The organism is Flavobacterium sp. GNP002 (assembly GCF_054343795.1).
The window spans coordinates 3,344,944-3,460,286 of the sequence record NZ_JBTGUW010000001.1; the positions used below are offsets into that span (position 1 = coordinate 3,344,944).

At 33.0% G+C, this 115,343-nt stretch carries 124 protein-coding genes, 1 tRNA gene and 1 pseudogene (2 of these 126 only partly in view); 76 read left to right on the forward strand and 50 right to left on the reverse strand.

Going from position 1 to position 115,343, the window contains the following annotated elements:
- The 3 genes in view from ACXX80_RS14505 to ACXX80_RS14515 are tightly spaced (at most 22 nt apart) and all read right to left on the reverse strand, a layout consistent with a single transcriptional unit that may run on beyond the window.
- On the reverse strand, positions 1-117 hold the beginning of the coding sequence (locus ACXX80_RS14505) for an N-acetylmuramidase domain-containing protein (RefSeq protein WP_458553862.1). 444 nt of this gene lie to the left of the window's left edge; only the first 117 of its 561 coding nucleotides appear in the window; its start codon is at positions 115-117; its stop codon lies off the left edge, out of view.
- A 2-nt stretch (positions 118-119) separates the two neighbouring features.
- Positions 120-647, reverse strand: coding sequence for a hypothetical protein (locus tag ACXX80_RS14510; protein WP_458553863.1), 528 nt, complete (start codon positions 645-647; stop codon positions 120-122).
- A gap of 22 nt (positions 648-669) precedes the next feature.
- Entirely contained in the window at positions 670-4,224 is a 3,555-nt protein-coding gene (locus ACXX80_RS14515) for a hypothetical protein (protein ID WP_458553865.1), read from the reverse strand.
- A 99-nt stretch (positions 4,225-4,323) separates the two neighbouring features.
- Here ACXX80_RS14515 and ACXX80_RS14520 point away from each other — a divergent pair, with 99 nt between their 5' ends.
- Positions 4,324-4,890, forward strand: a complete 567-nt coding sequence (locus ACXX80_RS14520; RefSeq protein ID WP_458553867.1) for a hypothetical protein — start codon at positions 4,324-4,326, stop codon at positions 4,888-4,890.
- Here the strand turns inward: ACXX80_RS14520 and ACXX80_RS14525 are convergent.
- The 13 genes from ACXX80_RS14525 to ACXX80_RS14585 form a co-directional block, all read right to left on the reverse strand.
- Complete coding sequence (locus tag ACXX80_RS14525) at positions 4,844-5,224, reverse strand: hypothetical protein (protein WP_458553868.1); 381 nt, start codon at positions 5,222-5,224, stop codon at positions 4,844-4,846. The two genes, ACXX80_RS14520 and ACXX80_RS14525, sit on opposite strands and share 47 nt — an antisense overlap.
- A gap of 146 nt (positions 5,225-5,370) precedes the next feature.
- Positions 5,371-5,694 carry a hypothetical protein gene (locus ACXX80_RS14530; RefSeq protein WP_458553869.1) on the reverse strand — a complete coding sequence of 108 codons (324 nt, stop codon included), beginning with the start codon at positions 5,692-5,694 and terminating at the stop codon, positions 5,371-5,373.
- Between the two features lie 6 nt (positions 5,695-5,700).
- Entirely contained in the window at positions 5,701-5,952 is a 252-nt protein-coding gene (locus ACXX80_RS14535) for a hypothetical protein (protein ID WP_458553870.1), read from the reverse strand.
- Complete coding sequence (locus tag ACXX80_RS14540; RefSeq protein ID WP_458553871.1) at positions 5,949-6,212, reverse strand: hypothetical protein; 264 nt, start codon at positions 6,210-6,212, stop codon at positions 5,949-5,951. The genes ACXX80_RS14535 and ACXX80_RS14540 overlap by 4 nt, the downstream gene beginning before the upstream one ends.
- Before the next feature lie 6 nt (positions 6,213-6,218).
- Complete coding sequence (locus tag ACXX80_RS14545) at positions 6,219-6,497, reverse strand: hypothetical protein (RefSeq protein WP_458553872.1); 279 nt, start codon at positions 6,495-6,497, stop codon at positions 6,219-6,221.
- The gene (locus ACXX80_RS14550; RefSeq protein WP_458553873.1) at positions 6,494-6,760 is read right to left on the reverse strand and encodes a hypothetical protein; all 267 of its coding nucleotides are present in this window, start codon (positions 6,758-6,760) and stop codon (positions 6,494-6,496) included. The genes ACXX80_RS14545 and ACXX80_RS14550 overlap by 4 nt, the downstream gene beginning before the upstream one ends.
- A 193-nt stretch (positions 6,761-6,953) precedes the next feature.
- A complete protein-coding gene (locus tag ACXX80_RS14555; RefSeq protein ID WP_458553874.1) occupies positions 6,954-7,229 on the reverse strand; it encodes a hypothetical protein in 276 nt (91 codons plus the stop codon).
- The gene (locus ACXX80_RS14560; RefSeq protein WP_458553875.1) at positions 7,229-7,606 is read right to left on the reverse strand and encodes a pyrophosphohydrolase domain-containing protein; all 378 of its coding nucleotides are present in this window, start codon (positions 7,604-7,606) and stop codon (positions 7,229-7,231) included. Before ACXX80_RS14560 ends, ACXX80_RS14555 begins: the two co-directional genes overlap by 1 nt.
- 7 nt (positions 7,607-7,613) lie before the next feature.
- A complete protein-coding gene (locus ACXX80_RS14565) occupies positions 7,614-8,120 on the reverse strand; it encodes a RuvC family protein (RefSeq protein ID WP_458553876.1) in 507 nt (168 codons plus the stop codon).
- On the reverse strand, positions 8,117-8,488 hold the full coding sequence (locus tag ACXX80_RS14570) for a hypothetical protein (RefSeq protein WP_458553877.1): 372 nt from the start codon (positions 8,486-8,488) through the stop codon (positions 8,117-8,119). Before ACXX80_RS14570 ends, ACXX80_RS14565 begins: the two co-directional genes overlap by 4 nt.
- Positions 8,488-8,727, reverse strand: a complete 240-nt coding sequence (locus ACXX80_RS14575) for a hypothetical protein (protein WP_458553878.1) — start codon at positions 8,725-8,727, stop codon at positions 8,488-8,490. The genes ACXX80_RS14570 and ACXX80_RS14575 overlap by 1 nt, the downstream gene beginning before the upstream one ends.
- Complete coding sequence (locus ACXX80_RS14580; RefSeq protein ID WP_458553879.1) at positions 8,727-9,347, reverse strand: hypothetical protein; 621 nt, start codon at positions 9,345-9,347, stop codon at positions 8,727-8,729. Before ACXX80_RS14580 ends, ACXX80_RS14575 begins: the two co-directional genes overlap by 1 nt.
- 327 nt (positions 9,348-9,674) lie before the next feature.
- Complete coding sequence (locus ACXX80_RS14585; protein WP_458553880.1) at positions 9,675-10,016, reverse strand: hypothetical protein; 342 nt, start codon at positions 10,014-10,016, stop codon at positions 9,675-9,677.
- Between the two features lie 1,179 nt (positions 10,017-11,195).
- Between ACXX80_RS14585 and ACXX80_RS14590 the strand changes: the two genes are divergently transcribed.
- The 16 genes from ACXX80_RS14590 (at position 11,196) to ACXX80_RS14665 (ending at position 17,492) form a co-directional block, all read left to right on the forward strand.
- Positions 11,196-11,396 (forward strand): hypothetical protein, encoded by a 201-nt coding sequence (locus tag ACXX80_RS14590; protein ID WP_458553881.1) that lies wholly within the window; start codon positions 11,196-11,198, stop codon positions 11,394-11,396.
- 1 nt (position 11,397) lies between these two features.
- Positions 11,398-11,895: a J domain-containing protein gene (locus ACXX80_RS14595; protein WP_458553882.1), complete on the forward strand. Its 498-nt coding sequence runs from the start codon at positions 11,398-11,400 to the stop codon at positions 11,893-11,895.
- A gap of 92 nt (positions 11,896-11,987) precedes the next feature.
- The gene (locus ACXX80_RS14600; RefSeq protein WP_458553883.1) at positions 11,988-12,248 is read left to right on the forward strand and encodes a hypothetical protein; all 261 of its coding nucleotides are present in this window, start codon (positions 11,988-11,990) and stop codon (positions 12,246-12,248) included.
- Positions 12,249-12,327: 79 nt separating this feature from the next.
- Positions 12,328-12,975 carry a DUF3560 domain-containing protein gene (locus tag ACXX80_RS14605; protein ID WP_458553884.1) on the forward strand — a complete coding sequence of 216 codons (648 nt, stop codon included), beginning with the start codon at positions 12,328-12,330 and terminating at the stop codon, positions 12,973-12,975.
- A gap of 31 nt (positions 12,976-13,006) precedes the next feature.
- Positions 13,007-13,519, forward strand: a complete 513-nt coding sequence (locus tag ACXX80_RS14610; protein ID WP_458553885.1) for a hypothetical protein — start codon at positions 13,007-13,009, stop codon at positions 13,517-13,519.
- Between the two features lie 71 nt (positions 13,520-13,590).
- Positions 13,591-13,803 (forward strand): hypothetical protein, encoded by a 213-nt coding sequence (locus ACXX80_RS14615; protein ID WP_458553886.1) that lies wholly within the window; start codon positions 13,591-13,593, stop codon positions 13,801-13,803.
- A 16-nt stretch (positions 13,804-13,819) separates the two neighbouring features.
- Positions 13,820-14,071, forward strand: a complete 252-nt coding sequence (locus ACXX80_RS14620; protein WP_458553887.1) for a hypothetical protein — start codon at positions 13,820-13,822, stop codon at positions 14,069-14,071.
- A 105-nt stretch (positions 14,072-14,176) separates the two neighbouring features.
- A complete protein-coding gene (locus tag ACXX80_RS14625) occupies positions 14,177-14,413 on the forward strand; it encodes a hypothetical protein (protein ID WP_458553888.1) in 237 nt (78 codons plus the stop codon).
- A gap of 12 nt (positions 14,414-14,425) precedes the next feature.
- Positions 14,426-14,932 carry a hypothetical protein gene (locus tag ACXX80_RS14630; protein WP_458553889.1) on the forward strand — a complete coding sequence of 169 codons (507 nt, stop codon included), beginning with the start codon at positions 14,426-14,428 and terminating at the stop codon, positions 14,930-14,932.
- Positions 14,933-14,962: 30 nt separating this feature from the next.
- Positions 14,963-15,277 carry a hypothetical protein gene (locus ACXX80_RS14635; RefSeq protein ID WP_458553890.1) on the forward strand — a complete coding sequence of 105 codons (315 nt, stop codon included), beginning with the start codon at positions 14,963-14,965 and terminating at the stop codon, positions 15,275-15,277.
- 16 nt (positions 15,278-15,293) lie between these two features.
- Positions 15,294-15,500, forward strand: a complete 207-nt coding sequence (locus ACXX80_RS14640) for a hypothetical protein (RefSeq protein WP_458553891.1) — start codon at positions 15,294-15,296, stop codon at positions 15,498-15,500.
- A 3-nt stretch (positions 15,501-15,503) separates the two neighbouring features.
- Entirely contained in the window at positions 15,504-15,728 is a 225-nt protein-coding gene (locus tag ACXX80_RS14645) for a hypothetical protein (protein WP_458553892.1), read from the forward strand.
- Positions 15,729-15,752: 24 nt separating this feature from the next.
- Complete coding sequence (locus tag ACXX80_RS14650) at positions 15,753-16,232, forward strand: DUF1281 family ferredoxin-like fold protein (RefSeq protein WP_458553893.1); 480 nt, start codon at positions 15,753-15,755, stop codon at positions 16,230-16,232.
- Positions 16,233-16,274: 42 nt separating this feature from the next.
- Positions 16,275-16,688 (forward strand): hypothetical protein, encoded by a 414-nt coding sequence (locus tag ACXX80_RS14655; RefSeq protein WP_458553894.1) that lies wholly within the window; start codon positions 16,275-16,277, stop codon positions 16,686-16,688.
- On the forward strand, positions 16,688-16,999 hold the full coding sequence (locus ACXX80_RS14660) for a hypothetical protein (protein ID WP_458553895.1): 312 nt from the start codon (positions 16,688-16,690) through the stop codon (positions 16,997-16,999). The genes ACXX80_RS14655 and ACXX80_RS14660 overlap by 1 nt, the downstream gene beginning before the upstream one ends.
- A 280-nt stretch (positions 17,000-17,279) precedes the next feature.
- The gene (locus tag ACXX80_RS14665; protein WP_458553896.1) at positions 17,280-17,492 is read left to right on the forward strand and encodes a helix-turn-helix domain-containing protein; all 213 of its coding nucleotides are present in this window, start codon (positions 17,280-17,282) and stop codon (positions 17,490-17,492) included.
- Positions 17,493-17,512: 20 nt separating this feature from the next.
- Here the strand turns inward: ACXX80_RS14665 and ACXX80_RS14670 are convergent, their stop codons facing one another.
- Positions 17,513-17,905 (reverse strand): hypothetical protein, encoded by a 393-nt coding sequence (locus ACXX80_RS14670; protein WP_458553897.1) that lies wholly within the window; start codon positions 17,903-17,905, stop codon positions 17,513-17,515.
- Positions 17,906-17,938: 33 nt separating this feature from the next.
- Positions 17,939-19,234, reverse strand: a complete 1,296-nt coding sequence (locus ACXX80_RS14675; protein WP_458553898.1) for a phage integrase SAM-like domain-containing protein — start codon at positions 19,232-19,234, stop codon at positions 17,939-17,941.
- 398 nt (positions 19,235-19,632) lie between these two features.
- On the opposite strand from ACXX80_RS14675, the gene ACXX80_RS14680 reads away from it, so the two are divergent.
- The gene (locus ACXX80_RS14680; RefSeq protein WP_458553899.1) at positions 19,633-20,484 is read left to right on the forward strand and encodes an EamA family transporter; all 852 of its coding nucleotides are present in this window, start codon (positions 19,633-19,635) and stop codon (positions 20,482-20,484) included.
- A gap of 147 nt (positions 20,485-20,631) precedes the next feature.
- Here ACXX80_RS14680 and ACXX80_RS14685 read toward each other — a convergent pair whose 3' ends face one another.
- Together ACXX80_RS14685 and ACXX80_RS14690 are read right to left on the reverse strand one after the other, a co-directional pair.
- A complete protein-coding gene (locus ACXX80_RS14685) occupies positions 20,632-22,563 on the reverse strand; it encodes an amino acid permease (RefSeq protein ID WP_458553900.1) in 1,932 nt (643 codons plus the stop codon).
- A 258-nt stretch (positions 22,564-22,821) separates the two neighbouring features.
- The gene (locus tag ACXX80_RS14690; RefSeq protein ID WP_458553901.1) at positions 22,822-25,737 is read right to left on the reverse strand and encodes an FAD-binding and (Fe-S)-binding domain-containing protein; all 2,916 of its coding nucleotides are present in this window, start codon (positions 25,735-25,737) and stop codon (positions 22,822-22,824) included.
- 246 nt (positions 25,738-25,983) lie between these two features.
- Here ACXX80_RS14690 and ACXX80_RS14695 point away from each other — a divergent pair, with 246 nt between their 5' ends.
- From ACXX80_RS14695 to ACXX80_RS14795, 21 genes are all read left to right on the forward strand, one after another.
- Positions 25,984-27,516 carry a glycoside hydrolase family 10-like protein gene (locus ACXX80_RS14695; RefSeq protein WP_458553902.1) on the forward strand — a complete coding sequence of 511 codons (1,533 nt, stop codon included), beginning with the start codon at positions 25,984-25,986 and terminating at the stop codon, positions 27,514-27,516.
- A 27-nt stretch (positions 27,517-27,543) separates the two neighbouring features.
- Positions 27,544-28,812 (forward strand): MFS transporter, encoded by a 1,269-nt coding sequence (locus tag ACXX80_RS14700; protein ID WP_458553903.1) that lies wholly within the window; start codon positions 27,544-27,546, stop codon positions 28,810-28,812.
- 187 nt (positions 28,813-28,999) lie between these two features.
- Positions 29,000-30,610 carry a glycoside hydrolase family 3 protein gene (locus tag ACXX80_RS14705; protein ID WP_458553904.1) on the forward strand — a complete coding sequence of 537 codons (1,611 nt, stop codon included), beginning with the start codon at positions 29,000-29,002 and terminating at the stop codon, positions 30,608-30,610.
- 142 nt (positions 30,611-30,752) lie between these two features.
- Positions 30,753-31,391 (forward strand): peroxiredoxin, encoded by a 639-nt coding sequence (locus ACXX80_RS14710; protein WP_338645011.1) that lies wholly within the window; start codon positions 30,753-30,755, stop codon positions 31,389-31,391.
- A gap of 86 nt (positions 31,392-31,477) precedes the next feature.
- Entirely contained in the window at positions 31,478-31,786 is a 309-nt protein-coding gene (locus ACXX80_RS14715) for a thioredoxin family protein (RefSeq protein WP_091172170.1), read from the forward strand.
- Positions 31,787-31,899: 113 nt separating this feature from the next.
- Positions 31,900-32,157, forward strand: coding sequence for a DUF6952 family protein (locus ACXX80_RS14720; RefSeq protein WP_315212094.1), 258 nt, complete (start codon positions 31,900-31,902; stop codon positions 32,155-32,157).
- A gap of 186 nt (positions 32,158-32,343) precedes the next feature.
- Positions 32,344-32,841 (forward strand): thiol peroxidase, encoded by a 498-nt coding sequence (tpx, locus tag ACXX80_RS14725; RefSeq protein ID WP_458553905.1) that lies wholly within the window; start codon positions 32,344-32,346, stop codon positions 32,839-32,841.
- Between the two features lie 10 nt (positions 32,842-32,851).
- Positions 32,852-33,226 (forward strand): diacylglycerol kinase family protein, encoded by a 375-nt coding sequence (locus ACXX80_RS14730; RefSeq protein WP_282712649.1) that lies wholly within the window; start codon positions 32,852-32,854, stop codon positions 33,224-33,226.
- Positions 33,227-33,244: 18 nt separating this feature from the next.
- Positions 33,245-35,692, forward strand: a complete 2,448-nt coding sequence (locus ACXX80_RS14735) for a DNA translocase FtsK (protein ID WP_458553906.1) — start codon at positions 33,245-33,247, stop codon at positions 35,690-35,692.
- 4 nt (positions 35,693-35,696) lie between these two features.
- Positions 35,697-36,386 (forward strand): outer membrane lipoprotein periplasmic chaperone LolA1, encoded by a 690-nt coding sequence (gene lolA1, locus ACXX80_RS14740; RefSeq protein ID WP_417980997.1) that lies wholly within the window; start codon positions 35,697-35,699, stop codon positions 36,384-36,386.
- Positions 36,387-36,394: 8 nt separating this feature from the next.
- Positions 36,395-37,828: an LptF/LptG family permease gene (locus ACXX80_RS14745; protein ID WP_458553907.1), complete on the forward strand. Its 1,434-nt coding sequence runs from the start codon at positions 36,395-36,397 to the stop codon at positions 37,826-37,828.
- 8 nt (positions 37,829-37,836) lie between these two features.
- Positions 37,837-38,970 carry a 3,4-dihydroxy-2-butanone-4-phosphate synthase gene (gene ribB, locus ACXX80_RS14750; protein WP_315212082.1) on the forward strand — a complete coding sequence of 378 codons (1,134 nt, stop codon included), beginning with the start codon at positions 37,837-37,839 and terminating at the stop codon, positions 38,968-38,970.
- 167 nt (positions 38,971-39,137) lie between these two features.
- A tRNA-Ser gene (locus tag ACXX80_RS14755) sits at positions 39,138-39,222 on the forward strand.
- 142 nt (positions 39,223-39,364) lie between these two features.
- Positions 39,365-40,120, forward strand: a complete 756-nt coding sequence (locus ACXX80_RS14760) for a hypothetical protein (protein WP_458553908.1) — start codon at positions 39,365-39,367, stop codon at positions 40,118-40,120.
- 97 nt (positions 40,121-40,217) lie between these two features.
- Positions 40,218-40,505 carry a helix-turn-helix domain-containing protein gene (locus tag ACXX80_RS14765; protein WP_458553909.1) on the forward strand — a complete coding sequence of 96 codons (288 nt, stop codon included), beginning with the start codon at positions 40,218-40,220 and terminating at the stop codon, positions 40,503-40,505.
- 74 nt (positions 40,506-40,579) lie between these two features.
- On the forward strand, positions 40,580-42,361 hold the full coding sequence (locus ACXX80_RS14770; RefSeq protein WP_458553910.1) for a hypothetical protein: 1,782 nt from the start codon (positions 40,580-40,582) through the stop codon (positions 42,359-42,361).
- A 615-nt stretch (positions 42,362-42,976) separates the two neighbouring features.
- Positions 42,977-43,273 carry a plasmid mobilization protein gene (locus ACXX80_RS14775; RefSeq protein WP_458553911.1) on the forward strand — a complete coding sequence of 99 codons (297 nt, stop codon included), beginning with the start codon at positions 42,977-42,979 and terminating at the stop codon, positions 43,271-43,273.
- Positions 43,270-44,070 (forward strand): relaxase/mobilization nuclease domain-containing protein, encoded by an 801-nt coding sequence (locus tag ACXX80_RS14780; RefSeq protein WP_458553912.1) that lies wholly within the window; start codon positions 43,270-43,272, stop codon positions 44,068-44,070. Before ACXX80_RS14775 ends, ACXX80_RS14780 begins: the two co-directional genes overlap by 4 nt.
- The gene (locus tag ACXX80_RS14785) at positions 44,051-44,599 is read left to right on the forward strand and encodes a hypothetical protein (RefSeq protein ID WP_458553913.1); all 549 of its coding nucleotides are present in this window, start codon (positions 44,051-44,053) and stop codon (positions 44,597-44,599) included. Before ACXX80_RS14780 ends, ACXX80_RS14785 begins: the two co-directional genes overlap by 20 nt.
- A gap of 411 nt (positions 44,600-45,010) precedes the next feature.
- Positions 45,011-45,424, forward strand: coding sequence for a hypothetical protein (locus ACXX80_RS14790; protein ID WP_458553914.1), 414 nt, complete (start codon positions 45,011-45,013; stop codon positions 45,422-45,424).
- A gap of 3 nt (positions 45,425-45,427) precedes the next feature.
- Positions 45,428-45,796: a KTSC domain-containing protein gene (locus tag ACXX80_RS14795; protein WP_458553915.1), complete on the forward strand. Its 369-nt coding sequence runs from the start codon at positions 45,428-45,430 to the stop codon at positions 45,794-45,796.
- A gap of 27 nt (positions 45,797-45,823) precedes the next feature.
- Here ACXX80_RS14795 and ACXX80_RS14800 read toward each other — a convergent pair whose 3' ends face one another.
- The 11 genes from ACXX80_RS14800 to ACXX80_RS14850 all read right to left on the reverse strand — a co-directional run bounded on the left by ACXX80_RS14800 (position 45,824) and on the right by ACXX80_RS14850 (position 56,899).
- Complete coding sequence (locus ACXX80_RS14800; RefSeq protein ID WP_458553916.1) at positions 45,824-46,339, reverse strand: hypothetical protein; 516 nt, start codon at positions 46,337-46,339, stop codon at positions 45,824-45,826.
- 431 nt (positions 46,340-46,770) lie between these two features.
- Entirely contained in the window at positions 46,771-46,968 is a 198-nt protein-coding gene (locus tag ACXX80_RS14805; protein WP_458553917.1) for a histidine kinase, read from the reverse strand.
- Positions 46,969-46,986: 18 nt separating this feature from the next.
- Positions 46,987-49,824 (reverse strand): type I restriction endonuclease subunit R, encoded by a 2,838-nt coding sequence (locus tag ACXX80_RS14810; RefSeq protein WP_458553918.1) that lies wholly within the window; start codon positions 49,822-49,824, stop codon positions 46,987-46,989.
- 9 nt (positions 49,825-49,833) lie between these two features.
- Entirely contained in the window at positions 49,834-50,754 is a 921-nt protein-coding gene (locus ACXX80_RS14815) for an Abi family protein (RefSeq protein ID WP_458553919.1), read from the reverse strand.
- Between the two features lie 415 nt (positions 50,755-51,169).
- Positions 51,170-51,418, reverse strand: a complete 249-nt coding sequence (locus ACXX80_RS14820; RefSeq protein ID WP_458553920.1) for a hypothetical protein — start codon at positions 51,416-51,418, stop codon at positions 51,170-51,172.
- Positions 51,405-51,857 carry a GIY-YIG nuclease family protein gene (locus ACXX80_RS14825; protein ID WP_458553921.1) on the reverse strand — a complete coding sequence of 151 codons (453 nt, stop codon included), beginning with the start codon at positions 51,855-51,857 and terminating at the stop codon, positions 51,405-51,407. Before ACXX80_RS14825 ends, ACXX80_RS14820 begins: the two co-directional genes overlap by 14 nt.
- Before the next feature lie 92 nt (positions 51,858-51,949).
- Entirely contained in the window at positions 51,950-52,141 is a 192-nt protein-coding gene (locus ACXX80_RS14830; RefSeq protein ID WP_458553922.1) for a hypothetical protein, read from the reverse strand.
- Positions 52,142-52,152: 11 nt separating this feature from the next.
- The gene (locus ACXX80_RS14835) at positions 52,153-53,334 is read right to left on the reverse strand and encodes a restriction endonuclease subunit S (RefSeq protein ID WP_458553923.1); all 1,182 of its coding nucleotides are present in this window, start codon (positions 53,332-53,334) and stop codon (positions 52,153-52,155) included.
- Between the two features lies 1 nt (position 53,335).
- Positions 53,336-54,928: a type I restriction-modification system subunit M gene (locus tag ACXX80_RS14840; protein ID WP_458553924.1), complete on the reverse strand. Its 1,593-nt coding sequence runs from the start codon at positions 54,926-54,928 to the stop codon at positions 53,336-53,338.
- 337 nt (positions 54,929-55,265) lie between these two features.
- Complete coding sequence (locus ACXX80_RS14845; RefSeq protein WP_458553925.1) at positions 55,266-55,616, reverse strand: hypothetical protein; 351 nt, start codon at positions 55,614-55,616, stop codon at positions 55,266-55,268.
- A gap of 11 nt (positions 55,617-55,627) precedes the next feature.
- A complete protein-coding gene (locus ACXX80_RS14850; protein ID WP_458553926.1) occupies positions 55,628-56,899 on the reverse strand; it encodes a tyrosine-type recombinase/integrase in 1,272 nt (423 codons plus the stop codon).
- Between the two features lie 523 nt (positions 56,900-57,422).
- On the opposite strand from ACXX80_RS14850, the gene ACXX80_RS14855 reads away from it, so the two are divergent.
- From ACXX80_RS14855 to ACXX80_RS14865, 3 genes are all read left to right on the forward strand, one after another.
- A complete protein-coding gene (locus tag ACXX80_RS14855) occupies positions 57,423-59,582 on the forward strand; it encodes a S9 family peptidase (RefSeq protein ID WP_458553927.1) in 2,160 nt (719 codons plus the stop codon).
- A gap of 294 nt (positions 59,583-59,876) precedes the next feature.
- Positions 59,877-60,311, forward strand: coding sequence for a DUF6526 family protein (locus tag ACXX80_RS14860; protein WP_458553928.1), 435 nt, complete (start codon positions 59,877-59,879; stop codon positions 60,309-60,311).
- Between the two features lie 99 nt (positions 60,312-60,410).
- Positions 60,411-60,980, forward strand: coding sequence for a pentapeptide repeat-containing protein (locus ACXX80_RS14865; protein WP_458553929.1), 570 nt, complete (start codon positions 60,411-60,413; stop codon positions 60,978-60,980).
- Positions 60,981-60,984: 4 nt separating this feature from the next.
- On the opposite strand, the gene ACXX80_RS14870 is transcribed toward ACXX80_RS14865, so the two are convergent.
- From ACXX80_RS14870 to glyA, 9 genes are all read right to left on the reverse strand, one after another.
- Positions 60,985-61,665 (reverse strand): ABC transporter ATP-binding protein, encoded by a 681-nt coding sequence (locus ACXX80_RS14870; protein WP_458553930.1) that lies wholly within the window; start codon positions 61,663-61,665, stop codon positions 60,985-60,987.
- A 2-nt stretch (positions 61,666-61,667) separates the two neighbouring features.
- Positions 61,668-62,924, reverse strand: a complete 1,257-nt coding sequence (locus ACXX80_RS14875; protein ID WP_417980809.1) for an ABC transporter permease — start codon at positions 62,922-62,924, stop codon at positions 61,668-61,670.
- Entirely contained in the window at positions 62,924-64,018 is a 1,095-nt protein-coding gene (locus ACXX80_RS14880; RefSeq protein ID WP_458553931.1) for an efflux RND transporter periplasmic adaptor subunit, read from the reverse strand. Before ACXX80_RS14880 ends, ACXX80_RS14875 begins: the two co-directional genes overlap by 1 nt.
- 125 nt (positions 64,019-64,143) lie before the next feature.
- Positions 64,144-64,641 carry a GNAT family N-acetyltransferase gene (locus ACXX80_RS14885; RefSeq protein WP_458553932.1) on the reverse strand — a complete coding sequence of 166 codons (498 nt, stop codon included), beginning with the start codon at positions 64,639-64,641 and terminating at the stop codon, positions 64,144-64,146.
- Between the two features lie 27 nt (positions 64,642-64,668).
- Positions 64,669-66,465: an ATP-binding protein gene (locus ACXX80_RS14890; RefSeq protein WP_458553933.1), complete on the reverse strand. Its 1,797-nt coding sequence runs from the start codon at positions 66,463-66,465 to the stop codon at positions 64,669-64,671.
- 10 nt (positions 66,466-66,475) lie between these two features.
- Positions 66,476-66,928, reverse strand: a complete 453-nt coding sequence (locus ACXX80_RS14895) for a response regulator (RefSeq protein WP_458553934.1) — start codon at positions 66,926-66,928, stop codon at positions 66,476-66,478.
- A 30-nt stretch (positions 66,929-66,958) separates the two neighbouring features.
- Positions 66,959-67,519, reverse strand: a complete 561-nt coding sequence (locus ACXX80_RS14900) for a helix-turn-helix domain-containing protein (protein ID WP_417951451.1) — start codon at positions 67,517-67,519, stop codon at positions 66,959-66,961.
- Positions 67,520-67,715: 196 nt separating this feature from the next.
- Positions 67,716-68,309 (reverse strand): MiaE family protein, encoded by a 594-nt coding sequence (locus tag ACXX80_RS14905; RefSeq protein WP_417991978.1) that lies wholly within the window; start codon positions 68,307-68,309, stop codon positions 67,716-67,718.
- 129 nt (positions 68,310-68,438) lie between these two features.
- Entirely contained in the window at positions 68,439-69,713 is a 1,275-nt protein-coding gene (gene glyA, locus ACXX80_RS14910) for a serine hydroxymethyltransferase (protein ID WP_458553935.1), read from the reverse strand.
- Between the two features lie 108 nt (positions 69,714-69,821).
- On the opposite strand from glyA, the gene fahA reads away from it, so the two are divergent.
- The 12 genes from fahA (at position 69,822) to argH (ending at position 83,531) form a co-directional block, all read left to right on the forward strand.
- Positions 69,822-71,105, forward strand: coding sequence for a fumarylacetoacetase (gene fahA / locus ACXX80_RS14915; protein WP_458553936.1), 1,284 nt, complete (start codon positions 69,822-69,824; stop codon positions 71,103-71,105).
- Between the two features lie 156 nt (positions 71,106-71,261).
- Positions 71,262-72,446, forward strand: a complete 1,185-nt coding sequence (locus ACXX80_RS14920; RefSeq protein WP_458553937.1) for a hypothetical protein — start codon at positions 71,262-71,264, stop codon at positions 72,444-72,446.
- A gap of 475 nt (positions 72,447-72,921) precedes the next feature.
- Positions 72,922-73,539, forward strand: a complete 618-nt coding sequence (locus tag ACXX80_RS14925) for a GNAT family N-acetyltransferase (protein WP_458553938.1) — start codon at positions 72,922-72,924, stop codon at positions 73,537-73,539.
- Positions 73,540-73,543: 4 nt separating this feature from the next.
- Positions 73,544-74,737: an argininosuccinate synthase gene (locus tag ACXX80_RS14930; RefSeq protein ID WP_458553939.1), complete on the forward strand. Its 1,194-nt coding sequence runs from the start codon at positions 73,544-73,546 to the stop codon at positions 74,735-74,737.
- A 190-nt stretch (positions 74,738-74,927) separates the two neighbouring features.
- Positions 74,928-75,905 (forward strand): N-acetyl-gamma-glutamyl-phosphate reductase, encoded by a 978-nt coding sequence (gene argC, locus ACXX80_RS14935; RefSeq protein WP_458553940.1) that lies wholly within the window; start codon positions 74,928-74,930, stop codon positions 75,903-75,905.
- A 124-nt stretch (positions 75,906-76,029) separates the two neighbouring features.
- Complete coding sequence (locus ACXX80_RS14940; RefSeq protein WP_458553941.1) at positions 76,030-77,166, forward strand: aspartate aminotransferase family protein; 1,137 nt, start codon at positions 76,030-76,032, stop codon at positions 77,164-77,166.
- A 32-nt stretch (positions 77,167-77,198) separates the two neighbouring features.
- Positions 77,199-78,395 carry a glutamate-5-semialdehyde dehydrogenase gene (locus ACXX80_RS14945; RefSeq protein ID WP_458553942.1) on the forward strand — a complete coding sequence of 399 codons (1,197 nt, stop codon included), beginning with the start codon at positions 77,199-77,201 and terminating at the stop codon, positions 78,393-78,395.
- A gap of 186 nt (positions 78,396-78,581) precedes the next feature.
- Positions 78,582-79,343 (forward strand): glutamate 5-kinase, encoded by a 762-nt coding sequence (proB, locus tag ACXX80_RS14950; protein WP_458553943.1) that lies wholly within the window; start codon positions 78,582-78,584, stop codon positions 79,341-79,343.
- Positions 79,344-79,412: 69 nt separating this feature from the next.
- Positions 79,413-80,360, forward strand: a complete 948-nt coding sequence (locus ACXX80_RS14955) for an N-acetylornithine carbamoyltransferase (RefSeq protein ID WP_458553944.1) — start codon at positions 79,413-79,415, stop codon at positions 80,358-80,360.
- A complete protein-coding gene (gene argB / locus ACXX80_RS14960) occupies positions 80,350-81,135 on the forward strand; it encodes an acetylglutamate kinase (protein ID WP_458553945.1) in 786 nt (261 codons plus the stop codon). The genes ACXX80_RS14955 and argB overlap by 11 nt, the downstream gene beginning before the upstream one ends.
- Positions 81,132-82,208 carry a M20 family metallo-hydrolase gene (locus ACXX80_RS14965; RefSeq protein WP_458553946.1) on the forward strand — a complete coding sequence of 359 codons (1,077 nt, stop codon included), beginning with the start codon at positions 81,132-81,134 and terminating at the stop codon, positions 82,206-82,208. The genes argB and ACXX80_RS14965 overlap by 4 nt, the downstream gene beginning before the upstream one ends.
- Positions 82,209-82,250: 42 nt before the next feature.
- Positions 82,251-83,531, forward strand: a complete 1,281-nt coding sequence (gene argH, locus ACXX80_RS14970; RefSeq protein ID WP_458553947.1) for an argininosuccinate lyase — start codon at positions 82,251-82,253, stop codon at positions 83,529-83,531.
- A gap of 85 nt (positions 83,532-83,616) precedes the next feature.
- Here the strand turns inward: argH and ytxJ are convergent, their stop codons facing one another.
- Complete coding sequence (gene ytxJ / locus ACXX80_RS14975; protein WP_458553948.1) at positions 83,617-84,006, reverse strand: bacillithiol system redox-active protein YtxJ; 390 nt, start codon at positions 84,004-84,006, stop codon at positions 83,617-83,619.
- A 145-nt stretch (positions 84,007-84,151) separates the two neighbouring features.
- On the opposite strand from ytxJ, the gene clpB reads away from it, so the two are divergent.
- The gene (gene clpB / locus ACXX80_RS14980) at positions 84,152-86,758 is read left to right on the forward strand and encodes an ATP-dependent chaperone ClpB (protein ID WP_458553949.1); all 2,607 of its coding nucleotides are present in this window, start codon (positions 84,152-84,154) and stop codon (positions 86,756-86,758) included.
- A gap of 91 nt (positions 86,759-86,849) precedes the next feature.
- Here the strand turns inward: clpB and ACXX80_RS14985 are convergent, their stop codons facing one another.
- The gene (locus ACXX80_RS14985; RefSeq protein ID WP_458553950.1) at positions 86,850-87,317 is read right to left on the reverse strand and encodes an OsmC family protein; all 468 of its coding nucleotides are present in this window, start codon (positions 87,315-87,317) and stop codon (positions 86,850-86,852) included.
- Between the two features lie 198 nt (positions 87,318-87,515).
- Here ACXX80_RS14985 and ACXX80_RS14990 point away from each other — a divergent pair, with 198 nt between their 5' ends.
- From ACXX80_RS14990 to ACXX80_RS15000, 3 genes are all read left to right on the forward strand, one after another.
- A complete protein-coding gene (locus ACXX80_RS14990) occupies positions 87,516-88,385 on the forward strand; it encodes a DUF808 domain-containing protein (protein ID WP_458553951.1) in 870 nt (289 codons plus the stop codon).
- 1,384 nt (positions 88,386-89,769) lie between these two features.
- The gene (locus ACXX80_RS14995) at positions 89,770-91,098 is read left to right on the forward strand and encodes a T9SS type A sorting domain-containing protein (protein WP_458553952.1); all 1,329 of its coding nucleotides are present in this window, start codon (positions 89,770-89,772) and stop codon (positions 91,096-91,098) included.
- A gap of 81 nt (positions 91,099-91,179) precedes the next feature.
- Positions 91,180-91,710: a hypothetical protein gene (locus ACXX80_RS15000; protein WP_458553953.1), complete on the forward strand. Its 531-nt coding sequence runs from the start codon at positions 91,180-91,182 to the stop codon at positions 91,708-91,710.
- 367 nt (positions 91,711-92,077) lie between these two features.
- Here ACXX80_RS15000 and ACXX80_RS15005 read toward each other — a convergent pair.
- A pseudogene (locus ACXX80_RS15005) lies at positions 92,078-92,251 on the reverse strand (IS91 family transposase); the annotation flags it as partial.
- Positions 92,252-92,417: 166 nt separating this feature from the next.
- Here ACXX80_RS15005 and ACXX80_RS15010 point away from each other — a divergent pair.
- A complete protein-coding gene (locus ACXX80_RS15010; protein WP_458553954.1) occupies positions 92,418-93,491 on the forward strand; it encodes a serine hydrolase domain-containing protein in 1,074 nt (357 codons plus the stop codon).
- A gap of 42 nt (positions 93,492-93,533) precedes the next feature.
- On the opposite strand, the gene ACXX80_RS15015 is transcribed toward ACXX80_RS15010, so the two are convergent.
- Positions 93,534-93,815, reverse strand: coding sequence for a hypothetical protein (locus ACXX80_RS15015; protein ID WP_073206262.1), 282 nt, complete (start codon positions 93,813-93,815; stop codon positions 93,534-93,536).
- Between the two features lie 257 nt (positions 93,816-94,072).
- Between ACXX80_RS15015 and ACXX80_RS15020 the strand changes: the two genes are divergently transcribed.
- Positions 94,073-94,960: a carbon-nitrogen hydrolase gene (locus ACXX80_RS15020; RefSeq protein ID WP_091170395.1), complete on the forward strand. Its 888-nt coding sequence runs from the start codon at positions 94,073-94,075 to the stop codon at positions 94,958-94,960.
- 80 nt (positions 94,961-95,040) lie between these two features.
- On the opposite strand, the gene ACXX80_RS15025 is transcribed toward ACXX80_RS15020, so the two are convergent.
- Positions 95,041-96,567 carry a choice-of-anchor I family protein gene (locus tag ACXX80_RS15025; protein ID WP_458553955.1) on the reverse strand — a complete coding sequence of 509 codons (1,527 nt, stop codon included), beginning with the start codon at positions 96,565-96,567 and terminating at the stop codon, positions 95,041-95,043.
- A gap of 185 nt (positions 96,568-96,752) precedes the next feature.
- Here ACXX80_RS15025 and ACXX80_RS15030 point away from each other — a divergent pair, with 185 nt between their 5' ends.
- A complete protein-coding gene (locus ACXX80_RS15030) occupies positions 96,753-97,793 on the forward strand; it encodes an agmatine deiminase family protein (protein WP_458553956.1) in 1,041 nt (346 codons plus the stop codon).
- Between the two features lie 80 nt (positions 97,794-97,873).
- Here the strand turns inward: ACXX80_RS15030 and ACXX80_RS15035 are convergent, their stop codons facing one another.
- Positions 97,874-100,141 (reverse strand): M1 family metallopeptidase, encoded by a 2,268-nt coding sequence (locus ACXX80_RS15035; protein WP_458553957.1) that lies wholly within the window; start codon positions 100,139-100,141, stop codon positions 97,874-97,876.
- 172 nt (positions 100,142-100,313) lie between these two features.
- Between ACXX80_RS15035 and ACXX80_RS15040 the strand changes: the two genes are divergently transcribed.
- From ACXX80_RS15040 to ACXX80_RS15050, 3 genes are all read left to right on the forward strand, one after another.
- A complete protein-coding gene (locus ACXX80_RS15040) occupies positions 100,314-101,165 on the forward strand; it encodes an aldose 1-epimerase family protein (RefSeq protein ID WP_458553958.1) in 852 nt (283 codons plus the stop codon).
- Between the two features lie 16 nt (positions 101,166-101,181).
- Positions 101,182-101,730, forward strand: a complete 549-nt coding sequence (locus tag ACXX80_RS15045) for a GNAT family N-acetyltransferase (protein WP_458553959.1) — start codon at positions 101,182-101,184, stop codon at positions 101,728-101,730.
- A gap of 146 nt (positions 101,731-101,876) precedes the next feature.
- Positions 101,877-102,428: a DUF3575 domain-containing protein gene (locus ACXX80_RS15050; RefSeq protein WP_458553960.1), complete on the forward strand. Its 552-nt coding sequence runs from the start codon at positions 101,877-101,879 to the stop codon at positions 102,426-102,428.
- Positions 102,429-102,431: 3 nt separating this feature from the next.
- On the opposite strand, the gene ACXX80_RS15055 is transcribed toward ACXX80_RS15050, so the two are convergent.
- Positions 102,432-102,662 carry a VF530 family protein gene (locus ACXX80_RS15055; RefSeq protein ID WP_458553961.1) on the reverse strand — a complete coding sequence of 77 codons (231 nt, stop codon included), beginning with the start codon at positions 102,660-102,662 and terminating at the stop codon, positions 102,432-102,434.
- Positions 102,663-102,710: 48 nt separating this feature from the next.
- Between ACXX80_RS15055 and ACXX80_RS15060 the strand changes: the two genes are divergently transcribed.
- The 3 genes from ACXX80_RS15060 to ACXX80_RS15070 all read left to right on the forward strand — a co-directional run bounded on the left by ACXX80_RS15060 (position 102,711) and on the right by ACXX80_RS15070 (position 104,818).
- The gene (locus ACXX80_RS15060) at positions 102,711-103,196 is read left to right on the forward strand and encodes a phosphoglycerate mutase family protein (RefSeq protein ID WP_458553962.1); all 486 of its coding nucleotides are present in this window, start codon (positions 102,711-102,713) and stop codon (positions 103,194-103,196) included.
- Between the two features lie 38 nt (positions 103,197-103,234).
- Positions 103,235-103,687, forward strand: a complete 453-nt coding sequence (gene smpB, locus ACXX80_RS15065) for an SsrA-binding protein SmpB (RefSeq protein ID WP_282717065.1) — start codon at positions 103,235-103,237, stop codon at positions 103,685-103,687.
- Between the two features lie 81 nt (positions 103,688-103,768).
- Positions 103,769-104,818 (forward strand): Fic family protein, encoded by a 1,050-nt coding sequence (locus ACXX80_RS15070; RefSeq protein ID WP_458553963.1) that lies wholly within the window; start codon positions 103,769-103,771, stop codon positions 104,816-104,818.
- A 47-nt stretch (positions 104,819-104,865) separates the two neighbouring features.
- On the opposite strand, the gene ACXX80_RS15075 is transcribed toward ACXX80_RS15070, so the two are convergent.
- The gene (locus ACXX80_RS15075; RefSeq protein ID WP_338645169.1) at positions 104,866-105,507 is read right to left on the reverse strand and encodes a protein-L-isoaspartate(D-aspartate) O-methyltransferase; all 642 of its coding nucleotides are present in this window, start codon (positions 105,505-105,507) and stop codon (positions 104,866-104,868) included.
- Between the two features lie 144 nt (positions 105,508-105,651).
- Between ACXX80_RS15075 and ACXX80_RS15080 the strand changes: the two genes are divergently transcribed.
- The 9 genes from ACXX80_RS15080 to ACXX80_RS15120 all read left to right on the forward strand — a co-directional run bounded on the left by ACXX80_RS15080 (position 105,652) and on the right by ACXX80_RS15120 (position 114,196).
- On the forward strand, positions 105,652-106,617 hold the full coding sequence (locus tag ACXX80_RS15080) for a Gfo/Idh/MocA family protein (RefSeq protein WP_282717068.1): 966 nt from the start codon (positions 105,652-105,654) through the stop codon (positions 106,615-106,617).
- A gap of 43 nt (positions 106,618-106,660) precedes the next feature.
- Positions 106,661-107,548, forward strand: coding sequence for a 3-hydroxyacyl-CoA dehydrogenase family protein (locus tag ACXX80_RS15085; protein ID WP_458553964.1), 888 nt, complete (start codon positions 106,661-106,663; stop codon positions 107,546-107,548).
- 79 nt (positions 107,549-107,627) lie between these two features.
- Positions 107,628-108,848, forward strand: coding sequence for a DUF1015 domain-containing protein (locus ACXX80_RS15090; protein WP_458553965.1), 1,221 nt, complete (start codon positions 107,628-107,630; stop codon positions 108,846-108,848).
- A gap of 33 nt (positions 108,849-108,881) precedes the next feature.
- A complete protein-coding gene (locus tag ACXX80_RS15095) occupies positions 108,882-109,541 on the forward strand; it encodes a YggS family pyridoxal phosphate-dependent enzyme (protein ID WP_458553966.1) in 660 nt (219 codons plus the stop codon).
- A 31-nt stretch (positions 109,542-109,572) separates the two neighbouring features.
- Complete coding sequence (locus ACXX80_RS15100; RefSeq protein WP_458553967.1) at positions 109,573-109,941, forward strand: four helix bundle protein; 369 nt, start codon at positions 109,573-109,575, stop codon at positions 109,939-109,941.
- A gap of 176 nt (positions 109,942-110,117) precedes the next feature.
- Positions 110,118-111,479: an exonuclease domain-containing protein gene (locus ACXX80_RS15105; RefSeq protein WP_458553968.1), complete on the forward strand. Its 1,362-nt coding sequence runs from the start codon at positions 110,118-110,120 to the stop codon at positions 111,477-111,479.
- Positions 111,480-111,506: 27 nt separating this feature from the next.
- The gene (locus ACXX80_RS15110) at positions 111,507-112,331 is read left to right on the forward strand and encodes an ion transporter (RefSeq protein ID WP_458553969.1); all 825 of its coding nucleotides are present in this window, start codon (positions 111,507-111,509) and stop codon (positions 112,329-112,331) included.
- Positions 112,332-112,491: 160 nt separating this feature from the next.
- Positions 112,492-113,418 (forward strand): tRNA (adenosine(37)-N6)-dimethylallyltransferase MiaA, encoded by a 927-nt coding sequence (gene miaA / locus ACXX80_RS15115; protein ID WP_458553970.1) that lies wholly within the window; start codon positions 112,492-112,494, stop codon positions 113,416-113,418.
- Between the two features lie 37 nt (positions 113,419-113,455).
- Positions 113,456-114,196: an acyl-[acyl-carrier-protein] thioesterase gene (locus ACXX80_RS15120; RefSeq protein WP_458553971.1), complete on the forward strand. Its 741-nt coding sequence runs from the start codon at positions 113,456-113,458 to the stop codon at positions 114,194-114,196.
- Positions 114,197-114,248: 52 nt separating this feature from the next.
- On the opposite strand, the gene ACXX80_RS15125 is transcribed toward ACXX80_RS15120, so the two are convergent.
- Both ACXX80_RS15125 and ACXX80_RS15130 read right to left on the reverse strand, forming a co-directional pair.
- Complete coding sequence (locus tag ACXX80_RS15125) at positions 114,249-114,965, reverse strand: response regulator transcription factor (protein WP_099715105.1); 717 nt, start codon at positions 114,963-114,965, stop codon at positions 114,249-114,251.
- Between the two features lie 3 nt (positions 114,966-114,968).
- A protein-coding gene (locus ACXX80_RS15130) for a sensor histidine kinase (RefSeq protein WP_417951413.1) crosses the window boundary here: on the reverse strand, positions 114,969-115,343 show its 3' end. Its footprint extends 1,209 nt past the window's final position; only the last 375 of its 1,584 coding nucleotides appear in the window; its start codon lies beyond the right edge, outside the window; the stop codon is at positions 114,969-114,971.

Genomic DNA, 115,343 nt, shown 5'->3' on the forward strand with positions numbered 1-115,343 from the left:
TTTTTTGTCAAATCCAATACCTCCACTTTCTACGTGCTTTATGGCTTGTATTCTTGAAACCGGTACACCAAATTCAACTGACAACTGTTTAATTTCTTCAAGCGTTATTGTTTTCATAATTACTCTGTTTTATCGGTATCAAACAAATCTTTTAAATCTCCTGTTTTCTCAAAATTGTAAATTTTATCCATTATGAAAGCGGGAGGAAACTGCTTGTTTGAGAGTATATAAATATTTTTCAAAGCTTTAGAAACAGGATACAATAATGTCATTACTTGTATCATAATTTTAAATCCTTCGCCAACGAAATTATTTCCTGCGGTAAGTCGAAGCATTTCCAAAAGAGCATGAACAACTATTAGAACTACCCACATCAACACATTTTTTTTGAACATTTCTACCCAATTAAAAGTCCCCATTTTGTTATGAAAAATAGCCCCAACGATCATATTAATTACTAGGCAAATCAATATGAATGACGAAAACTGCTGATTGGTTTTAAACCAAAAATTCAATCCGTCTAACAAGTAAGCGATTGGTGCAAACGTTGCCAAAACTTGAAAAAAATAACTTATTTTGTCAGTAAAAGTTGGTCGGTTATCTGCAAGTAAGATGATTCTACAAAGGGCTTCTTTAATGTAATTCATGAGGTTTATTTGATTGTTAATTTTAAATTTCTGTCGCTAAAATTACTCCTGCATCATTTACTGATATTCTCCAGTTTTTTGTTGCACTTTTTAAATCTTGAAATTTTTGTGCTGTTAGCGTAATTCCAATACAATTTGTCCATCGGCACTTTGGGTTGTTTGCTGAAATATTTGGTAACGCTAAAGCGGTATTGGCGTTGTCAACTACTCCACCAATTCGTAAAAGTGTATTATTGATTTGAAATAATTCGTCGCCATTAAAATTAGATTCTTGAAAATCTGAAAGTTTTGCTCCAGTTGCAAAGCTTAAATTAAGATCTAAGTAAACGCGGTTTGAAAAGAGCGTATCAGTATCTTTTTTGATAAATGTACCTGACGCACCAAACGCTAAAACATTTGAGTTAGTTAATTTAAAACCACTCCAATTTCCTGAAACTTGAAAACCGTCTTGGCAGCCGTAAAAACCATTAGTAGTGCCTGTAAATTGTCTGTACCCTGTAAGTTTTCCTAATGATGCACAGTTTTCAAAATTAACGTCATTCATTTCTATTGCATTGTTTCCCGCTACATTTGTCAAGTCAAAAACTCTTCCCGCTCCTGAGTTGTATACAATATCTCGAGTAATAAAATCACCACTACCGCCACTTACGGGTGAAGTAAAAATCGATTGTCCGGCCACGTTTTTAGAAATTCCAGAAACATTAAAACCATAACCAACTAAAGTTAACCCGGTCGATGGTACTTGAATGTATTCGTCAGCTGCTAAAATTAGTTTACCATCAATTACATAGGTAGTAGATGAGTCTAAAACTCTGTTTATTATGTCAAGCTTACTTCTTATTACCTTTTCTTTTAGCTTTTCTTTTGAAGTTGCTGATATTGTATTTTCAAGTATATTTTTTCCAAAAGAACTAAAATTTGTTTTAAGATTACCTTCATTAAGAACTATCAAGGGGTCTATTTGATATTCAATTAAAGTGCTTGCAGGATTATCAGTTATAATAGAATTATGACCTATTATTTTAAAAGAAAGTAAACCGCCTGAAGTAGGTATATTACCAACTTTATCTCTAAAACTAAGTAAATATCCACTAGTTGTTATAGCACTGTTTTGAATTGTTAAATTTGCAGTTATACCAAAATAATTAGGATTTTGAGGGTTTACTCTTCCAGTAAAATTTAAAAAATTATAATCAGTTGAACCAGCACCTTGTGGTCCCCCTAAAGTTACATTATTAAAATTTGAAACAATATTACCTGTTATATATAAATTACTATTATCAGAGTGTTGTACTTTTACATTACAAGTTGAAGCTATTATACTATTATTAAAAATTATTTCCGAGCGTCTTATTGGGGCATAAGATTTTTTATCTGCTACTAATGTTATATCACCTGCACCTGTTACATTTCCTAATTTAAATGTACTAACAGTTCCACTTCCAAATATTGCTCTATTTTCTGAAGCTATTAAATTCAAAATTTCAACTTCAAGGCTACTAATTAATGCTTGAGCATCGGTAACATCATTAGAACAAAAATTAAATCTTGTATAGTTCCAAGTACCTATTTTCACCTTAACAGCAGTAGCATGAAAAAAAGCATAATCACTAGTTATTACATTAGTGTTAAAAATGTCACATATAATCTTAGAAGGTATTAAGCTAGTACTTTTAATTTGCATACTACCAATAAAAGTAAGTTCTCTAGTAACTATACTAAAAGGTTCTGCTGTAGTGCCTAATCTAACATCATTTACATTAAAAATAGCATGAGCTAAAGGAGCATCAATTCTTATAGGGTTTCCATCGTTAATCGGATATCTAGAATATTGACCAATAACAAAACAACTAAGATTAAAATTTATAATTCCACCAAAAGATGTTTTATATATAACATTTTTTGCTCTAAAAGCACTTGTGACTTGTCTTGTTACATTGCCATCTATAAATTGAATAGTCCATAGGTCAGTAGAACTGGGAATAGCATTAAAAGCTGCCAATTCAGTGAGAAATGGCTTATCTTGATATTCAACTTCTCCAGTCGCATTATTGCCATTTATGGTATCAACAAAAACAGTAAACCCAATTTTTGAAACCGCTGTGATTCCGCCAATTGCTATATCGCCACTTCCTAAAATAGAATTTCCGTTAATGGTTTTTATATTTGTTCCAGAAAATAATGTGTTTTGTTTACCGCTTATATCAACATTTGAAACTCCTGCTAATCTTGTTATCTCTGCATCTGAAACAAGACTTTTACCTGCTACTTTGTCAACTTTATTGCTTAAATTAGCGTCAACTTCAGTTTTTGTGTAATAATTTGTTGGTATAAATAATTGATTATTTACATATAAATCGTTTGGAATTCTTGTGTCTCCGTTTTCGTCAAGTATCACTAATTCGTTTACTACTGTTGAAAAAGGAACATAAGTACCGTCTGGTAAATAAGTAAAATGATACTGTCTGAAATATATAGGCTCACCTCCATTATCTGCTGTTGCTACCTCTAATTCTGCACCGTCAAGACTGTTTTGACCAAATCTAATTCTGAAAAAGTCAATCCCATTAGCCGTCCGACCTTCCACTAAATCCATTTGACCGTTTCCAATAAGAGTACTAGAAACTTTTTTAGCAACTGAATTATCTGGAGAAGGCGTGATGTTTCCTATTGTACTTCCAAAAACAGGAATGAATGTAACCTCTAAAGTATTAGCTGGTAAATCTGGTTTACTTACAATGTCAGTGCTTTCAATACCTTGAATTAAGTTGTAGCCTCCAGACGTATTAGCTACTAATAAATCAATACGATAATACCCATCTGTAGCCGTGTTTATAGCTTGACTAAATGCGCTTGTAGTTAAATATTCTACGTTATTAATTTTCCATTTAAAAGAGTTTGCGTCGATGCTGACGGTATTACCTACTTTTTGAATAGTTCCTACTTCTAAAAAAACATCTGATGAACCGCCCGAAGCTCCACCATCTTCTAATACTTTAATTCTATCATCTAGAATTTTTGCCGTTCCGTTGTAACCACCACGGTCTAGTTTATCAGAACTGCTTTCGTTTACATCAAAGTAAATGCTATAAATTGTTTCACTCTGAAAGTTTCCTAAAAAAAAGTCGCCAAGAACTTCTACATCAAATACAAAATAGTCTGTTTCGTTTTCAATATTTAAAATTTTGAAATTAAAAAAAGTATCTGGTTTTGATGGATCAAGAATTTTAAGAACTAAATTATCAATTGTAGCAAGTTTTTCAAAAAGCAATGTCAAGTCAATAGGCTGCAATGCATTTTTATTGAATATTAACTTTGAAAAATCTCCAACACTACCTTCATTAGTGTCTGTAAAAAACATTCCTTTAGTAAAATAAGATGTTTCTGGATCACTAGCGTCAGAAAAAGCAAATTGAATATTATTAACGCCATTTACCCCATTAATCAATTGAATGATTGAGTTTAATCGAAAGTTTTTATTCTTTTTATTATTTTCTGAGTCTGTGCCAAATAAATAGTCGGACAAACTAGGAAGATCCTTGTAGTTATAGATTTCGGTGTCGCTTGCTTTTGGCATCTTTACAATAAGAATTAATTATTAACAAAACAAAGATAATAGTTTTTAACTATTAAACATAATCTATTTATATTTGTAACATAAATTTTTATGTTGATTATGGGAAGGACAAAAACAAAGGAAATACTCTCTGAAGCTACTCAAAAAATACTAACCGAAAATAATAGTTCGGTTGGTTTTAATAAGATTAAAAAAGAGAAATACAGCAAGAAAAAATTCACAATAGATCGCGGATTCGACTTACTAGAAAGGCTAATAATTGTTAGGCCTTACATTCAAAAAAAGTATGATTTAACTATTGATTTATTGGAATTGCTGCTTTATCTGCATGGTAAAAAACTATTTACCCAAGCTGATTTTGCTGAAATACCAAAACAATTTTCATACGCCTCGATTAGAAACATACTTGATACTGGTCATGTTGTTATAGCGCAAGAAGGCGTTGATCTTAGCAAACATGTGTATAAGTTAAGCGTACACGCCACGCACGGGATTGAGGATTTTTATGAATTACTAAGCGGTGAAAAAAAGTTTCCGGAGTACACTTTAATGAACCCGCTTTCTAAAAAAAAGGATGCCGCTGCCATTGATAAAAAAAGAATGCGCTTGATCAAAAAAATCAATCTTCTGCCTCCTCCTGAGAAGCATAAAAATTTGTACCTTTAAGCAAGTCGTGACGTAGTTTGTTGATGGGTTCCTTTTTTATTCGTTCTAAAATTTCCCTAAGTACTTTGGCTCGCTGCTCCTCGGAACCACGAAAAAAGAAAACCGGGCTTACTTGATAAGCCCCTCTTCCTTTGTATTTTAATAGTAATTCAAACTTAGCTAAATTAGAAAAACAGCGGTGTATGGTGGTGGTGGAATATTCCTCTTGCCCTATTTTTTTTAAGAGTGTATTGAATTTTGTTCGGATTTGAATGCTATTGGTAACAAAGTTGTTATCATCCATTTCCTCGGTGATAAAGTCCAAAAATATCCTATCGGCTTTTGATAATTTCATTAGCAGCAATAAAGAATTATGATAGCGCTTTGTAAAAGTAGCTTCTACCGAAATGGACGAGAACTTGAATAGCTCTAGTTTTTCGGTATAGCTTTTGGCTACATCTTTTGATAAGTACTTTATTACCTTTTTTTTTTCAACTTTTTTTATTTCAATAAATTATAAATCGTGTCGAACAGCCAACCGGTTAAATAGGCTTGATTTTCATCGTTTTTTAAATCTAATTCAATGCCGCAATCTAGGTATAAATAATTAATCAAGTGTACTATTTCATGTGCAATTATACCTCCAGAAAGGTACTCAAAAGCAATTATATAGCTACGGTATTTCGATTCGTCTTTTAATGTCACAGCCCCAAAATCCTTTAAAGAATCTGTTTTGTACTTTTTTTCTACGTATGATAAATCTTTGTCTAAAATTACGGTTACTTTAGCTTGATAAATTGGAATATTTATGGTTTTTATCTTCATGGTATTTTAATTCCATTTGAAATTAAGCTGATCTTCTATTTGTCTTGTAACATTTTCATAGGTTTCTTTTACAGTAAAAACATCACCATTAACAAGTATTTCGCAATACCCTTTTTCTTCATGTGGGCGAACTCCGTTTATGTTGTAAAAAGTATGAATTTTTGTGGTGCATTTATCCAAAGGAATTTCAATACCTAATTGATTTGTAGGTATTAAATCATCTGGCAGCCAAAGTACATGCAGTTCTATTTTTATCATAATATCAGTTCTATTTCGGTTTTTTCTTGAAGGAATAAGCATTTTTTGCCTTGGTACTCTATCGCTACTCCACAATGTTCGTAGTGTCGCACCATATCGCCAATTTTTACATGCTCTACTTTTGGACCTATCATAATTACCTTACCTTCGCGGGGTTGTTTTACGGCTTCTCCTGGTAAAAATATTCCAGAAGCAGTTTGTGTAACTGCCTCTGAAATTTCTATAAGTACTTTGCTTCGTATTAAACTTTTGATTTTCATTGTATATTATTGTATTACAATATGAATATAATCTACAGCCAACTTTTTTATTTTGTGGCTTCCTCGGTGCTCAAACTCTAATCGCCTCAATGCGTGATACACAAAATAATTTTGTGCTTGATTACCCATGCGGTGATCTGGATCTACAAATACGGTAGCCGTTTTTGTTACAATAGAACTTGACTTACTAATTGCATTTTTACGCAATAAAAAAAGCTCTCCCTTAGTGAATAACTCTTGAACGGCATCGTCTATAAGTCGCGTGGTTTTGCCGGAACGTCTCATGGCATTTTTTGTTTTACGATTTCAAGGAATTCAATCATTTGCATTTTATCAACAAAAAAGAAGTCATTTCCATAAATACTAAAAGTCATAACATTTAAGTTCGGGAACTGAGGGTTGTTGTGAGGATAATAGCCTCCTATTTTTGTTTTTTGAGCAATGTCTTTTTCGATATTTTTTACATCGTCCCAATCGCAAAAAATAACTATTGGCGCGTCTTGTTTGGTAAAACAATTTGCTAAACCTTGTATAATTAAATCTTCCATTACTTTTTTTGTTTAATACCGTTACTAAATAGAGTTTTTAAAATCACTCTGTTTTTTTGTTGATAAAACAAAGTGATATAGTAATAATTAAATTTTTCAAATAATGCTTTTTTCAAACATGAATAAATACTATTTGACTCAAAATAAAAATCACGACCATCATGCGTTGAGAACCTTATTAAATAAGTATTCATTACTTTTTTAAATTACTTTTTACAGTTTTTCCTTTGTTGCAGTCACAAGACTCACAATTGCATGGTTTTTTACTAACTGAATTTACTATTGCAGCATAATTCCCGTTTTTCCAGAATGTGATTGCGCCACCTACCGAAGTCCATATTTCAGCCTCTTGATCATATTCAAATTCAGTGATGCCGGTTACATCAATATTCATTTGATTTGTTAAACAAGTAATTGTTTTTGCGTTAGAAAAATGTTTCCTAACCGCTTGAAGGTTTGGCTTATTCATTACAAAAACTGTTTTAGGTTGGGTTCAAAGTAGTTTGGCCCTTTTAATACCTTACCGTCTTCGCGGTAAATTGGTTGTCCGTCAGCGCCAAGCTTGCTCATATTGGAATCTTGAATTTCATAGAATACTTTTTCTATGATGTTGTGCATACCATGGTGGTTAATGGTGCCAAGCAAAATGTAAAGTTGATCGCCCAGCGCATCAGCCACGCCAACTAAATCATTTTCTTTTACGGCTTCGAGGTATTCCTCATTTTCTTCTTTCATCAATTCGAAACGAAGTGTGCCTTCTTCTAAACCGGTTAACATTGGTTTTTTTGAAATGGGTTGTTTGAATTTCTTTTGGAAACTTCTTACTGCTGCTAATAATTTTTTCATATAATTTTTATTTAAACATTCTACGTACATACTCCGCGATAAGCGCGGCATCAATCATTCCGTCATTATGGTTTTTTGATGAATTACCTGCATTGGTAACTTTAAAATTGGCATTTGGCCAAAGGTTGACTGCTGCCATAGTTGAAGTAGCCTTGGTATCATTGCCTTTTCCAGTAGCTTTTTTTTGGGTTTTTACGTGTTTCCAGCATTCTTTTTGCCATTCTTTTGGTTTAATAAGTACAAAAGGTGTTTTCAAACCTATCATAATGCCCTCGATTAAGCCTACACAATGCGATAAAGAAGCAACAGCACTCTTACCTACTCCAAAAATAATATCAGGACTTTCTAGCCCTATTTTATGAAAATCTCTACTAGTTAGAATGTCCACAATACCTTGTCTGTCGTATTCCTTGCCTATTAGTGGAGTACCTATCATTTCAACTACATTGGAGTTTTCGTCAATTACAACAAAAGATCCTTGCTTTCCCGGGTCAATTCCTAGATAGTATTTCATGATTTTTCTAAATATTCGAAGTAGTCTTCTGTTAGTATTCCTGTTTGATCTGGATGAGGATCGTGCCATAACTTTCCTTTATGATAAATACACACATGATTAACATCAGGATTTCTTGGACTTATCCCTGTAACTAAATAAAATTCGTCTGTATCTAAATGTCCACGTAAACCACCTATTTCCCAACCTCTATTTCCTAGCCATTTCATTAAATCACCTCGCCAATCATCTACTTTATCATAAAGCTCTTGAATTTGCAAAACATCTTCTGGAGAATCTAAATCCATAAAACACGCAATAACTGTTGGAAAACAATTCCCACGAGATACTGGCGGATTATGTAGTCTTGTTTGGATTAGTTTTTTCATTAGTCAACTTTGTATTTAACACTTTTTGTTTTTAAAAGCCAATCAGGAGCCATGAGGTAATATTCAGGTATTCCGTTTTCAACTTCTTTTTTTTCAATGGAGCATAGTGATTTAGGAAACCATTCCAGCCTACTTGCTGCATAATCGTTAAGCTTAGGTCCAAGTGTTACATCAACCAATACGCCAAAGCTTTTTTCACTTTCACCATGATACCCTACTCTTACTTTTAAATCCGGCATTACTCTATTTTTTGAATATTTACTTTGCGGCCAAGGTATTTAGCAGGATCTTCCTCGTACTCTTCAATAATTGAATTGAGGTAAAAATATTCGTGTGGTAATTTTGTCACAAGACTTGCAACAAACTTGTCAATAGCATTAAAAACATTTGTCAATACTTCTGGATTTGCTTTGTAAATTCTCTCCAAATGTTTTTTTGACTTTAACTCTAGCCCTTTATTAGCTTTTAGCAAAAGGTTTTTCAAGTATTTGTCGTGCTCAATTGTATCTATCAAACTATCGTTAGCCTCTAAAGCCAATTGATTAAAAATCAATGATTTTAGAATATTGTTTTTATATTCTGAAACCTCTTCGCTGTACAAAACTTCTTTGTATGACTCGTCGCCAGCTGGATAAAAACTGCATTTACCTGAATTGATCGAATGTAAAATAAGTGCTGCAGGTGCCGGAACAATTTGATCGCCTTCTATGAGTGATAAAAATACATTGGCTAAACTGTCTTGAATGATGGTAAAAAAGAACCCGTTTGGATGCCTGATTACTCCGTTGTAAATTTCTGCAAGCTTGTACTCTTTTTTAGTACTTGAATCGTTTGTGTTTTTGTTTGTGTTGTTTGTCATTACTTTCCCTTTTTCTATGTTTGATAATCTTCTTTCCTTTTTTATTTCTTCGGCTTCCTATGTGATAGAAACCACACTTACATTTGTAAACATGAGCACCAGGATCAGCATGTTCGTTCTTTAAAAAATAATCTGCTGCAAACCATGTTTTGTGTTTAAATTTCCCAGCGCAACCTTTTAAAAAATCTTCGGTGCACGCCATAATATTTACTTGTTTCTAATAATATCAATTATACATTTCACTAAATCTCTAACTGCTAAAAAAGTAGGCCTAGCTATTACAACTAAAACAATAATCCAGAAAACCATTTTTACTGTTTCCATAAGCTATTCAATAAGTGGATGCGTAGAAACCATAACTTCTTTATCCGATACTAATTGACAATACAAATAAGCTGGACTAATTGCTTGCTGCTCTTCTAAGCGACCAAAATTCATATCAAAGCAATAATGCTCTATCTCACAAAATCCATCAGCATTTCTAGGAAAAAACAATTGCAGCATTGCAATCAAGGATTTAATCAATACAGAATTGTCGTAAAAAGGTATCAAACCATCATCCACACCCAATGCATCACATAAAGCATTGTGACGGCCCTTATCGTAATCCATTTGCATCCTGATACTTTCTATCACATTAACAAAAAGGTCCTCTGTAATCATTCCCATAAGTCACTGTTTTCGTTTCTACTACACAAATATAATTTTATTTATGTTATAAACATAAACTTTATACCTCGAAATTACCATCTACGGACATTAAAGTTACCATATACGGACAACTTCAAAACACTTTTTAAACTTCAATTAATTGTTAATCAATAATTTAAACCCATAAAATAGACGTGAAATTGTAGAGTAATTACTTTGAGTAAAAATGTATTTACGAATAAAACAAATATTTTAACATAATTATTTATCCAAAAAACATAAACCCCAGTAAAATCAATACTCTAAAAAAATATAAATTTTTTATATGACTTTGTTATTAGGAGGGTATATGGGTGATCGCGCTCCCGGAGCGTTCGGGAAACTCGTTTTTTTCGGGGTATGGGGTCTTTTTTTTCGGTTCGGTCTCTATTTTTTTTGGCTTTTTTTGGCTCGGTCTTCTTACTGATTTTCGGGCTACTGTTTTGATTTAGTCCTGCTATGGTCACGCTTTACCCTTGCGAACGCCTACTATATATGGAAACTTTAAAATAATATTGATTTTTACCCGACAATATACACGACTATTAGTAAAACTGATTCTTTCAAGCCTCTGACGTTTCGATATTTGAAAATAATCGGGAGTTAGTCCGAAATATTAAACGCTTAAAAAGTTTCATCTGCCCAAATATTCTTTTTTGCTCGTTTAGGTTCGCATACTTCACAGCCATAACAAAAAAAATCTTCTCACAACATAAATGTTTTTGATCCTTTGATCTGGATTTGATGTTTATATTTTTAATCGGGGTTTAATATGTATCGAAGCAAAAAAAAAAAAAAAAACGAGTTTAAAACCGTGAATTTTAAAGGCTCGAAGGTTTTTTGAAAGTTGATCTGAGGGCATAAATAAAACTTATAGTTTATGTTTTAAATATAAGTAAATAGTATCGTTACGGTCTAAAATTGTTTATGTTTTATTATGTTTTTAATATAAATATGGGCTATTTTTGTAGGGCACAAAAGGAAGGTTTAAAGCTTCTTTTTAAGTCATTAAATAGTATAGCATTTTGGGGCGACCAACAAACCAAAAGGATCATGAGACCAGTTAGAAGGCAGTCCCGCAAAATAACTAATTGTGTATGTAAGTACATTTCATAAGGTTCGTAACCTTCGCAATTAGCAAATTTTAATCTTAATGTTATGATCAAATATAATTCAATTGAAGAGGTTAAAACCGCAGTAAATAGCGGTATAGCTGTTAATTGGTTAACTGCTTTATATGTAGTTAAAATCGACTTTGAAGGCGACTATATAATAAAGTCAACAAGTACAGCGGGTCAGGAATTACTAAGCGACCAAATGAACCCAAACGATTTTTTTACTAATACAAAAACTTTATAAAATGAAATATTTTAACGATTGCAAGACTATAGACGAGGCTAAAAATTTGTTTCGTAAATTATCAAAGGAATTACACCCAGACACAAGCGGGCGAGACTCTGGGAGCGAGTTTATAACGATGTTTCAGGAGTTTAAGAAGTTCCGACCTACGAACCAAACAGAGCAGGAGAAGCAAGATTTTGAAGCGTTCGACGCATCCGAATTTTACAATTTAATCAAACAGTTTGACGGCTTAGAAGATATAAGTATTTCTTTCGTTGGTTCGTTTATCTGGTTGGAAGATCAGAAGCAAGGCGCAACCTATGCCCAGAAGGACAAGATTAAAGCCGTAGCGCTTGACGGTTACAACGGTGCGAGGTTTGCGAGCGTGAAAAAATCGTGGTATTTCTCGCCAAAGGATTATAAACAGTTTTCAAGCTCAAAAAAGAGCCTAGAAAGCATTAAAAGGCAATACGGGTGTAAAACCTTCAAGCCTCAAACATTCGCTAAAATAGCCTAGTAAAAACAACTAAGAACCCGCTTTAATAGGCGGGTTTTATTTTTGAATTCAAAAACATAAACTTTTATATTAATTACATAAATTTTTTAAACATGGCAACAATTGCAGTACATCACGATGTTTTTTTAGTAGCGTTTCAAGGCGTTACAGATCAATATATTTTTAACGGGAACGAAAACGAAATTTTAGGCGATTTGATCCAGAAGCACGGACAAAACGGAATTGAGTTTTTAAAGCGTTTTGATAAATCAAAATCAAGTTTTAAAACGTTGAACAAAGCAACGGTTAAAATGTTGTTTAGTTACGACACACACACAACCGTACAACTCCAAAAGATTAATTTTATTAAATAGTCGTTTGAGCGACTATAAAAAGGTTTTAAGCTCAAAGCGTCGCCCTTCTGGGCGGGTAACATTTAAAAATTTTTTTATCATGAATACATACGCAAAATACACAGCAAATGTTTTTGTTGCAAAATGCAACGAGCAACACGAGAAAGGCGAAACGATCACTTTAACAACTAAGTACGGGCAAGAGCACGAATGTATAGTTTTTAATTTGGTAGCCAGAGGCAAAGAAGGCGAGTTTTACTATTCTATAGTTAGGGCTGACGGTTTTAATTATCAGGAATTTTGCAAGAAAAAAGCCGAGCGTTACGAAAAATGGGCAACTTCTGCAGAAAACAAAAGTACCGAGTACTGGAAAGCCTCGCACGAAGGAAGAGATTTTTTAAGTCTTGCAGAACCGATCAAAGTAGGACACCACAGCGAAAAGCGACACAGAGCACTAATAGAACGCAATCACGCCAGAATGGGGAAAAGCGTAGAGGAAAGCAAAAAAGCCGAAGCACACGAAAGCAAAGCGGAATACTGGGCAAGAAAAGCCAATAAAATAAATTTATCCATGCCCGAAAGTATAGAGTATTACGAATACAAGGCAGAAGAGGCAAAAATGCACCATGAAGGGCTAAAAAACGGAACTATTGAACGTTCGCACTCTTACAGTTTAACTTACGCTAAAAAGGCAGTAAATGAAGCTGAAAAGAATTTAGAAACAGCCAAAAAACTTTGGGGAGAGTAAACCAGTAAAACAACATTTTAAATTAAAAGCAATGACAGCAACAGCGCAAGAACCAAAAATAACTTACATAGTTGAGTTACCATTTAAAGGACATATTCAAACCCGTTTAATTAACGGGTTCGCTGAATGGAGCTGTGACGAAGTAACAAAAAAATACATCGATAAAGACGGATCACAAGTAAGCGAAATTAGTTTCATAAATCAATTGACTTTTGATCAGTACAACGAAAAGAACGGCGGGAAATTTACAGAGCTAAACGAGGAACAAGTTGACGCACTTTTTGCAGAGCATCGAAATAGTTTAATTTCTGAATTCTCAGAGATCACAGAGGAACGATATAATGACCTTCTGGAATGCCTACCGCCTAAAAGATGGCACACGCACAAAGGAGCACAAATATTTTACATGTGCGAGGCACATATGGACGATTTATATACGTGTTGTATTGGGTACAATGGTAATTTTTTTAGCGCATTACGCCCAATAAGAGAAGAAAGCGAAAGCCTTCTATCTGAAGTTAAAAAAGCGTTTCAAAAACTATAATAACAGCCGTTGCGCTATAGGCGTAGCATCGAAGCGACAACGGCACAAATTAACCCTAAAATTTATATACTATGTGGTCCTTAAAAAACAACAATGGCGAATTTATTCCTGCAACTTCTGAAAACATTATTAATTCTTTAAATTCTGGAAAAGTTGAAAGGATTTCAGAACAAGAAGAGCGAGCAACAGAAAAAAGATACATGCAAGATTTTAACATGATTGTAAAATGTTACTGGGATGGTAATAGTAACATTATTGATTTAACCCCAGATATTAAACAATAAAAAAATACAAAAAAAAATGGATTACACCGAAAACGCAAAAATGTACCTGATAGTTTTAAAAAACATTTCAAAAGGTACGCCAGTACAAGCAGAAGCCGAAGTATTAATTTCTGATTTTGAAAAAAACATCAAGAAACAAGGTTTAAATTCAGCGGTATATTGGGGCAATAGAGCACGAAAAGACCTGCACGACCTATTAACCAATAAAATTAAAGAAATGCTGTCTTTACAGTCTCAATTAACAGGAACAATTCTAAATAATTCCTAGAAATGAAAGCGCATCCAAACCCCACAGCAAAAACTTGTAAGGCTATAATTTTATTTATAGCCTTTTTTATTGTTTCAATTTTAATTCAAATTTAAAACTAAAATTATGTCAAATATTATTGATAATCAAAAACAGGCACTTACTAATTTTTTAAGAAACTGCTTTTCTAAAGATGAAAAATATATCATCATCACCGACCAGATAAAAGGAAATCGTTTTGCCTTAGCTGAACAAAAGGAAGACGAAAGCTATTCCACACTAAGTAATTTTATGAAGTATGAAGAAATGAATTGTTACTTTTTCGGAATGAAATTAATGAAAGATAATCCAGTAAAATTTTAAAAAAACAACACCATGACACACTATATTTTATGCGGTTCATATTCCGTAGCAAGTTTTAATAACCAAGACTGGAAATCTTTAGAGGAAGAAATTTTAGAAACAAACGAAGGTGAAATTATCGCTTTTAATACCTCCGAATTTAAAAACGGGCTTCACGAGCTATTAAACTCTCTTAGCGGTTGGAATGATTTTATAGAGCTTTCAAAAGATGATTTGGAATTAATAAGCAAAAACACGCTTATTGAAATACAAGAACCAAACGAAACCACGCAAGCTATTTATTGGAGTACCGCAGACTTTGAAAAACAAGCTGATGAAAATTTTAAGGAGCTAAAACAAGACAATCCAGAAGAATTTAAAAATCTTGACACATGGGAGCAATTATATGATAAGTCAAAATTTGCCGATCAACTGCAAAAAATGATCGAAAACCATGATGCGACCGAGGGCATTAATTGGCTAACTATCGAAAATTATCTAATGGATTGTGAAATAAAACAAAATCAAAAACCGCTTTAAATAGCGGTTTTTTTTATAAAATTTAAAGTCATGGCAACCCCAGAGCAAAAAACCCTAGAAGGGCAAATAACAGAGACCAGCAAAAAAATTGAGTTATTGAAAAAGCAGCTAAAAGCAAAAACCAAAGAAATCGATACCAGAATCGAAGAGGATAACGCTGATTTATTCGGAAGTCGAAAAAGCGAAGCCACAGAGCAAACTTTTTTGTTTTCTGAGAGAGTAAAAGTATCAGAGCGGGACAAAGTTTTGAATCCTATAAAACTAAGCCTAAAAACGGCTGAAACGGAGCTTCTGAAACTTACTGAACTACAAAACAAATTACCCAACACGGGAAAACTTTTTTAATCAAAAAACTAATCAGATGGAAATTTTACTTTTCAAAAAAACGGTTGATGCTGATTTAGAAATAGGTATGGAAGTAGCCTATAAGGACCAAAACGGAGACTTTACCAAAACAGGTAAAATAGTAAACTGGATTGTTTTAGATGGTATTATGAATTTTTCACTAGACAATTCATTAGGATTATACAGAGCCGTAGAGCTAAAACTAATTAAAAAACAACCTTAGATCATGCCAAAAATAACCACCACCGCTGAAGGCTACATTCTTGAAACTAATTTTGCGATTGTAGCCAATGTTTTTTTATTATTTGACAAAAATGGGAACGTTTTAGACAAAAGCACCGACTATAATTTTTTGCATAGTAAACTAATTGCTATGCAACCAGAAGAACAACTGGAGACAAGCGCACCACTATTATTTTATTACAGAGGCGCAATGTTTGTTTCAAACTAAATACTAACATAAATTTTCAAGAATATGGCAAATTGGGCGCAAAACTGGGTTACATTCTACGGAGAAGAAACCCAACTAAAGCAGGTAAACGATATGTTTAAGGCAATGAAAAACAAAGAGAAACTTTCTGAAGAAGGGCAAATCCCGCCATTCATGGAAAAACCAGAACAAGACTATTTCTTTGAAATTTGCTCAGACGACAGCGACTTAATAAGTTATACTACAAAATGGAGTCCTAACGTTGATGATTTAGTTGTAATAGCTAATCATTTCAATTTAAACTTTGTTTCTACCTATGAAGAAAATGGATCAAACATTTTCGGGAAAGCAATTTTTACCGCAGGCAACAGCGAAGCGAAAAAATACGATCTCAAAAAAGATGATTTTGATTTATACGAATTCGATGAGAAAGCCGATACTTATATTTTTGAAGGCGAAAAATACGAATGCGAAAGCGATATTTTACAAATCATTTTCGAAAGAAAATTTAATCAAAACTATTAATCAAAACCGTCATAAATGGCGGTTTTTTTATATTCATAAAACATGGACACATTAGAAAAACAGCATTTAGAACTTGAAAAAATACTAACTTTTTTAGGTATAAAATTTATTGATTACAAAGGCAAAAGATGTAGTAATGGTCACAAAACAGCTACAACCATAGGAGAAATAAAATCTTTCTTTGGTAGGGACGTAATGACAAGCGGTCAATTTGTAGAAGACATTGACTGGTGGGACTTCAAAAACAACTGGAATCATTTAATGTTTTTAGTTCAAAAGATAGCAGACGAAACAGGTTTTGAATTGGTTAGTGGTTTTGATTATTGTTATTGGAATCATTACGGAGAAAACCCATTTGCTAATTCAGAAAATAAATTTGGCGGATATTCGGATATCGAAAATATTTATATCGCAGTTGTAGAGTTTATCGAATGGTTCAACCTAAATCAAAAATAATGCAACTACAACTTGATTTTTTTAAACCAATAACGGAAGAGGTAGATTTAAGCGAAAAAGCAAATCAATTGTTGTTCATGTTAAATGAATGCCTAAAACCGAAAGAAATGTATGAAGCGACACATTACATGCAAATTGAAAATTTAATTGTTTTGATAGCTCAAAACAGGCTTAAAGATAACGTGTTTAATATCATTGACTGTGACGGTAAAACTCCAAAAGAATTTTCTGCAAATTGGCGTAATGCACAGCATGTAAAATTAGAAGTACTTCAATATTTAGAAAATAAAAATCTTTTAGTAAACTCATGAACAAAAGATCAAGATTGCAAAACATTGCAGTAATTACTATTTTAATAGTTCTTACTGCATTGGCTTGCTACGTTTAATTCAAAAAGAAAAAAAATTATGCAATCAATAGCAAAAACAAACAATTTTTTTAATCGGTTTGTAAATTTGGGAGGTGAAACCAGCAAGGCAAATTACGAAGTAATTATTCAATCAGTTAATAAAATACCTTTGCAAACAAGTAGTTTAAAAACTAGATCCCAAGAAATAAAAGATAAGTACAACCATAATTTTCAATCAAAAAATGAACGATATTAAAGATTTTATCCGTTTTGTAATCGAGAAAAGAAAAGCATTAGGACTTTCGACTGCTGATTTATCAGAGAGAGTTTTTAATAATCGAAGAAACAAATATATTTCAGATCTTGAAAACGGAAGAAGAGAAGGCATTACTCTTGACATCATGTTGAGAATACTAAAACAGCTCAATACTGAATTAACGTTTAACGAGCTGTAAATCAATAAAAAAAACCGACACTATTTGTCGGTTTTTTTTGTTTCTACAAGAGTTATTAAAAGCTGCTCTATGTTTTTTAAAATAGCCTCCTGGTTCTTAACTGAAACCAAAATTTCTAAATCATAATTTTTTTGAATTGGAGCTGTCTCAAAGTTTGCAAATAAATTAGATTGATTTTTTTGTAACTTTTCATTTTCAATTATTACTGGAAGTTGTCCCTTTTTTAAAAACCAGTAATTTACTTGGGGGAACTCTTTTATCACCCTATCTGTAAAACCTTCGCTTATTTTACTAATTCCTTTTAGTATATGATCTACTGAAGCGGGGCTTTTATACCCTAGCTTTTTAGACAAAGCATGACTTGTAATTCTTAGCTCATGCAATAATTGTTTTACTATCTCTTTATCATCCATTTTTCGTGTTTTTTTTAAACGTTATTGCGCTAATTAATTCGCTTTTAATAATTTACTATCCCATACTTTTTTGAGCGTTTCTGCATGCTCTCTGTTAGTCTTTTTGATATAATCTAACATTTGTTCTTCGCTAGACCATCCACAAATAGCCATTAAAGTCCTATTTCCAACAGTACCGTATATGTTTGTTGCAAAGCTCCTTCTACAAATATGGCTTGTCACTAGTTCATATTTAGGGTATAAATCTACAACTTTTCGTTTAATTTTGGTTTTTTCGTCCACCTTTGCGACACCTCCAGTCATTTTTTCTTTAAACCCAACCATTCTTGCAATTGTTTTTATATGCTTGTTGAATTTAGGATCACTGATTTTTTCAGGGAAGTTTCCGTTTCTCTTTATTAGAGTATCACGCACCATCCAATGAATTGGAATACTAACAAAGGTCTTTGTTTTCTCGGTTTGAATTTCAATAAAATCACCGTTAATATTATCAATTTGTAGCTTTGATAAAAAGTCAGAAATTCTCAAACCAGTCCACAAACCAATAATTAAATTATCTCTCACGTTATCAAGCGTATGATTGTCTGAAAAATTATGATTGTAAATTTGCTCAATTTCAAATTCACTAAAATAAGGCTCTTTGTACTCCTGAGTTGTTTTCGCGACAAACACTCTGTTTTTATAAGACTGATCAATAATTATATTTTCAGCTTCTGCCCTACCACAAAAAAACTTGAATCTACCTATCATTCTTTTTGCTGTCTTCTCAGCATAATTTTCATCACACAAAAATTCTGAAAATCGATCAACTAAATCAGCATTTAGGGTACTAAATTTAATTTTCTCTTTTCCTTCAAACTTCTTGATTAAATTATTTAAAATTTCATAGTGCCTCTGGGTTCTTTCGTCCATGTACTTATCAGCAGAAACTTTAAATCTTGGAGCTTTGTTTTTTAGCCACCAGATAGCAAAATCAGTCAAGTATATTTTATGCAGCTCTGGAGCTTTTTTCAGTTCATCCGAAGGACGGTTAAAAAATTTTGCAATAGTTTTTTTTAGCCAAAAAGTATTTAAAATTTCGCCTTCGATAAAATCAACATTTGCAGAATTTATAATGTGATTTTTTAAGTCGGCAATTCGAGCATTAATTTTATCACGATCCGGAACTGAAATGACGTTTCTAATTTTTTGGTTTTTGGAGTCCCAATTTTTTTCGTCAACAAAAATATTTATACCAGAAGTTAGGTCTATTGCCCTTCCGTTCAAATACCTAACTTTAATTTCACTCGGGTTCTTTTTACCCGAAATAAAGAATTTAATAGTAGCCATTTTTTCTCGTTTGAATTACTAAATAATAATAACGCTTTCCCAATTTGTTATTAAAATGATAAATAAACGTTCCCGACAATTAACACGACATTGTGTTACCGAAAACAAATACATTATACTGCAAATATATACTTTTTTATATTAAACTAATGTTTTAAAAATATATTTGTTGTGTTGTGTATGTTATTACCATAAATAGTGAATCCAGTCAAGGTCACAAAACCCCAACAAAAGTTGGGGTTTTTTTATGGTTATATCCCAGTATTCTTGCTACATTTCCATTAGTACTGCCAATTTAAAAAAAGTAAGTCAAAAAACAAATACGATTCCTTTTTCAGATGATAGATACGCAATCCAAACATATAAATAGTAATTTTACAGCATAAATAGATAAATCTATGTTATTTCTAATCTTAAGTATTATTTGTAGTGTGACCGTGGGCGTGATATTTAAAGTCGCTCGTAAATATACCATTAGCCACACCCAAATAGTCGCTTGGAATTACGTGTTTGCATGTATACTTTGCTATGTGTCATTCAGTCCAGATTTAAAAACAGTTGAAACTACAGCGCCATGGTGGCTTTATATAACTATTGGAATTTTATTACCTTCTATTTTCCTTTTTTTGGCTGCATCCATTAAACACATGGGAATAGTAAAAACCGATGCTGCCCAACGACTCTCTTTATTCATTCCTATTCTAGCAGCTTGGCTACTTTTCAAAGAACAATTCAGTATACTGAAAATTTCTGCTTTCGTATTGGCAATACCGGCACTGTTGCTTATTCTTACTAAAAATACCGAAAACACTAAAAATAAATGGGGTTATCCAGCGGTAGTTTTGATTGGCTTTGGAGTTATAGATATTCTCTTCAAACAAATTGCCACTTATACCAGTTTGCCTAACACTACTTCATTATTTGTAATATTAGGAATAGCAATGACCATAATGATTACTGTGGTTGCTTATGAAGTATTTTTCAAAGAAGTGACAGTAAATATCCATAACATTCTTTTTGGGGGTTTGGTGGGTATTTTTAATTTTGGAAATATTCTTTTCTACCTTAAAGCACATCAGGAATTTTCAAAAAGTCCTTCAACCGTTTTTGCAGGTATGAATATGGGTGTGATTATTATGGGTAGTCTTGTAGGTGTTTTAATTTTTAAGGAAAAACTGAGTAGAATGAATTTTATAGGGCTGCTTCTGGCTTTAATAGCAATTGTTTTAATCGTGCTCTCACAACATTAAAACAAGATTTACAAAGCTTAAATCATATTTATCAATCTTCTTTCAGGCTATTGCAAACCTATCAAACAGCTAGAAAACCAATATATTAAGAGCACAAAAAAACCGTCACGTTTTTAACGAGACGGTTGATTGTATAACTATATATTTTTAAATTTCTACACCATTTAACTTACTGTTTTTACGGCTGAAGCTAAAATAGATTACTAAACCAATTAAAAGCCAAACCCCAAAATAAATCCAGTTCCAAACGCTAAGCTCTGCCATCATATACAAACAACAAATTAAGCCTAATAATGGAATTAAAGATAAATTTTCTTTGTAAGACCAAACCGTTAATCCAACTAAAACAATAAGGAAAATCCACATTGGAATTTTATGTTTAAATAAACCAAAACCACTTTCATATTTAACAGAATCTGTAATTGGCAAGCCAGCAATTACTGAAGCGTATTTTGCATCATCTTGTTGGTATTGGCTTAACAAATTTTCTAAATCCGGTGTTTCAGTCGTACTGTTTTTAGCATCAACAGTTACTAAATAGTCGTATACTTTTTGAGTTTCTTCTTTATTTAACGATGTGATTATATCCGCAGAATTATTGATTTGAGTTTCATTGGTAATGAAATCCATAGTCGCTTTCTTATTGTATCCAAAAGCAAATACCAATCCGATAATAAGCAAAACTGGCATAATAAATTTTGAATTCACATACGGTGTTTTGAACTTTCCCCTTGGAATATCAGTCTTGTTTTGCAAAGCCAAAACTCCAGCACAAACCAATACAAAAGCAAATAAAGTTCCGATACTACACAAATCCGTAACCAATGTTAAGTTTAAAAACAAAGCTGGAACAGCAACCACAAAACCAGTAACAATAGTCGCGTAAGAAGGCGTTTTATATTTTGGATGTACTTTTGAGAAACGCTTTGGCAACAATCCATCACGACTCATACTCATCCAAATACGCGGTTGTCCCATTTGGAAAACCAGTAAAACACTGGCCATAGCCACTACTGCACTAACTGCAATAATTCCCGACATCCATTTTAGGTCTAATTTTTCAAATACAAAAGCTAATGGATCACCTACATTCAATTGGTCATAACTAACCATTCCCGTTAACACTAACGCTATCGCAATGTATAGAATGGTACATATAATAATAGCCCACATCATTCCTCTTGGTAAATCACGTTGCGGATCCTTACATTCTTCTGCTGTTGTTGAAATAGCATCAAAACCGATATAAGCAAAAAATACTGCTGAAACTCCTTTCAAAACGCCTGTAACTCCATTAGGTGCAAATGGATCCCAATTAGCGGTATCTACATAGAAAACACCTACAGCAATTACTAAAAGAACAATACATAATTTTACCACAACCATGATATTACTTGCATTTCGGGATTCTTTCATTCCACGGTAAATCAATGCCGTGATTAAAACGATAATTAATAATGCAGGAAGATCTGCTACAAAATGAAACGAACCAATAACTGGTGAAGTTGTCCAAGCCGTATAAGCATCTTGCAAAGCAGGACTTAAGTTGGCATACTCTTTTCCTCCTTGCATTAGTGCTGTGGCATCATCAAACCCTCTGGAAGCGGACAAGAAATCCATCTGAACCCATTGTGGCAAATGAAGACCACCACTCGCGAGTAAACTTGTAAAATAATCACTCCACGATATGGCAACCGTTATATTACCTACTGAGTATTCCATAATCAATGCCCAGCCAATAATCCAAGCTATAATTTCACCAAAAGCAACATACGAATACGTGTAAGCACTTCCGGAAACGGGAACCATCGAAGCAAATTCTGCATAAGCAAAAGCAGCAAAACTACACGCTATAGCAGTAAACAAGAAAAGAAAAATAACTGCAGGACCTCCGTCTGCACTCGCTTTTCCTATTGTACTAAAAATACCAGCCCCTACAATTGCTGCAATACCAAATGCCGTCAAATCACGTGCTGTCAAATGCTTACCTAATGCGTCATGACCGTCAGTATTATTTTTCTCTACCTGTTTTAAAATATCTTGTACTGTTTTCTTTCTGAATAAACCCTTTAATGCCATATTGTAAATTTTATCATTAAAAATTAATATACTGTAAATTATATGCTCTTATCTTGAAAATAATGCAGATTATATTGAAAAATCAAAAGTATAAAACAATTTGAACTAATAAAGTTTCTCGAGCTTTTTTTTTATATTATTTTTCAAAAAAAACAAAATGACTATTTTTATCATTTAAAAAAGTCAAATTAATCCTAATTTATCTAAAAAAAGAAAAAACACTTAATGAGATAGAAAAAATTCATTTCAAGCTGAAAATTACTTCACACAACTTCTTAAAATTGTCACCGGATGCAACGCCTTTCTACTAGTGCCATCAAAAATCTGGTGGCGACAACTCGTGCCAGCTGCTGCAATGGCTGTTGTAGTTTCAGTGGCTCTAATTTTTGGAAACAACGTATCTTCACCCATTTGCATACTGATTTCATAATGTTCTTTTTCATATCCAAAAGAACCTGCCATTCCACAACAACCCGAATTGTAAATAGTAACCGAACTGTTTTTCGGTACATTTAACATTGCAAAAGTCGCCTCCATGGTACTCAATGACTTTTGATGGCAATGTCCGTGAATTTTTATAGTTTTTTCCTCTTCAGAAAATTGTTCTGCATGAATTTTACCTTTTGTAATTTCATTTTTGAAAAACTCTTCAATCGTAAATACATTTTTGGCTAATTTTTTAGCACTTTCTGTATCATCCGCCAATCGAATGTATTCGTCCCTAAAGGTCAATATCGCCGAAGGTTCTATTCCTATCAAAGGAAAATCAGCCGTAATATAATTCGAAAAAACAGCAACATTTATATTCGCAATTGCTTTTGCTTCTTCGAGAAAACCTTTGGATATAAAAGCTCTTCCACTTTCTTCATGATCCACCAGAATCACTTCGTATCCTAACGCTGTCAATAACTCATACGCATCAATTCCAACTGAAACATCATAGAAATTAGTAAATTCATCACAAAAAAAACATACTTTACCGTTTACAAAAGAATCACTTGGCGCCTGATTCCAATTTTTCTCGTACCATTTTCTAAAAGTCTTTGGAGCTAAAAGCGGTACTTCTCTTTTAGGAGCAATTCCCATACTTTTTTTTACCAAAGGCAAATTCACCATGAAATTCGTAAACTTTGGAGTGATACTTCCTAATCCATTCAGTTTCGCATTAAAAGCAAATACTTTATTGCGCCATGAAAATCCATTTGCTTTTTGATATTGATACAAAAACTCTGATTTTAAAGCCGCTACATCCACATTACTGGGACATTCGCTGGCACAAGCTTTGCAACTCACACACAATTCAAATACTTTATACAATTCTTCATGGTCGAACTTATTGTCTTTCTCTGAATGTGTCAGATATTCTCGTAACGCATTGGCTCTGGCGCGCGTCGTATCTTTTTCATTTCGGGTAGCACGGTAACTGGGACACAAAGTTCCGCCTGCCGAAGGTAATTTTCTGCAATCTCCAGAACCATTACATTTTTCCGCAGCACGCAAAATTCCCATACTATCCGAGAAATCCTGAATCGTTTGTATTTCCGGTTCCACTCTGCCCGCTTCCACCCGAAGATTCTCATCCATTTTGAAAGCGTTTACAACTTTACCTACATTCAAAATGGTGTTGGGATCAAAAGCATGTTTGATTCTTTTTAGCAATTCGTAATTCTTATCCCCAATCATAAAGGGCAAAAATTCGCCTCTCACAATTCCGTCTCCGTGCTCCCCGCTCAGCGAACCTCTATACTTTTTTACCAAAATAGCCACTTCGGTTGCAATGTTTCTAAACTGATGTAATCCTTCTGTTGTTTTTAAGTTTAAAACTGGTCGCAAGTGAATTTCTCCGGCGCCTGCATGCGCATAATAAATAGCGCTCTGCCCGTGGCGTTCCATCATAGCGGAAAACTCGGCAATATAATTGGGTAAATCACTCAACTCAACAGCAGTATCTTCAATAGAATCGGCGGCTTTATCATCACCGACTATACTTCCTAAAAGTCCCAGACCTGCTTTTCGCAACTCATTTATTTTATCAATATCTGCACCATAAATTTTTGGTAAAGCATACCCAAAATTATTTCTTTCCAAATCAGCAATCAAATCATTAGCTTGTGATTCAGCATCTTCCAAACTGTTATGCGACGCCACTTCGAGCATAATAACCGCTTTTGGTTCGCCTTGAATGAAAAATCTGTTTTTAGCTTGCTCTCTGTTAGTTTTGGTACAATTCAATATCGTGTCGTCCATCATTTCACAGGTATACAAATGATGTTTCATCGCAGTAACTACAGCTTCCAAACTTTCCTGAATCGTATGAAAATGAGCTACCACCATCACATTATATATTGGCGGTACATGATCCACTTTCAACGTGATTTCGGTGGTAAAAGCTAACGTTCCTTCGCTTCCGCAAAGGAGTTTTCCTAAATTTATAGTGTTTTCTGTTCCTCCAAAAAGTTCCGATTTCAATAATAAATCAATTGCGTATCCAGTATTTCTTCTATGAATTTCAGGTTTCGGGAATTCTTTTATAATCTCCTTTTGGTTTTCTCTATTCGAAAGTTCCTCATAAATCGTTTTGTAAATCGAACTTTCGAGCGTGTTTCCTTTTGTTTTTTCAATGAATTCAGCAGAAGTTATTTCTTTAAATACTGCCGAAGTCCCATCACTCAAAACCGCTTTGATTTCCACTATTTTATCTCGGGTAACTCCATAGCGTATCGATGTGGTTCCCGACGAATTATTACCTACCATTCCTCCTATCATACAGCGATTTGAGGTCGAAGTATTGGGTCCAAAAAACAATCCGTGTTCTTTTAAATATAAGTTCAGTTCGTCCCGAATTACTCCCGGCTGCACGGTAACCGTTTTTTTTACGGAATCAAAAGTGACAATCTTAGTAAAATGTTTTGAAACATCTACAATTATTCCGTTACCTACTGTTTGACCTGCCAATGAAGTTCCGGCAGTTCTGGGCGTAATTGAAATCTTATTTTTTGCTGCAAAGCGAATAATTTTAACAATATCATCCTCTGTTTTTGGAATCGCTACAGCAACTGGCATAATTCGATACGCGGAAGCATCTGTGGCATACAGTGTTTTATGGAGATCATCATATAAAAGTGTTCCTTCTAATGACTGAGATAATTCTTGTAAATGAGGCGTGATTGACATTTAGTGGAGTAAATTGCTGTTATTTTCACAAATATAAATATATACCTTATTATAAGTTAAAAAATCAAATAAGAAAAATTCAAAATATTTAAATCCTTTATTGTTTGTCAGAAAGTGCATTCAAAGCACTTCATTAAAAATTGGCAAAGAAATTGCGCTGCTAAAATAAGTCAAATTTTAAAACCATTTTAACTGGTAAATTTCACTAAAAAAACTATTTTTGAATACTTTATAAACAAGACTATAATGAAAAATTACAAGCACACCCTTTTGCTTATTGCGTTCCTTTTATTTTCTTTTTGGAATGGTAATGCACAAGCATTGGCTACAAATCCAAAAAATGAATTTAGAGCCGTTTGGATTGCTACCGTGGTAAATATTGACTGGCCAAAAACCAGTACTGATAATGTTGCCAAACAAAAAGCGGATTATATTGAAATTTTAGACGCTTATAAAAAACTAAATTATAACGCTGTAATTGTACAAATTAGAAGCGTTGGGGATGCTTTTTATCCAACCGAATTAGCACCATGGTCTCGTTTTTTGACCGGAAAAGAAGGCCAGGCTCCAAAACCTTACTTTGATACATTAGCTTGGATGATTGCTGAAACTCATGCCAGAGGTTTTGAGTTTCATGCTTGGATGAATCCGTATAGAGCTACAATGGACTACAACACTTCGCTATTGAGTCCGCAACATGATTTTTTCAAGCATCCAGATTGGATGATTAAATATGGTGGGAAATATTATTACAATCCGGCATTACCCGAAGTTCAGAACCATTTACTAGCTATTGTAGAGGAAGTTGTGGAAAAATACGATATTGATGCGATACATTTTGATGATTATTTTTATCCGTACAGAATAAAAGGAGAATTATTTAATGATACTGCTTCCTACAAAAAATATGGAAATGGTCTAAGTATTGAAGATTGGAGACGTTCAAATGTGAATAATTTTGTACGATGTGTTTCCCTTTCGATAAAAAATATAAAACCATGGGTGCAATTTGGCATCAGCCCATTTGGAGTATGGAGAAATAAATCAGTGGATCCTAGAGGTTCTGAAACGGAAGCGGGACAAACAAATTACGATGATTTATTTGCCGATCCGTTAGCATGGATGCAAAACAAATGGATTGATTACCTAGTTCCACAATTGTATTGGAGCATGGATCACCCTAAGGCTTCTTATTCAAAATTATTGCGTTGGTGGTCTGAAAACTCAACAAATACGGCCGTTTACATTGGAAACGGAACCTATAAAATTAATACAGATTCTGATAAAAGATGGAATAATCCACAAGAAATTCCGAATCAAATAGACATCACCAGATCCTACAAGAACATTCAGGGAAATGCTTTTTTTAGTGCCAAATCATTTTTGAATAAAAATCAAAGTGTGACTAAATTACTAACAGAAAACCAGTACAAATATCCTGCTCTTCCTACTGTAGTACCTAGTTCCGTAAAAAAAATGGCTATCGTACCTACAGCAAATAATATTTTGATAGATCCAATTTCATCTAGATTTAATGTTACGTATCCTCTGTACAGTAAAGTGCGTTATGTGATAGTTTATGGCGCTAAATTCAATTCAAAAATTAATGTCAACGATCCAAGTCAAATTATTGATAAAATAGCATTTAAAGACGATAGTGATACGGTTGAAGTTGTGATTCCAACGTACAAATTAGACAAAAACACCACCTGCGCCATTACATTCATTGATTTTTATGGAAATGAAAGTGACCCAACTTTAGTGAACTTTACGCTATAAAATTTAATCGAATATAATTTGCCTTTCATGAAAACAGACAATAGACCTTGGTATTGGATTCCAGTTTTAAACTTTGCTTCCGGCTTACCGTATGCCATTATTATTTCGGTATCAGTAATCATGTATAAAAACCTCGGAATCAACAATGAAGACATTGGAATTTATACCAGTTTACTGTATTTACCTTGGGTAATTAAACCGTTGTGGAGTCCGTTTATTGATCTCTATTCAACAAAAAGAAAATGGTTCATAAGCATGCAATTGCTGATTTCTATTGCTTTTTTAATTGTGGGCTTAACAATTCCATTGAGTAATTTTTTCGTTATCAGTTTAGCAGTTTTTTGGGTTGCCGCATTTGCATCGGCCTCAAATGATGTGGCTAGTGACGGATTTTATTTACTGGTTTTAGAAAAAGACCAACAATCTTTTTTTCTAGGAATTCGAAGTACTTTTTACAGACTTTCCATGCTTACAGGAAACGGACTAATCGTGGTTATTGCCGGTTATTTAGAGCAAGAATATGGAGATAAACAAAAAGCTTGGTCGTATACAATGGTAGTTGTAGGATTAATTATGACTGTAATAACAATTTACAATTATTTTTCGACTCCAAAAACAGAATCAAAAATCGTAGAAACAAAAACAGAATCAGCTCCAAATAAGAGTTTTGGAGCCGTATTTGCAACTTTTTTTCAAAAGAAACAAATTGGTTTAGTATTGGCATTCATTCTATTATTCAGATTAGGGGAATCGCAATTATTAAAAATGCTGACTCCTTTTTTAATCGACCCAATAACTGCAGGCGGAATGGGTTTAACTACTCAAGATGTTGGCGTTATTTATGGAACTTTTGGCGTGCTTTCGCTTACCGTTGGTGGAATTTTAGGCGGTATTGTCATTTCCAGAGATGGATTAGGAAAATGGATGTTACCCATGATTTTAGCGATGCACTTACCCATAATAGGATTTGTTTTACTGTCACATTTTCATCCCGGCTCCGTTTTCTATATTTATGCAACTGTAATCGCGGAACAATTTGGCTACGGTTTTGGTTTTGCCGCTTTCATGATGTATTTAATTTATGTGGCCGATGGAGAATCAAAAACGTCCCACTACTCTATCGCAACCGGATTTATGGCTTTAGGAATGATGCTTCCGGGAATGATAAGCGGTTATATTCAAGAATATCTTGGCTATGGAAATTTCTTTATTTGGGTATTTTTGGCAACCATTCCAGGATTAATTTTATCCCGATTTTTGATTTTCCCAGCCGATTTTGGTAAGAAAGCCAAATGATATAATAGCACACGGATAACACGGATTTACTTCGTAAAGACACGGATAAAAATAGATACTTAAAGATTAAAATTTAAACAAATACAAAAAGTGTTTTCGTTGAACCAATAAAATCCGTTTTTATCTGAGTTTTCGTGATAGCTAATCCGTTTTATCTGCGTACCATAAAAGCATAAAATTCTAACTAATGACATTAGAACAAAAAATAGGACAATTTTTCTTTCCTGCCGTTTTCATCAATGATACCGAAGAAAATATTCAGGCTACAGAACGATTAATCAAAGAGCACAATATAGGCGGATTGACTTTTTTTCATAGTCGAGCCAGCGCAGCAACCAATTATGAAACCAAGAAAAAAATAGTATTAAATGATGATAGTTTTCAACGTTTAAAGGAACTCATCATCAGGTATCAAAATTGCGCAACTACTCAGTTATTAATGAGCATTGATGCCGAATGGGGATTAGCCATGCGCGTCGAAAAAACACCTCAATATCCGTATGCAATTACGCTTGGTGCTTTGCCTGACAGTGAAAAAAATTTGGTTTATGAAGTGGGAAAACAAATAGGTTTAGACTTAAAATCCGCTGGAATTCATTATAATTTAGCTCCCTTAGCCGATATCAATAACAATCCGAATAATCCTGTAATTGGGTACCGTTCTTTTGGTCAAAATAAAGAAAAAGTGAGTGATTTTGCTCTGGAATACCTCAGAGGAATGAATGACGTCGGGATTTTGGGTTGTCTGAAACATTTTCCCGGACACGGAAATACAAATGTCGATTCACATTTAGGATTACCCGTTTTAAAAGAAACTCTCGAAGAATTACTAGCCAATGAATTAGTTCCATTTATAAAAGGAATCGAGAATAATGTGGATTCAATTATGATTGGTCATTTGGCTGTTCCTGCTTTGAATGAAGGAAAAGATACTTCGGCGACCTTGTCAAAATCCGTTATTGAAACACTTTTGCGAAAGCAATTAGGATACGATGGTTTAGTGATTTCGGATGCATTGAACATGCATAGCGTTTCTAAATTATACGATCAAAAAGGACAATTGGAATGGGAAGCTTTTAATGCTGGAAATGATGTATTATGCTTTGCTGAAAATGTTCCTGAAGGAATTCAAGAAATCTTAAAAAATGCAACTCCAGAGCGAATTGAAGCCAGTTTTCAACGCATCTGGAAATGCAAACAAAAAGCAGGAATCATAGACGGAAATCTTAGCATGCCAAACCTTTCAGAAAATGATTTTGATTTTGAAACTACGTCGAAATTAAACCTGAAAATTGCTCAAAACTGCATTACAAAAATCAAAGACAATCACAATACAGTGACCGTTTTTGATGCAAAAAATAGAGACGATCTTGCAAAAATTAGCCTTTACAAAAACACTGATAATGTATTTTTTAAAAGCCTGACTTATGCTTTACCTTCCCCAGAATTTAGTTATGAAACTGGAGGTGAATCTGTTTTAAATGAATTAGAAAAAAATTTAAATAGATTTGACACGCTAGTCATTTCTTTATTTGTTCCAAAGGCAAAACCTTTAAATAATTTTGACATTGAAGACTCCGTGCTTCAATTTTTAGGCAACGTATTGACCACCAAAAAATGTGTTTTGTATGTTTTTGGAAATCCGTATGCACTACAAGTCATCCCAAATCTGGAGCATGCATTGGGAATTTTAGAAATCTATCAAGATTTTCCAGAATTTCAAGAAGCCGCTGCACAGCAACTTTTGGAAAATACAAAATGCGAAGAAACTCTACCTGTGGTGGTTAACTACTTATAATTAATAGTTTAAATCGTTTAAAAATTACAGTATAATAATTCTCTATTTTGAAATAAGTATTTATAATCAAATACTATTCAAATTAATCTTTTGTATACCTACTTTTGCATCATCAAAAAAATAACTAAAAAAAGTAAATAAAATGTCATTAGTAGGTAAAAAATTTCCAAGTATTGCAGTAGACGCTATCTCTGAAATGGGTGATAATTTAAAAATTAACATTTTCGAAGAAGCTGTAAATAATAACAAAAAAGTACTTTTGTTTTGGTACCCAAAAGATTTTACATTCGTTTGCCCAACTGAATTGCATGCTTTTCAAGCAGCTTTACCAGAATTCGAAAAAAGAAACACAATCGTTATTGGTGCATCTTGCGATACTAACGAAGTACACTTTGCTTGGTTAAATACACCAAAAAACAACGGCGGAATTGAAGGTGTTACTTACCCAATTCTTGCTGATACTAACAGAAACTTATCTAACATCTTAGGAATTCTTGATATCGATTCAACTGAATATTCTGAAGAAACTGATTCTATTATTATTGAAGGTTCTAATGTGACTTTTAGAGCGACTTACCTAATTGACGAAACTGGAAAAATTTTCCACGAAAGTGTTAACGATATGCCACTTGGTCGTAACGTAAACGAGTATTTACGTATGGTTGATGCATACACACACATTCAAGAAAAAGGAGAAGTTTGTCCTGCAAACTGGGAAGCTGGAAAAGAAGCTATGAGTGCAGACAGAATCAGTACTGCTGAATACTTAAGCTTAAACTAATTCAATAACAATGTCAATTGTAATACCAAATTTCAATTAAAATATTGAATATTGCTATTGCAGTTGCATTTTTAAATTTAAAAAATATGTTGATCGAATTAACCGAAGATACGTTACAGGATTTAATTGCAAAAGATGAAAAAGTAGTGGTTCAATTTTCGGCATCATGGTGCGGAAATTGCCGAATTATGAAGCCAAAATTCAAAAAATTAGCTTCAGAAAACGAAACAATCACTTTTGCTCTTGTTGATGCTGAGAATTTCCCGGAATCCAGAAAATTAGCTAATGTGAGTAATTTACCAACTTTTGCCACTTTTGTAAATGGAAAACTGGTAAACGAAACACAAACAAATAAACAAGAAGTGTTAATTGAATTAGTGAACGAAATAGTTTAATGATTTCTCAGTTTAAAGTTTAAAGTTGCCTGACTTTATAAGTAAGTTTAATGCAACAGCTGTTCAAAACCTTAAACCTTTAAAAAACTTAAACTTTAAACTTAAAAAATAAAATGAAATTACCTGTAATTAAGCATTTAACGCAGTTTATAGAAGAAAATGATGAAGATTACATCATAGAAACAATCGAAGTTCTAGAAGCGATGACTGAAATTTCATCATTGAAAGATGAAGAATTAGATGTTATTGGGGAATTAATTTCTAATATGTATGGCGCTTTAGAAGTTAATAAGCTGGTAAAAACCGGAACTGATAAAAAAGAAGCTTTAAACACATTCATGAAACGTGTTATGGGTTCCATCGATAAATAAAAAAAAATAATTCAATATTTCTAAAACGCACTCCGCAACGAGTGCGTTTTTTTATTCAACAAACTAAAAACACATTGAAATCTTGTGGTTGATAATTTGAACCAAAATGGTAAACTTATCACGACATTTGAGGACAAATTCTTAAATAATTTTCATACTTTTGAACCTCATTAAAAAACAAACATTATGGCTTCAATTACATTAGGCGGAAATCCAATACACACTTCAGGAGAATTACCAAAAGTAGGTACAAAAATTGCTGATTTTAAATTAGTTAAAACAGATCTTTCTGTAGCTTCATTAAGTGATTTTGCAGGTAAAAAATTAGTTTTAAATATTTTTCCAAGTATTGACACCGGAACGTGTGCAGCATCTGTTCGTAAATTTAATGAAAGTGCCAGTACTTTAGAAAATACAACAGTTTTATGTGTTTCAAGAGATTTACCTTTTGCACAAAAACGTTTTTGTGGAGCAGAAGGACTTGAAAATGTTGTCAATTTATCTGATTTTCCAGAAGGAAGTTTTGGTAAAGCAAATGGTTTAGAAATTACTGACGGACCGTTGGCCGGATTACATTCAAGAGTTATTATTGTTGTTGATGAAAACGGAACAATTACACATACGGAACAAGTTGCTGAAATTGCTGATGAACCAAACTACGAAGCTGCATTAGCGGTACTTTAATCACATCTTGATGGAGTTTCAAAAAGATAATACTTTCTTTACCGGAAGATTAAAAAGCGTTTCTTATGCTTTTAAAGGTGCCGTAAAATTAATTACTACAGAACACAGCATTATGGTACAATTTTCAATAGGAATATTGATTACCATTGCTGGGTTTTATTTTGGCATTTCTAAAACAGAATGGCTTTTTCAAACTTTAGCCATTGGTTTGGTCATGAGTATTGAAGGTTTAAATACAGCAATTGAAAAAGTAGCTGATTTTATTCATCCTAATTATCATGAAAGAATTGGATTCATCAAAGATATTGCAGCAGGGGCAGTATTTTTTGCAGCTTTAACAGCAATAGCAATCGGTTTAATCATATATATCCCAATATTACTTTAGATATTATTATAATCCAGAATGGCAAAAATAAAAAAAACAGCTCCTTTAGATAAAAAAAACGACGCTAAAGCCGAGGGAAATAATCCATTAAAAATTACTAAACAACACAAAATTGTTTTTGGTTCTCTTTTGGTATTGTTTTCAATAGCTTTATTATTTGCGTTTATTTCCTTTTTCATTTATGGACAACAAGATCAAAGCGCTGTTAGAGAATTAACTAATAGAGCTGAAATAGTTCACAATTGGTTGGGAAAATTTGGTGCGTTTTTAGCTGATTTACTTATTTATAAAGGTTTTGGAATTGCTGCATTTATATTTGTGCGCTTATTTTTCCTTACCGGAATATACATGGTCCTTGGTATTGCTTTAGCAAAGCTCAAGAACATTTGGTTTTGGGATTTATTCGTAATCATTATCTTATCCGTTTTATTTGGATTTTTTGCTACTTCAGCGCCTGAATTAGGAGGAACTGTTGGATATGAATTGAATCTATTCCTGCAGGACTACATTGGAAAAACAGGAACATTATTGATTTTACTATTCGGACTAATCATTTATATAATTTTTAAAATCAAACTTTCTCCAGAGAGTATTCAGTCCTTTTTTGATACTACAAAAAAAGAAATGAAAGCAGTTCCAATCACCAATCCAGTTAATAATGGAAAAAGTGGTTATAATCTGGAAGAATTTGCTGTTGTTGAAGACGAGCTGGACGATATTCATTTAAAAACAAATGGATCACAATTCGAAATTAACAAAGAAGCGTTGAAGCCAACCATCAGTAATTCATCTGACATCAATAGAGATCCTGTTGCAAAACCGCTTGCCATGCAGGTTACACCGGTTGTAACGCCCGAAGTTATTGCAAATACTGATGAATCTTTTGTAATAGAAACGGCTCCGGAAGAAGATATTATCGAAGAAAATCTAGCTTCAAGATTGGTCGCTGATTTTGGATTATTCGACCCAACTTTGGATTTATCCAATTATAAATTTCCTACGATCGATTTATTAAAAGAATATTCGACTGGCGGAATTACCATTAACCAAGAAGAATTAGAAGAAAATAAAAACCGAATTGTTGATACGCTTCGCAATTACAAAATAGAAATTGCACAAATAAAAGCGACCGTAGGACCATCGGTAACGTTATATGAAATTGTACCGGAAGCGGGAATTCGTATTTCTAAAATCAAGAGTTTAGAAGATGATATCGCCTTATCACTTTCGGCATTAGGAATTCGTATCATTGCTCCTATTCCAGGAAAAGGAACGATAGGAATCGAGGTTCCGAATAAGAATCCAACGATGGTTTCGATGAAAAGTGTTATTGGCTCTGCCAAATTTCAGGAAGCTGAAATGGAATTACCAATCGCTCTTGGAAAAACAATTTCGAACGAAACATTTGTCGTGGATTTAGCTAAAATGCCTCACTTATTGATGGCGGGAGCTACAGGACAAGGAAAATCTGTTGGTTTGAACGCTGTTCTGACTTCTCTTTTGTACAAAAAACATCCAGCCGAAGTGAAGTTTGTTTTGGTTGACCCTAAGAAAGTTGAATTGACTCTTTTTAACAAAATAGAAAGACATTATTTAGCGAAACTTCCGGATATGGATGACGCTATTATTACGGATAATGCAAAAGTGGTCAATACGTTAAATTCGCTTTGTGTTGAAATGGACAATCGTTATTCTTTATTGAAAGATGCGATGGTGCGTAACATCAAAGAATACAATGATAAATTTAAGGCTCGAAAACTGAATCCTGAAAACGGACACCGATTTTTACCTTACATCGTTCTTGTTGTAGATGAGTTTGCCGATTTGATTATGACTGCCGGTAAAGAAGTCGAAGTGCCTATCGCCCGTTTAGCACAATTGGCGCGAGCCATTGGAATTCACTTGATTATAGCCACACAAAGACCATCGGTAAATGTAATTACAGGTTTAATAAAAGCCAATTTCCCTGCGCGAATAGCTTTTAGAGTGACCTCAAAAATTGATTCAAGAACTATTCTGGATACTCAAGGAGCGGATCAATTGATAGGACGTGGTGATATGCTTTATACTAACGGAAATGATGTGGTACGGGTACAATGTGCCTTTATCGATACTCCTGAAGTAGAGAAAATCACTGATTTTATAGGTTCACAAAAAGCGTATGCAACAGCTTATTTACTTCCTGAGTTCGTTGGGGAGGAAAGTGGCATTAATCTTGATATGGATATCTCCGATAGAGATACTTTGTTTAGAGAAGCCGCCGAAATCATTGTAAACGCACAGCAAGGCTCCGCTTCATTGTTACAAAGAAAACTAAAATTAGGCTACAACAGAGCAGGTCGATTGATTGATCAACTCGAAGCTGCAGGAATTGTAGGCCCTTTTGAAGGAAGTAAAGCACGCAGTGTAAACATTCTGGACATGAGTTCTCTTGATCAATTTTTCAACAATGAACAAAACAATTAATACCATGAAATCAAAAATTCAAGAATCTAAAAAAAACAATACAGAAAGTATGGGCAAAAAATTTCTTTTAATTGCAGCATTATTATTTTTTAGTTTCTCAATACAAGCACAAGACAAAAAAGCAAAAGAACTTCTAGATCAAGTTACCGCAAAAGTTAAAAGTTACAATACAATCGTAATCGATTTCAAGTATTCGTTAAATAACGCTAAAGAAAACATCAATCAAGACAGTAAAGGAAATGTAACCATGAAAGGAAATCAATATGTATTGAATTTCATGGGAGTGACTAAAATTTTTGATGGTAAAAAGACATATACTATTGTTCCAGAAGATGAGGAGATTACTATTTCTAAAGTTAACGAAAAAGATGATAATGCGATTACTCCTTCGAAAATGTTAACCTTTTTCAATACGGGATATAAATACAATATGGATATTTTACAAAACGTAAAAGGCCGTAAAATTCAGTATATAAAATTAGTTCCTACCAATTCAAAAGACCAGAGAAAAGAAGTATTACTAGGGATTGATATCCAAACAAAACACATCTATAACTTAATCGAAGTGGGTAAAAAAGGTACAAAAACAACATTAACGGTTAATTCTTTCAAAACCAACCAACCTTTGTCAAAAAATCAATTTACATTTGCGGAAAGTAAATATCCAAATTACTACATCAACAAATTAGATTAATTTATTAGGTGAAAATTCTTGACAAATACTTATTAAAAACATTCTTGACTACATTTGCTACGGTATTTGTAATCCTATTTTTCATTTTTATACTTCAAACAGTCTGGTTATTCATATCTGAATTGGCAGGTAAAGATTTAGACTTATTAATGATTATCAAATTCCTGGCATTTTCAATGCCTCGAATTGTACCATTGGTATTGCCGCTTTCTATACTATTGGCCTCCATAATGACTTTTGGTAATTTGGCTGAGAATTATGAATTTGCAGCAATGAAATCTTCCGGGATATCGTTACAAAGAGCCATGAGAAGTTTGACAGTATTCATCGTTTTATTAAGTATTGTTGCCTTTTTCTTTTCGAATAATGTGATTCCGTATGCTGAATACAAATTCATCAATTTCAGAAAAAACATTGCACAGGTAAAACCGGCATTGGCTATAGCTGAAGGTCAGTTTAATGATGTGGGTTTTTACAACATTAAGGTAAATAAAAAATCCGGCGAACAAGGCAATATTCTTACTGGTGTGACAATTCACAAAAAATCTAAAATTGGTGACGGAAGTAAAACCGTAATTAAAGCAAAAGATGGAGAATTAATCAGTAGTGAACAATCCAGTATTTTACAATTAGTATTAAACGACGGATATTACTATGAGGATATTGTTCCTAAAAAATATGAAGATCGCAGTAAAATGCCTTTTGCTAAAAGTTCCTTTAAAAAACAAATCATCAACATCGATTTATCTGAATTAAATAAGACCGATGTAACAGATGAAAGTGTAGCAAATACGAACACAATGCTGACTGTTAATGAATTAAATTACACCTTAGATTCATTAAACAAGAACATGAAAAATGATATCATTTCATTTTCTGAAAACAGCAATATGCGAGTTGGTATTCCTGTAAATAAAAAACTGGAGAAAGCAACAAAAAGAAAACCGCTTCCTAAAGATATTCTGTCATTATATACAGTACAACAAAAATCAGATATTTTAAAAATAGCAGTTAGTAACCTTGCCAGCACAACCTACTCCATCGATACCACTAAATCCGAATTAGACAATAAACAAAAGAATATCAACAAACATTTATTAGCGTTTTACGATAAATTTGTAATTGTATTTGCTTGTTTTCTAATGTTTTTCATTGGAGCACCATTGGGAGCAATCATCAGAAAAGGTGGTTTGGGGCTTCCAATTGTTTTTGCAATTTTAATCTTTATAACATTTCACTTTATAAATACTTTTGGAAAAAGAATTGCACAGGAAAACGGAATGACTCCTTTTATGGGAGCTTGGTTATCCTCCTTTATCCTGACTCCATTAGCGGTTCTATTAACATACAGGGCTACCAACGATATTGGATTAATAAATATGGACGTAATTCTGGCTCCACTCCAAAAAATAATTAAAAAAATACTACCATCACAAAATTAACAACACAAATGGTTACAAATAACATACAACTCAACACAATTGAAGAAGCGATTGAAGATATTCGCCAAGGAAAAATAATCATTGTTGTTGACGATGAGGATCGTGAAAATGAAGGCGATTTTTTGGCTGCAGCCGAAAAAGTGACACCAGAAATGATAAATTTCATGGCTACACACGGTAGAGGTCTAATTTGCGCTCCTTTGACAGAAAGCCGTTGTAAAGAATTGGGATTGCATGTTATGGTGAGTAACAATACTGACCCTATGGAAACCGCTTTTACGGTTTCGGTAGATTTAAGAGGTAACGGAGTGACTACAGGAATATCAGCCGGAGACAGAGCAAAAACTATTTTATCATTAGTTGATTCTAAAACTAAACCACATGATTTAGCGCGTCCGGGACATATATTCCCTCTTATTGCAAAACAAGGTGGCGTATTAAGAAGAACAGGTCATACCGAAGCCGCTATAGATTTCGCAAGATTAGCCGGATTTAAATCAGCTGGTGTGATTGTAGAAATCATGAACGAAGATGGTACTATGGCGCGTTTACCGCAATTAGTGGAAGTAGCTAAAAAATTCGATTTGAAATTAGTTTCTATTGAAGCTTTAGTGGCCTATAGAATGCAACACGATAGTTTGATTGTTAAAAAAGAAGATTTTGATATTGAGACCCGTTTTGGTACATTTAGACTAAGAGCATACCAACAGACTACTAATAAACAAATACATATTGCTTTAACTAAAGGAACTTGGAATTTAGGTGAATCTATTTTAACAAGAATCAATTCGTCACAAGTGAATAATGATTTGTTAGGCACATTGACCAATAACGCAGACCAACAACTGGATGATATGTTCAGGGTAATAAACGAAGCTGGAAAAGGTGCTGTTATTTTCATCAATCAAGACATGCAATCCGTAAATTTATTGAATCGAATCGCTGAACTTAAATCATTACAAGCTCAAGGTGAAATGAAAGCTCCTAAAATTGTTATAGACAGCAAAGATTTTGGTATTGGAGCACAAATATTACATGATATTGACATCTCAAAAATTAGATTAGTATCCAATACTGAGGGAACAAAACGAGTAGGAATGATTGGATATGGGTTAGAAATAACCGAATATGTAAAGTATTAAACCTATTCATTACTATTTTACAAAAATAAGTTTCATCTAAAGTAAAGAAAATGAAACCTTTAAAAATTAGTCCTAAAAATAGATGCTTTTTTTTTAAAAATAGATTTGCATAACCAAAAAAGGTTCTTATATTTGCACTCGCAATCAGGTAATGAAAGCGACATACTGGAGAAATGGCAGAGCGGTCGAATGCGGCAGTCTTGAAAACTGTTGACTGTAACAGGTCCGGGGGTTCGAATCCCTCTTTCTCCGCTGATAACCCTGTAAATCATTGATTTACAGGGTTTTTCTTTTTTAGTTGACAAACTAGTTGACAGTGCTACTAAACTTTTCCGTTTTTTTAATACCATTATCATTTAACTATTATATATTTTTATAAAAAAAATATATTTTTATGATGACGAAAATTTCCATTATAATTATTGAAGGTATTGATTTAATGCTTTATAAAATAAATACTTTTAAGAACAAAGAATTTATCCCCAAGTGGTTTACTATTGTTTTAACGATAATAATATGGACCATTGTTTTATACCGAATTTCAAAAGATGAGATAGATTACAATCTATTGCTAATTACAAGTCTTTTCTTTATTCCTTTTTTGATTTTCTTCACAGCAGCATATATTTATAGTTTAAACATCTCTTTAAAAGATCGTAAATTGAGAAGTTTTGGATCATTATCAGGTGTTTCTGCTAATGATGATAAAAATAATACAATAGATGAAGCTGAACAACCAATCGTGGAGTTAATAAATTTACCCTTAGATAAAATCAAACAAAATCAATATCTGAATGTACAGCAAATCAATATTGATTTATTACAAGAATTTGAAAATTTTTTTGTTGATGGACAATTTGAAAAGTTTATAAAAATTGCAACTGCAAATAATATTTTAGATACTAATTGTAAATGGATCTATAAACAAAATTCTAAACAAAAATTTTCTCCAATTTTGTTCCATTACTTGCAACAAATTGGAGTTTTGAAAAATAAGGAGTTGTATACAACTAAAAAATATGTGAATGTAACAAATGAACTTTTTGGTTTAAATATACATCCTTCTTTATACTCTGTTGATACAAACAATTTACGGGAAAAGGATATTATTCAATACTACAAGGAATTTTTAAAATTTAAAGATAATTAGTATTCAATTGAATTCAATTGAAAGAATTGAAAAAAATTTCATAGCTAAAAATTCAAAAACAGAGTAGACTTGCCATATAATTTTAAAATCAATTTATATGTCAAATTTCAATTCAAATCCATTTGAACAAATTCATTCAGAATTGAATGAATTAAAGGATATGGTAAAACAAATCCTAACTCCAAAAGAGGACAATTCTTTAAAACTCTACACAATTAAAGAATCATCATTATATCTTAAATGTGATGAACAAACTGTCAAAAAGCATATTCGTATTGGCACATTAAAAGCATCCCAATTGGGTGGAATGATCAGAATACCACACGATCAAATTTTCGGCGATAACAACGAGGTAAAATCAATTAAATACAAAAGAAAAGCATAGTCATCTTCTATGCTCTTCTTTATTTATTCTAATCTATTGTATTTTATAAAAATACAATAAAAATCACCTATTGTATGAATTCAAATAAAATAAATGAACGCCAATTCGAACTCCCGAATGATGTGACCGCTGACTACAACACAGTCGAGCCAGATATATTAAAATACGATTTATTTATAGCTAATAATAAAATATACATCCGGAACAATAAACACTTCGAATGTATATCAAACTTCGACATTATTATTTTGCAACATATTCAAGATGAAAAATCACCAATGAAACTTTTAAAAATTAAAAATGTTCATGGATCTGAAAGGATTTTTGATATTCTATCTGATGCTTTCAACAACCTAACCGGTTTTGAAAACATTATAGCAAGACAAGGTAATTTTTTGTTCACGGGATCTCCAACACAATTTAAAAAGCTTAAATCGTTACTTTTCGATAAAATGGGAAATGGTGAAAAAATTGAAGCTTTAGGATATCAAAATGGATATGATTTTTGGGTTTGGAATAATTCCGTAAATCTACTAAATGGTGAATCTTTAAATATCGATGAAAATGGTATATTCCATCATCTCAACAAATCATTTTATGTTCCCTCTGCTAACAGAATTTACGCTAACAACTTGAATGCTTTTCAACCTCAAAAGAAATTTAGACTGCAGAAATCAACAGTAAAAATCAATACTTACTTGCAAAAAATGATAGAAGTTCATAAGGATTTTTCTATAACTGCCATTCTATTTACCATTAGTAGCATATTTCAAGATATCATTGTTGACGAAATTGGAAACTTTCCAATCTTATTCCTCTACGGGCCAGGCTCAAGCGGAAAAGACCAATTGGCAGAGTGTTGTCAAGCATTCTTTGGTGTGCCTCAAACTGCCATAAATTTAGAAGGTGGAGCTTCGACATTAAAAGGGCAAATTAGAAAATTTGCACAATTTACTAACATTATCTGCCATCTGTCAGAATATAAACGAGGCGACGCGAAAATTGATGGAACTCTTAAAGGTTTTTGGGATAGACGTGGATACGAATTTGGAACTATAGAATCTAAAGTGAGCACTGACACCGTACCAATTCTATCATCAACTTTATTAACTGGAAACGAATATCCTGAAACTGAAGCTTTAATTTCAAGGCTCTTATGGGTTGAATTTCAAGCAAAAACATTCAGCACTGATGAAATAAAAAATTATGATATTTTGAAAGACATGACAAAATGTGGAGTTAGCCATTTTACAGATGATTTGCTATTACACCGCGGTCAATTCTTAGAGAAATTTAAAGTCAAATACCGAGTTTGTAAAGAAGACTTCTCATCACAATTTGAAGTACAACATACAAGGGTAATTGGAAATTTAGCGGTCTTAGCTGCAACATATGAAATTTTTAAGGACATACTTATTTTCCCTTTTACTTATAACGAGATGCTATTGCATTTTAAAAAATGTACAGAAAATCAAACAAGAAAATTAAAATCAACCAGTTTAGGCACTAAATTCTGGGATTGCTTCTTGGCCTCGATGCGTGGTCCAAAAGAAGATAGAATTATCGTTTATCGTGATCTTAAATTAGAAGGAAATAATCTCTCTTTTCAATTTACCTCCTGTTATAATAAAATCCAGCGTCAATGGTCTTTACAATATAGAGAGGGCGCACCTAACAAAGGATTAATTCAAGACTATATAAAAAAAGACATCAGTTTTTTGACTGAAAAATCTAGTATTAAGTTTGAAAAAGGAAAAGACGCCAAAACCACTTCCGGATATGTCATTGACATTTCTAAAATTCAAATTACGGAAGAGATTATTAATGCGGTTGAATGGCAAATAAATAAGAGATAAAAAATATCAAATCTTCATTTTTTATTCCTACTCTTCCCACACTCACAATCTAACACTAAATGTAGTCTTTAATTACTTTTTTTTAAAAAAAATAGTGGGAAACATGGTGGCAAATAGCAGGATATGGTAGGAACCGTTTTTTTGATAACCTACACAAACCAACAATAAAACAGTCATTTATAAAATAACTTACTGATTTACAGTGTGTGTAGGTGTGTAGGAAACGATTAATTGAAAAATAGCTAACTACTAAATTACCAATTATGAAAATAACATCTAGAGTTGATCAGTCAATAATAAATTTTAAACCAAGTGCTAAATTGAACATTCATAAATCATTTTTATTAAAGCTTCCCCCTTAGCCTCATTTTTGTTAAATCTAAAGAGATTCATTTTTTCCCTTTAAGACTTTTATTTACTCCTAAAAAGTGAATTAAAAATAGAAAAATTAATGAATTACATAAATCTCATTTTAAGCATAAATCGATCGAGATGTGCCTTTGTGGCAACACTTTTTTCTACTTCGTGAAAAAATGTTTTACAAAGTCGATCTCGCTTTTTCTCCCGATGGTCGCAAAAGAGGTTTCATAAATTAAAAATTAAAATAAATCATAAATGAAAAATACTTTTATAAAATTCAGAGTTTCATACATTGAAAACCTGATCATTAAGGATAAAGCTAGCAAAAGTGGTGTATCTGTATCAGAACTAATTAGAGGATTAATTTTCAATTATAAGCTTTCAAATAAACTCACTCCAGATGAGATAGAATGTTATCAAACGCTTTCTAAATATTCAGATAATTTTAGGAGAATAAGTAATCTTTTCAAGTTGGGAGATACTGACGGTTTTAAAAAGGAATGTTTAGAAACAAGTCACATAATTCGAGAACACTTACTTAAATTAAAATGATTGCTCTAGCAAAAGCATGTGAAGGTGGTGGCGCATTAGCAAATTATGTAATCAATCCAAAAAAAGGTTATGAGTTGTGTCGCAACTTACTCTGTGGAAACAACACCAAGGAGATCATTGAAGAATTTAAAATGATTCAACAACTGAATCAACGTGCTATCAATAAGACTTTTAGTTTAGTATTATCACCGGATATTGATGATTCACCAAACATTACAGATAGTGACTTATGCGAGATGGTCGACGAATTCTTAGATAAATTAAAAATTGACATACAGATACAACAATACATTGCCTTTGTTCATACTGGGAGCCATAAGCATATTCATATAATTTGTAATAGAGTTCAGCCAAATGGTGAATTAATTAATGATCATCGAATTGGTAAGAGAGCACAAAGGGCGGCACATCAAATAGCTTTAAATAGAAATTTAATTTCTGCAAAAGAGAAAATGATTAATAACATCAAAAAAAAGGAAAATGAACAAGAAATTTTCAAAAAATTAAAAGGGAATATTTACTCAAAACATCAAGCTGTCATTTTGAATGTTCCAGCGAATTTTGAGGAATATCAAATTGAAATGAAAAACCTAGGTGTTCTGGTAGTTCCATCGGTCAATACAAAAGGAATAATACAAGGACATAGAATGATTGATATTGCTTCAAAAAATGAATTTAAAGCATCAGAAATCAACCGAAAGTTAGGCTTAATTAAATTTTCAGATTTAATTAAAGGGAAAGAAAAAATTATAGAAACCCCTAAAATAAATAAAACAAATGGACTTAAACTTAAATAAACTAAGAACTTCTAAAAAAGTTCAACCGCAAATTAGCGACGCACTGCCTGTTATTTTAGAACAATTGCAAGACAGTGAAAATAAATTTCAGAATATAAAAGAAACCCTCAAAACATTTGATGCCTCTTTAGAAAAATTCTATAAACATGAAACAAAATTAAATATTGATAACTTAACAATAGCTAATCAAAAAAATCTAGATGAGTTAAAAAAAAACAACAAAGAATTAATAGATGCTTTTAAAGATATTGCTATCACGATAATTAAAAATATCAATGACAAAAGTGAAGAAATTAAAAATTTAAAATCATTAGAAAATAAGGTAAACTCAAAATTATTTTTAATTTTAATTATCATATTTGTGTTCACATTTGTAGGCACAATGATGAGTTTATATACCTCTACACATATACAAAATGAAAAAGAAAACCAAATAAAATTGATTCAAAGAGAAAACAATTTCAAGCAATATCTTCACGATCACCATGATGAGGAAAAGTATTTAAAATGGGCAAATAAAAACCAATAATTTTTTGACAAATTTATTTGCCTTGAATTTCATGATGAAGATATATAATACAAAAAGCCCTTGGATATAGTCAAGGGCTTTTTTTGTGCCGAAAAATTTTAATGTTAATTAGAAATCAAGTTGATCTAAAATTGAATTCCGTAGGCAATGCATAGGCCCTAATGGCCAGTGCGAGGCCACTCGATTGCCTTTGTTATTTCATAAAGAAATATTATTGTAATTTTATCTTGATTTGTTGTCTGTTTGTTTAGTGGTTAAAAAAATGTATGTAAATTATTATATTTATTATATTTGTGTAAAGTTTTGATTTTATTACTGAATAGTAGAAAAGTAATAAAAAAATGTAGGATAGACCTTTGCAATGAGAGGCTTATGTTAATTATTAGTTATTGGGTTTAATTTTTTAAATGAATGGAATTAAAAATTGTTTTCTTATTGTTGTTTTTTATTTATTTGATTTTATCTCTTGTAGCACAAAGATTTCAATCATTAACTAATCAAATTTCTAGAGCTATAAATAATGGAAATTTAGATGTAGAATTTCAAGCGGATATGACTCCAAAATACATTGGAGCTATAGTTGTAGCTAATTTTTTAATTTTAGGAGTTTTATTTTTTATTATTTTTTTTACTAAAAAATGGTATTATGCTTTAGGTGTATTGTTTTTTCTTTTTATTCCTCCTTTTTTTGAGTTGTTTGTCCCATTGCTTCCGCACAAAACAATGTTAAGGATAATTAAAAAAGAACTTATTAAAAACATTTCCAAATCTCCAGAATATGTTTTAATTATCGAAGATTTAGAAAAAAACATAAACCAAAAATAGATCATGAAAAAAATACTTTGTTCTGTTTTACTATTGCTTGTCTTTATATGTTGCAATAATCAAAATTGTACGGATATAAATAATAAGAAGTTTAATAGTTACTCTGAAGCAAAGCAATATGTTGAGACTTTTGATTTTCAACTTAGCGAAGAAGAGGATGTACAGCGCAGTAGCTGGATGAGGAAAGCTAATTATTATAGCTGTGATGGCTTAGAGGGTTATTTTACTTACGAAACAAAAAATGGCAAAAAGTTCATTTATAGAAATCTTCCTATTGAGGTTTGGCAGGGGTTTAAATACTCAAACTCTCCTGGAAGGTTTTATAACGAAAACATAAAAGGAAGGTTTCTTTTAATTTTAGACAAAGGATAGTAATAATGGAATAGATTGTTCCTTTTTCTAATTTATGTTATTTTCTCGTTCTTCATCCTGCGCATCATAATTTTCATCATCTTGTTCTATTTCTTCAATATCTTCTGTTGAATCATCAATTGATAGTGAACCATTATTATTCAAAATATTTTCAAAATCACCTATCCAACAATTGATTTTTAGTTCTGGCTCATCAAAATCGTCGTAATCACAATCAAAATTGAAAATTTCTTGATATTCAGAATCGCCACCGTAAGGGCCGTGTGTATAGCCTTCATAGAACAATATGGCTTCATCGCAATATATCCTAAGTACATAACTATGAAGATCTCCCTCTTCATCTCTTTCAAAAGACTCTAATCGTAAATAACCTTCATAATTTATTTTTTTATAATTGTCTACTAAATAATAAGCTTTCGATAAACCCATCAATCTTTCTGATGAAAATTTTTTGGATTTAAAATTTAAGATCAATTCTTCTAAAAATGCCATTAAATGGTTTCTGCCTAATGTTTCAGTATTAGTTAATTTTGATTGTTCCATTTTAAATTGATTTATAAAATTTTAGGATGTTATACGACGGATGTTGCTATCCATTACTTCTTTTCATCATTTGCAAGTGTAAATAGTATCCAAAATATAAACGGTATTCCTAAAATAACAATAAATAAAACATTGTCTTCACCAAAAACTTTTTCACTAGCAGCTTGTAGAATAGTATATAATATTAATATTCCTAGTACTTTTAAAAACTTCATATTCAATAGATTAATATTATAATTATATAAATATTTTATTACTTCGTGTTCTGATATTTCTAAAATTAGTTTTTTTTATCATCAAGCCATATAGCATATAAAACTAAATTATGCCCAACATAGGATTTCAAAAAACTCCCAAAAAACAAAAGCTTTCTTTCCATTAAGCCTAATATCTAGATCCATTACATTAGCAATTTCCGGACTCTTTGTAATTCAAATTTTATTCTTAAGTTCAATTGCAATTTTTTCAAGTGCAGATGGATATTTATCATCTTTTGAAATCACATTTGCTTTGCGAAATAACTCATTTTCTTCAATCTTTAAAGCAATTGTTAATGCTTCATAATCTGATAGTTTGTATTCTTGCTGAATACTTGCAGTTAATTTTCTAATTTCTGTAGATACCTTCATAATTTATTACTGAGATTATTAATCATTAAAAAACGTATCTATAAAAGTAAGAAATTTATTTAGAATAGTATCACCTATTTTTGACCTTTGTAAAATAGAGGGTTGATTTTCTAGTACTTCCACTACTTCTTGTTTGCTAGGGATTCGTTGTGTAAATAAAAAATCTTCGGTTAGTTTTTTAAGTTTGTCCGCATTCAATTTTTCATCGGTTACAAACTGGTTAAAGGCTTTCTCTTGCTCTTCAATCATAAAAGCAGTATAACCCTCTTCAATAGACATATCATCTAGTGCCGGTAAGTTTTCTTCAATGAAACGTTCTATCAATTCTCGTTTGCTACGCAGTTTAACATCACCCGCAACAAGATCTAATATTTCCTTTTGTCTGCGTTCTTTTTCCGCTGGGTTTGTTGCTTTTAACTTGGCTAACAACCCTAAAATATAGGTTACTGTAATGTCATCGCGATGAATCAACTCCAGTTCAAAATCGACTTCGTTCAGTATGGAGGTTTTTTCTTTTTTACCTTTATCTGATAACTCTAAGTATTTGGATTTATAATTTTCAAATTCTTGTTCACCTAAAGCAATATCATCAAATTTAAAATCTACAAATGAAGCAATTATGTTTTTTAACCTAATGATTTCACGAAATGCTTTTACAAATTCCAATTCTTCATCTTCGGTATATAAATCATCAACCGATTCGAAAGTTGGAGTAATTGCTATTAGATTAGTATAAGCTTCATTAATTTCTTGAACGTAACTTTCGTATGGTTTTAAAATGATAATTTCTTTGGCCTTTTTATCTGAAAATAAAGCAATAGCATCATCAGTGGCTTTCTTCAGATTTCTAAAAACAACAATATTTCCCTGTGATTTTTTATCACCCAAAATTCTGTTGGTTCTGGAATAGGCTTGAATTAAACCATGGTACTTTAAATTTTTATCTACAAACAAAGTATTCAATGATTTACTATCAAATCCTGTGAGGAACATATTAACCACAAACAAAATATCTACTTGTTTAGAACGTACTCGTTGTGCTATGTCTTTGTAATAATTATAAAAGGATTGACTGTCTTTTGTAGTCCAACTGGTTTTAAATGTTTTATTATATTCTTCAATATAACTTTCTAGTTTATCCCTTTTATGGTATGCGTTATAAACCTCTTCCTTTTCTGCTACTTCATTAAAATCTTTACTATCATAATCGTCTGTATCGCTAATCATTTCGTCATTGGCACCAAAGCTAAAAATGGTAGCCATCTTTAAATCATGTTTACCTTCTTCTTTTAATTTAAGGAATAGATCATAATATTTAATCAACATGTCTACGCTACTCACGCAAAACATAGCTGTAAACGTTTTGTTTTGCGTTTTAATGGGATGTTGCTGAATAATATAATTAGTAATTTTTTCGATACGATCATTGCTTTCTAACAATTCTTGAGTGTCAATTGCTTCTACTTCAATATCAATTTCGTTTTGTGAATTCTCACGCTCTTTGTACTTCCCTACATACTCCACAGAGAAACGCAACACATTGTCATCTTTTATCGCATCGGTAATGACATAACTATGCAATTGCTCACCAAATAAGCTTGCCGTGGTTTGGTTTTGCTTGTTTTTGGAGGAGGCATTTTCTGCAAAAATAGGTGTACCGGTAAACCCAAACATTTGATAGTTTTCAAAATATTGGGTAATCTTTCTATGCGTGTCTCCAAATTGAGAGCGGTGGCATTCATCAAAAATAAAAACTATCTTTTTATTTTTGAGATCATCCATTGTTTTAAGATGGTGTTCTCTCGTAATAGCATTGTATAATTTTTGAATCGTCGTAACAATCAACTTACTATTGCCATCTTTAAACTGACGTACTAAATTGGCCGTGTTATTGGTTGGATCAATACAATCGGGTTTAAAGGCATTGAATTCTTTGGCGGTTTGGTAATCTAAATCTTGTCTGTCTACACAAAAAACTACCTTATCTACCTTTGGAAATTGGGATAATATTTGACTGGCTTTGAACGACGTTAAGGTTTTACCCGATCCTGTAGTGTGCCATATATAACCGTTGTGATTGCTATTTTTTACCTTATCAATAATGCGTTCTACGGCATTAAATTGATACGGACGTAATACCATCAACATTTTATCAGAATCGTGCAATACTGTGTATTTCGTGATCATTTTAGACAAATGACATTTCTCTAAAAAGGTATTGGCAAAATCCTCTAGTTTAGAAATACGTTTGTTGTTTTCGTCGGTCCAAAAGAAGGTTTGTTTATAATCTGGTTTTTTGTTTCCAAAATTGCTGAAGTATTTGGTGTTTACTCCATTACTGATTACAAATAACTGCACATAGTTGAATAGTCCAGTATTGGCTGAAAACGAATGTTTTTGGTAACGGTTGATTTGGTTGTAGGCTTCCTTTAGTTCTAAACCTGTTTTCTTTAATTCGATTTGAACCAAGGGCAAACCATTAATTAAAATGGTTACATCGTAACGGTTTTTATAGGTTCCCTCAACCGTGATTTGATTGGTTACTTGATATTGGTTTTGGCACCAGAAATCCATATTTAAGAACTCCACATAAACCAATTCGTTATTATCATTTTTGAAAGCAAACTTATCCCGAAGTAATAAAGCTTTTTCAAAAACATTGTTAGACTTGGTTAGATGGTTTAGTATTTGCTTAAAATCCGAATCAGAAAACAGTTTATTGTTGTGTTTTTCTAATTGCTTTTTAAGATTGACTAGTAAATCATTTTCATCTTTAATAGTTACTTTATCGTACCCATTAGCGGCTAACTGATTGACTAGGTTTTGTTCTAATATTAATTCGGACTGTGATGTCATAGTAAGTAATTAGTCTTTTATTTTCCACAAAGGTTCGTTTTGCCAATTGGGTTTCATCCCTAGCGCATTGGGATCTACATTGGGATATTTTTCAAATAAAAGTGTTAACTTTTGAGTAAATTCATTTTTGGGTATGATGGTATTTAATAGGTATTTCATTAAACACATATGTATATACAACTTGCTAAATTCATCTCGTTTTGGAATATTTTCTTCGTCACTAATCCAAGGATTGGGCGGTTTAGGTAATAATTTGACCGTACTAGGTAAGTTTCTATTCCAGAGTCTTGAATGGTGGGCACAAAAATTACGAATTTGCACTATTGATTGTAACCAACTACGTAAAAAAGTATAGTTTACAGCTCCAAATTCTTTGGCGATTAAATCTTTTGATATTACTGTATTTTTTAAATTACCATATAATTTTGATGAGGCACCAAAACTAGTTAGTTCTAATGATTTCCATGCAGGCGGAAACCTATCATCATCTGAGTGTTTATTTTGGTGTCTAATAATATTTGCATCTCTGGCACGTAAAAGTTCCTCATTCAAATTAGACAAGGTTTTTTCTAACGCTCTACTGTCGTTAAATAAATCATAGTTTTGAAACCACCAAGGATCTTTTTCATGAGATAGGTAATATATTAATTTAGTCCGAAAACTAATTTCGATTTTCTCAATCACATCGAAAATAAGCAAACGTAATTCCGCATCAAAATTATATAATGCAATCACATCCATAAAATTACTGTTAGGCTTAAATATGTGATTTTTTTTATCTGACTGCATCACATACCAATACTCACCAAGCCTGTAATAACTGATGTTAATTAGGTACTTTTCGGCAATACGCGGATGCTTTATTTGTAAACCTCTTTCTTGTAGTTGGGCTACTTGTTGCTCAAGTGTGAATGCTTTTTTATCAAACATAACTAGGAGCTAAGAAATTTTTCAGAATTGCTATAAAAGCAAAAGACACACCCTGGGACGCTGTTTTTCTTATTGCTAAGAACCTATCGCGTGGTGTGTACTGTTGGTGCAAAAGTACAATATAATTTGAGTTTACAAAATTTATAATCATCTAAATTGTTGTTATATGATATTTTACTACTATATTTTATTGTTTTATAGCTATTTACAATTTTAAAACCGGCTTGTTTAACGGCTTTGTAAATACTATCTTTTTCGAAAGTCTAATTATTGAAGCCCTCCTATTTCACAAATAACTACTTTACAAAACCCTTAATTACATTGTGGATTATCATTAATTAGAATAATAAACTAAGGCTTTTATTAACAAATGTAAGTGTCATGTAGCATTAATGCCGATTGCATTGTCATTAGTTTACAGTTCTATTTTATTGGCTTTATAAAAGCTCAAAAGTTCATCTTCGTTTGAAACAAGATATATTTTACCTTTTGGAGCTTGCATTAAGTTATCCATGTTTTTACCAAATGCCCAGCATCCGTTCATTGGAAATAAACATATTACCCCTTTTTTTAAATACCAATTACTTTCGTTTTTAATAATTTCAAAACCTAATTCTATCAATTTTTTTGTTGTTAACATAGCTAAATATTTACGTTGATTCATATTTTGAACTCCTTAAACTGATTGAGTTTAGTAAGTTTGAATTCCTTTTAATTAATTCTTCTTCGATCTCAATTCTACCAAATTCAATTTCAATAAATGACACATATAAGTTTGATAAATAATATTCATTCAAAGAATTTTCAATTTCTTCTTCAAACTTCCCTTTTGTTAAAATAGCATCACAATATAAATGTTTACCTAATTTTTTTCTAAAAGAATGATTTATAGTTCGTTTGATTTCTTTCATTCTTTCTTTAATACTTGCACTTTCTCCTATGTATAATAAATCATCATTACCAAAAACAGCATATACTCCAGCTAACTTTGTGAAATTGTTTGACCAATTTTTATCGAATGAAAACTTAATTTTATTTCCTTTCAACAAAAGCCTTTCTGATTCATTTATTAACTCTTCTTTTTTAATTTTGTCTATAAACATATTAAACAAACATTTGCTGCAACAATACTTTTTTATCTTCTTATCTTCCAATTAGTTAATGCTTGTAACATTAATTAAGATTAGGATATCATTTATTTATCAGCGTACTTGACCATAGATTGCGCGTAATACTTATATTCTCTCAGCTTACCGGAATCTACAGCCAATGAAATTCCTCCTAATGGAAGATATCCCTCTTTAATCTTGTTTAAAACCTCAAATACAAGAAGCTCTTTTGATTCCCTTTCTAAAACAATGTAATCGGTAATTTTTTTATTTTCCATAGTATTTTTATTTACACAAATAGTTGCTGCAACAACCCTTTTTTATATTCTTGGGTATCTTGTATTTGATTGGATACTAACTCTATTTTTTCATCAATGGCTGAAAGAAAATTAGCAATTTTGGTTTGTTCTTCAATACTTGGAATTAAAAAATCCATTTCAGATAAAGTTGATAAAACAATATATGGAGTGTTCCCATCATTTTTCTCGCCCTTAATTCTTTTAGGCAAATTCATTTGAAGAAAATATTTTACATACATTATATTTTCATTGAAACCATCAAGTATATATGTTCTTTGATAAGCATTAAATTTCCCTTTGTAATAATGAATATAACCAACATTTGCTCCATTACCTGAAATTAATAATGCTTCTGTATCAAAAGCGTATTTATCAATTCTATAATAATCTTTTGCACAAGTATAAAACCTATATACTCCATCCTCTACCATAGCATTTGCATCCAATTTACCAGTAGTGATTTTACACAAAGAACCCAAACTCTTTTCTTCCCACTCCTCAAAATCCTCTCCATTATCATCTTTGAACCTAATTTCTTGGTTAAAGATTTTTTGCATGATACCTTTTTTGTAGTCTTCTAAAAGTTCTTTTTTTTCTTTTAAAAGGTTTAGTTTTTCATCTACTAATGAAAGGAAATTGGCAATGCGGGTTTGTTCTTCTAACTTTGGAAGAATAATTTCTAATGTTTTTAAATCTGAATTATAAACATTACTAATGCTAACTCCTTTTGCTAATGTTGCAATTTTTGACCTTAATTTATGATTGATATAATATGCTGCATAAATATTTGAATAAACATTTTGCTTCAAAGGTTTTAATATATTTATAGTTCGACCAATAGCAACATTTTCAACTGTCAGAGCAGATGCTGAACCAATATCCAAAGGATCTTCACCTGCCGATGGAAGTAAAATTTCATCTCCTTGGCTAAAAATCAATTCAGATTTATCAAGGTTTGTTCTATTGATAACAACTTTAATAACCTCATTATACATATGATACAATTCACCATATCTAACACATAATGTTTCAAATTCAGGTGATGCTTCATTTTGTTTTATATTTTTACCTGTAGAAAAAAGAAAAACATCTCCAAAAGAATGCTTTTTATAGGAATAATTCATATTCCCTTCAAACTCTGGAAACCTCAATTTTGGCTGTACTGTTTCCATATTAAAAAGGAGTTTTAATATTCAACTCACTACAAAACGAAGCAATGGTTTTATCCACTGCATTCATTTTTAAATCAATGCTTTGCAATTGATCCGCCACTTCATTTACATCAATTGAAATAGCTTCTTCAAAAGTATTTACATAACGAGTAATGTTCAGGTTATAATCGTTGGCTTTTACTTCTTCGAGAGTTGCCACGTTAGAGTATTTGTCTATTACAGTCCTGTTTTGGTAGGTTTCTATAATTTTGTCAATGTCAAATTCACGAAGTACATTTTGATTTTTTACTTTTTCAAAATCGTTGCTGGCATCAATAAACAATATGTTTTCGGGTGTTTCTTTGCATTTCTTCAATACCAAAATACAGGTTGGAATACTGGTACCGTAAAACAAGTTAGAAGGCAAACCAATAATGGCATCAATGTAGTTGCGATCTTCAATTAAATACTTCCTGATATGTCCTTCGGCAGCACCACGAAACAATACGCCATGCGGTGCAATACAGGCCATAATACCACTATCGTCTAGCTGATGCACCATGTGTTGGATAAAAGCAAAATCAGCTTTGGTTCCAGGTGCTAGTCTGCCATATTGCGAGAAACGCTCGTCATTGGTAAAAATAGGATTGGCAGACCACTTTGCCGAGAATGGTGGATTGGCTACGATGGCATCAAACTTAAAATCTAAGTGTTGTGGTTTTTCAAGAGTATCTTCGTTTTTTATATCGAATTTATGATAATTCACATCGTGCAAAATCATGTTCATTCGCGCTAAGTTGTACGTGGTACGGTTTTGTTCTTGTCCGTAAAAATGCCCTACTTCTTCTACTTCACGCGCTACACGAAGCAACAACGAACCCGATCCACATGTTGGGTCGTAAACTGATTTCAACTTGCTCTTGCGAGTAGTCACAATTTTCGCCAAGATACTCGATACTTGTTGCGGAGTATAAAACTCACCTGCTTTTTGTCCGGCACCCTCTGCAAATTTTGCAATTAGGTATTCGTAGGCATCGCCCAGAACATCACCTTCGGTATTGTCTAAATCAAAATCAATTTCGTCAAGGGCCGTAAGTATTTTTACAATAACATCGTTACGGTCTTTGGTGGTACGACCTATTTTAGTTGAGTTCAAATCGATATCATAGAATAAGTTGTCAAAATCGTCTTGACTCTCAGATCCCATGGTGCTTTTTTCGATAGAATTCAACACATTGGCTAAGTCTTCTAGAATAAAAGTGCTTTGAATTTGCTCTTCATCATCTTGATTAATAACCTTTGCATTTCCTTTTTTGGCTATGTTTGAGAAAAGTTCAGATGGTTTTAAAAAATAACCTAATGCATCAACAGTGGCTTCTTTTAGCGCTTCTAAAATTTCTTTTCCATCAGCACTGTTTTCGTCAATTTCACTAAATCGAATTCCATCCGTTTTCAGAAACTCATTTGCTTTTTTTTCTAACTTTTCAGAAAGGTATTTATAGAATATAAAACCTAGTATGTAATCTTGAAATTGATTGGCTGATATTTTACCTCTTAAAATATTGGCAATAGCCCATAATTGGGTTTCTAAGAGTTTCTTTTGTTCGTCTGACATTGTTGATTTTTTTATAATGCCTAAAAGTAAATAAATTTAGAGAAAATACACGAAATAAAAGAAAAAGCTTGCAAGAAACAGAGATGTTTATTGACTTGATCGAACCCGCAGAAGATTTAGATATAAAATACTATCTAACTTTTATTGTCATAAAATTAGTACTAGCGGTAATAATTGTATGCTTTTTTTTCAACTATTAGATTCTATACAAGTGGATTGTAAAAAATTTTAAATCTGTTAATAAGTTGAAATTTTTGAAGAAAAAAAAATAATTTGTCGTTCGGTATAAATTATTTTTTTTTGATTTAAAGTGAGGAAATATCTTTTGAAATATTTTTTAATCTATTTCTATTTTAACAGCATTATAACTTTCAAAAAGATTCAAAACATCTTCTCGAACGTATTCCAAAGCTATGTATTCGTCCAGTCCTGTTCCTTGGTAATACATAAGTTGTGACATGTAATAATAAACGCAATTTATTACAAACTCATTTTTTTCTCCCAAGATATCGAGCATTAAAATTAAATTTTCGTAGTTCATTAAATTTAACGCTACAAATTGCAAATCACTATTTAGATGATACTCTTCATCAAGATAAAAATCTAAATAAAGTTCGCCTAATGCTGGTGCATTTCTCTTTTCAGTTTGTACTTTTTGACTAATTTCAACTTGTTCTCTTGTTAACATAATTAAATTATTTAAGGTTTGGTATATTTAGATTTGTCCATATTAAAGACTGATTGCATAAAGTCAACTTTTTCTTCCATGACTGGTTTATAATATTGGTTAAAAACTTCTATGCTTTTATGTCCTGTAAAACTCATAATAACCTTATCAGGGATTTTATTAGTTTTCATAATAGATATAAAGCTCCTTCTTGCTGTATGGCTAGATATCCTTTTATATAATGGTGAAACTGTTTCAATGATATCCTGACCCAACTTCATAGTCTTTTTAATATTAGATTTAAAACCGACCTCTTTAGCTACTTCTTTTACGTAGTCATTAAATTTTTGATTAGTAATATCAGGAAGTTGATAGTCGTATTTTTCAAGAATAAATTTAGTATAATCATTTAATGGAATTGATAACTGTTTGCTTGAGTCTTTTTTATCTCGAACGTGAATAATACCATCGTAAATATCATTCCTTTTTATAATTGAATAATTACTGAATCGCATGCCCGTGAAACAACCGAACACGAATAAATCCCTAACTTTTTCTAATCTAGTATTTTCAGTGAAATCGTATTCAAATATTTCGATGATTTGATCGTATGTAAGAGCTACTTCATCAGTAACTTGTTTTCTAATATTTTTAAAATTTCTAAAATCAGTTTTGTACGTATAATTGTTATCAAATGCCCAACTTAGAAAAGTTTTCAAAAGACCTAAATTTCTACTTAATGTATTGTTTGAGTGTTTTTTTTCAGAAATACAAAAAGTAATATACGAATTATAAAATGGTTTATCAATCCTATTTAAGTGCAGAGAAGTTTTAGAATACTCTTGATACTGTTCTAGTAGAGTTTTGTTGTATTCATATCTTTTAATAGTAGATTTTGAGTTGGCATCATCGGTCCTATCATTTTTCTTCATTTGAATAAAAATATCATAAACTGCGAAAAAATCTTTTGATTGCGTTTTCGTCTTTTGAAATTCAATATCAAAATCTTTTCTAATCATTTCAATTGACAGTTCCTCACCAGTGTCTTTATATTTATTTACTCTTTCAATAAAATACTTAGAATACCTATCCAATTGCCTTTTAACAGATCTTTGCTTCTCGGCATTTGAAGTTTTTCCAGTTAAATTATTTGGTTGTCTGTTTTTAAAATCCCACTCTAAAGGAGAGATAACTTCTCCTGTTGAATAAACAAACTTTTTTCCTTCTTTCTTAAAATAAGCAGAAAACAATATTAATGTTTCGCCTTCTTTCTTTGGTTCTTTTAAATTGAATGTACTTAGCATAATTTATAGTTGACAAATTAGTTGACAGTAAAGATATATAATATCAGCACTATTGTATATAAATTGGTATAAAAATTCATATAAAGTCACAAAAATATCAATAAAATAAGGAATAAATGATAATTAAGCATATTAGGTTCGATAACCTATTTCTCCGCCAGCTGGAAAGCAAATTGAATTAAAACCCTTTAAATCGTATGATTTAGAGGGTTTTTTTCTTTTATACACCCTCCAAAATATTCATAATACGTTTCCTTAGTGGATAAATTCGGCTACCCTATTTGCAGGTTGGTTCAGTACCTTTAAGTGTTTTTGAAACTTATATAGATGATTGGGCTAATGAACAAAGTAAATAATCACTTGTTCATTTACCAATAGATACTTTCGAATAGTAAATTATACAGATAACAATTTTAATTTTATAATTTTACTAAATAGTTAGCTTATAAATCCATCCTATAAACATTATAATAGCACAATTGAGCTTACTTGATAAAAAACCAACACTTTTAAAATTGAATCTATGAGAAAACTATCAATAGTACTATTGTTTTTAATACAATTACAATCTTCAATCGCACAAAATGGAATAGAAGCTGTTACCATTACTGATATGTTGAAAATTAAAACTGTTGGTAACATAACGCTGACTAAAGATGGAAAACAAGCTGCTTTTACCGTGACTTCTATTGAACCCGATGAAAATAATAAATTAGATTACAAATACCGCACACAGATTTTCACTACCAATACTTTAAGCAATTCCGTACCTGTACAACTTACCACAAATAAAGATGGTGCGACAAGACCAGCATGGAGTCCGAATGGTAAACAGATAGCTTTTACGCGTTCTGTAGAGGACAAAATGCAAATTTTTATATTATCTATGGAAGGTGGTGAACCAATACAACTGACAAAACATAAATACGGTGCCACCAATCCAAAGTGGTCGCCAGATGGTAAAAAAATACTTTTTTCATCAAGTATCCCCTTTCGTGAGTTGCTTCAAGATTCTATTTTAAACAAATCAAATTCGATTCCAACTTGGAAAATGGAAAAGCCTGGTTTTGACAAAAATGAACATTTATTAACGAACAAAGAGAAACCCAATCCTAACGGAAGTTTATCAGAAATAAGAGCCTATCTAGATAAAAATGCAACCGACAAAAAAGCAATTGTCTTGAACAAATTAAACTTCCAAAGTGAGTCGAATATTTCTTCAGATATGAATTTCAATCACTTTTTTGAAATAAATGTCTCCAAAGATGCTGAACCACGATTACTTACTAAAGGGTTTTATAGTTTTGCTACTGCGGACTACACACAAAATGGGAAACAAATAATTCTATCAGGTGACGTAGACACTATAGAAAATGCAGATCGATCATTAGAAAGTGAGATTTTTACAGTTGACACAAATGGTGAAAATTTTAAAATGATTTTAGGCGAAAACGGAAAAAGATACAACAGTGCAACCATATCTCCATCAGGTAAATGGCTGGCTTTCTTGTCAAGTAATACTTCTTTTATTAGTGTTCCTTCCTTATCAATAATGCCCATGAATGGCACCGAAAGAGATATGGTAACAATCCCTTTTGATCGAAATAAATCAAATCTTATCTGGAGTAAAGATGATAAATACCTGTACTTTACCTCTCAGATGAATGGTGGTAATGTATTGCACAGAATTAACAGATTAACAAAAAAAATAGAAGCTTTATCCAGCGTTGATACTGGTATTTCAAGTTTTGATGTTATAAATAATACGATTGTATTTTCAAAAACTCAGGTATCAAATCCTTCTGAATTATATTTTGCTGATGCCAATTTAAAAAATGAAAAAAAAGTAAGCAATTTTAATGATTGGGTTACAACTAAAAAATTATCCATTCCTGAAAAGAAAACATTTACTAACGATTTAGGAATGACTGTAGAGTATTGGATCATGAAACCATCCAACTACAAACAAGGAGAAAAATATCCATTATTGTTAGAAATTCATGGCGGTCCATCAGCAATGTGGGGTCCTGGTGAAGAAAGTATGTGGCACGAATACCAATATTTTTGCAGTAAAGGATATGGTATCGTTTATAGTAATCCAAGAGGTTCGGGTGGATATGGTTTGGATTTTTTAAGAGGCAACATCAACGATTGGGGCAAAGGTCCGGCAAGTGATGTATTGACAGCATTAGATAAAACCGTTGAAGAAGGTTGGGCCGACAACTCCAAGTTACTTATCACCGGAGGTTCGTATGCAGGATATCTTACAGCTTGGATCATAAGTCATGACAATCGTTTCAAAGCGGCTTGCGCGCAACGCGGTGTCTATGATCTTAACACATTTTTTGGCGAAGGAAATGCATGGCGATTAGTTCCAAATTATTTTGGAGGATATCCATGGGAGCCAAAAGTGAAAGAAATTCTAACTCGTGAATCACCCATAAGTTATGTTCAAAACATCACTACACCTTTTATTATTTTTCATGGTGGGAACGATCGTCGTACCGGTTTTATTCAGGCCGAAATGATGTTTCGTAGTCTTAAAGTATTAGATCGTCCTGTTGAATTTGTAGTACATCCGGGAGCAACACATGAAATTACACGAAATGGTGACAATCGCCAACGAATAGATCAAATGCTGCGAACGTATGAGTTTTTTGAAAGATCAATTGAAAAAAAATAAAATGAACTGATGTTTATACATTCATATACTGGAATTTAAATCCTAAAAAACTGAAAAGCCCTGCACATTATAAAATGACAGGGCTTTTTTTTGTAATAGAAAGAGGTTTTGATAAAGCATTAATAATATGATATTGATAACCTACATTGAATTGTTTTCATATAAATCAAGTCTTGTTTTTTAATATTAGACACTACCAAAACATATATAATTTTTGGATTTTCATAATTAAAAAACCTGTAGCCTTAAAAATAAGTTGTTTTGAGTATCTTTAAAAAACTCTAAAAGAAAATCATGGAAACACAATCCTATAAAAATCATATTCGTTATTACCCACCCCATCATTTTGTTTACTATACTATAATAATGACATTTCTGTCGTTTAGTATTTATTTTAGTTGCACCACCGAAGATTCATTAATTTGGGCGTTTATAAGTGGAATTTTCGTTGTTTTATTTTGTCTGGCTTTCATGCTACGCCAACATTATGCTTTGACTTTACAAAACCGAATTGTACGTCTGGAACTTCGATACCGTTATTTTTCGATTACAGGAAAAAGACTGGAAGATTTTGAACACCAGTTAAATGATGACCAACTATTTGCCTTACGGTTTGCCCCAGATGATGAATTTCCAGCACTAACACAAAGAGCGCTGCATGAAAATCTTTCGGGAAAGGAAATTAAAAAAGCGATTCAGCACTGGAAAGGCGACTACGAAAGAGTTTAATGTTTAAAAATAATAAGCGTAATTTATCCAATATAACGATTCAGAATTTTGTTTCTTTGTTCCAAAAAAAACACTAAAAGCTGAATTTAAACACCATAAATGGCAGAATATTTTCTAGATATTGAATACAAAGACATTACGTATAAGGAAGAAGAAGTCAATTTTAAGGAATTCGAATGCTGTACGTTTACCAATTGTAATTTTTCTCAATGTGCCTTTGTAGCAGTTACTTTTATTGACTGTACTTTCAATGATTGCATTTTTAGCAATGCCAAAATAAATTATGTAGCCTTTAGAACCGTAACTTTCAATCGTTGTGAAATCAAAGACGTGAATTTTGCCATGTGCGATAAATTAATTTTCGAGATTGCTTTTAATGATTGTATTTTGGATTTCTCCAAATTTTATACATTAAAAATCAAAGGAACATCATTTACCAATTGCAGTATTATTGCCGTTGATTTTATGAGTACTGATTTGACCGAAGTCGTTTTTGAAAACTGCGATTTATACCGTTCTGAATTTGCAAAAGCAATTGCCAACAAAGCTGATTTTAGAACCAGCTACAACTACACTATTGATCCCAAAACAACAAAACTAAAGAAAGCAGCGTTCGCTTTAGAAGGCATAAAAGGATTGCTATACAAACATGAAATCATAGTAAAATAGTGCTTTAAGAAATTATTTTCCCATCTTCCATAGTAATGATTCTATTGGTTTTTTGGGCAAAATCAGTATCGTGGGTAACCACCAGCAAAGTCTGATTTTTTTCCTGTGTCAATTTATTAAAAATATCAAAAACCAAATCACTGTTTCTCTTATCTAAATTCCCTGTAGGCTCATCCCCCATTATAATTAACGGATCGTTTATCAAAGCACGCGCAATTGCGACACGCTGTTTTTGTCCGCCACTCAATTGATTGGGCATTTTCAGTGCTTGATCTTCCATGTCCAGTGTCTTCAAATGTTCCATGGCGCGATGTTCTAATTCTTTATCCGAATATTTAGCTAACTTCATTCCCGGAAGCATTACATTTTTCAAGACATTATATTCAGCCAGTAAATAATGAAACTGAAACACAAAACCTATTTTTTCACTTCTGATTAAAGCTAATTGCTTATCGGTTTTCCCCGTAACAAGTTCGTTGTGAATCAATATCTGGCCGTCATAATCCGTATCCATCGTAGAAAGTAAATACAACAACGTCGATTTTCCACAGCCGGATTTGCCTACGATAGAAACAAACTCTCCGTGATTAACACGCATACTTATTTCTTTCAATACCTGAAATTTTACAGGATCGTAAAAATATTTACTTAGTCCAATTGTCTCTAAAACAGCATTATTTTCCATTTTTATTTTCCTCTAATAATTTCTACCGGATCTACTTTACTGGCTTTTAAAGCCGGAAAAAGTCCGGCAATGGTCGTTGTAAACAATGCAAAAGTAATCCCTATAACATAATAAATCAGATTGTAATTAATTGGATAGGTTTTCACCGTGGGTAACGAAGCGGTTTCAAACGGAATCACATCTATAATAGAAGAAAAAACATAGCCAAACAGCAAACCAAACAATCCTCCGGCAAGTCCAATAATTACAGAAAGCGAAACAAAAATCCATTTCACATCATTCCCGGAAAACCCGGTGGCTTTCAAAATCGCAATACTGTCCATTTTTTCATAAATCATCATGTTCAGAATATTATAAATTCCAAAACCGGCAACAATCAGCAACACCACTCCAACGGAATAGGAAATGATACTTCTCACTGAGCTTCCGGTTTCAAACTGAGAATTTGCGGTTTGATAGTCAATTGTATCTAGATTAAAGGTGTTCTGAAACTCTTTTGCAACAGCAGGCGCTGCAGTCATATCGTACAAATTAAGCTGAATGTCTGTGATATAATTTGTAGGTTCTCCCAGTATTTTTTGGGCCGTCGCCAAAGAGGTATAACTCATCACATTATCGATTTCAGCAATTCCAATTTCGGAAATACCCACAATTTTAAGCGAAGCCAAATTTCCCTTAGAAGTGGTAATCTTGATGATATCGCCTTTGGTAAGCAGCATTTTGTCTGACAAACCTTTCCCTATAATAATACTGTTATTCTGAAGCAAATCAGCTACTTTTCCCTCAATGATATAATCGCTGATTTTAAATAATCTATCTTCAGACAAAACATCAATTCCATTAATTATTCCTGAAATTTCAATCGTCCCCGAATTAAAAAAAACCGGCGAAGTCACCTTTGGCGCAACATCAATAACGCGTGGGTCTTGCTTTAAAACAGCCAGAATGGTTTTACTGTTGTAAATGGATTTTCCTCGGTCTTTAGGTTTAATCGAACGAACAAAATTGGTCTTTTTTTGGAATTCGTCTGATATAGAAACAGGTTGGTTTTCTGAAGGTTTAATTTCGTTGTACAGCAAAACATGAGGAGTTCTATTGAGCATTAAGCCATCCAGTAAATCATTCAAACCATTCATAAAACTAACTAAAGCAATAAACATGGCGATACTGAACGTTACGCCAATAGCAGCAACAATCGTTTGCTTCAATCGTGCCCGAAGCAAATGCAAGGCAATGTTTAAAATGAGTTTAAAGTTCATTATTTGGGTTTATAAATCGTTTCTTCGGCGGTTAAACCCGATACTATTTCCACTTTTTGATAATCGCTTAAACCCGTTTTTACTTCGCGTTTTTCGTCTTTATTTACTAAAACATATTTGCCTTCTATTAAATATGTTTTTGGAATCGTAATGGTATTTTGCTTAATCTGAATGATAATATTAGCTTCGGCTGTAAGATTTGGGTAGAGTTTTTCGGGTGGTTTTATAAAATGTGCTTCAATTTTAAAAGTACGGGAACGTTCGTTCATTATTGGGTAAATTTTATCAATGACAGCATCAAATACCTGTCCTTTATAACTATCCATTGTCACCAATACTTTTTGTCCGGTTCTTACACGAACCATGTCATTTTCGTCGACTTCCAGTTCCAATAAAAATGAATTTTCCTGACCAATTATTGCCAAAGGAGTTTGTGGTGTAACTAACGTTCCTTCTTTCACCAAGACATCAAACAGCTTTCCGGAAAAGGCGCTTTTGACGCTAAAATCACTTTGGGATTTCTGATTGATTTTTAGGTTGACACTATTTCTGCTTTGATCATTCTTTAATTGGGCTTTGAGTTGTGCCAATTGTTTTTTAGCAGATTCGTAATTAATTTTGGAACTTTTAAATGCTAATTCGACTCTTTCAAAATCGACTTCCGAAATTCCTCCCTGGTTCCTGATGTTTTTATTTCGGTTATAAATGGATTCGTCTAATGTCAATTTGTCTCTGCTTGATTGGACTTTCATTTCCATTTCGGCAATTTTATCTTGAATATAACGACTGCTTTCCAGACTCAATTGATACGCTAATCGAGCATTCTCCGTATTCAGTTCTGCTTTATCACTTTCCAATTCAAATAGTGATTGCCCTTTAGTAATGGATTGACCGGCGATAACATTTACTTTTTGTAAAGTACCATTTACAGTAGCATAAACGGTGTATTGTCCATCCGCTTTTATAACTCCTGACGCGTAAACACTTTCCGCAACTTCTCCTACTGTGGGTTTAATTTCTTCTGTTTCATTTTTGGAACAAGAAAGCAAACTAAAAACTGATAAACAAAATAGTAATCGTAATTTCAAACTCATTTCGCTTTATATTTAACTGTATAGGTTGTTGTAAATTCTTCCTATAAATATACGACAATATCCATGTTGAAGAAAATTCATTGTTGTAAAATTATAAGATAAAAAGCGTCGCGAAATGAGGATAATTAAAGTTTCTTTTCCATTTTGTAATCTTCCATTTTGTAGCCATGCTCTAATAGAATTTCTTCATCTGAAACCACTTCAAATCCTATTTTTTTATAAAACGAAATAGCTTTATTGAATTTATTTACATTTAATGAAACTACAACCGATTGATTTTCCTTGGCTAAGTTTTCTACGGCTTCAATCAACAACTTTCCAGCTCCTTTTCCTTGTGCTTCTGGAAGCAAATAAATTTTATGAAGGCGAGTACAATTTTGGTTTAAATAATTATGTTCATACGAAGCAAAGCCTAGACAGACTTCTCCCTCATTTACCAATAGGAAACGATGTCCTTTCTCGTTTAAATTTTCAAGAAGAGTTTTCTCTGAGTAAAACAAATCGAGCATATAATCAATTTGCTCTTTTGATAAAATTGAACCATAAGTATTTGGCCATGATTTATAGGCAATTTCTCGAATAGTTTTAAAGTCCTGTATTGCAGCTTCGGTTAGTTGTAACATTGTAATTTATTGGTAAAATTATTGAAATTATAGCAAATCTCCTTTTGGAATAAAAATATAAAATTTAGCGCCTACACCCGGTTTTGCTTTTACTTTTATAAATCCTTTGTGATTATCTACAATTCTACTACAAATAGCCAGTCCAAGTCCAGTTCCTGAATATTTTGGGTCGGTTTCTAAACGCTTGAATAATAAGAATATTTTATCTGAATACTCTTGTTTGAAACCAATTCCGTTATCAGAAATCACAATTTTATAATAATCCTTTTTATTGGCAATTTTATAATCATGCATTTCTTTTTCTGTAATTTTTTTAGAAGTAATACTGATTCCTGGAGCTGTATCTTCTTTACTGTATTTAAGAGAATTTGAAATTAAATTTATAAAAAGCTGCTTCACCTGAAAAGGTATTGCTTTGATTGCAGGCAAATTTCCAATTGTAATAATAGCTTTTTTATCTTCAATATTAGAGGATAAATCTTGAAGTATTTCTTCAATAACTTTATTTAGATCCGTTTTCACAAAAACCTTATCGCCTTTTATTGTTCTGGAATAATTCACCAAATCAATTAATAAAGTCTGCATTCTATTTGCAGTTACACGAATTTTAGAGAAATATTCTTTCCCTTGTGACGAAAGCAACTCCGATTCCTTTTCTTCTAATCTGGAGATAAACATTTGAATCTTGCGAAGCGGCTCCTGCAAGTCGTGGCTTACAATATTGTTAAAAGCCTCGAGTTCAGTATTAATATATTTAAGTTCTTTATTATTATTTTCCAGCTCGAGTGTTTTATTATACTGGCTTGTAATGTCATAATTAACGCCTATTTTAATCAAATCTCCATTACCGTTTTTAGTAAAACTACCTACTCCCATGATATATTTTATATCACCACTTGGTGTCAAAAATCGAAATATCATTGAAGTGGATTGATGATTAACCAACGAATCAATGTGTACTTTAGTGACATATTCTAAATCATCCGGATGAATATATTTAATTGAATTTTCAATATTTGGTTCGAATGCATTAGGTTCAACACCCATCAATCGGAATAAATTATCTGAAAAAGTATAGGCATTACTTTCTAAATTCACCATCCAATGTCCAAAACTAGCTGTCATTTCAGCAGAGTTATAGGACTCATTTAATAGCTTTAATTGATCATTTGCCTTTTTGAGTTCAGCAATGTCAACATTCATCTTTTGGAACGAAAGCAGCAATATAAGAAGCGAAAGTATAACTAATAAAAAAGCGGTAATGATTGAATCCTGTAATTCAAATTGATGATTATTGTTTTCAAATTTTGTTTTTGTACTTTCAGAAAATATTATTTTAGTGACAAAGGATTTCATCATCTCGGTAACATTACTGTTCTGCAATAACATCGCATTTATCGTTACCGGACCAGAATTTTTACTTTGTGCAAGAAGTAAGGTCCTCCTAAGCAATTTGAATCTAAGATCAATAAGCCTTTTTAATCGGTCTATATCATTGTATCTGGCGGAGTCGTTTGCAGTTAACAACTTAAGCTTTGTAATGCTCTCTTCAATTTTGCCCCTACTCAAAAAACGATCTTGTATATAGGCTGGATCTTTTGTAATAATATAACTTCGCAAGCTCGTTTCGTAATTACTCATTACGGATAGCAGTTTTTCTAATTCGAGTTGTGTTTCATTAGAATTTGCTATTAATTCAACCGTTGAATCGAGCTTTTTCATTTGGGAATAAAACATCGAGGCTATATAACAAACAACAACAATTGCAATAGCTAAAGCTATTTTAAACACTTGTGAGTTTTTATATAGTCCAAGAATTTTCATCTATTCCTTTTTATATGCTAAAGAAAAAAGTTTCAATATTTAAACCTGAGGTATGAAATTGCCAATTCATATTTACAACCTCCTTGATTACTTTTTTTAGTTTAGAAAAATCATTAGGTTTTTTAATGTAAATATTTGCTCCTTCAATAAAGGTATCTTCAATATCTTTTTCTGATGAAGAGGTCGAATATATGGCAATCGAAACATCTTTAAAACGAGTGTTCGATCTAATTTCTTTCAGACAGTCTATTCCTGTTTTTCCGGGCATATTCAAATCAAGAAATAAAACATGAGGCAACTTAATTTCAGGATGCACTAAATAATCCATTAGATCATTACCATCTTTAAATAGAGTCAACTTATTATTCATTTTAAGCTCTAGTATAGCTTCACTAAAAAAAGTACGATCATCTTCGTCATCGTCAGCTAAAAGAATATGCATTGAATCTTGGTGTGTAATCATAAAATATGGGGTATATTTTTAAAATTTTATTTAATCTTTATTAGATAACTCTCTCTTTTTACTTACTATTCTTTTAAACATTGAGGGTGTTAATCCTGTTACTTTTTTAAATTGAGTTGATAAGTAAGCTACACTACTGTAGTTTAATTCATGAGAAATTTCGGTTAACGTGAGTTTCTCTTCAATTATAAGTTTTTTGGCTCTTTCAATCTTTTGAATAATAATAAAATTCTCAATAGATGTAAATGTATATTCCGAAAAAACATTAGTAATATAACCGTATCTAAAGTTCAGTTTATCCGATAAATATTGAGAAATTGTTATGTTTGGAAACTTATCTTTTTCATAGACAATCTCAATTATAGCATCTTTAATTTTTTGTATTAATTGTCCTTTTGGATTGTCAATAATCTGAATGCCATACTTGGTTAAACAAACCTGAAGTTCTGTTAAAACATCCTCAGAAACATTATCTCCAATTTCAATTTGTCCTAAATCCAACAGCTGATATTTAATATCAAATTTTTCTAATTGATCTTGTAATATTGCCTTACAAGCAACATTTCCATCATAATTAAAATTGAGTTTCATATCAATAAACAAGTGTTAAAGTTAAATTTAAATTATAAATGTAAATCAAAAAAATATTAATCTGTCACAAATAATTTAATTTAAATATAAAACATTTTCCTCTTTTGGATACAGTAAATACAAATTACTGATTATTAAGGCTCTTAAATCGTTCATTAATTTACTAAAAATTAGAACTAAAATTGCCTATAATAAACTACCCATGAATTGTTTCGTTTTTACCGTAATTTGTTATAATATTTTCTTCAAATGCAAGCCATTCTCTCCAACGCTTTTCAACGTCAATTCCTACTCCGTATTTTCTTGCATAAGTAATAAAAGTAGTATAATGTCCTGCTTCACTCTCCATCAAATCTCTATAAAAAACAGATAGTTCTTCGTCTTGAATATTTTCTGAAAGCACTTTGAAACGCTCACAACTTCTGGCTTCTATCATTGCTGAAAACAATAACCGTTCCACTAAACTAGAAACTCTGCTTCCATCGCTGCTTTTTTTCATGTACAAATACAATTCGTTTACATATTCATCTTTGCGTTCACGTCCCAATTTTAAGCCGCGCTTTATAATAATATTATGAACTTGCTCAAAGTGATCAATTTCTTCTTTGGCCAAAGCCAATAAATCCTTCACTAAATCCTGGTGTTCTGAATTATTTGTAATAATGGTAATGGCATTTGTAGCTGCTTTTTGTTCGCACCAAGCATGATCAGTCAAGATTTCCTCAATGTTCTTTTCTACAATATTGACCCATCTTGGATCGGTTGGTAATTTTAATCTTAGTACAGACATAATTTTAGTCTTAAAGTTAGAAAGTCGAAAGTCATAAAGTCAAAAGTCGAAAGCCAAAACTAAGACAGAATATTAAATTCTATTCAAAGACTTTCGACTTTCGACTTTAAAACTTTAAAACGTATTTATTTAGTATACGAAAATAGCTCTTTCGCTCATCATTTCATTTACTTCATTTGCTACCGCTTCGATAACATCTTCGTTAGTGTGATCCACTAAAACTCTGTCAATTAGAGCCACAATAGTTTCCATATCTTCTTCAACAAGACCACGAGTGGTAATAGCTGCAGTTCCAACACGAATACCTGAAGTTACAAATGGTGATTTATCATCAAATGGAACCATGTTTTTATTTACGGTAATTTCTGCTTTTACCAATGCATTTTCAGCATCTTTTCCAGAAATATTTTTGTTTCTTAAATCAATCAACATCATGTGATTGTCTGTTCCGCCAGAAATAATTTCATATCCTCTTTTTACAAAAGCATCCGCCATAGCATTAGCATTTTTTTGTAATTGTAAAGCATATGTGAAAAATTCATCTTTCAAAGCTTCGCCAAAAGCTACTGCTTTTGCAGCTATAATGTGCATTAATGGACCACCTTGATTTCCGGGAAAAACAGCTAAGTCCAATAAAGAAGACATCATTCTGATTTCTCCTTTTGGAGTTGTTAAACCAAACGGGTTTTCAAAATCTTTACCCATTAAGATTAATCCTCCACGGGGACCACGTAATGTTTTGTGAGTTGTAGTAGTTACAATATGACAATGTGGCAATGGATCGTTCATCAAACCCTTAGCAATAAGACCTGCAGGATGCGAAATATCAGCCAATAAAATAGCACCAACACTGTCAGCAATTACTCTGAAACGCTCAAAATCCATATCACGAGAATAAGCCGAAGCTCCTGCAATGATTAATTTTGGTTGTTCTTTAATAGCTATTTCTTGAATTTTATCATAATCTAATCTTCCAGTTTCTTTATCTACTCCGTAAAAAGAAGGCGTGTATAAACGACCCGAAAAATTAACTGGTGAACCATGAGTTAAGTGTCCTCCATGAGACAAATCAAAACCTAAAATTTTATCACCTGGTTTGATACATGCGTGGTAAACCGCTGTATTAGCTTGTGAACCGGAGTGAGGCTGTACATTTGCATAAGCAGCTCCAAACAATTCTTTGGCTCTGTCAATAGCAATTTGTTCAACAACATCAACTACTTCACAACCGCCGTAGTATCTTTTGCCAGGATATCCTTCAGCATATTTGTTAGTTAAAACAGAACCAGCTGCTTCCATTACTTCGTCACTTACGAAGTTTTCCGAAGCAATAAGTTCTAATCCGTGAATTTGTCTTTCTTGTTCTTCTAGAATAAGGTCAAAAATTTGTTCGTCGCGTTGCATTTTTTTGATTTTCGTTAATTTGATGCAAAAATACAAAAAAACGTTTGGTTAATAGTTAGATTATAATATATTTGATGAGTAATTTTTTAACAAAATAATTAACAAAATATGCCAATAACAGCTAACGATACCAATAGAAAATCATGGCTAGAAGTACCTGTCAACAGTGATTTCCCTATTCAAAACATTCCTTTTGGAGTTTTTCTTACCAAAGAAAATATAGTAACCGTAGGAACAAGAATTGGTGATTTTGCAATCGATTTGGGAGCTTTACAACAATTAAATTATTTTGAAGGTATTGAACTGACGGATGATATGTTCATGCAGGATACTTTAAATGATTTTATTTCTGATGGTCAAAAAACATGGCGTTTGGTACGAAACCGAATTGCGGAGCTTTTTGATGTGACAAATTCGAAACTACAAAATAACGCCAAAGATAGAGACATTATAATTTTCAAGATGGAAGATGTCGAAATGCAATTACCAGTACTTATTGGTGATTACACAGACTTTTATTCTAGTAAAGAGCACGCAACCAACGTAGGAAAAATGTTCCGCGATCCCGAAAATGCATTATTACCAAACTGGTTGCATATTCCTGTAGGCTACCACGGAAGAAGTTCTACAATCGTTCCATCAGGAATTCCGGTTCACAGACCAATGGGACAAACACTGCCGAATGGAGAAACTACTCCGGTTTTTGGCCCTTCTCGTTCAGTCGATTTTGAACTTGAAACTGCTTTCATTACTACGGATGTAAATATAATGGGCGAAAACATTGCTGTAACCGAAGCTGAAGATTATATCTTTGGAATGGTTTTATTGAATGACTGGAGTGCCCGCGACATTCAAAAATGGGAATATGTACCATTAGGACCATTCTTAGCAAAAAACTTTGCATCTTCAATTTCTCCTTGGATAGTTACTATGGATGCTTTGGAACCTTTTAGAACCAAAGGACCAAAACAAGAACCTACTCCACTTCCCTATTTACAACAAAAAGGAAAACATTCTTTTGATATCAATTTAGAAGTCGCAATTCAGCCTGAAAATGCAAAACCAACTGTTGTTTCACACTCCAATTTCAAATATTTATATTGGTCAATGTGTCAACAATTAGCACATCATACTTCTAATGGATGTCGCGTAAATTCTGGCGACATGATGGGTTCAGGAACTATTTCCGGACCTACTGAAGATAGTTTTGGTTCCATGTTAGAATTAACTTGGGGTGGAAAAAATCCAATAAAAATGAGCGACGGAACAGAGCGTAAATTTATCAATGACAATGACACCGTAATCATGAAAGGTTTTTGCCAAAATGGTCAGGTTCGAATTGGTTTTGGTGAAGTTTCCAGTAAATTACTTCCTCCTTTTGTGAGACAATAAAAAATTAGAAATACACTTTTTAAAACCTAACATTTATTCTATTTTTGTTAGGTTTTTTTGTGGCATTATTTTTGGATTTTAAAAATCAAAACCAATAAATCTGCTTAAAAATAGCAGAAATAGCTTCAAAAAATCATTTACTTAACAGTAACGCTTATGAAAAAAATTACTCTTTTATTATCCTTGTTTATCCTTATTTCTTCTTGTGGCGTAAAACAAACTCAAAATTTATTAAGCTCTGGAAATTACGATCAAGCAATTGATAATGCCGTTTCAAATTTACGAACCAATAAAGATAAAAAAGGCAAACAAGATTATGTTTACTTGCTAGAAGAGGCTTTTGCCAAAGCAAAAGAACGTGATTTAAATACTATAAATTTGTTAGCTAAAGATGCTAATCCTGCACAATTGGAAAAAATGTACAACACCTATTTACAATTGAATTCCCGTCAGGAAAAAATCAAACCGTTACTTCCTTTGAAACTAATTAAAGAAGGCAGGAATGCCATTTTTCCATTTGATAATTATAACGATCAAATCATTGACAGCAAAAATGCCTTATCAGCTTATTTGTATGCCAATGCAAAAAAATTGATGGGAACGTCTGACAAGATGAATTACCGAAAAGCGTATGACGATATGGAATATTTAAACCAAATAACTCCAAATTATAAAAACGTTTTACAACTCATGGATGAAGCTAAATTTAAAGGTTCTGATTATGTTTCGGTTTACACTAAAAATGAAACGAATATGATTATTCCGGTTCGTCTGCAGAATGATTTATTGGATTTCAGTACTTATGGTTTAAATGATAAATGGACCGTTTACCACAGTAACAAACAAAAAGGAATTGATTATGATTATGGAATGGTTATCAACTTTAGACATATTTATATTTCGCCAGAGCAAATAAAAGAAAGAGAGTTTGTAAAAGACCGCATTATAAAAGATGGTGTCAAAAAACTGATTGACGCCAACGGAAAAGAAGTTCTAGACGAAAAAGGGAAAGTGGTGATGGTGGATGATATGAGAAATGCAACAGTACGCATTTATGAATTCAGACAGTTTAAATCCTGTCAAATTACAGCTAAAGTTGACTATATAAACTTTAGAAGCAATCAATTATTACAATCTTTCCCTATAGCCAGTGAGTATATTTTCGAAAATATTTACGCCACTTATAAGGGAGATCGACGCGCTTCTGATGATAATTATTACTCTTATTTTGACAAAAGAGCGGTAGCTTTTCCTAGCAATGAACAAATGGTTTATGACACCGGAGAAGATTTAAAAGCTAAAATAAAAGATATTATCAGTAGAAACAGGTTTAGAAACTAATTCAATAAAATCTATACTACTACACAAAACTCCTTGATAATTAAACCTATCAAGGAGTTTTTTAATTTAAAAAAAATCAACATTATATTAAAATTTTGTTACAAAATACAAAATTAGTGTTGTGTTTTAAAAATATGTGTACTTTTGCACCAATGAATAAAACAAGTTTACATATAACTTCTTTGTCACGGACAAACAGACTTACGACTTCTCCCGAAGTACGGATGCTATAACTATAGTACCCAAAAGCTGTTTCGTATCTTTATTCATTTTTCATTTTTTCCGTTTTGAAATTACCGCTATTTTCCATTGGATTAATATATCCAAAAACTAATACTTATTTATTACTATTACATTGTGGTTCAATTTATTGTGCAACAGTCAACTGGCTTGATATTATAGTTCAATTTAGCAGAGAGCCATTTCAAATACAAAATTACAAATCATTTTATAACTCAAAAATTCAGCTTTTGAAATGAATATTTCTATTATAACAACACAGGAAGAACATTATAAGTATTCGCAAGAAATATGCGATACTATAGAATTGTCCGCACTAATGAGAGGTACGGGAATTGCTAAGAGAACTCCTGAATACATCCAGAAAAAAATGGAAAGCAAAGATGCTGTCATTGCTTTAGACAATGGGAAATTTGCTGGTTTTTGCTATATCGAAAGTTGGCAGCATGGGAAATTTGTGGCACATTCCGGATTGATTGTACATCCTGATTACAGAAATTTAGGTTTAGCAAAAAAAATCAAATCATTTGTTTTTGACTATTCATTAGAAAAATATCCCGATGCTAAGGTTTTTGGAATCACAACTGGTCTTGCGGTAATGAAAATCAACTCCGATTTAGGTTACAAGCCCGTTCCTTTTTCAGAGTTGACCAGCGATCCAAGTTTTTGGAAAGGATGCCAAACGTGTACCAATTATGAAATCCTAAAAAGTAAAGACAACAAAATGTGTTTGTGCACCGGAATGCTTTATGATCCAAAAGAAAAACCTAAAGATCCGCCTAAACATCCATTTAATGTCAGAGTGTTAAACAGATTAAAATTAATTAAAGAAGCCTTGTTCTTAAAAAAATAATATCATGAAAAAAGTAGTATTAGCATACAGTGGAGGATTAGATACCTCATATTGCCTAAAATATTTAAAAAACGAAAAAGGATACGAAGTTCACACTGTTCTTATAAATACAGGCGGATTTGATGAAGCTGAACTAGCCGCTATTGAAGAAAGGGCTTACGAATTAGGAAGTGCGCAACATGCAAATCTTACAATCGTTGATAAATATTATGATAAAGCCATTAAATATTTGATTTATGGAAATGTGTTAAAAAACAATACCTACCCATTATCCGTAAGTGCCGAGCGTGTTTTTCAAGCTATCGAGGCGATTAAATATGCAAAATCTGTTGGTGCAGAAGCTATTGCTCACGGAAGTACTGGTGCAGGGAATGACCAAATTCGTTTTGATTTAATTTTCCAAACCATCGCTCCCGAAATTGAAATCATTACACCTATCAGAGATTTGAAATTATCAAGACAGGAAGAAGTGGATTATTTATCTAAAAACGGAGTTCATTATTCTTGGGAAAAAGCACAATATTCCATTAATAAAGGATTGTGGGGAACTAGCGTAGGCGGTAAAGAAACATTGACATCAAATCAAACTTTACCAAGTGAAGCGTACCCTTCTCAATTGCAAAAAACCGGAGAAGAGAAAGTAACACTACAATTTGAAAAAGGACAATTAGTAGGCATCAATGGGACTTTGAACACACCAACAAAAAACATCGTTGCCTTAGAAAAACTGGCCAGCGCGTATGCAATTGGTAGAGATATCCATGTTGGTGATACGATAATCGGAATTAAAGGAAGAGTTGGTTTTGAAGCTGCTGCGCCTTTAATCATCATCAAAGCACACCATTTATTAGAGAAACATACGCTGGGTAAATGGCAACAATACTGGAAAGAACAACTTGGAAACTGGTACGGAATGTTGTTTCACGAAGGTCAATTCTTGGATCCTGTGATGAGAAACATCGAGGCTTTCCTAGAAGACACGCAAACAACTGTAAACGGAACCGTTATTGTTTCGTTAAAACCATATCACTTTACATTAGACGGAATTGAATCTGAAAATGATTTAATGAATACCGGTTTTGGACAATATGGGGAAATGAACAATGCTTGGACATCTGACGATGCCAAAGGATTTATCAAAATTCTGGGGAATGCGCAAAACATATTCTCATCCGTAAATAAACTCACACATGATTAATAAAAAATTTAACCACATAGAAGCATAGAAAAGAAGAGTTAAATAGCCCATTTGTGGGTTCACATAGCTATGATTTTCTCTAATAAAGTGAAACGACTTTCAAAAATTATTAAATCTATGTGGTTAAAAAAAATAAAAATTGAATTACTCCCAAAGGATTAATTCTAAATACGTTTTAAAATTTAAAATTATGATCAATATTGGAATAATTGGAGGTTCGGGTTACACAGCAGGAGAACTCATCAGAATATTGATGTTTCATCCCAATGCTACACTTGATTTTGTTTACAGCACGACAAATGCTGGGAAACCTCTTCATGTTGCACATCATGATTTAATGGGTGATATCGAAATGAATTTTACCGATACTGTAAATCCAAATGTGAATGTTGTTTTCTTGTGTCTGGGTCATGGAAAATCAAAATCATTTTTAGAGCAAAATCAATTTGCGAGTCATACCAAAATCATCGATTTAGGAAATGATTTCAGATTGACCAAAGACAAAGACTTCAATAGCAAATCTTTCGTTTACGGTTTGCCTGAATTGAATAAAGCGGCTATCAAAAATGCTCAATTTATTGCTAATCCAGGTTGTTTTGCAACAGCGATTCAACTGGCATTATTGCCTTTGGCGAAAGCCGGAATACTAGCAACTGACGTTCATATCAATGCTACAACCGGAAGCACAGGAGCCGGAGTTACACCTTCAGAAACGACGCATTTTAGCTGGAGATCGAATAATATGTCGCATTACAAAGCTTTTGAACACCAACATTTGGGCGAAATAAACCAAAGCGTCAATCAATTGCAAGCGGATTATAATAACGAATTGATTTTTGTACCCAACAGAGGTGATTTTGCGAGAGGAATTTTTGCAACATTATACACAACAATCGAAGAAAGTCTGGAAGATGTAGTTGCGAAATATGAAGCTTTTTATAAAGACCAACCTTTCGTAACTGTTACGACCACTGGAATCAATATGAAGCAAGTGGTACAAACTAACAAATGTATTATTAGTTTAATGAAAAAAGGAAACCGGTTATTGATCACTTCAGTAATTGATAATTTAACAAAAGGAGCCTCAGGACAAGCTATACAGAACATGAATTTAATGTTTGGATTGGATGAAACCACAGGATTGCATTTGAAACCAAGCGGATTTTAAAATAATTAAAAGATTGAAGAATTTAATGATTGAAAAATTATTAGAATTCTAAAAACAATAAAAGATTTAAAAACGACTTAAATCTTTAAATTTTTCAATTTTTAAATCTTTAAATAATTAAAAAATGAACTTATTTGACGTTTACCCATTATACAACATCACTCCCGTAAAAGCACTAGATTGCACGATTACAGATGAAAAAGGAGTGGAATATTTAGATTTATATGGTGGTCATGGAGTAATTTCCATTGGACACACCCAACCGGATTATGTTACCAAATTAAAAAATCAATTGGATAATATTGGTTTCTATTCGAATGCGATTCAGAATCCATTGCAAGTAGAATTAGCAGAAAAATTAGGAAAACTTTCCGGATTGGAAGACTATACTTTATTCTTGTGCAGTTCTGGAGCTGAAGCCAATGAAAATGCTTTGAAATTAGCCTCTTTTCACAATAATAAATCGCGTGTTATTGCTTTTGACAATTCCTTTCACGGAAGAACTTCGGCGGCAGTTGCGGTTACAGATAACAAAAAAATTGTTGCGCCAATCAATGCACAACAAATCGTAACTTTTTTACCATTAAATAATATCGAGTTGGTAGAAAACGAATTAAAAAAAGGAGATGTTTCTTCTGTTATAATTGAAGGAATTCAAGGAGTTGGGGGTTTAGACCAAGGAACAACTGAATTTTTTCAGGCATTAGAAAAACTATGTGCCGCTTATGATGTTGTATTGATTTTGGACGAAGTGCAATCCGGATACGGAAGAAGCGGAAAGTTTTTTGCCCACCAACATCATAACATCAAAGCAGATATCATTTGTTTAGCTAAAGGAATGGGTAACGGATTTCCTATTGGCGGAATCTTGATTTCTCCAAAATTTACAGCGAGTTACGGATTATTGGGAACTACTTTTGGTGGAAACCATTTGGCTTGTGCTGCCGGAATAGCAGTTTTGGATGTGATTGAAAGCGAAAAATTAATGGATAACGTAAATGACGTTTACGCCTATTTTTTAGAAGCAATCAAACAAGTTCCTGATGTTATTAAAGTAAAAGGAAGAGGATTAATGCTTGGTGTAGAATTTGATTTTGACGTAAGTACGCTTCGTAAAAAAATGATTATTGACAAACATATTTTTACCGGAAACGCTAATAATAAAAACTTATTAAGAATCCTTCCTCCATTGACAATTAAGAAGGAAGCAATCGATACCTTTATCATAGCTTTAAAAGAAGCATTGGCAGAATTGAAATGATTTTTTTTTCTAAAATAGCAAACCAAAAACTAATGAACCACTTATTACCAATAGAAAAGCGAAATGCAGTTTTAAGCCATATGGCCGAACTTCTTGAACAAGAAAGAGCCAATCTTAAGACTATAAATCAACAGGATATCAATAACTATTCTGGAGATGACTTGGCCATGGAAAAACGTTTATTGGTTGATGATGCCAAAATTGACGGGATGATTTTATCCCTGCAACAATTAGCAAGTCAAGAAGATCCTATTGGTGTGGAGCGTTTTAATTTCGACCATGAAAACGGAATGAAAATCATCAATAAAACAGCGGCTTTTGGGACCATAATGATTATTTATGAATCCAGACCTGATGTTACCGTTGAAGCTGGCGGAATCGCTTTTAAATCGGGTAATAAAATTTTATTAAAAGGCGGAAAAGAATCTTTACTATCCAATTTAAAAATTGTGGAATTGTGGCATCAGGCTTTATCAGCAAATAATGTTGCGACAGAATGGGTAGAATACTTAAATTACAATCGGGAAGAAACGCAGGCTTTTTTGGAAAAACCAACACAAAAAGTGGATTTAATCGTTCCTCGTGGTGGTGAAAACCTAATTGCTTTTGTAAAAAAACACGCCACTTGCCCGGTAATTATAAGCGGTCGAGGAAATAATTTTGTTTATGTAAATAAGGAAGCCGATTTGAAAAAAGCGCTTGATATTATTATTAACGGAAAGACCTCAAATATATCTGTTTGCAATGCTCTAGATAAAGTATTAATTGATACAAATCTTGAAAATTGGGAAGCTTTTGCAAAGAAAACAATTGCCGAATTACAACAAAGAAACGTAACCGTTTTAGGAGATGAAAGTATTTCAAAAATAGCAAACGTTCCTCAGATTGAATCGGATTTAATTTGGCACGAAGAGTTTCTAGATTATAAAATTGTTATTGGAACAACCAATTCGCATCAAGAAGCAATTGACAAAATAAATAAATATTGTGGCGGACATTCGGCATCCATAATCACAAAAAATGATGCAATTGCCCAGGAATTCATGGAAAACGTGGATACGGCAGCCGTTTATCAAAACGCCTCTACCCGATTTACTGATGGAGGACAATTTGGTTTAGGAGGAGAATTGGCGATAAGCACGGACAAATTACACCAACGTGGACCAATTGGTTTGCAACATTTAGTTACTAATAAGTGGTATATTTACGGAAATGGACAAATCAGATAAATTGAAAATTAAAAGATTGAAAGATTGAAAGATTGAAAGATTGAAATATTAAAAAATTATGAAACGAAATTTTCAAATTATTAAATATTTCAATTATTAAACATAAAAAAACAGCTTTGTGACCTTTGTGTTTTTAAAGCGTTATATATAAAAATACTTTGTGCCCTTTGTGGTTAAATTTTAAAAATGGCTAAAAAAAGAATTTTATTAAAGTTAGGAAGCAACACGTTAACCAAAGAAACAAATCACATTTCGAGAGGAAAGATTGAAGATATTGGGATGCAAATAGCCGCTTTACAAGACGATTACGAGTTCATCATTGTAAGCTCCGGTGCGATCGCCGCAGCCAAACAATTTGTAAAACTGGAAAATCAAGATAAAGATGTTTTTGTAAAACAAGCATTAGCTTCGATTGGTCAGCCCCATTTAATGCGGATTTATCATGAAAATTTCAGCGATTTAGGATTACTGATTTCGCAGTGTTTGCTTTCTTATTCTGATTTCGAGAAAGAACAATCTAAAGTAAATATCGTAAACACCATCAATGTGTTGGTAAAAAACAATTACATTCCAATTATCAATGAAAATGACACGGTGGCTACGGATGAGATTCGGTTTGGTGATAACGATAAATTAGCTGCTTTAACGGCCGTTTTATTAAATGTTGACATTCTTATTATTGCCACTAATACAAACGGGATATACACCAAAGCATCCATTAATGATGCCGTTCCTGAAACGATTTCTCTAGTAACCGATTTAAAAGTATTGGAAAAAGAGATTGGCGATTCTAAATCCTCGCACGGAACTGGCGGAATGCAATCTAAAATAGAAGCCTCGGCGATTGCCAAAAACGCAGCTATCGAAACCTGGATTGTTAACGGATTAGAAGATAATTTTATTTTGAAAGCTTTAAAAAACGAAATACCTTTTACGAAAATTCTATAAAATGTTGATGCGGTTAATCGTTAATTCGGTTAATCGATTAAACAAATAACCGATTAAACAAATTAAGACATGAACTACATCTCCATAAAAAACATAGACTCGCTCGACAAATGGGTGAAACAAGCGCTAAAAATCAAGAAAAAACCCCTTAAAAACAAAAAACTGGGTAAAAACAAAACCATAGGAATGTTGTTTTTTAATTCCAGTTTGAGAACGCGTTTGAGCACGCAAAAAGCGGCTTTGAATTTGGGAATGAACGTCATGGTAATGAATTTTACCAGCGAAGGTTGGACACTTGAATTTGAAGATGGAGCCATCATGAACTCCGGTGCTTCGGAACACATTAAAGAAGCCGCCGCGGTAGTTTCCCAATATTGCGATATTGTTGCTATCAGAGCTTTTGCCGGATTGGTAGACAAACAAAAAGACAATGCGGAAATCGTTCTTATGGGTTTCCTAAAATACGCCACTGTGCCTGTTGTGAATATGGAAAGTGCAACCGGACACCCGTTACAATCGCTGGCCGATGCTATAACTATGGCAGAATACAAAACTAAACACCGACCAAAAGTAGTTTTGACTTGGGCACCACATCCTAAAGCGTTACCTCAAGCGGTTGCTAATTCCTTTGTGGAAATGATGCAGTTACAAGATGCTGATTTTGTTATTACGCATCCTGAGGGCTACGAATTGAATCCTGAAATCACAAAAGATTCCAAGATTGAATACGACCAAGACAAAGCTTTCGAAAATGCTGATTTTATCTACGCCAAAAACTGGAGTAATTACAAGGAATATGGTCAGATTACAAATTCCGACCCAAATTGGACTGTAACTGCCGATAAAATGAAACTGACTAACAATGCTAAATTCATGCACTGCTTACCGGTAAGACGTAATGTAATTGTTACTGATGAAGTGATTGACAGCGAAAATTCAATTGTTATCGAACAAGCCAACAATAGAACGTATTCAGCACAATTAGTGTTACAAAAAATATTGGAAAATGAAAAATAAAAAACCAGTAACGCTAATAAAAATTGGAGGAAACATTATTGATAACCCAACGGAATTATCACAATTTTTATCTGATTTTTCTATGATTGAAGGGTATAAAATACTTGTTCATGGCGGAGGAAAATCAGCTACCAAAATGGCCGAAAGTATAGGTTTAGTACCTCAAATGATTGATGGAAGACGCATCACCGATGCCGCTATGCTTGATGTAGTTGTGATGATTTATGCAGGTCAAATCAATAAAAATATTGTTGCTCAATTGCAAGCAAATTCAACCAATGCAATGGGGTTTTCCGGTGCTGATGGAAATTTAATTCAATCGGATAAAAGAAACCACCCAACCATCAATTATGGTTTTGTGGGCGATGTAAAAAAAGTGAATACACAATTATTGGAAACGTTGCTTTCAAATGGTATCGTTCCTGTTTTTTGTGCGATAACACACGATGGAAAAGGACAATTATTAAACACAAATGCGGATACCATTGCTAGTGAATTAGCCAATGCTTTATCGGAAGTTTTTGATGTTACTTTGAATTATTGCTTCGAAAAACCGGGTGTTTTATATAATGCCGAAGATGATTCTTCCGTAATTGAGAACATAAATCAAGAATTATATTCCAAATTAAAAACCGAAAAAGCGATACATTCCGGTATGATTCCTAAATTAGACAACTGTTTCAACAGCTTATCCAAAGGAGTTCAAAAAATAAAAATTGGTCATCACCGCATGTTGCAAGACAAGACCGCATTGTACACTACAATTACACTATGAAGAGTATAGAAATCCTTACACAAGAAGCCATTGCGCTATTAAAATCGCTGATTGAAACGCCTTCCTTTTCAAGTGAAGAAGACCAAACAGCCCTTTTAATCGAAAATTGGTTTAAACAAAATAACATCCCTTTCGAAAGAGAGAATAATAATATTTGGGCTTTCAATAAACATTTTGATAAGTCCAAACCAACGCTTTTACTGAATTCGCACCACGATACCGTAAAACCAAACCAAGGCTATACCAATGATCCATTTGAAGCCATCGTAAAAGATGGTAAATTATTTGGACTGGGAAGCAATGATGCGGGTGGTTGTTTGGTTTCGCTTTTAGCCACTTTTGTACATTTTTATTCGAATGAAAATCTGCCTTACAATATTGTGATGGTCGCTTCAGCCGAAGAAGAAAGCAGTGGAAAAAATGGATTAAACAGCGTTTTGAAACATTTACCGGAACTGGAATGTGCCATTGTGGGAGAACCAACATTAATGCAATTGGCCGTAGCCGAAAAAGGTTTATTGGTACTCGATGTCATCGTAAAAGGTACCGCCAGTCATGCCGCACACAACAATCCTGACAATCCTATTTACAATGCTATACCCGTTATCGAATGGTTTAACAGCTACCAATTCGAAAAGATATCGGAGGTTTTAGGTCCCGTAAAAATGACCGTAACACAAGTAATAGCTGGAAAACAACACAATGTAGTCCCTGCGGAATGTCATTTGGTTGTCGATATCAGGGTGAATGATTGCTATAACAATCAGGAAATTTTAGATACCGTAAGAAAACATTTAACTGCAGAAATTAATCCGCGTTCCATGCATTTGAACGCGTCATCAATTCCTGTTGCTCACGGATTAGTACAAGCCGGAATCGCATTGGGAAGAACCACTTATGGCTCGCCTACCCTTTCGGATCAATCGGTTTTGAGCTGCCAATCCTTGAAATTAGGACCTGGAGAAACCCTGCGGTCACACTCGGCAGACGAATTTATATTTATAAACGAAATAGAAGAAGGAATTCAATTGTACATTAAAATACTTTCAGACTTCTTTATTCAGACTCCTTAGAAGTCTATAAATCTAACTGTCTAAAAATCTAAAAATCTACTTATGAAACTTTGGGAAAAAGGAATACCAACTGATAAACAAATCGAACATTTCACCGTTGGAAACGACAGAGAACTGGATTTAGTTTTGGCAAAATATGATGCATTAGGTTCTATTGCACATGCAAAAATGCTCGGACAAATCGGTCTTTTAACAGACTCCGAAACCGTTTCTTTGGTTTTGGCTTTGGAAGAAATAATAAAAGATGCTGAAAACGGTAATTTCGAAATCGAAGACAGCTTTGAAGATGTGCATTCCAAAATCGAATATTTACTGACCGTAAAATTGGGTGACGCCGGAAAAAAAATTCATACCGCCCGTTCTCGTAACGACCAAGTTTTAGTAGATGTTAATTTATACCTGAAAGATGTCGTTAAAGAACTGAAAGAGCAAGTAAAAAGCCTTTTTGATTTACTGATGGAATCAGCTGAAAAACACCAAAATGTATTGTTACCTGGTTATACGCATCTACAAATTGCAATGCCGTCTTCTTTTGGAATGTGGTTTTCTGCTTACGCCGAAACTTTGATTGATGATATTACAATGTTGAATGCCGCTTTGAAAATTGTAGACCAAAACCCATTAGGTTCAGCTGCAGGTTACGGAAGCTCGTTTCCTATCAACAGAACATTCACCACACAGGAATTAGGTTTTGAAACATTAAAATTCAATTCGGTTGCCGCTCAAATGAGCCGTGGAAAATCAGAAAAAATAGTTGCTTTTGCTATGAGTAGCGTGGCTGCAACTTTGGCGAAATTCTCGATGGATGTTTGTTTGTACATGAGTCAGAATTTTGATTTTATCACTTTACCTTCACATCTTACAACTGGTTCGAGCATTATGCCGCACAAGAAAAACCCGGATGTATTTGAATTGATTCGTGGGAAATGCAACAAAATTCAAGCGTTACCTTATGAAATCACTTTAATTACAAACAACCTTCCAAGTGGTTACCACAGGGATTTACAATTATTGAAAGAAGGATTGTTTCCAGCGATTCAAAACCTGAAAGCCTGTTTGGATATCGCAATTTTTGCAATTAAAGACATTAAAGTAAAAGACAATATTCTTGCGGATCCAAAATACAACTATTTATTTACGGTTGATACCTTAAACGAAATGGTAGTTGCTGGAATGCCTTTTAGAGACGCCTATAAAGCGGTTGCAGAACAATTGGAAAATGGTACTTTTCAATCTCCAAAAGAAACTAAACATACACACGAAGGAAGCATTAACAACCTTTGTTTGGATGCCATAAAAAAGAAAATGGACGATTCTTATTAATTCAAAACCGAAATAATTATTACAAAAAAAATCCATTCGCTTCAACGAATGGATTTTTTTTATATTTTAAAAACAATACTATTTGCTAGACTTTCGTCCCCAATTCTTCCGCATCAATATCACTGTGCGAAACGTTATAAACAGCTTTTCCTTCTTTGATCAAAATCAATTGTGGCGATTGATGCGTCACTCCAAAACGATTCGCTATTTCATTAGAAATATCGCGATGTGCTATTAAATCTAAAAAATAAGGCGTAACTTTATCTGAGCTATTAAACTCATTTTCAAACTGTTTCAGCGCCATCCTACTTACGCTGCAACGTGTACTGTGTTTGAAAATGGCAACCGGTTTTTGATTTGAAATCTCGATAATATCATTTAGTTGCCCTAAATCGATTAGTTCATTCCAGTTGATCTTGTTTTCGTTTGAATCTTTTTCTTCTGAACTGTTGAACATATTTTTAAAAAAACTCATAATTGTCTTGTTTTAAGACATTTTGACTTTAAAACATGATGAAAATCATGAAATTTCTGTCAATTTGTCTGTATTATTGTATTGGAATATATATTGAATATTGATTCGCAAAGTTAGTCAAATAACCACAAAACAATATAACATCATGAACATAAATAAATTTACTATCAAATCCCAGGAAGCCATTCAGCTTTCGCAACAATTGGCGCAAAGCCAAGGACAGCAACAAATAGAAAACGAACATATTTTCAAGGCTATTTTTGAAGTCGATGAAAATGTGGCACCTTTTATTTTGAAAAAATTGAACGTAAATGTGCCATTGTTTCTTCAAATATTGGATAGCACAATTCAGAGTTTCCCGAAAGTTTCCGGTGGCGAAATAATGCTTTCCCGAACCGCAAACACGACGCTAAACGAAGCCGAAATTATCGCTAAAAAAATGAATGACGAATTCGTTTCTGTGGAGCATTTGATTTTGGCCATTTTTGATTCTAAAACCAAAGCAGCCCAAATATTAAAAGATCAGGGCGTAACCGGAAAAGGCCTGAAAGCCGCAATAGAAGAATTGCGAAAAGGCGAAAGAGTAACTTCGGCATCTGCTGAAGAGACCTATAATTCATTAAATAAATACGCCAAAAACCTCAACGAACTGGCTCGATCCGGAAAACTCGATCCTGTTATTGGTCGTGATGAGGAAATTCGCAGAGTGTTGCAAATTTTAACCCGAAGAACTAAAAATAACCCAATGCTCGTGGGAGAACCCGGAGTTGGGAAAACTGCCATTGCCGAAGGATTGGCACACCGAATTGTTGATGGAGATGTTCCTGAAAACCTGAAAGATAAAATCGTATATTCTCTTGATATGGGAGCACTTATTGCCGGTGCCAAATACAAAGGAGAATTTGAAGAGCGCTTGAAATCCGTGGTAAAAGAAGTGACTTCTGCCGAAGGGGATATTGTTTTATTCATTGACGAAATTCACACACTTGTGGGTGCAGGAGGTGGCGAAGGCGCTATGGATGCTGCAAACATCTTGAAACCTGCCTTAGCTCGTGGAGAACTGCGCGCTATTGGTGCAACCACATTAGACGAATATCAAAAATATTTTGAAAAAGACAAAGCACTAGAAAGACGTTTCCAAAAAATAATGATTGAAGAACCGGATACCGAAAGTGCCATTTCGATTTTACGTGGTATCAAGGAAAAATACGAAACACACCATAAAGTTCAGATAAAAGATGATGCTATTATTGCGGCCGTAGAATTATCGCAACGCTACATTACGAATCGTTTTCTTCCGGACAAAGCCATTGATTTAATGGACGAGGCAGCATCAAAAATACGCATGGAAATCAATTCAAAACCAGAAGAACTGGATGTTTTGGATCGAAAAGTAATGCAATTGGAGATCGAAATTGAAGCCATTAAAAGAGAAAAAGACGAAAGCAAACTCAAAGTTTTAGGAATGGATTTAGCCAACCTAAAAGAAGATCGAAACGAAATATACGCCAAATGGAAATCAGAGAAAGATGTAGTCGATAACATTCAAGCAGTAAAAACGGAGATTGAGGATTTTAAATATGAAGCAGAACGCGCGGAACGTGATGGTGATTATGGAAAAGTAGCCGAAATTCGTTATGGGAAAATCAAAGAAGCCCAAGAAAGATTGGATGCATTTCAAAAACAATTGGCCGAAGATCAAACTGAAGGCACTTCCCTTATAAAAGAAGAAGTGACCCGCGAAGATATTGCGGAAGTCGTGGCTAAATGGACCGGAATTCCAGTTATGAAAATGCTTCAAGGCGAAAGAGAAAAACTGCTCAAACTAGAAGATGAATTGCATCAAAGAGTCGTAGGACAGGAAGAAGCCATTCAAGCCGTGAGTGATGCCGTGCGCAGAAGCCGCGCGGGATTACAGGACATGAAAAAACCGGTGGGAACGTTTCTTTTTCTTGGAACTACAGGAGTTGGTAAAACCGAATTAGCAAAAGCCTTAGCCGAATATTTATTTGACGATGAAAATGCAATGACGCGTATCGATATGAGCGAATACCAAGAACGCCACAGCGTAAGCCGCTTAGTGGGTGCGCCTCCGGGATATGTAGGTTATGATGAAGGCGGACAATTGACCGAAGCCGTTCGTAGAAAACCGTATTCTGTAATTTTATTGGATGAAATTGAAAAAGCACATCCGGACACGTTTAATATCTTGTTACAAGTTTTGGATGAAGGACGTCTGACAGATAACAAAGGACGTTTAGCTGATTTTAAAAATACGATTATCATCATGACTTCGAATATGGGAAGCCAAATTATTCAAGATAAATTCGAAAACCTAAAAGGAAGTGTCGAAGCCGCAACCGAAGCTGCAAAAGTAGAAGTGCTAGGCTTATTGAAACAAACGGTGCGTCCGGAATTCATTAACCGTATTGACGAAATTGTGATGTTTACACCATTAACCAATGAAAATATTACAAAAATCGTTGGTTTACAACTGAAAAGCGTGACAAAAATGTTAGCGCTTCAAGGCATCACTATGGACGCCACTCCTGAAGCGGTCGCCTATTTAGCTGACAAAGGATATGATCCGCAATTTGGAGCCAGACCGGTAAAACGTGTGATTCAAAGAGACGTACTCAATGAATTATCTAAAGAAATTCTTTCTGGAAAAATAACTACAGACAGCATAGTTCTAATCGATGCGTTTGATGGAAAATTGGTTTTTAGAAATCAAACCGAGTTAGTTTCTTAAGAATCTAGAAACATTTAAAATTATGAAAACATCAGTCGAAAGGCTGGTGTTTTTTTATGCTATTCTGTTTTTATGGAGTAAACCGGCTGATTTAATTGCTATTTTTAATTTCACAAGTTGGAAAATGCAGAATTGGAAAATTACAAGAATTCGCTATAAAACAGAGTTGGTTTGCTTTTTTATGCAAGCTAAGTGCCTCCTCTATTTTATCTTTGTTAGCAATACAAACTTTAGGATTTAATTTAATCGCAATAAAACGTCCGCTTCCGTCTTCCAAAACCTCCAGAGTTGCCTCCGCTTCGTCTGTATAAGAAACCACGTCGATACCATTTTGTTTACAAACATATAAGTACGACATCATGTGACAGGAAACCACACTACTCAATAACAGGTCTTCAGGATTGTACAAAGCGGGATCTCCTTTGAAGGCTTTAGCAGCCGAAACATGCAGAACAGCCTTGCCGTCAATCGCTATGGTATGACTTTTAGTATAAGTCACCGATTCCTTTTTAGAAAAAAACCAATCTAATTTGGCTTTAAATACATGTTTGAACCCCATAATTTTTTTTATTTCAAAAGTAAATAAAAACGAGACTACTAATGCAGAAAGATTTTGGGTGAATATTAACTAAAAATTCACCCATTTTATAAATAGAGTAAATAAAAAAAGTTTTAGCTTCGCAGGAATAAACAAAACACGCAGTTTAAATTTTGGCAAAGCAATACCAAAATCAATGCAGTTTCTAAAACAATCAAAATGGCATCAGGTTTTTTCGCACTATTAGATGATATCGCAGCAATTATGGATGATGCTGCCGTAATGAGTAAATTTGCAGCCAAAAAAACGGCTGGTATTTTAGGTGATGATTTGGCAGTAAATGCCGAAAAAGCTTCCGGATTTGTTTCATCGCGAGAGCTTCCCGTATTATGGGCAATTGCAAAAGGTTCTCTGCTCAATAAGGTAATCATTTTACCCATCGCCTTTCTGCTGAGTGCATTTTTACCGGTAGCAGTTATCATAATCTTAGTGCTTGGAGGACTTTATTTAGCCTACGAAGGTGCCGAAAAAATATACGAATACTTCTTTCCGCACGAACATGCAAAGCACGAAATTTCGTTGGAACCAATGACCGAAGAACAAATTTTAGCCTTTGAAAAAGAAAAAATAAAATCAGCCATCGTAACTGATTTTATTCTATCAGTAGAAATCGTAATTATTGCATTGGGAACCGTAATTGGTAAACCTATTTTATCACAAATTATGGTTGTTTCAATCATTGCAATAATAGCAACCGTAGGTGTTTATGGGATTGTAGCCCTAATTGTACGTATGGACGAAGCAGGTTTAAAACTGATAAGCATGAGCACCAGAGAGCGTAGCTTCTCAAAGACTATCGGAAATATTCTGGTACAAGCCTTGCCAAAAGTCATCAAGAGTTTATCCTTTATAGGTACCATCGCCTTACTGTTAGTAGCAGGCGGCATATTTGTACACAACATCGGTTTTTTACATGGCGTATTACCCCAATTACCTTCCATCCTAACTGAATTTTTATTAGGACTTGTATTTGGTGGAATTGTTTTGGGAATGGTTACGCTGTTCAAAAAGATCATTGGCAAAAAGTAAGCAACAGTTGAATACACTTTAGCCGCATAAATAATTAAAAAACAAGGAGAACATCAGTCGAAAGGCTGGTGTTTTTTCATGTCTTTTTTTAGGAGCAGAACATTTCTAATTTTTCAACACGAGTTGTCCCGCTGTCCGCAGTATCCACGCCCAAAAGCGTGGGATACTTGCTCCCATCGGGGCTAAATTAGAACTTTTTGATTTCCTAAATTCTATAAAAAAAAGCACTTTAAAAATCTAAAAAATAGTGCAATACCTATTCACACACGTATCAAAAACATCTATCAAATAAAAAGCTATTATACTAATTTGTAAGAAAATTTTAATATATTTGAAAATCAATAATAAGAAACAAACCTTCGCCAATCTACCCATAATTGGGTGTATAAACGAAAGTTTGTTTCGCCTATATACAAGTTAGTGTTCAGTTGACGAGAAACGAGGAGAAAACTAGATTTAAAGATTTGGCTTTTGAAATGCAGAAACTGAAAAAGCAATCGTGAAAATTGGGTCGAAATTGGCGAAATTCGATTTTTTGATGTTTAAGATTGAAAAGCGTAAATCCGCAAAATAAATATTGGAATCTGACAATTGAAACTTAAAAATCTGAGTTTCTAATTGGAACTTGAAAAGCAGAAACGTGAATATTGGAATTTATAATTAGAATGTAAATATTCGAGATTTTACGAGGAAAAAGCAAAACTGAAACTTAAATTCTCGAGTTTTCTAATTGAAGCGAAACAATCGTTTTGATTGTGAAATTGAAACGAAAAAAGGGAATGAAATTTAGCCGAGATTTGGGCAAGAATTAAGTTTTAAATCTGCCAAGATAAGGCTGAGAATCGATTAATAATTAGGAATATCGGCAAGCAACAACCGAAACACTAACAGCCACTACAACGGATTTGGGCATTGGGCTTAATGGAAAGATGGTTTTGTATTTGGAATGATTTGGCAAATCCGAAGAATAGGCTTAATTTAGTCCCAAACCCGCTGTAGTGCCAGAACGTTACCAGATACCTTTGAGCAACTTTACCTGAAAAAAAGACTTGGAAAACTTTGATTTATTCAAGAAAATGTAAGGACGGTTAGAATCTAACATTCGCTAAAAAGTAAAATGTAGCGGGGAAGATTAGCCGAACAGATACCCGAAAATGATAGTAGGCAAACAAAAGAAAACAATTTAATGAAAAAAATTTTAATGTTATGTTTTAGTGTATTTTGCACTAATTTTATTTGGTCTCAAACAATTTCTATTAATAGCCCTACAAGTGTAGAGGTTGGTATTAATAACAGTTTTTCATTTAAATTTACTCCACCATCTAGTTCTCTCTATGGCAACTACAATATAAGTCATTGGGAGATAACATCTTCAAATTCAAATATGAATAATAGTGGTAATTCTTATTACAATGTATATTTATCATCAGGTGTACCAATAAATACCGCTCAATTCTCAACAATTTCAATTCCGATAAAATGGGAAGATAATTCAAACAACACAACAGACAAACTTCGAATTAAAGTTACATATTCATTACAACAGACTGCTCCTGGTGTAGGCTTTGGGAATTGGAGTCAAGCAGTAACAGCGGAGTACAATATTACAAAAAGCGATGGAACTTATTATCCGTATTATGATATTACGATTTTCAGGGTTTTACCACCAACAATTTCCTCCCCAACAATTTTAAATTGTTCTACGAATAATGTTCAAATCTGTGCTAGCAATTATGGTAGTGCCAATTCTTTTGCTTGGAGCATCACTGGTGGTAGCATAGCTTCAGGGCAAGGTTCTAGTTGTATTACTGTAACTCCAAGTGCAAATGATAATGTAACAACAACTTGCCTTGCCAAAAGACTTAGTGGACTACCTACTTATACAGCTACTACTACAGCTACCATCACAAGAACTCCCAGAAGTATTGCTTATGTTATTGCCGACACGAAAAATTGGTTAGGTATAGGTGCTGGTAGAAGCCTTTCTATAGTATCGCAAAGCGGAATATCTTCAATAAATTGGATTGCACCAGGTTGCACTATTACTGGTCAAGGAACCTTAAATGCAACTATAACCCCAACATCTTTGATTACCTCTGGAACCTTAATAAATGTTTACGCCAGCGTTACTTTTACAGGAGGCTGTATCTTCAATTCACCAATAAATGCGTATACTGTTTTCAGTAATGCAGCCCCCCCTATTCCCAACGGATACATCACATCAACTCCCGATGGAGGAGATGTATGTACTGCGTCAAGTTTTTTTCTGGATTATATTGGTACAAATACCGCTTATTGGCCAATGTCGATTACTCCAAGAGTTATTTTTGCGACAGGTGTAAAACCAATAGTAAAAAATGTACAGGTATGCTTTACCAATCCTTTTACAGGAGTCAAGACTTGTAAAAACTATGGTGTCTTAACTCCTGCTCCATGTACAAGCGCAAGAGTAGCTTCAAGTCAAGTAATCACTCCAAAAATAACAATAGCCCCAAACCCAACAACTGGAAGTATCAATGTTATGCTTCCCGAAACACTTTCTGGAAACTATCAAGTTTTTGATCAAAACAATATTTTAGTTCAAGAAGCAAAATTTGATAACCAAACAGAATTGCAGATAGAATTAGCAAACAAGCTAAAATCTGGAATTTATATTTTAAAAGTAATAACAGAAACTAACACTTTTACAGACAAAATAATTTTAAATAAATAAAATAATTTCAAAATCTATTGCCTATTAGGGCAATAGATTTTGTTTTTCAATACTAAAACAAATAACTAAAATTATATGAAAATGAAAATCAACAAATATTTAGTACAAATAGTAACATTCTTATTATTTTCATTAGCCTCAAATGCTCAAATAGAAAAAGGAAATTGGATGATGGGGGGAAGTGGTAGTTTTTCAAATACTAAAATTAAATTGAATGAATTTAGTCAGAATGTCACTAATATATATATTGCTCCAAACGTTGGCTATTTTATAATTGATAAAATGAACATTGGTGCTTCAGTACAATTACAATTTTCAAACACATTATCTGGACCAATATATGGTCTTTCACCATATGTCAGGTATTATTTTCTTGAAAATGAAAAGCAAATAAACATTTTTTCAGAGGTAAGTTATGGTTTTCAAAAACAAACACATACAACATCAAATCTTCAAACATTTAATCTAAAAGCGGGTACAGTTTTCTTTTTGAACAGTAGTGTTGGGCTAGAAGTGGCTTTAAATTATACAGACTCAAAAACCAATTTAGATTATCAAAGTAAAGCTTTTATTTTAGGGGTTGGTTTCCAGATATATTTAGAAAAAAAATAAAATTAATGTCAGTTTTGGACTTCACCCAAAACTGACATTAATTTTTGCTTTACCGCATTTAGAAATGTAACAACTGTCTTTATATTTACCTGCTATATGAAACGGAAAAGATAGAAAGCCGAAAGTGGAAGAAAAAGGCATCTGGTAACAGATAAGGTTTCGTTGCGGCTGCAAGCCGAACAATGAAAACTATGTTGAACGGAACCGATTACATACCGTCAACACTTATGGAGTTATCGTAAAGTTTAGAGAGAGAATTTCAAGAGGCAAGTGAGCCTCTTTTTTTGTGCGGTAATATCAAGATGGTTTTTACGTGTTTTCCTTTGCCGAAGTTTCGGGATTAGGCACACGTGCCCTTACCCATAATTTAGCTTTTATAGAGAAAGGAGTTTTGGCTACCGCCAAGATACCATGCAGGCGGACCACGCTGGTCAAAAACTGCTATCCGATGCAGATTACCTGTTTTGCAACACGGACATTTAGGCAAAAAAGGCTTTTTTTCTACTTTTTCTAGCACTTTTACTTTGAGTTTCCCTGCTAGCGCGAGCGTCCCGCTCGTGATGGATATAATGAAGTAATAAGATTTTAATCTGTACCAGTCATTAGATTTTTTTAAAATATTGAGATAGTATTTATGTTCACGAGCGGTACACTCCCGCCAACAGTGGTAAAAACCTAACAAATCAATCAAATAGAATATAGAAAATATGAAAAAAACAATGCTATTACTTGTCTTTTTTGCTGTTAGTAATTTAACTTATTCACAAGTTGACAAAGTTGATGATGCGATAAAAAACCTAATGCAAAAAAATAAAATTGTTGGTTTGCAATTAGCCGTAATTAAAGATAATGTGATTGTTAAAACAAGTCATTACGGCTTAGCATCAGTCGAAGATTCGATAGCAGTTGATAGCCAAACTGTTTTTAGCATTAATTCTATTACTAAGGCATTTACAGGAGTTGCGATTATGCAATTAGTCGAAAATGGTACATTAAATCTTGACGAACCTATTTCAAAATATTTGGATAAGCTGCCTAAAACTTGGCAAAATATTACCGTAAAACAAATAGTAACTCATCAATCAGGACTTCCTGAAATTTGGGATTCACAAGGAAATATGTTATCTGAAAATAGTGAAACTTTATTCCAAAAAATAAAAGAATTGCCTCTTATTTTTAAACCTGGTAAAGAATTCAGAGACAGCCAAGCCAATTACCTGCTACTTGGAATGCTTATTGAAAAAATAAGTGGACAGTCATTTGAAAAATTCGTTACAGAAAACCAGTATAAAAAAGCGGGAATGAAGAATTCCATCAAAGCTGGGGTAGGCGATTTTTACAACATAATTAAGCACTCCGCAAAGCCGTATTCTTATTTTAGAAATAATGTTCTAACTAATGTGTATCAACCAATGCCTTCAAATTTATTTCCAGCCGGCGGAATCTATTCAACGGCAACTGAAATGGCACAATGGGTAATCGCATTACAAAGTAATCAATTAATTAATGCTGAAAATCTAAATACGCTTTGGACTCCAATTCGATTAGATAATGGAGAAATATATCAAGAAGACGGTTTTCTAAATCAAAGTTCGATTGGTTTTTATTCCTCTTCAAGAGTTAAAAACCCTGTAATTGCCTCGTTAGGTGGTAATAGAAATGCTTTGTACATTTATCCAAAAGATAATGTTTCAGTGGTGATTTTGACAAATTTAGTGGGTTCTCGTCCAGAAAATTTCATAGAAGAAATAGCAAATTTATACCTAACAGAGGAAAAATAACCTGCAAAAAAAAATGACTTTCCTTCACAGGTAATTAGGACTCTAAAACAACTTGTATATTCTGTGAATTGGAATCATCACACCTTGTTTTAACATCACATTTTTGTCTGTAACACCCCAAACGGTAGTATCTACTATTTTTTTGGATTCGTCATCTTCAAAGAAAATTTTAATTTTTGAATGTTCTAAATTTCCCAATGATAAAGCCCTATTGATATCGCTTATTCTGGTTTTTATTTCGTCAACATCGTCAAGAACATCTGTTGTCGGAAATTTAAGAAGAGCGATGTCTTCTTTATCGATGATTGTGAATTCTTCTGTCATAATGGTAAAAATTTAATGAATACTAAATTACTTGTATTGTAGCAAAACTTAACCCGTTTTATTAGCCATAATACGCTATACAAAAATAAAACCTCCTTGACTTTGTTAATGCCAATTTTATATTAATTTTTTCTTTGGCTTAATTCCTAAAAATTCAATACAATGAACCTACAGACAATTTAAAACCTAAAAAACGCATTGCCTCTATTTTCTACTCTTTATAAAATTCACTATTTTTGCAATCTAAAATTTTAGTCATGCCAAACAAAAAATACAAAATAGCGGTCATTCAATTGAATCTTAATGATATTGCCGAAAACAACTTGAAAAAATGTATCAGTTGGGTTCGTGATGCCGCCAACCTTGGTGCCGAAGTCATTTCGTTGCCTGAATTATACAGCAGTCATTATTTTTGTCAAAGCGAAGATGTAGATAATTTTGCTTTGGCAGAACCATTGTACAGTACTTCGTTTATTGCTTTTAGCGCTTTGGCAAAAGAATTAGGCGTGGTGATTATTGTTCCTTTCTTCGAAAAAAGAATGGCAGGAATCTACCATAATAGCGCGTACATCATTGATACAGACGGTTCAGAAGCAGGATTGTACCGTAAAATGCACATTCCGGATGATCCACATTTTTATGAAAAATTCTATTTCACGCCTGGTGATTTGGGTTTCAAAACGATACCAACCAAAAAAGGAAAAATAGGAACTTTAATTTGTTGGGATCAATGGTATCCTGAAGCAGCACGTTTGACTGCTTTACAAGGTGCTGAAGTGTTGTTTTACCCAACAGCAATTGGATGGCATCCACAAGAAAAAGAGCAATACGGTGAAAACCAACATGGCGCTTGGATGAGTGTAATGAAAGGTCACGCAGTTGCAAATGGCGTATATGTTGCTGCAGCAAACAGAATTGGTTTAGAGCAATATTTACCTGATACGGCAGGAATTCAGTTTTGGGGATCTTCGTTTATAGCGGGACCACAAGGCGAAATTTTGGCGCAAGCCTCACACGACAAAGAAGAAATCCTGATTGCTGAAGTCGATTTAGACTTACAAGAAAATGTACGTCAGAACTGGCCATTTTTTAGAGATAGAAGAATAGACGCTTTTGGTGATATTACCAAAAGAGCGATTGACTAAATCTCCTTTATATAATTAAAAAAATCCCTGCTGAGAAATAATTCTTAGCAGGGATTTTTATTTAAAGTAAACTTCTAAATCTAATTCAAATCCGGTTGGAATATTTTAACGACACCATCGCCTTCGCTACTTACCACCACTAAACTTCTTTTAGTAGGACTTTTTGAAGCTGGAATAAAAAGCAATCCTTCAGGCGCATCACCGGTTTTAAAAGTCTGTAAAAATTTTGGAGCAGCAGGATTCGAAACATCATATACCATAACGGCATCCACTCGTTCCAATCCAACAAAAAGAATCGTTTTATCTCCCATTTTAGTCACCACAACTGATTCTGGCTCTACTGATTTATCATCACTTCTGGCATCATCATAAATACCCAATTCTTGTGCTTTCTTGTCTAATTCATTTTTACTGTCGAATACTATTTCGCCTGTGTTTCCATTCCAAATGGAGAAAGAACGTGCTCCAAAAGAAACTAATTCATCAAAATCACCATCGCCGTCCGTATCACCCATTTTAGTATTGATGTTCAATCTTCCCATGCTTGCATCGGCCTTTAAAGCAGCCGCGTTTGGAAATGCTATTGGATCAAGCAAAACCGAAGAACTGCTGATTCTTTTTACATCTACAAAAGCAGAATATTCTCTGGCATCTCCTTCATTTGCAGTAACAAAATAAGGGGTTTTATTGATTTCAAAATTAGTAATAGCATCCGGTTGAAACATTCCTTTTAGTTTCCATGTATTAGCCAAAACGCCACCATCTTTATCGCTGATATCAATAGCATTTTCTGCAAGATTGTAGTCTTTATAACCTAACGGAAAAATATTCGTGATCGTTTTAGTTGCCAAATCAATTTTAGCCACTCCGTTATTTTCTTGTAAAGTCACCCAAGCCGTTTTAGAATCAGCAGAAATCGTGATATATTCCGGTTCAATATCAGAAGTGAAATTATTTGTTGGACTTGCAATTCTGAATCCTTTCGTTTTCAATGTACTCAATTGATTGCTAAAGCTTCCGAAATTTAAAGTCGTTACCGCATAATTAGCATTAACGGCAATAATAGAAACAGAACCGTCCGGATCTATCGAATAGGTATCATTTGGTTCTCCTTCATTAGCAGTCATGATATAATTCCCGTCAGGAGAAAATGTAATCATGTCCGGCAAAGCACCAACCGTAATTTCTTTGATTATACTGTAATTAGCCGTTTCAAAAACAACCACTTTTCCGGCATCTTGCTTATTTGGTTTTGCTTCTAATGCCACTGCTAACTTTCCATTATAGGTAGCAACACTGTTTGAAGCTCCATTAAACGGAGTTAAATCGATACTTGTTAGAAAAACCGGACTAGATGGATTAGACAAATCAATAACATCAATCCTATTCGTATTACTGTTGTTTACAGTAAATAATTTTTTAGAAACTTCATCATACGCACTTATTTCAGCAGCTCCGGCGCCTCCAATAGTTATCGAACCAATTTCTTTGAAAGTTGCTGCATTTTCATTTACAACCAACTCAGGAGATTCCTCTTTATTTGAGTCATTTTCGCAACTTGACAAAACCATAATTGCCGCGAGTAGTGAAATACCATATTTTTTCATAACTGTATTTTTAATTTTTTTCAAAAATAACTAGCTGAAGCCCGACAAGAATTAACTCAATATTATATAATCATTACCAAAACTATTCTTATAAATTTATGAAATGTCCGAAATGAATGGTTGCCAACTATTTTAAAATCCTACTGAATGTTTATATTTGTAGTCTTTAAAATTAGAAACGCTGTATGACTACAAATAATAGAAGATTCCCTGCCGAATGGGAAAAGCAACAAGGGATTTTACTGTGTTTTCCGCACAACGGAAAAGACTGGCCAGGAAAATACGAGGCGGTTCAATGGGCTTTTGTCGAATTCATTAAAAAAGTGGCTACTTTCGAAACTGTATTTTTAGTGGTTGCCGATGAAAACCAAAAAGAAAAAGTCAATGCTATGTTGGAAACAGCTCATGTTGAACTAACTAACATTTCTTATATCATTCATAAAACCAATAGAAGTTGGATGCGTGATTCGGGTCCGATTATCGTTAAAAACGGAACCGAAAGAGAAGCTTTGAACTTTAATTTTAATGGTTGGGCCAAGTATAAAAACATTCAATTGGACAAATTTGTTCCAGCCAAAGTGGGTGAATTTCTGAATATTCCTGTGACTCAAGTTATGTACAAAGGAAAACCGGTAATTGTTGAAGGTGGCGCGATTGACAGTAACGGTCGTGGAACTTTATTGACTTCGGAAGAATGTTTGATGCATCCCGATATTCAGGTTCGGAATCCAAATTTCACCAAAGCAGATTACGAAGCGGTTTTCAAGGAATACCTTGGAATTACGAATGTGATTTGGCTAGGCGACGGAATTGAAGGAGATGATACTCACGGTCATATTGATGATTTATGCCGATTTGTAAACGAAGATACTATTGTGACAATTGTAGAAACAGATCCAACGGATCATAACTACAAACCGTTACAAGATAACTTAAAACGCTTGCAAAACGCAAAACTGGAAAATGGAAAATCACCTGTAATTGTGGTTTTACCAATGCCAAAACGTTTGGAATTTGAGGGCTTGAGACTTCCGGCGAGTTATGCCAATTTCCTGATTTTGAACAATTGCGTTTTGGTTCCTACTTTTAACGACAGTAATGACCGTAAAGCGTTAAACATCCTTGCAGAATGTTTTCCTGACAGGGAAATCATCGGGATTAGCGCTACAGATTTTATTTGGGGTTTTGGAACATTACACTGCCTAAGCCAACAAATTCCAGAATAGATTTAGAAAAAAAATTGAGTACATAAAAAAAGACTTGTAACATTAATTGCTACAAGTCTTTTCTATATAATGTCTAAATACTATTTATCTCTGGTAAAAGGTATTTTTTGTCCTTCAGGAACTATCATGTCAAATCCGTTTAGATTGTCATTAAATTCAAATTTAAGTCCTGCTTGTTTCGATTCAAAACTATTTTTTCCAGTTGGTTCCACCGTGAAACTTGGATACTTTGTTATCAAAACATTTAGCGCGCCATTTTTCTCTGAAAAAGTAATTTTTAGCGGCGCCATTTTTGTTGAAAAAGTTCCCAAATAGCCATCCAGAATTACATCTTTTTCAATCAAACCTTTATCTGCAGTCCAAGTGTTATTTGATGTATTAGTATCCGGTAAAACATGATCGGGATCTATTGTGATACTTTCAATTTCTTCTGTCGAATTGTGTTTGAAAGACCACGCTTTGTTTCTTTGCCAAACTTCAACAGGCAATTTCACACGTGTTAGTTGTCCGCTTTTCGTTTTTACGTCTAAACTTACTGGCATTGCCATTTTTTCTAAGTTTTCAATCGAAATTACAACTCCTTGTTTTGGATCATTTTTAACGTATTTTATCGAATTAATTCCTTGGTCTAAACGCCAATTGTATTGGAACCAACCTCTCCAAAACCAACTCAAATCTTCTCCTGCAACATTTTCAATTGTTCTAAAGAAATCGTCCGGTTGCGGATGTTTGTAAGCCCAACGCTCGATATAAGTTTTCAACGCTAAATCAAAACGTTCCGGTCCAAGAACTTGTTCACGCAAAATCACTAATCCAGAACTTGGTTTAGAATACGCCAAAAGACCTATGTTTTTTTCTTTCATATTATCTGGCGAACTCATTATAGTTTCAAGATTCGGACTTGTATACACTTCCGCTCTTTGATGCATATCCACTGGCTTTTCTTTGTACTCGCCATTATTAAAATCTACTGAGCTCAATGAATTAATAAAAGTATTAAAACCTTCATCCATCCAGGCAAACATTCTTTCGTTTGACCCAACAATCATAGGAAACCAAATGTGTCCAAATTCATGATCTGTAACGCCCCATAAATCCTCTCCTTTAGACTCCCAGCTGCAAAAAACAATTCCTGGATATTCCATTCCGCCTTCGTTTCCGGCAACATTTGTAGCAGCAGGATACGGATATTCTAACCATCTTTTAGAATAATTTTCTATAGAGGCTTTCGTGTATTCTGTTGAACGTCCCCAAGCTGCGTCACCTGCACTTTCAACTGGATATACAGAAACAGCCAATGATTTCTTTCCGCTAGGCAAATTGATTTTTGCTGCGTCTAAAATAAATGCCGCTGATGATGACCAAGAAAAATCGCGGGCATTTTTAATTTTATAATTCCATGTTTTAGTAGTTGTTGAAACTATTTTTGATGAATTTTCAACTTCGGCAGCGGTACGGATAAAAACCGTTTTATCACTTTGTTTTGCTTGTGCTAATCTACTTTGCTCCACAGTAGAATAAACTGCTGTAGGATTTAGTAATTCGCCTGATGCAACCACAATATGATTCGATGGCGCAGTAATACTCACATCAAATTCACCATATTCTAAGTAAAATTCCGATGCTCCTAAATACGGATTAGTATTCCAACCTCGTACATCATCATACACACACATACGCGGATACCATTGCGCAATGGTGAAAATCTTACCATTTTTAGTTTCTAAAACTCCCATTCTGTCTGATCCTTCAAAAGGAGCTATAAAAGAAAAGTCGATTTTGATTTTAACTGAACCACCTTTTGCATTTAATCCCTGCGGAAGAAAAACCTGCATTCTAGTATCAGTAATAACATATTTTGCAGTAGTTTCAGTAGCGACTCCTTTTAAAGTAGTAATTACTTTCACCGATTTGATTTTATGACCGCCATCAAAAACTTGGCCTTGAGCCCCATTTCGGCTTCCTGTCAAAGGCACAACTGCATTTCCACGGGAATCTGCTTTGAATAAATTCTGGTCTAAGTTCATCCAAACAAAAGCCAATTTATCTGGACTGTTGTTCGTGTAGGTGATGATTCCTGTACCTGAAATCTCGTTGTTTTTTTCATCCAGTTTAGCAGTTAATTTATAATCAGCACTGTTTTGCCAATATTCAGCTCCAGGTTGCCCACTTGCTGAACGTGTACTTGTTCCATTTTTAGAGTAAAAATGTGGAGCAAAAGCATCATGATAATCGTATTTTGAAACTGCATTACCGGATGCATTTGTTGGGGTTTGTTGCGCCGAAACGGACGTAAGTCCCAATAATAAAGTCAGATGTAAGATGACTCCGAATCGAATATTTTTCATTTTCTTATGATTTATACCACAAATTAATGAAAAAAAAGAGGATTTAGAACTATTAAGAAAGAATTGATTCCATTTAATTTAAATAAAATCAAGCTTAATCTTTATAAAAATTAAAAATTATAAAATATATTTACCATACAAAATCAATTTTTTAAATTAACGAAGACCAATTTTGACAACTACAATAAAAAACTCAATACTAACCGCTGAAATCAAACATTTTGGTGCTGAATTAATTTCCTTAAAAACAAATCAAAATAAAGAATACATCTGGGAAGGAAATCCAGAATTTTGGGGTAAGCACTCTCCTATTTTATTTCCAATTGTTGGGACTTTAAAAAATAATTCTTTTCATTATGATGAAATGGAATATCATTTATCGCGACACGGATTTGCAAGAGATATGGCGTTTGAATTAATTGAAATACGAGATAATAGTGCTACTTTCTCTATACAATCTACCGAAGAAACATTAAAAGTATATCCTTTTGAATTTGAATTACAGCTGATTTATACATTAGAGGAAAATAATTTATCAATTGCATATAAAGTAGTTAACAAAGGAAAAAATACGATGCCGTTTTCTATTGGTGCTCATCCTGCTTTTGCTTTGCCAAATCAATTCGAAAATTACACCATTGCTTTCGAAAAAGAAGAAACTTTGGAATATTACCTATTGGAAGATGATTTAATTTCAAATAAAACTAAGAAGTTAGACGTTACTAATAAAAAGATTCCGTTGACCTATGAATTGTTCGAAAATGACGCTTTGATATTCAAAACATTACAATCCAATTCGTTGACTATTTTAGAAAATGAAAATTCAATTTTAAGAGTACATTTTGAGGATTTTCCAAGTTTAGGAATTTGGACCAAAATGAATGCGCCATTTCTTTGTATTGAACCTTGGTTCGGTTATTCGGATACCAATGAAAATTCTGGAAATCTATTCGAAAAAGAAGGTATTCAAGTTTTAGAATCCAATGCAACTTTCCATTCAAAATTTAGCATTGAAATCCTTTAATTAAAAAAATGTAAATATGTTAACTATAAATTTCAGCCCATTTCCAAATTTAGAAACCGAACGCTTGCTTTTGAGAAGAGTAGATTCTAATGATATAAAGGAGATTTTTGCATTGCGATCCAATCCGGAAACGATGAAATATATCCCAAGACCTTTAGTAAAAACAGATGAAGACGCCTTGGAACATATCGCCATGATTGACAGCAAAATAGATAGTAATGAAGGAATCAATTGGGCAATTACGTTGAAAGACAATTCCAAACTGATTGGAATCATTGGTCATTACAGAATAAAACCCGAACATTATCGCGCCGAAATTGGCTATATGTTATTGCCAGAATATCAAGGAAAAGGAATTGTTTCTGAAGCGGTGAAAGAAGCTGTAAAATATGGATTCAATAATATGAATTTGCATTCTATAGAAGCAATTATTGCTCCTGAAAATCATGGTTCTGCAAAAGTTTTAGAAAAAAATGGTTTTGTTAAAGAGGCACATTTAAAAGAAAATGAATTTTATGACGGGCGATTTTTAGATACAGTAATTTATTCTATTTTAAACAAATAGTGTTTATTCCTGTCTTCCTCCATAATGTTAAAATACGTTTAAACTGACAATATTGACTTTAACCATAAAAAGCAATCAAACATTAATAGCTATATTTGCGCCTGTTTTTAGTCAATATTTGACTAAAAAAGTAGAAACCATTCTTTATGAAAAAATTATTTATTGCCACATTTTTGTTCTTTTCCTTTTTATCACAAAGTCAAACTTATATAAAAGCAAATGCATTTACTACTTTATTGACCGTTCCAAATGTTGGTATTGAAACCAGTATTGGAGAAAAATCTACATTACAATTTGATGTTTTGGGTTCTTTCTGGAAATCAGTTGATGGAAAACCCAGACAATTTTATACTTTCACCTCTGAATATAGATATCATTTTAAAGAAAAACACAATGGTTTTTATGCAGGTGCGCATATTGGTGCTAGTGCTTTTAATTTTCAAAAATGGAATTATTTAAATACTAATTTGTACGAAAAAGGGTTTGGGTATTTTATAGGCGCAACTATAGGGTATCAAGTAAAAATTAATGACAAATTTATGTTGGATTGTTTCTTAGGTGGTGGCTCACATCAGGGATTCTATAAAGGCTATTACATTGGAACAACAGAGAGGTACGAAAAAGTAAAAAATTACAACAAAAGTGGTGAATGGTTGCCTTATAGAGGAGGAATTATGGTTTCCTATAAATTAAACTAAAATCTATTTGGGTAATTTAGCTTTTGATTTTATGTATAAATCTTCCACTTGCTTTCTTGCCCAATCCGTTTTTCTTAAAAAAGTTAAACTGGATTTTATACTTGGATTATGCGTAAAACATTTAATTTTTATCAATTCTCCAAGAGTATCAAACCCATAGTAAGCAACTAATTGCTCAACGATTCTTTGAAGCGTAATTCCGTGAAGCGGGTCTTTAGATTTTGAGTTTTCCATTTTGCAAATATATTAAAATCGTAAATACTAATTTTTAAATTTATTAAAATGAAAAAGTATCTAATTATAATCGCTTTATTTATTTTACAAATTAGTTTTGGACAACAAAGCACGACTACATATTACTTTATACGTCATGCTGAAAAAGCAGATGGTTCCCAAAATCCTGATTTATCAGAAATTGGTCTTGAAAGAGCTAATCTTTGGAATAAGATATTCTCTGAAGTAGGTTTTGATGAAATCTATTCAACTGATTATAAAAGAACAATACAAACTGCAACTCCTACTGCTAAAACTAAGAATATTCAAATAAAACTATATAATCCTAAAACAATTGCAATTGAATCTTTCAAAAAAGAAACGCTCGGTAAAAAAGTTTTAATCATAGGTCATAGTAATACCACGCCTAATTTTGTTAATCAAATTATTAATCAAAAGATATATGCAGATATTGAAGATACTACTTTTGGTAATCTTTATATTGTAACTATAAATGGTGAATCTATTACACACCAACTTCTGAAATTGCCATAACTTATTGCTAAACCTTTAATTTTTGCTACATTTGCACTATGCTAAAAACAATAAACATATTAAATAAAAGAGCTCGATTTGACTATGAAATAATCGAGACTTTCACTGCTGGAATTGTTTTAGCCGGAACCGAAATTAAATCTATTCGATTAGGGAAAGCAAATATTACAGAAAGTTTTTGTGAATTCAGTAATAATGAACTTTTTGCAATAAATACTTACATTGAAGAATACACTTTTGGTAATCAATTTAACCACAAGGCTAGAAGTGAACGTAAATTACTTTTAAATAAAAGAGAGCTAAAAAGCTTAGCAAGAAGCGTTCAAGCGAAAGGATTGACAATAGTCCCTTTGAAATTGTTTACCAATGAAAAAGGAATGGCTAAACTTCAGATTGGTCTTTGTAAAGGAAAGAAAACCTATGATAAGCGCGAATCTCTTAAAGAACAGGATACCAAACGCGATCTAGACAGAATCAAAAAATCATTTTAAATTAAAAGAAAATTGAAATAAATTATTTTTTAGTTTAAAAAATGACTAAATTTGTCAAGACAATTATAAACATTTTTAAAAATGAAAACACTACTCAAAAATGCAAGAGAACAAAAAGGACTCAAAACTAGAGAAGTGGCACAACTTTTAGGGATTGACCAAGCCTTAATCAGTAAGTTTGAAAGTGGAACCAGAAAACCTACCAGAGAACAAGTCGTCAAACTAGCATCTTTGCTCGAGATCGATTTAGAAACAATAATGGTCGCTTGGCTTAAAGAAAAAATTCTTTATGAAATTGGTCAGGATGAATTTGCTTTAAAAGCATTATTAGTTGCGGAGCAAGAATTAAGATATCAAAGCAAACCATCCAAGAAAAAACTATCTACTACACTTCAAAAAATTCTTGATGAAATAGATATTTTAAAAACAAAACTGGATAGTTTTCGTCAGTTTGATAGTTACCGAATTGCTCAGGCTCTAGAACTGGAATATACTTTTGAAAGTAACCGTATCGAAGGCAATACTATGACGTTGCGTGAAACTGATTTGGTTATCAACGAAGGTTTAACGATTTCCGGAAAAAGTATGCGGGAACATCTTGAAGTGATTAATCATCAAGAAGCTATTGCCTACATCAAAGATTTAATGCAAAGAAATAGTTCCATAAATGAACGCGAAGTACTGTCTATACACAATCTTATTTTGAGAGGAATTCAACCTGAAGATGCCGGTCGCTACAGAAAAGTTCAAGTGATGATTCAAGGTAGCAGTCACATGCCACCACAACCCTTTCTAGTTGCCAAAGAAATGGAAGATTTTTTTATTTGGTACGAAAGTAATAAATCAACGCTTCACCCGATAATTTTAGCAGCAGAAATGCACGAACGATTAGTGACAATTCACCCATTTATTGATGGAAACGGCAGAACTTCACGTTTAGTAATGAATCTAGTTTTGTTGCAACATGGCTATATCATCGCTAATATAAAAGGAGATTATGAAAATAGAATGCGCTATTATCAAACGCTGGAAACAGCGCAAACTAAAAATAATAAAGAAGATTTTTTGTTATTCATTGCTCAAATAGAAAAAGAAAGCTTAGAACGGTATTTAAATATTATTGGTCAATAAAATTCATCTTCTGCTCCCTTCCCCTTGGGAAGGGTTGGGGTGGGATTTTAATTTTTATCTTCTAATAAAGGAACGAATCGAAATTCGCCAAACTCGTGTTTTTCAAATTGCGTTTCATTTTTCCTTATTAACAAAGTCATAATCTGCACTTCTTCTCCTAATGGAATAACGAGCCTTCCTCCTATTTTTAGCTGTGCCATCAAAGGCTGGGGTATAAATGGAGCACCAGCAGTAACAATGATACTGTCAAAAGGAGCATAACCTGGCAATCCTTTGTATCCATCTCCAAAAGAAAGATGTTTGGGACGAATATTCAGTTTTGGAAATAAAATAGAAGTTTGCTTAAACAATTCTTTTTGTCTTTCAACGCTAAATACTTTGGCTCCTAACAAACATAAAACAGCTGTTTGATATCCAGAACCTGTTCCTATTTCTAAAATTTTATGCTCTTTTTTTACTTCTAATAATTGAGATTGAAAAGCTACAGTGTATGGTTGCGATATCGTTTGACCTGCACCAATGGGAAATGCTTTATCTTGATAGGCATAATCTTCAAAACTGGAATTCAAAAATAAATGTCTTGGAATCTTTTTTATCGCCTCCAAAACACTTTTATCAGTAATCCCCTTTTGCTCTAAAACGCTTACTAATTGATTCCGAAGTCCTTGATGCTTGGCTGTGTCTTTCAAAATTTACTATTTTATTTTGGTAAAAATAGAAAAGAATTTCTGAATTCAAATGTTGGATTTTAAATTTTAAATTAACTGAATAATTGTCTCATATCAATAATAGATTAATCATTTTATTGCTATTTTTGTAAAAATTACATCGTTATGCTGAAAATTGGAGTATTAGGTGCTGGTCATCTAGGAAAAATACATTTGCGTTTATTACAACAATCTGATAAATATGAATTAGTTGGTTTTTATGACCCAAATCAAGAGAATGCCGAGAAGGTTTCTAAAGAATTTGGTTATAAACATTTTAGCACAATTGCAACTCTTATTCATGCAGTTGACGTAATTGATATTGTAACACCAACTCTCTCTCACTACAAATGTGCCAAAGTAGCCATCAAATCCGGCAAGCATGTTTTCATCGAAAAACCCATTTCAAATACGGTAGAAGAAGCCGAAGAAATTATCGCTTTAGCCAAAGAATATAATGTAAAAGGTCAAGTTGGGCATGTAGAGCGTTTCAATCCGGCATTCATCGCTACCAAAAACATGATCGAAAATCCTATGTTTATTGAAACCCATCGTCTTGCTGAATTCAATCCTCGTGGAACAGATGTTCCTGTAGTCTTGGATTTGATGATTCATGACATTGATGCTATTTTGAGTGTTGTAAAATCTAAAGTAAAAAATATAAATGCCAGTGGCGTTTCGGTTATCAGTGACACACCAGATATTGCCAATGCCAGAATAGAATTCGAAAATGGTTGCGTTGCCAATTTAACTGCAAGCAGAATTTCTATGAAAAACATGCGTAAATCTCGTTTTTTCCAAAAAGACGCTTACATTTCAGTGGATTTCTTGGAAAAGAAATGTGAAGTGGTAAAAATGAAAGATGCTCCTGAAGTTCCCGGTGACTTTGATATGATTTTACAAAATGCAGAAGGTGTAAAAAAACAAATTTACTTCTCCAATCCAGATGTAGAACAAAATAACGCAATTCTTGACGAATTGGAATCTTTTGCAGATGCCATAATCAATGATACAGAACCTGTTGTTACATTGGAACAAGCAACTGAAGCACTAAGAGTAGCGTATCAAATTATTGATTGCTTCAAAAAGTAATCTTTAAATCATAAAAATCAAAATATTTTAATCCAAAATAAGAATGAAAACAATAGCCGTAATCGGAGCAGGAACAATGGGAAATGGAATCGCCCATACCTTTGCACAAAGTGGTTTTACCGTAAAATTAATAGATGTTTCAGAGAAATCATTAGATAAAGGAATGGCAACCATCGCCGCTAATTTAGACCGAATGATTGCAAAAGGGAGCATCACACAAGAAGACAAAGCTAAAACGATCACCAATATTATCACTTATACAGATATTAAAGATGGTGTTGTAGGAGTTGATTTAGTAATTGAAGCCGCAACTGAAAATGTTGAATTAAAACTAAATATCTTCAAGCAATTAAACGATGCTTGTTCACACAATACGATATTGGCAACCAACACTTCTTCCATTTCGATTACTCAAATTGGAGCTGTTGTGGCACATCCAGAACGTGTTATCGGTATGCATTTTATGAATCCAGTGCCAATTATGAAATTAGTCGAAATCATTCGTGGATACAACACTAGCGATGAAGTGACGAAAACAATCATGACTCTTTCGGAGAAATTAGGAAAAACGCCTGTTGAAGTCAACGATTATCCTGGTTTTGTTGCCAATAGAATTTTGATGCCAATGATCAACGAAGCTATCGAAACCTTATACAACAAAGTAGCTGGTGTTTATGAAATTGACACTGTTATGAAACTTGGTATGGGACACCCAATGGGGCCTTTACAATTAGCAGATTTCATTGGTCTTGACGTATGTTTAGCTATTTTAAATGTAATGTATGACGGTTTCAAAAACCCAAAATATGCTCCTTGCCCGTTATTGGTAAATATGGTTCGTGCAGGAAAAATGGGGGTTAAATCCGGTGAAGGTTTCTATGATTATTCTGAAAGCAAAAAAGCAGAGAAGATTTCTAAACAATTTATATAGTCATAATATTCAAAAGTCGAGAGTCTAAAGTCAATTACTTTAAACTCTCGACTTTTGGCTTTTAACTTTTGACCTAATTATGGCTAAAATAGTTCCTTTCAAAGCAGTTCGTCCCACTCGTGATAAGGTTTGTCTCGTCACTTGTCGTTCTTATGAAGAATATGTAAATGCTGAATTAGCAGCACAATTGGATTTCAATCCATTATCTTTTTTACATATTCTAAAACCAGCTTATACCAATCAGGAAAGCGTTTCTTTTGAAAAAAGATACCGACAAGTACATCAAAAATACGAGGATTTCAAAAATGAAATCATTTTAGTAAAAGATAAAAAACCTGCTATTTATATTCATAAAATTGTTACTAAAACACATTCATTCACAGGGATTATTGCGGGAACAAGTGTAGCAGATTATTGTAATGATATCATCAAAAAACATGAAGATATTATTGCTTTTAGAGTCCGATTACTCAAAGACTACATGAAATATTCAGAGTTCAATACGGAACCTGTTTTAATGACCTATCCAGATAATAAAACCATAGAAAACTGGATTTTTAATTGTACCCAAAAATTAGCTGATTTTGAATTTTCAACCACAAAAAAAGAGATTCATTATCTGTGGAAAATTGAAGATGGATTAGAAATCAATTGGCTTCAAAATATATTTGAAAAAACAAACAATCTTTATATCGCTGACGGTCATCATCGTACCGAAGCACTAAGATTATTATCTGAGGAAAATGATGATCCAGAAAACACTGCAAAAAATCATATTCTGAGCTATTTAATTTCTGAAAATAACGTCAAAATATATGAATTCAATCGTTTAGTAAAAGATTTAAACGGTTTATCAAAAGAAGATTTCATCAAAGAATTAGAAAAGGATTTTATTCTTGAAAACAAATTCCAACAACCTTTTCAGCCTTCTCAAAAGCACCAATTCGGAATGTATCTTGACAATGCTTTTTATAGCTTAATTTTACGAAAAGAAAATGAAGCTTTCGAAACTGCTTTGGATAGTTTAGACACACAAATTTTATACAAAAAAGTGTTACTGCCTATTCTTGCCATTGAAGATTTACGTAATGATGAGCGAATAGAATACCTTTCAGGAAAACAATCTGTATTGGAAGTAAAAAACAAAATTGATCAAGGAGAATTTGAAATCGGTTTTATTCTATTTCCATCAAATATTGGAGAAATAAAAGCCTTGGCTGATGCCAATTTGATAATGCCTCCAAAAAGTACGTATATTGAACCAAAGTTTAGAAGCGGATTAGTCGTTTATGAACTTTAGGTATCGATAACGATTTAAAATCAAAACATTAAAATGTCAATAAAAAATAATTTACTCAATATAAAAGCTACATTACCGGAACACGTAACCCTAGTTGCGGTTTCTAAAACCAAACCTGTTTCAGATTTAATGGAAGCTTATGAAGCTGGTCAACGCATTTTTGGAGAAAACAAAATCCAGGAAATGGCGGAGAAATGGGAACAAATGCCCAAAGACATTCAATGGCACATGATAGGTCACGTTCAGACCAATAAAGTCAAATTTATGGCGCCATTTGTGAGCTTGATTCACGGTGTTGATAGTTTGAAATTACTACAGGAAATCAATAAGCAAGCACTCAAAAACAATAGAATTATCGATTGCTTACTACAAATTTATATTGCGGAAGAGGAAACTAAATTTGGTCTTGACGAGGAAGAACTTGCTTTACTCCTATCCTCGAGTGAATTTCATGAAATGAAAAACATTAGAATCGTTGGATTAATGGGAATGGCTACTTTCACAGACAATAAAGATCAAATCAAGAACGAATTTTTGCATTTGAAAACAATTTTCGACACGACAAAAGAACTGGAAACTGAAAACTGCCAGCTAGAAACTATCTCAATGGGAATGTCAGGAGATTATCAACTTGCAATTGAATGCGGAAGCACAATGGTTCGGATTGGAAGTAGTATCTTTGGAGGAAGATAATTTGTATTAACAAAATTCAACTTCAATAAAAATGCAAGCAAACGAACCTAATTTTGACAAAATCTACAATTTTGAAGACCGTTTAGTTAGATTTGCAGGTGAATGCATTTTCTTTGTTAGAAAATTAGAAAAATCTTATGAAATTGATTATTACAAAAACCAACTGATACAATCATCCGGAAGTTCTTCACTAAATTATGGAGAGGCTCAAGGAACGATAACAAATAAAGATTTTATATTTAAGGTTTCTCTTTCCGTCAAGGAGCTTAAAGAGTCTAGAAATTCATTAAAAGTTCTGGATTATATAAAAACAGGAGATTTAGAAGAAAGAAAGTGGCTTTTGACAGAAGTTGAAGAACTAATAGCTATCGCTTCAAAAATGATAAACAATAAAAAATAATTCAATTACAATTACAATGGCAATTACAATATTTTTTCAATAGCAATTACAATAGCAATTACAATATTCAATTTTTTAGTTTTTTAAAATTGATATTTGCTTTTAATATTGACTTTGTTATTGAAATTGATTTTTGAAATTGACATTTCTATTGATTTTTGAAATTGACATTGAAAATGTACGCAATACTAGACATAGAAACCACTGGAGGACAATTCAACGAAGAAGGAATAACTGAAATCGCCATCTATAAATTTGATGGACATGAAGTTGTAGATCAATTCATCAGTTTAGTAAATCCAGAAATTCCAATACAGCCCTTTGTAGTAAAACTTACTGGAATTAATAATGCCATGTTAAGTTCTGCTCCAAAGTTTTTTGAAGTTGCTAAACGCATCATCGAAATGACAAATGACTGTGTTATCGTAGCTCATAATGCCTCGTTTGATTACCGAATATTAAGAACTGAATTCCGCCGATTAGGATATGATTTTGAAGCCAGAACACTTTGTACGGTTGAATTATCAAAAAAATTATTACCAGAGCAACCTTCCCATAGTTTAGGGAAACTCGTTCGTGCCCTTGGAATCCCAATGGCTGATAGACACCGAGCCAGTGGTGATGCTTTGGCAACTGTCAAATTATTCAAAATTCTTTTAGAAAAAGATTTAGAGAAAGAAATTGTAAAAGATTTTATAAAGCTGGAAATCGAAAAAGGAATTGCACCAAAATTACTGGATATTGTGGCTAGCTTACCTGCAAAAACTGGTGTTTATTATATCCACAATGAAAAAGGGAATTTGGTTTACATTGGCAAAAGCCGAAACATAAAAAAACGTATCAACCAGCATTTTACTGGGACTTCCTCAAAATGCAAAAAAATACAAGCTGAAGTTTTCACAGTTACGTATGATGAAACTGGAAGTGAATTGATTGCATTATTGAAAGAAAGTGAAGAAATAAAAATCAACAAACCCATTTATAACAGAGCGCAACGAAAAAGTATTTTTCAACTGGCTTTGTATGCTGAAAAAGATAAAAATGGGTATCTCAACCTAAAGCTTCAAAAAGCTGATGGTCGAAAAAAAGAAATCACCTCCTTTACTTCCTTGCAAGAAGGCAAAAATGCGTTGTTCAGAATCACTTCCCATTATAACTTGTGCCAAAAACTTACTGGTTTATATGTTTCTAAAACAAACTGTTTTCAATACAATATAAAAGAATGTGATGGAGCTTGTGTTGGTGAGATTTCACCTGAAGAATATAACGCAAGAGTTCAAGGATTTATAGATAAAAATAGTTTCGAAAATCAAAATATGGTACTTGTTGATCGAGGTAGAACCATCAATGAGCGAAGCGCCGTTTTGATTGAAAACGGAATTTATAGAGGCTATGCTTTCTATGATTTAAACTATCAAATCAACAATATCGAAATTCTTAAAAATATTATCATCCCCATGCAAAATAATAGGGATACTCGTAATATTATTCAAAGTCATGTTCGAAAAAGTAAAACATTGAAGATTGTTAAATTCTAATCGTATGCTAATAATTACAAAATAATTATGCAAAAGTCAAAATTTGACGCTTTTAGACACAGAACTAATGTCGTAATTTACGGAACAAATACTGCTTCCGGACGATTATTTGATCTTATTCTTTTAGGCGTCATTCTAGTTAGTGTCGTTATAGTTATGCTCGAAACGGTCAAAGGTTTTGATACAAAGTACCATTATGAACTCATTGTATTGGAATGGATTATTACAATTTTCTTCACTTTAGAATACATTCTTAGAATAATTTCTATAAAAAAACCCTTAAAATACATTTTCAGTTTCTATGGTATAATTGATTTGATAGCGACATTACCCATGTATTTCTCCCTATTTTTTGTTGGAACCAGTGTTTTAACAGTTGTTAGAGCTTTACGATTGTTGCGATTATTCAAAATTTTGAAACACCCACAATTCTCCAGCCAATCCACGCATCTAAAAGAAGCGTTGATTGCCAGCAGAGGAAAAATACTTATTTTCATTTACTTCATGTTAATCAGCAGTGTAATCATTGGCTCAGTAATGTACGTCGTTGAAGGAGAAGAAGGTGGTTTTACCAGCATTCCCATCAGTATTTATTGGACAATCGTGACACTTACAACAGTAGGTTATGGAGATATTTCGCCTATAACGCCACTGGGACAAGCCATCGCATCGGTAGTAATGATTATGGGTTACGGAATAATTGCTGTTCCTACAGGAATTGTTTCAGCGGAATTTGCCAATAGCAACCGCAAAAAACCAAGGTCTGAGAGAATCAATCCTTGTAATGTATGCGGTACTGAGGGACATGAATTTAATGCAAAATACTGTTTCCATTGCGGAGCAGAACTATAATTTATTAATTTGAAGCAATTCCAGCTGTACACTGCAACTCCTCGTTATTTCAGTTGTTTTTCTAAGGCATAAAAGGAGCTTCCTCCAGTCGCTCTTTTACACCAAGAAAAACTAACTTCCATAACTCCGGGGTTTCCGTTTCCATCTGGGCTAAAAAAATATGAAATACTTAATCACTATCGTCGGACCTACAGCTATCGGGAAAACTTCCCTAAGCATTGTTTTAGCTAATTATTTCAAATGTGATATTGTTTCCTGCGATAGCCGGCAGTTTTTCAAGGAAATGACCATTGGAACTGCTGTACCAAACAAAGCCGAGTTAGCAGCAGCTACCCATCATTTTATCCAAAACAAATCCATATTCGAGAATTATACCGTTGGTGATTTCGAGAAAGAAGCTATTGCTAAACTTGATGAATTATTTTTGACAAATGATTACGCCATTTTAGTTGGCGGTTCCGGATTGTATGTCGATGCAATTCTAAAAGGTTTTGATGAATTTCCCGAAATAGATGCAGCAGTCCGTACTGAGATAACTACTAATTATGAAAAATTAGGAATCGGATATTTACAGCAAAAACTCGAAGTTTTAGATCCAGATTATTACAAAGTTTTGACCACCGAAAATCCTCAAACGCTACAAAACCCGCAACGAATGATGCGTTTCGTCGAAGTTTGTATTGGTGCTGGAAAACCGTATTCTTCTTTTTTAAACCAGAAAAAAAACAGCCGAAACTTCACTTCTATTTTAATTGGTCTGGAAGCTGACAGAAAAATCATTTACAACCGAATCAATCAACGCGTTGATATTATGATGAATGAAGGACTTCTTGCTGAAACAAAAACGTTATTCCCAAATAAAGAATTGAACGCCTTGCAAACCGTAGGTTATAGAGAGTTATTTAGTTATTTTGGCAGAGAAATTTCACTAGAATTTGCCATCGAAGAAATAAAGAAAAATACTAGACGATTTTCTAAACGCCAATTGACCTGGTTCAAAAGAAATGAAAATACCAAATGGTTTGATTTTGAAACTCCGTATGAAACTATTGTGGATTATATCAATTCAAAAAAAGTAAAACAATAAATCTTATATTTAAAAATACAAATTCATAATTATTTATATGCCTATCTCTCCAAATTTCACTTCCGTATTAAGCAAAGACTGGGAAATCAATTTTACACAATGCGCACCAAACGGTTTTTTAAAATACACTGACTTATGTAATATGCTGCAGTTAACGGCTGCTGCACATTCAGAGATTGGTGGCATCAGTTTTACAGACATGCAGGAATTTGACCAAGCATGGGTTTTAAGCAGAATGCGTGTTGAAATCTCTAAATTACCAAAATGGGGTGATACGGTAACTGTAAAAACATGGATAAATTCCCTAGAAAACTCCCGTTCCGTTAGGGCGCTGGAAATGCACGTAAATGGCGAAAAAATTGTGGGTTCAGAGACTTTTTGGGCAGTTTTTAATACTAAAAAGCGTCGCCCGGAAGGATTGGCGTTACCATTTGAACATTTTGAATTGTATCCGGAAAAAAGAGCTACTCTTGAAGGTTTTTCTAAAATAAATTTCAATAATGAAAAGGAAATTGTTTTTGAAAAAAACGTCTTTTTATCTGATTTAGATATTGTAAATCATGTCAATAATGTAAAATATTTAGAATGGTGTTTGGACTTAGTTGATGAAAAATTAATTCTCAATCAAAAAATTGAAAGTTTAGAAATGAATTTCTTAAAAGAATTATCACTAAAAGATAAAGTCATCATTCACGAAAGTATATCCGAAAAAGAAACCGTTTTTAGTATTACAAAAGACGATAAAACAAGTTTTGCTTTACAATTGAATTGGAAATAAATATCTTTTTAATCCATAAAAAAAGCCTCAATTTCTTGAGGCTTATATCTATTTATTCTGCTACTTTATTCTTAACAACTAATCTAAATCCTTCTCCGTGGATGTTTAAAATTTCCACATCTTCATCAAGTTTCAAATACTTTCTCAATTTAGCGATGTAAACATCCATACTTCTTGAAGTAAAATAGTTGTCATCTCTCCAGATTTTTGTCAATGCTAATTCTCTTGGCATTAAATCATTTTCATGAAGAATCAACATTTTTAATAATTCATTCTCTTTTGGAGATAGTTTTATTGGCTCATCATTATTAAAAGTTAAAAAACGAAGTTTTGAATTCAAATGAAATTTACCAATATTAAATTCAAATTGTACTTGCTCTGCTTTAGTATCAGATGATTTTCTTTGGATTATTGCTTTGATTTTCATCAACAATACTTCAGAATCAAAAGGTTTATTCAAGTAATCGTCAGCGCCTGCTTTATATCCTTTCAACACATCTTCTTTCATAGATTTTGCTGTTAAAAATATAATTGGCACTTCATTATTTTTTTCTCTGATTTCTTTAGCCAAAGTATAACCATCTTTGTAAGGCATCATTACATCCAGAATACATAAATCATAAGTATCCTTTTTGAACTTTTCGAATCCTTCCATTCCATTTTTGGCCAAAGTAACATCAAAATCATTTAGCATTAAATAATCTTTCAAAACTGCACCAAAATTAAGGTCATCTTCGACTAGAAGTATTTTTTTATTTACATTTTCCATATTCTAATTTATTAATGGTAATTTTATTATGAAGGTACTCCCTTTTCCCTTTTCACTTTCTACATATACTTGACCATTATGGTCGTCAACAATTCTTTTTACGTAAGCTAATCCTAACCCGTGACCTTTAACATTATGAATGTCTCCAGTATGCTCTCTATAGAATTTTTCAAAAATTCTTTTTTGAGCTATTTTACTCATTCCAAGACCGCTATCTTTAACTTTGATAATGACCATATCTTTGATATTTTCAGTGAAAATTTCAATTTCTGGAACATTAGGTGAGTATTTTATTGCGTTTTCTAAAATATTTACAATGACATTGGTAAAATGAACATCATTGATTAAAACTGTAGTTCTAATAGCTTTAAAATGACA

Bases quoted from the DNA above. Each gene is read 5' to 3' on its own strand.
- ACXX80_RS14510 (WP_458553863.1), bottom strand. From the start codon at position 647: ATGAATTACATTAAAGAAGCCCTTTGTAGAATCATCTTACTTGCAGAT.
- ACXX80_RS14515 (WP_458553865.1), bottom strand. From the start codon at position 4,224: ATGCCAAAAGCAAGCGACACCGAAATCTATAACTACAAGGATCTTCCT.
- ACXX80_RS14520 (WP_458553867.1), top strand. From the start codon at position 4,324: ATGGGAAGGACAAAAACAAAGGAAATACTCTCTGAAGCTACTCAAAAA.
- ACXX80_RS14525 (WP_458553868.1), bottom strand. From the start codon at position 5,224: ATGAAATTATCAAAAGCCGATAGGATATTTTTGGACTTTATCACCGAG.
- ACXX80_RS14530 (WP_458553869.1), bottom strand. From the start codon at position 5,694: ATGAAGATAAAAACCATAAATATTCCAATTTATCAAGCTAAAGTAACC.
- ACXX80_RS14535 (WP_458553870.1), bottom strand. From the start codon at position 5,952: ATGATAAAAATAGAACTGCATGTACTTTGGCTGCCAGATGATTTAATA.
- ACXX80_RS14540 (WP_458553871.1), bottom strand. From the start codon at position 6,212: ATGAAAATCAAAAGTTTAATACGAAGCAAAGTACTTATAGAAATTTCA.
- ACXX80_RS14545 (WP_458553872.1), bottom strand. From the start codon at position 6,497: ATGAGACGTTCCGGCAAAACCACGCGACTTATAGACGATGCCGTTCAA.
- ACXX80_RS14550 (WP_458553873.1), bottom strand. From the start codon at position 6,760: ATGGAAGATTTAATTATACAAGGTTTAGCAAATTGTTTTACCAAACAA.
- ACXX80_RS14555 (WP_458553874.1), bottom strand. From the start codon at position 7,229: ATGAATAAGCCAAACCTTCAAGCGGTTAGGAAACATTTTTCTAACGCA.
- ACXX80_RS14560 (WP_458553875.1), bottom strand. From the start codon at position 7,606: ATGAAAAAATTATTAGCAGCAGTAAGAAGTTTCCAAAAGAAATTCAAA.
- ACXX80_RS14565 (WP_458553876.1), bottom strand. From the start codon at position 8,120: ATGAAATACTATCTAGGAATTGACCCGGGAAAGCAAGGATCTTTTGTT.
- ACXX80_RS14570 (WP_458553877.1), bottom strand. From the start codon at position 8,488: ATGAAAAAACTAATCCAAACAAGACTACATAATCCGCCAGTATCTCGT.
- ACXX80_RS14575 (WP_458553878.1), bottom strand. From the start codon at position 8,727: ATGCCGGATTTAAAAGTAAGAGTAGGGTATCATGGTGAAAGTGAAAAA.
- ACXX80_RS14580 (WP_458553879.1), bottom strand. From the start codon at position 9,347: ATGACAAACAACACAAACAAAAACACAAACGATTCAAGTACTAAAAAA.
- ACXX80_RS14585 (WP_458553880.1), bottom strand. From the start codon at position 10,016: ATGGGAATGATTACAGAGGACCTTTTTGTTAATGTGATAGAAAGTATC.
- ACXX80_RS14590 (WP_458553881.1), top strand. From the start codon at position 11,196: ATGATCAAATATAATTCAATTGAAGAGGTTAAAACCGCAGTAAATAGC.
- ACXX80_RS14595 (WP_458553882.1), top strand. From the start codon at position 11,398: ATGAAATATTTTAACGATTGCAAGACTATAGACGAGGCTAAAAATTTG.
- ACXX80_RS14600 (WP_458553883.1), top strand. From the start codon at position 11,988: ATGGCAACAATTGCAGTACATCACGATGTTTTTTTAGTAGCGTTTCAA.
- ACXX80_RS14605 (WP_458553884.1), top strand. From the start codon at position 12,328: ATGAATACATACGCAAAATACACAGCAAATGTTTTTGTTGCAAAATGC.
- ACXX80_RS14610 (WP_458553885.1), top strand. From the start codon at position 13,007: ATGACAGCAACAGCGCAAGAACCAAAAATAACTTACATAGTTGAGTTA.
- ACXX80_RS14615 (WP_458553886.1), top strand. From the start codon at position 13,591: ATGTGGTCCTTAAAAAACAACAATGGCGAATTTATTCCTGCAACTTCT.
- ACXX80_RS14620 (WP_458553887.1), top strand. From the start codon at position 13,820: ATGGATTACACCGAAAACGCAAAAATGTACCTGATAGTTTTAAAAAAC.
- ACXX80_RS14625 (WP_458553888.1), top strand. From the start codon at position 14,177: ATGTCAAATATTATTGATAATCAAAAACAGGCACTTACTAATTTTTTA.
- ACXX80_RS14630 (WP_458553889.1), top strand. From the start codon at position 14,426: ATGACACACTATATTTTATGCGGTTCATATTCCGTAGCAAGTTTTAAT.
- ACXX80_RS14635 (WP_458553890.1), top strand. From the start codon at position 14,963: ATGGCAACCCCAGAGCAAAAAACCCTAGAAGGGCAAATAACAGAGACC.
- ACXX80_RS14640 (WP_458553891.1), top strand. From the start codon at position 15,294: ATGGAAATTTTACTTTTCAAAAAAACGGTTGATGCTGATTTAGAAATA.
- ACXX80_RS14645 (WP_458553892.1), top strand. From the start codon at position 15,504: ATGCCAAAAATAACCACCACCGCTGAAGGCTACATTCTTGAAACTAAT.
- ACXX80_RS14650 (WP_458553893.1), top strand. From the start codon at position 15,753: ATGGCAAATTGGGCGCAAAACTGGGTTACATTCTACGGAGAAGAAACC.
- ACXX80_RS14655 (WP_458553894.1), top strand. From the start codon at position 16,275: ATGGACACATTAGAAAAACAGCATTTAGAACTTGAAAAAATACTAACT.
- ACXX80_RS14660 (WP_458553895.1), top strand. From the start codon at position 16,688: ATGCAACTACAACTTGATTTTTTTAAACCAATAACGGAAGAGGTAGAT.
- ACXX80_RS14665 (WP_458553896.1), top strand. From the start codon at position 17,280: ATGAACGATATTAAAGATTTTATCCGTTTTGTAATCGAGAAAAGAAAA.
- ACXX80_RS14670 (WP_458553897.1), bottom strand. From the start codon at position 17,905: ATGGATGATAAAGAGATAGTAAAACAATTATTGCATGAGCTAAGAATT.
- ACXX80_RS14675 (WP_458553898.1), bottom strand. From the start codon at position 19,234: ATGGCTACTATTAAATTCTTTATTTCGGGTAAAAAGAACCCGAGTGAA.
- ACXX80_RS14680 (WP_458553899.1), top strand. From the start codon at position 19,633: ATGTTATTTCTAATCTTAAGTATTATTTGTAGTGTGACCGTGGGCGTG.
- ACXX80_RS14685 (WP_458553900.1), bottom strand. From the start codon at position 22,563: ATGGCATTAAAGGGTTTATTCAGAAAGAAAACAGTACAAGATATTTTA.
- ACXX80_RS14690 (WP_458553901.1), bottom strand. From the start codon at position 25,737: ATGTCAATCACGCCTCATTTACAAGAATTATCTCAGTCATTAGAAGGA.
- ACXX80_RS14695 (WP_458553902.1), top strand. From the start codon at position 25,984: ATGAAAAATTACAAGCACACCCTTTTGCTTATTGCGTTCCTTTTATTT.
- ACXX80_RS14700 (WP_458553903.1), top strand. From the start codon at position 27,544: ATGAAAACAGACAATAGACCTTGGTATTGGATTCCAGTTTTAAACTTT.
- ACXX80_RS14705 (WP_458553904.1), top strand. From the start codon at position 29,000: ATGACATTAGAACAAAAAATAGGACAATTTTTCTTTCCTGCCGTTTTC.
- ACXX80_RS14710 (WP_338645011.1), top strand. From the start codon at position 30,753: ATGTCATTAGTAGGTAAAAAATTTCCAAGTATTGCAGTAGACGCTATC.
- ACXX80_RS14715 (WP_091172170.1), top strand. From the start codon at position 31,478: ATGTTGATCGAATTAACCGAAGATACGTTACAGGATTTAATTGCAAAA.
- ACXX80_RS14720 (WP_315212094.1), top strand. From the start codon at position 31,900: ATGAAATTACCTGTAATTAAGCATTTAACGCAGTTTATAGAAGAAAAT.
- tpx (WP_458553905.1), top strand. From the start codon at position 32,344: ATGGCTTCAATTACATTAGGCGGAAATCCAATACACACTTCAGGAGAA.
- ACXX80_RS14730 (WP_282712649.1), top strand. From the start codon at position 32,852: ATGGAGTTTCAAAAAGATAATACTTTCTTTACCGGAAGATTAAAAAGC.
- ACXX80_RS14735 (WP_458553906.1), top strand. From the start codon at position 33,245: ATGGCAAAAATAAAAAAAACAGCTCCTTTAGATAAAAAAAACGACGCT.
- lolA1 (WP_417980997.1), top strand. From the start codon at position 35,697: ATGAAATCAAAAATTCAAGAATCTAAAAAAAACAATACAGAAAGTATG.
- ribB (WP_315212082.1), top strand. From the start codon at position 37,837: ATGGTTACAAATAACATACAACTCAACACAATTGAAGAAGCGATTGAA.
- ACXX80_RS14760 (WP_458553908.1), top strand. From the start codon at position 39,365: ATGATGACGAAAATTTCCATTATAATTATTGAAGGTATTGATTTAATG.
- ACXX80_RS14765 (WP_458553909.1), top strand. From the start codon at position 40,218: ATGTCAAATTTCAATTCAAATCCATTTGAACAAATTCATTCAGAATTG.
- ACXX80_RS14770 (WP_458553910.1), top strand. From the start codon at position 40,580: ATGAATTCAAATAAAATAAATGAACGCCAATTCGAACTCCCGAATGAT.
- ACXX80_RS14775 (WP_458553911.1), top strand. From the start codon at position 42,977: ATGAAAAATACTTTTATAAAATTCAGAGTTTCATACATTGAAAACCTG.
- ACXX80_RS14780 (WP_458553912.1), top strand. From the start codon at position 43,270: ATGATTGCTCTAGCAAAAGCATGTGAAGGTGGTGGCGCATTAGCAAAT.
- ACXX80_RS14785 (WP_458553913.1), top strand. From the start codon at position 44,051: ATGGACTTAAACTTAAATAAACTAAGAACTTCTAAAAAAGTTCAACCG.
- ACXX80_RS14790 (WP_458553914.1), top strand. From the start codon at position 45,011: ATGGAATTAAAAATTGTTTTCTTATTGTTGTTTTTTATTTATTTGATT.
- ACXX80_RS14795 (WP_458553915.1), top strand. From the start codon at position 45,428: ATGAAAAAAATACTTTGTTCTGTTTTACTATTGCTTGTCTTTATATGT.
- ACXX80_RS14800 (WP_458553916.1), bottom strand. From the start codon at position 46,339: ATGGAACAATCAAAATTAACTAATACTGAAACATTAGGCAGAAACCAT.
- ACXX80_RS14805 (WP_458553917.1), bottom strand. From the start codon at position 46,968: ATGAAGGTATCTACAGAAATTAGAAAATTAACTGCAAGTATTCAGCAA.
- ACXX80_RS14810 (WP_458553918.1), bottom strand. From the start codon at position 49,824: ATGACATCACAGTCCGAATTAATATTAGAACAAAACCTAGTCAATCAG.
- ACXX80_RS14815 (WP_458553919.1), bottom strand. From the start codon at position 50,754: ATGTTTGATAAAAAAGCATTCACACTTGAGCAACAAGTAGCCCAACTA.
- ACXX80_RS14820 (WP_458553920.1), bottom strand. From the start codon at position 51,418: ATGAATCAACGTAAATATTTAGCTATGTTAACAACAAAAAAATTGATA.
- ACXX80_RS14825 (WP_458553921.1), bottom strand. From the start codon at position 51,857: ATGTTTATAGACAAAATTAAAAAAGAAGAGTTAATAAATGAATCAGAA.
- ACXX80_RS14830 (WP_458553922.1), bottom strand. From the start codon at position 52,141: ATGGAAAATAAAAAAATTACCGATTACATTGTTTTAGAAAGGGAATCA.
- ACXX80_RS14835 (WP_458553923.1), bottom strand. From the start codon at position 53,334: ATGGAAACAGTACAGCCAAAATTGAGGTTTCCAGAGTTTGAAGGGAAT.
- ACXX80_RS14840 (WP_458553924.1), bottom strand. From the start codon at position 54,928: ATGTCAGACGAACAAAAGAAACTCTTAGAAACCCAATTATGGGCTATT.
- ACXX80_RS14845 (WP_458553925.1), bottom strand. From the start codon at position 55,616: ATGTTAACAAGAGAACAAGTTGAAATTAGTCAAAAAGTACAAACTGAA.
- ACXX80_RS14850 (WP_458553926.1), bottom strand. From the start codon at position 56,899: ATGCTAAGTACATTCAATTTAAAAGAACCAAAGAAAGAAGGCGAAACA.
- ACXX80_RS14855 (WP_458553927.1), top strand. From the start codon at position 57,423: ATGAGAAAACTATCAATAGTACTATTGTTTTTAATACAATTACAATCT.
- ACXX80_RS14860 (WP_458553928.1), top strand. From the start codon at position 59,877: ATGGAAACACAATCCTATAAAAATCATATTCGTTATTACCCACCCCAT.
- ACXX80_RS14865 (WP_458553929.1), top strand. From the start codon at position 60,411: ATGGCAGAATATTTTCTAGATATTGAATACAAAGACATTACGTATAAG.
- ACXX80_RS14870 (WP_458553930.1), bottom strand. From the start codon at position 61,665: ATGGAAAATAATGCTGTTTTAGAGACAATTGGACTAAGTAAATATTTT.
- ACXX80_RS14875 (WP_417980809.1), bottom strand. From the start codon at position 62,924: ATGAACTTTAAACTCATTTTAAACATTGCCTTGCATTTGCTTCGGGCA.
- ACXX80_RS14880 (WP_458553931.1), bottom strand. From the start codon at position 64,018: ATGAGTTTGAAATTACGATTACTATTTTGTTTATCAGTTTTTAGTTTG.
- ACXX80_RS14885 (WP_458553932.1), bottom strand. From the start codon at position 64,641: ATGTTACAACTAACCGAAGCTGCAATACAGGACTTTAAAACTATTCGA.
- ACXX80_RS14890 (WP_458553933.1), bottom strand. From the start codon at position 66,465: ATGAAAATTCTTGGACTATATAAAAACTCACAAGTGTTTAAAATAGCT.
- ACXX80_RS14895 (WP_458553934.1), bottom strand. From the start codon at position 66,928: ATGATTACACACCAAGATTCAATGCATATTCTTTTAGCTGACGATGAC.
- ACXX80_RS14900 (WP_417951451.1), bottom strand. From the start codon at position 67,519: ATGAAACTCAATTTTAATTATGATGGAAATGTTGCTTGTAAGGCAATA.
- ACXX80_RS14905 (WP_417991978.1), bottom strand. From the start codon at position 68,309: ATGTCTGTACTAAGATTAAAATTACCAACCGATCCAAGATGGGTCAAT.
- glyA (WP_458553935.1), bottom strand. From the start codon at position 69,713: ATGCAACGCGACGAACAAATTTTTGACCTTATTCTAGAAGAACAAGAA.
- fahA (WP_458553936.1), top strand. From the start codon at position 69,822: ATGCCAATAACAGCTAACGATACCAATAGAAAATCATGGCTAGAAGTA.
- ACXX80_RS14920 (WP_458553937.1), top strand. From the start codon at position 71,262: ATGAAAAAAATTACTCTTTTATTATCCTTGTTTATCCTTATTTCTTCT.
- ACXX80_RS14925 (WP_458553938.1), top strand. From the start codon at position 72,922: ATGAATATTTCTATTATAACAACACAGGAAGAACATTATAAGTATTCG.
- ACXX80_RS14930 (WP_458553939.1), top strand. From the start codon at position 73,544: ATGAAAAAAGTAGTATTAGCATACAGTGGAGGATTAGATACCTCATAT.
- argC (WP_458553940.1), top strand. From the start codon at position 74,928: ATGATCAATATTGGAATAATTGGAGGTTCGGGTTACACAGCAGGAGAA.
- ACXX80_RS14940 (WP_458553941.1), top strand. From the start codon at position 76,030: ATGAACTTATTTGACGTTTACCCATTATACAACATCACTCCCGTAAAA.
- ACXX80_RS14945 (WP_458553942.1), top strand. From the start codon at position 77,199: ATGAACCACTTATTACCAATAGAAAAGCGAAATGCAGTTTTAAGCCAT.
- proB (WP_458553943.1), top strand. From the start codon at position 78,582: ATGGCTAAAAAAAGAATTTTATTAAAGTTAGGAAGCAACACGTTAACC.
- ACXX80_RS14955 (WP_458553944.1), top strand. From the start codon at position 79,413: ATGAACTACATCTCCATAAAAAACATAGACTCGCTCGACAAATGGGTG.
- argB (WP_458553945.1), top strand. From the start codon at position 80,350: ATGAAAAATAAAAAACCAGTAACGCTAATAAAAATTGGAGGAAACATT.
- ACXX80_RS14965 (WP_458553946.1), top strand. From the start codon at position 81,132: ATGAAGAGTATAGAAATCCTTACACAAGAAGCCATTGCGCTATTAAAA.
- argH (WP_458553947.1), top strand. From the start codon at position 82,251: ATGAAACTTTGGGAAAAAGGAATACCAACTGATAAACAAATCGAACAT.
- ytxJ (WP_458553948.1), bottom strand. From the start codon at position 84,006: ATGAGTTTTTTTAAAAATATGTTCAACAGTTCAGAAGAAAAAGATTCA.
- clpB (WP_458553949.1), top strand. From the start codon at position 84,152: ATGAACATAAATAAATTTACTATCAAATCCCAGGAAGCCATTCAGCTT.
- ACXX80_RS14985 (WP_458553950.1), bottom strand. From the start codon at position 87,317: ATGGGGTTCAAACATGTATTTAAAGCCAAATTAGATTGGTTTTTTTCT.
- ACXX80_RS14990 (WP_458553951.1), top strand. From the start codon at position 87,516: ATGGCATCAGGTTTTTTCGCACTATTAGATGATATCGCAGCAATTATG.
- ACXX80_RS14995 (WP_458553952.1), top strand. From the start codon at position 89,770: ATGAATAATAGTGGTAATTCTTATTACAATGTATATTTATCATCAGGT.
- ACXX80_RS15000 (WP_458553953.1), top strand. From the start codon at position 91,180: ATGAAAATCAACAAATATTTAGTACAAATAGTAACATTCTTATTATTT.
- ACXX80_RS15010 (WP_458553954.1), top strand. From the start codon at position 92,418: ATGAAAAAAACAATGCTATTACTTGTCTTTTTTGCTGTTAGTAATTTA.
- ACXX80_RS15015 (WP_073206262.1), bottom strand. From the start codon at position 93,815: ATGACAGAAGAATTCACAATCATCGATAAAGAAGACATCGCTCTTCTT.
- ACXX80_RS15020 (WP_091170395.1), top strand. From the start codon at position 94,073: ATGCCAAACAAAAAATACAAAATAGCGGTCATTCAATTGAATCTTAAT.
- ACXX80_RS15025 (WP_458553955.1), bottom strand. From the start codon at position 96,567: ATGAAAAAATATGGTATTTCACTACTCGCGGCAATTATGGTTTTGTCA.
- ACXX80_RS15030 (WP_458553956.1), top strand. From the start codon at position 96,753: ATGACTACAAATAATAGAAGATTCCCTGCCGAATGGGAAAAGCAACAA.
- ACXX80_RS15035 (WP_458553957.1), bottom strand. From the start codon at position 100,141: ATGAAAAATATTCGATTCGGAGTCATCTTACATCTGACTTTATTATTG.
- ACXX80_RS15045 (WP_458553959.1), top strand. From the start codon at position 101,182: ATGTTAACTATAAATTTCAGCCCATTTCCAAATTTAGAAACCGAACGC.
- ACXX80_RS15050 (WP_458553960.1), top strand. From the start codon at position 101,877: ATGAAAAAATTATTTATTGCCACATTTTTGTTCTTTTCCTTTTTATCA.
- ACXX80_RS15055 (WP_458553961.1), bottom strand. From the start codon at position 102,662: ATGGAAAACTCAAAATCTAAAGACCCGCTTCACGGAATTACGCTTCAA.
- ACXX80_RS15060 (WP_458553962.1), top strand. From the start codon at position 102,711: ATGAAAAAGTATCTAATTATAATCGCTTTATTTATTTTACAAATTAGT.
- smpB (WP_282717065.1), top strand. From the start codon at position 103,235: ATGCTAAAAACAATAAACATATTAAATAAAAGAGCTCGATTTGACTAT.
- ACXX80_RS15070 (WP_458553963.1), top strand. From the start codon at position 103,769: ATGAAAACACTACTCAAAAATGCAAGAGAACAAAAAGGACTCAAAACT.
- ACXX80_RS15080 (WP_282717068.1), top strand. From the start codon at position 105,652: ATGCTGAAAATTGGAGTATTAGGTGCTGGTCATCTAGGAAAAATACAT.
- ACXX80_RS15085 (WP_458553964.1), top strand. From the start codon at position 106,661: ATGAAAACAATAGCCGTAATCGGAGCAGGAACAATGGGAAATGGAATC.
- ACXX80_RS15090 (WP_458553965.1), top strand. From the start codon at position 107,628: ATGGCTAAAATAGTTCCTTTCAAAGCAGTTCGTCCCACTCGTGATAAG.
- ACXX80_RS15095 (WP_458553966.1), top strand. From the start codon at position 108,882: ATGTCAATAAAAAATAATTTACTCAATATAAAAGCTACATTACCGGAA.
- ACXX80_RS15100 (WP_458553967.1), top strand. From the start codon at position 109,573: ATGCAAGCAAACGAACCTAATTTTGACAAAATCTACAATTTTGAAGAC.
- ACXX80_RS15105 (WP_458553968.1), top strand. From the start codon at position 110,118: ATGTACGCAATACTAGACATAGAAACCACTGGAGGACAATTCAACGAA.
- ACXX80_RS15110 (WP_458553969.1), top strand. From the start codon at position 111,507: ATGCAAAAGTCAAAATTTGACGCTTTTAGACACAGAACTAATGTCGTA.
- miaA (WP_458553970.1), top strand. From the start codon at position 112,492: ATGAAATACTTAATCACTATCGTCGGACCTACAGCTATCGGGAAAACT.
- ACXX80_RS15120 (WP_458553971.1), top strand. From the start codon at position 113,456: ATGCCTATCTCTCCAAATTTCACTTCCGTATTAAGCAAAGACTGGGAA.
- ACXX80_RS15125 (WP_099715105.1), bottom strand. From the start codon at position 114,965: ATGGAAAATGTAAATAAAAAAATACTTCTAGTCGAAGATGACCTTAAT.